The sequence below is a fragment of the Burkholderia sp. Ac-20345 genome, from assembly GCF_017104825.1.
GTDB classification, from domain to species: domain Bacteria; phylum Pseudomonadota; class Gammaproteobacteria; order Burkholderiales; family Burkholderiaceae; genus Burkholderia; species Burkholderia lata_B.
Genome location: NZ_JAAGPO010000022.1, coordinates 1 through 84,579, shown reverse-complemented (window position 1 = coordinate 84,579; position 84,579 = coordinate 1). Strand labels below are relative to the sequence as shown.

The following is an 84,579-nucleotide window of genomic DNA, read 5'->3' as shown; positions in this document are numbered from 1 at the left end:
CGCGTCGCACACACAACGGCTCGCCGCGGCCGTGCCGGTGTTTCGCGCGTCGCTCGCCGCGACGCCCGTGCGGCGGCCGCTGCCCGGCACGCGGCTGTTTTCGGGGATCGACGGCGCATCGGTGCTCGACGTCGACGCGGGCCTCGACAAGCTTGCGCGACAGATCGCCGAGCCGGTCGAGTGGGCGGCCTGTCTTGCCGCCTGCGTGGAGGCCGGTGCGACCGCGTTCCTCGAACTCGGCCCCGGCCGCGCGCTGGCCGAGATGGCCGGTGGCGCATATCCGGCGCTGCCGGCGCGCAGCCTCGCGGATTTCCGTTCCGTCGACGGCGTGGCGAGCTGGCTCGCGCGCGTCGCGGCCGGCTGATCGACGACGTGAAAAACGGGCTGTAACCCGTTCGCCGGGCACCGGTTTTGCGCTGTGTGTTGCGCCGGCGCAGCAGCATCGCAGCCGGTACTTGCCACGCGAATTGGCGTCGCTACAATGGCGCCCGCCATGAGACCAGCCGCCTTCCTTCTCGCCGCGCTTTGCTGCGCGGCGAGCGCCCACGCCGCCCTGATTCCGTCCGATGCCGCATCGGTCGGCACATACTTTTCGTATGACAATGCGGCGGCCGACGCGACCGTCGACCTGATCGGGCAGGCGCAGCACCGCGTGCTGCTGGCCGGCTATACGCACGTGCCGCCGGCGGTCGCGAGCGCATTGCGCGCAGCCCGCTCGCGCGGGATCGAGGTGCGTGTCGTGCTCGTGCGTTCGCCGCGCGCGGGCAGGTACAGCGGCGTCGGCTATCTGAAATCGTCGGGTATCGACGTGGCGATCGATTCGCGGCATGGCGATCCTGCACCGCGCTTCGTGATCGTCGACGACAGCGTCGCGCTGACGACGCTGTCCGAGGGCGCGACCGCGCATGCGGAGACGGTGAACGTGTTCCAGCGCGCGCCCGAGCTTGCGCAATCCTATGCGCAATCGTTCTGGCGGCTGTACCGGCAGGCCGGCGGCCTCTGACCCTTTCCCCCGGCGCCGCGCGCGCCGGTGTGACCCTGCTTGCATCGGCGCTGCCGATGAACCATGCTCGTTGACAGGCGCCGACGCGGGTTTCGCGCATCCGGCGCAACGGCAGGGAGCCGATCGTGTTCGAGTGTTTTGCCGATCGCGCCGATGCCGGCCGCCAGCTGGCCGGCGCATTGGGCGATTACGCCGGGCGTAGCGACGTCGTCGTGCTCGCCTTGCCGCGCGGCGGTGTGCCCGTCGCGTATCCGATCGCGTGCGAGCTGCGCGCGCCGCTCGACGTGCTGGTCGTGCGCAAGCTCGGCGTGCCGTACGATCCCGAGCTCGCGATGGGTGCAATCGCGACGGGCGGTGCGATTCATCTGCAGCGTTCGGTGCTCCGCTCGATGAACGTGTCCGGCGAACAGCTTGCCGACGTGATCGCGCGCGAGACGGTCGAACTGCATCGGCGCGAAGCGTTGTATCGCGGTGCGGCGCCGCCGCTGCCGGTCGAAGGGCGCATCGCGATCGTCGTCGACGACGGCGTCGCGACCGGCGCGTCGATGCGCGTCGCACTGCAGGCGTTGCGCGAGCGTCATCCGGCGCGGATCGTGGCGGCGGTTCCGGTCGCGCCGGCGGGCGCGCGGCATGCGTTCGACGATCTGGCCGACGCGTTCGTCACCGTGTCGCTGCCGCTGCCGTTCTTCGGGATCAGCCAGTTCTACGGGCGTTTCGAGCAGACGAGCGACGACGAGGTACGGGCTTTGCTCGATGCGGCGCGGCGCTGACGCGGCATCACGTCCGCCTGATGCGGCGCGGGCGAGGGCGGCGGGTTTCGGCCCACGCGAACACGCGCTGCAGCATCGGATGCACGTCCCCGTGCCAGCGCGCCCCCGTAAACAGCCCGTAGTGATCGCAGTCGTCGATGTCGATGCGGTAGCGCTCGTCGTCGGCGAGGCCGCTGCACAGGTCGAGCGCCGCATGCGTCTGGCCGGCGCCCGTTACCTTGTCGCATGCGCCTTCGACGGTCAGCAGCGCGATGCCGCGCAAAGCCGCCGGCTCGACACGCCGGCCGCCCACGTCCCACGTGCCGAGCGCGAGGCTCATGCGCTGGAACACGATGTCGACCGTATCGAGGAAATACTCGGCCGGCATGTCGAGCAGCGCCGTGTATTCGAGCAGCGCGCGCCGCGCACCGGCGAGCCCGGCCATGTCGAAGCGCGACGCGGCCAGCGCGTACGCTTCGATCAGCGACAGGAAGCGCTGCGGGTACACGAGCGCGATCTCGCCCTGCTGCAGATAGGTCGGAAACACGTGGCGGCCGTGCCCGTCGAAGCCGGGCGGCACGACGTCGATCAGGTGGCGTCGGCACCAGCCGAGCGAATGGGCCGCGGCGGCGGTGCCGAGCGCACTCGGATTGCGGCGCGCGTCGAGCGGGCCGCCGATCAGCGTGACGCTTGCGGGCGACGGGAGACCGCGCGCCGCCCGTAGCGCGAGCGCGCCGAGGGCCGGAACGGTTGCCTGGCACACGGCGACCACATGCAGCGGCCGGTCGTCGTGCGCGAGCCCGTCGACGAAGCCGTCGAGCGTCGCGACATACTCGTCGAGCCCGAAGCGGCCGGACGCGAGCGGCACGTCGCGCGCATTGCGCCAGTCGGTTACGCAGACGTCGCCGTCCGCGAGCAGCGTCTCGACGGTTTCCCGCATCATCACGGCCGCATGCCCGGCGAGCGGCGCGCACAGCAGCACCGTGCGCCGCGCATCGGCGCGCGTGAAGCGCCGCAGGTCGCAGAACGGCGTGTGCGCGACCACGCGCTCGCCGACGGCCGGCCACCCGATGTCGAAGCGCGGGGGCCCGTCCGTCGGCCCGAGCAGCGGCTCGAACAGGTCGTCGTAGCATGACGACGCGGCGTGCGGCAGCGTGGCCGAGGGCCAGGCGTCGAACGCATGCCGCGTCGCCGCGCGCCAGGCGCGCATCCATTCCCGCTGCTGCTCGACGAGGGCATACCACATGGCGAACCTTGGGGCGGAAGGGGCGTGAACTTGCATTATGGTCACTGTGGCCGGACAACGTGAGTCCCGCGCGCGTCCGGCTGATGCGCATCGAGCTCAGGGGCGCAAGGGCTGGCCGCGCACGTTCCACCCGTTCGGCAAGCTCGTTCGTGGAGCCGGCGCCAGCCCGTTGCCGGCGGGAACGGGCCCTAGGCGATGCCGCGCGACGCTGCTACAGTCGTCGATCCCATTCCCCTCAAGCGGAGCGTTTGCGATGAAGCTGATCGGCATGCTGGATTCCCCGTTCGTGCGTCGGGTCGCCATTTCGGCGAAGCTGCTCGACCTCCCGTTCGAACACGAGTCGATCTCGGTGTTCCGTCATTTCGAGCAGTTCAGGGCGATCAACCCGGTCGTCAAGGCGCCGACGCTCGTGACCGGCGACGGCGCGACGCTGCTCGATTCGTCGCTGATCGTCGACTATCTCGATCACCTGGCCGCGCCCGAGCGGCGCCTGCTGCCGGGTGACGCCGATGCACGGCTGCGGGCGCTCGTGCCGGTCGGCTTCGCGCTGGCGGCCGCCGAGAAAACCGTGCAGGTGGTCTACGAGCAGGCGCTGCGTCCGGCCGAAAAGCACCACGCGCCGTGGATCGAGCGCGTGCTGAGCCAGATCGAGGGCGCATACGGCGCACTGGAGCCGCTCGTCGCGGCGGCGAACGGCTGGTTCGGCGGCGCGCGCCTGCTGCAGTCCGACGTGACGGTCGCGGTTGCATGGCGTTTCACGCAGTTCATGGCGGCCGACTACCCGGTGCTCGCGCGGATCGATCCGGCCCGTTATCCGGCGCTGGCCGCGCATTCGGCGCAGGCGGAAGCGCTGCCGGTGTTCGTCGAAACGCCGCTCGTCTAGGGGCGCGGCGGCGCGCGACGCGGCCCCGCGTCGCTGTGCGCCGCCCGCTCGGCCTTGCCAGGCAAGCCTTTGCCGATTGTTCGCGGCGGCTGACAAGTGACTTCGCATTCGTGCTGTTTATCCGGAAGCGGCCGGTCCCTAGAATCCACTCCATCGAATTACGCGTTGCCTGATGGAGCCGATGATGAAAGCCCTGATCGAATCGAGCCTGTACCACCCGTCCGTCGTGTTGCCGCTTGCCGCGCTGACGCAGTTGATGGTCGAGCGCGATTTCAATCTCAGTCAGGTCGGGCTGATCGTCGCGGCGCGTGGGGCGCAGGCAGCCGTGTCGCGCTCGCGTGCATTGATTTTCTGCCGCCACTGCGAAGCGCAGGCATGACGGTGCACGCATCGCATGAATGAAAAAAAGCCCGGCCGGCGCAAGCCGGTCGGGCGGATCGGGTTCGATCGGGCCCCGGCTTCGGCCGGGGCTTTTTCATGGGCGACGCTCAGGCGCGTGCCGGCGACACGACGCCGTACATCTCCGATTCGTCGTCCTCGCGCATCTGGCGCACGAGCTGATGGGCTTCGCGGCGCGTCGCGACGGCCGGCGGCGAGCCCTTGAGCGGCTGGCGCGCGGTTTCGGCGAGCGCGACGACCGACACGATGCCGATCACGGCGGCGCCCATCATGTAGTACGCGGGCATCATCAGGTTGTGCGTGACGTCGACGAGCCACGCGGTCACGAGCGGCGTCGTGCCGCCGAACAGCGATACCGACACGTTGAAGCCGATCGCGAGCGCGCCGTAGCGGATCTCGGTCGGGAACAGCGCCGGCAGCGCCGACGGCATCACGCCGGTAAAGCACGACAGCAGCACGCCGAGGATCAGCAGGCCGCCGAACACCGACGCCGTCGTGCCCGCATGGATCAGCATCATCGACGGGATCGACAGCGCGAGCAGGCCGACGCAGCCGGCGAGCATCACGGGCTTGCGGCCGATCCGGTCGGACAGGCGACCGGCGGCGAGCGTCAGCGGCATCATCAGCACCATCACGATCAGCACGAGCACGAGGCTGTGCGATTCGTCGAAGTGCAGCGTCGACGACATGAAGCTCGGCAGGTACGACAGCACCATGTAGTCGGTCACGTTGAAGATCAGCACGAGGCCGACGCACAGCAGCAGGGCACGCCAGTTGCGCATCAGCGTTTCGCGGAAGCGCGCCTTCGGCACGGCCTTGTCCTGCGCTTCGCGCTCTTCGGCCTGACGCTTGAACGCGGGCGTTTCCTCGAGCTTCATCCGGATGTAGAGACCGATCAGGCCGAGCGGGCCGGCGATCAGGAACGGCACGCGCCAGCCCCACGACAGCAGCGCTTCCTGCGACAGCGACGCGGTGAGCAGCGCGACGACGCCGGCGCCCATCACGTAACCGATCAGCGTGCCGAACTCGAGGAAGCTGCCCATGAAGCCGCGACGCTTGTCGGTCGAGAATTCGGCGATGAAGGTGGCTGCGCCGCCGTATTCGCCGCCGGTCGAGAAGCCCTGCACGAGGCGGGCAACGAGCAGCAGCACGGGCGCCATGATGCCGATCGATGCGTAGCTGGGGATCAGGCCGATCGCGAAGGTGCCGACGGCCATCATGATCATCGTGGCGGCGAGCACGCGCTGGCGGCCGATGCGGTCGCCGAGCGGGCCGAACACCATGCCGCCGAGCGGGCGTACGAGGAACGCGGCCGCGAACGTGCCGAAGGTCGCGAGCAGCTGCGCGGACGGGCTGCTGGACGGGAAGAACACCTTGCCGAGCGTGACGGCGATGTAGCTGTACACACCGAAATCGAACCATTCCATCGCATTGCCGATGGCCATGGCGCTGACGGCGCGCTTGAGGAGGCTCTGGTCGACGACGGTTATGTCGTCCGCGACGAGCGGGGCTTCGCCGGACGACGAAGCGGAGGAAGAAGCAGCGGTCGGGCTGACGTGTGTTGCGGTCAAGGTCATGCACTCCTTTGACTGCGCCGAACGGGCGGGCCGTCCGACACGGTTTGCCGGCGAGCGCGGTGTCGAGTGCGGCGCGTCGGGGCAGGCCATTAAGCACTTACTGCACTACGGGCGGTAAAGGGCCGTAAGGGGCTGCTTCGACGCGGGCCGGATGGGCCGTCGCGACAGTGCGCTCATGAAGAATGGGCCGCGTGATGCAGGCGGCAGATGCCGGTGCGGACGATGTCCGGCGTTCCGGCAAGCGCCCCGGAGGGGCAACGAAACGAGAAAAGCGGGCCTGTCGGGCGGGCTTTCCTGTGGATGCAATTTCGGTCGAAGGGCCGGCCTGCAACGCGCGGACGGACTTCTCTCGAAATCGAATAGACAGAGATTGAATGTTGAAACAGGCGACATGATAGCACGATGACGGATGATCGTGCAAATTGCCGGGAGTCGCCCGTCTGGCGGGGCGTCCGGCGGGGGCGGCTCGGGTATGATCGGCGGCGCGCGGCGGGGCCGTGCGGCCCCCGGCGACGGGGCCGAATTCACGAGGAACCGGATGACCGAACTGATGAGGATCGCGGCGCTGTTCGCCGCCACCGCGCTGGCCGAAATCGTTGGCTGTTACCTGCCTTGGCTCGTGCTGAAGGAGGGCCGGCCGGTGTGGTTGCTGGTGCCGGCCGCGCTGTCGCTCGCGCTGTTCGCGTGGCTGCTGACGCTGCACCCGAGTGCGGCGGGGCGCACCTATGCCGCGTACGGCGGCGTGTATATCGCGGTGGCGCTGGTCTGGCTGCGGGTGGTCGACGGCGTCGCGCTGACCCGCTGGGACGTGGCCGGCGCGGCGCTCGCGCTCGGCGGAATGGCGGTCATCGCGCTGCAGCCGCGCGTGTGAGCGCGGCCGCGGCGCGTGCCGCGTGCTTCAAGCCGTTTCGGCGGCGCCCTCGTCGGCGGACTTGCGCCACACGCAGGTGCCCTTGACCGACTTGTCGAGCTCGTCGAGCTGCGCCTGATGTGCGGCGAGTTCGTCGTCGCTCGCGGCCACCACGGCCAGGTCGAGCGCGGCGAGCGACACGCGCTGGCCGTTCGCTGAGCCGCCGTCGGCACCTGCGTCGTCGAGCATGTCGATCACGAGGCTGTCCTGGCCGCGCGTCATCGCGAGATACACCTCGGCGAGCAGCTCCGAGTCGAGCAGTGCGCCGTGCAGCGTACGGTGCGCGTTGCTGATGCCGAAGCGGTCGCACAGTGCGTCGAGCGAGTTGCGCTTGCCGGGGAACATCTGCTTGGCCTGCACCAGCGTGTCGATCACGCCGCCGCAATGCTCGCTGAACGACGGCAGGTCGAGCCGCGCGAATTCGGCGTCGAGGAAGCCGAGGTCGAACGGCGCGTTGTGGATGATCAGCTCGGCGTCCTTCACGAAGTCGCGAATCTGGTTGGCGACTTCCGCGAATTTCGGCTTGTCGCTGAGGAATTCGGTCGTGAGCCCGTGCACCGCCAGTGCGCCCGGATCGCTGTCGCGCTCGGGGTTCACGTAGAAGTGCAGGTTGTTGCCGGTGAGCCGCCGGTTCAGCAGCTCGACGCAGCCGATTTCGATGAGGCGGTCGCCCGTGCGGGCGTTCAGGCCGGTGGTTTCGGTATCGAGAATGATCTGGCGCATGTCGGGAAAAACAAAAGAAACAGGGGGCGGCTGGCGTTCAGGCCGTGAGCGATTCGACGCCGCGATTCGCGAGCGCGTCCGCGCGCTCGTTTTCGGGATGGCCCGCGTGGCCCTTGACCCAACGCCACTCGACCTCGTGCTGCGCGACGAGCGCGTCGAGCCGCTTCCACAGGTCGGCGTTCTTCACGGGCGTCTTCGCCGCGGTGATCCAGCCCTTCTTCTTCCAGCCGTGGATCCACTCGCTGATGCCTTTCTGCACATATTGCGAGTCGGTATGCACGATCACCTGGCACGGCCGCTTCAGCGCTTCGAGCGCGGCGATCACGCCCATCAGCTCCATGCGGTTGTTGGTCGTGTTCGGCTCGCCGCCGAACAGCTCCTTCTCCTTGTCGCCGTAGCGCATCAGGGCGCCCCAGCCGCCGGGGCCGGGGTTGCCCTTGCAGGCGCCGTCGGTATAGATGTCGATGGTATCGGTAGTCATGAATGTTCTTGATGAGTGGTCGGGGAGGCCGCCGGCGTCAGGCCCGGTGCGAGCACGGGCTTCTTCATGCGGATCTGGCCGACGAGGCGCATGCCGCGCACGCGCTTGACGGCCGTCACCATGTAGACGGCGCCGAAGATCGGCCACCAGCGGTCGCCGGCGGCTTCCATGAAGCCGTAGCGGGACAGCCACTTGTCGGTGACGAGCGGTGGCCGGTAGCAGCCGAAGCGGCCGCGTTCGAGATCGAAGCCGAGCAGCTTGATCCAGTCCTTGAGCCGGATGAACGCGATCTGGTCGCGCGTGGCCGGCACGAACGGACGGTTCGCCATGCGCCCGAACGATTGCCGCATGCCCCACAGGCTGAGCGAATTGAAGCCGGTGATCACGAGCTGGCCTTCCGGCATCAGCACGCGCTCGGCCTCGCGCAGCAGGCGGTGCGGGTCGGACGTGAATTCCAGCGTGTGCGGCATCACGATCAGGTCGACGCTCTGCGACTCGAACGGCAGGTCGAGCAGGTCGCACCAGGTCGTGCTGCGGCCGTCGGGCGCGTGCTCGGGCGCATGCGCCTCGCGCGCCCACGGATACTGGTAGGGCGCGCTCGCGCCGCTCGCCGGATCGAGCACGAGGCCGCGATACGGCATGCGGTTCTCGCGCAGCGCGTCGAGCTGCGGCAGGCCGAGCTGCAGCGCGTGGAACCCGAAGACGTCGGACACGATCCGGTCGAGCTGCGCCTGCTCCCAGTCCAGCACGTAGCGGCCGGGCGGTGAGTCGGTCCAGGCGGGCCAGTCTATAATTTGACGGTCAGACATAACGATGATTGCGCGCCCATGAACGAGCTGGAATACGTGCCGGTTCCGGCATTCGATGACAACTATATCTGGCTCGTCTCGGACGGCCGCGATGCGATCGCCGTCGATCCGGGTGAAGCCGCACCGGTGCGCCGGGTTCTAGCCGAACGAGGCTGGCGGTTGACCGCTATTTTACTCACGCACCATCACGCCGACCACGTCGGCGGTGTCGCGGCACTGCGCGATAGCCAACCGGACGATGTTCCGCTCACCGTTTACGGCCCCGCGGCCGAGGCGATCGGCGTGGTCACGCGGCCGCTTTCGGGCGGCGCGCGCGTGACGCTCGACGCGCCGGCCGTCACGTTCGACGTGCTCGACGTGCCGGGCCATACGCGCGGCCACATCGCCTATTTCCAGGCGGCCGGGCAGGGTAACGCGGCGCCGCACGTGTTCTGCGGCGACACGTTGTTCTCGTGCGGCTGCGGCCGCCTGTTCGAAGGCACGCCAGCGCAGATGCTCGCGTCGCTCGACGCGCTCGCGGCGCTGCCGGGCGACACGCACGTGCATTGCGCACACGAATACACGCTGTCCAACATCCGCTTCGCGCTCGCGTGCGAGCCCGGCAATGCGGCGCTCGCCGCGTGGCGCGACGACGCGCAGGCGCTGCGCGCGCGCGGCGTGCCGACGCTGCCCACTACGATCGCGCATGAGCGTGCCGTTAACCCGTTCATGCGGTCGGACAGCGATGCGATCCGTGCGACGCTCGAGGCCGAATTGCACGAAACGGTGCCGGATCGTCTGACGGCGTTCACGCTGATGCGCGAGTGGAAAAACCGGTTCCGATGATGATTTTCCGAGGACTCCAAAGCTCAAGCGGTGTCTGTAAAAATTGCTCCAAATGTAGGATTTCGCTGAGTTTTCGGTGTTTTTATTGACGTGAAGCACGCACTTCCGTAGTATCGCCTGCAATTTCCAGCCGTCGGAAGCAGAGATTTTCATGCGACTTATATTGAGTGCGATGGTGGTTCTGCTGCTCGCCGCTTGTGCGAGCCAGGCCCCTGTCGCCAACAACGCCGCCGATTCGCAGGCGACGTCCAACTACCTCCGTAAATCAGCCACCGCCAAAGAAACTGTCGATGTCGACAAGCAATCCGTCGGCGACCTGACCAGTGCAGACTCCGATCTCTGGGGTCGCATCCGCCGTGGTTTCCAGATGCCCGACCTGCAGACCGACCTCGTCGACATGCAGACCACGTGGTACACGCAGCGCCCGGATTACGTGCAGCGCATGACCGAGCGCTCGCAGAAGTACCTGTACCACATCGTCGAGGAACTCGAGGCGCGTCACATGCCGACCGAGCTCGCGCTGCTGCCGTTCATCGAGTCCGCGTACAACCCGCAGGCGCTGTCGGTCGCGAAGGCGGCCGGCATGTGGCAGTTCATGCCCGGCACGGGCCGCACGTACAACCTGAAGCGCAACATGTGGCAGGACGAGCGCCGCGACGTGCTCGCGTCGACGAGCGCCGCGCTCGACTACCTGTCGCGCCTGCATGACATGTTCGGCGACTGGTATCTCGCACTGGCCGCGTACAACTGGGGCGAGGGCAACGTGCAGCGCGCGATCGCGCGCAACCAGGCGGCCGGCCTGCCGACCGACTACCTGAGCCTGCGAATGCCGAACGAGACGCGCAACTACGTGCCGAAGCTGCAGGCGGTGAAGAACATCATCGCGAATCCGAAGCAGTATGGCCTCGCGCTGCCGGACATCCCGAACCACCCGTATTTCGTGACGGTCACGACGTCGCGCGACATCGACGTGGCGGTGGCCGCGAAGCTCGCGAACCTGTCGCTCGACGAATTCCGCTCGCTGAACCCGTCGTTCGCGAAACCGGTGATCCTCGGCGCGACCGAGCCGCAGATCCTGCTGCCGTTCGACAACGCGTCGGCGTTCGAGAAGAACCTGAAGGCGTACAACGGCCAGCTCTCGTCGTGGACCACTTATACGGTCAGCGAACGTGCGCGGCCGGCCGCGATCGCCGAGAAGATCGGCGTGGACGCCGACACGCTGATGTCGATCAACAAGATTCCGGCCGGCATGCGCCTGAAGCCGGGCTCGACGATCGTCGTGCCGCGCGGCGATGACGACGACGAGGACATCAGCGCCGACGTCGCCGAAAACGGCGCGCTCGCGATGGAACCCGATGTTCCCGACACGCGCAAGATGCTGATCCGCGTGCGCCGCAAGCAGTCGATGGCGGCGATCGCCGGCCGCTACGGCGTGTCGGTCGGCCAGCTCAAGGCGTGGAACCGTACGCACCGCGATCTCGCGATGCCGGGCCAGGCGCTCGTGCTGCACGTGCCGGTCGGCCGTTCGGTGCCGGCGGAACCCGGTCCGGAGCGGATCGCGACGTCGGCCGGCGGTGCGCACATCGAGCGCGCGAGCCTGGCGGTGGGCGGCAAGTCGCACGGCGCCAAGCGCGGCGCGGCGAAGCCGGCAGCCAAATCGGCGAAGGCGGCGCCGGCCAAGGCCGCTGCGCACAAGGGCAAGAAGAAGTAACGCAGTCGAGAACGCATCGTGCGGCCGGCCCGGTTCGCGCGATTGCGTTATCATCCGACGAAATGCGACGAAACGCCGTCACCCAGGTGACGGCGTTTTTGTTTGTGCGCGGCGCGGGGGCGCTGCTGCTTCGAATGTCTTCATATAACGAGGGGAAGCGATGTCGTCGGTGCAGGTGAGGGTGCTCGCGCTGTTTTCGGTCGGGTATTTCGTGTCGTATGTGTTTCGCGGCGTCAATCTGGGCTTCGCGCCGTTCGTCACGTACGAGCTCGGGTTGTCGGCCGCCGATCTCGGTCTGCTCACCAGTCTTTATTTCCTCGGTTTCGCGGGCGCGCAGATCCCGGCCGGCGTGATGCTCGACCACTTCGGCCCGCGCCGCGTGACGGCCGGCATGCTGCTGTTCGCGGCCGCCGGTGCGGCCGTGTTCGGCGCCGCGCACAGCCTCGGCACGATGATGGTCGGCCGGCTGCTGATCGGCGTCGGCGTATCGGTGTGCCTCGGCGCGGCGTTCAAGGCGCTCGCGCAGCATTTCCCGGTCGGCCGACTGCCGCTCGTCAACGGCCTCGTGATGGCCGTGGGCGGCCTCGGCGGCGTGATGGTCGGCTCGCCGCTGACCTGGCTGCTCGGCTGGACGAGCTGGCGCGCGATCTGTTTCGGTCTCGCGGTGCTGACGGTGATCGTCGCGGTATCGATCGGCCTGAGCGCGCCGGAAGCGAAGCAGGTGCGCCACCAGGGCGGGCTCGTCAGCCAGTTCAAGGGCACGTGGCACATCCTGAGCAGCCGCGCGTTCTGGAAGATCTCGTCGTTCTCCGTCGTCACGCAGGGCGTGTTCTACGCGATGCAGTCGCTGTGGGTCGGGCCATACTTGCGCGACGTCGCGGGGTTCGATGCGTCGCATGCCGCGCGTCTCGTGTCGGTGCTCGGCTTCGCGATGATGGCCGGCTGCGTCGGCTTCGGCGCCGCGGCGCGCGTGCTGGAGCGGCGCGGCGTGTCCGTGTATGCGTTCTGCGGCGTCGGCATGGCGCTGTTCGTCGCGACGCAGGCGGCGATCGTCGCGGGCGTGCCGTTGCCGCCGGCCGTGCTGTGGGCCGCATACGGTATGTTCGGCGGCGTCGGCATCCTGACCTACGCGGTGATGGCCGGACATTTTCCCGCTCACCTGATCGGCCGCGCGAACACGACACTCACGCTCGTGATCTTCCTGCTGATCTTTGCGTTCCAGATCGGTGTCGGCGCGGTGCTGTCGCACTGGCCTGCGGTCGACGGCCGCTATCCGGCCGCCGCGCACTTCACCGCGTGGGGCGTGCTGCTCGCGCTGCAGCTCGCGAGCGCGGTGTGGTACGTCTGGCCCGCGCGCGGCGCTGGTCAAGCGCACTGATCCGGCGGTACGCTGGGGGTAGGGCGGCCACGTAAACGGGGCCGCAGCGCGTTGCTGCGCGCCGCGGAGCGTCGCGCACGCACGATCGGACGGCCATATCGATTGAAGATAAGGCCATTTTCAGGCTATAATTTGAAAGTTTGTGCTGATCAACCTCGCACCCTAGCGCCTACCTCATTCATCCCGTTCATCCGCCGCACGCCGCCTGCCGGGCGATGTCGCGAAGCCTCGTGCGCCACGCGCCGGGTTCGCGTCTCGACAACGCAGGCCGCGTCCAGCAAGCGACCACGCGCGCCCACGCAGCGCGGCGCTCGCGCGGCAGGGTAAACAGGTCGGCAGCAGGGTGTTCCCCAAGGAGCCTCCCGTGTTGCCGTCTTTTACTCCCGCCTTGCTTGCACTCGCCGACGGCACGGTCTTTCGTGGTTATTCGATCGGGGCCGAAGGCCACACGATCGGCGAAGTCGTGTTCAATACCGCGATCACCGGCTATCAGGAAATCCTGACTGATCCGAGCTACTCGCGCCAGATCGTCACGCTCACCTATCCGCATATCGGCAACGTCGGCGTCAACGCCGAAGACGTCGAAGCCACGAAAGTCCATGCCGCCGGCCTGATCATCCGTGATCTGCCGTCGCTCGCATCGAACTTCCGCATGGACCGCACGCTCGGCGACTACCTGCGCGACGAAGGCGTCGTCGCGATCGCCGGCATCGACACCCGCAAGCTCACCCGTATCCTGCGCGACAAGGGCGCACAGAGCGGCTGCATCCTGACGGGCTCGGACGACGAAGCGAAGGCGATCGAGCTCGCGCGCTCGTTCCAGGGTCTCGCGGGCATGGATCTCGCGAAGGTCGTGTCGACCACGAAGCCGTTCGAGTGGAAGCAGACCGAATGGCGCCTCGAAGGCGGCTACGGCATGCAGGAAGCGCCGAAGTACCGTGTCGTCGCGTACGATTTCGGCGTCAAGTACAACATCCTGCGCATGCTCGCGGAGCGCGGCTGCCACGTGACGGTGCTGCCGGCACAGGCGAGCGCGGAAGATGCGCTCGCGCTGAATCCGGACGGCGTGTTCCTGTCGAACGGCCCCGGCGATCCGGAACCGTGCGATTACGCGATCGCGGCCACGAAGCAATTCATCGAGCGTGGCGTGCCGACCTTCGGCATCTGCCTTGGCCACCAGATCATGGGCCTCGCGGTCGGTGCGAAGACGCTGAAGATGAAGACGGGCCACCACGGCGCGAACCACCCGGTGAAGGATCTCGGCGACGGTCGCGTGGTGATCACGTCGCAGAACCACGGCTTCGCGGTCGATGCGGATTCGCTGCCGGCCAACGCGCGCGTGACGCACGTGTCGCTGTTCGACGGCACGCTGCAGGGCTTCGAGCTGACCGACAAGCCGGCATTCTGCTTCCAGGGCCACCCGGAAGCGTCGCCCGGCCCGCACGACATCGGCTATCTGTTCGACCGTTTCACCGCGCTGATGGACGCGGCGAAGCAGCGCAACGCTTAACGTCAACGACGCAACCGAAGGACGGGAGATTCGCATCATGTTCGGCCACGCACTCGGCATCACGGATATCTGGACCTACGTGTTCGGCGTGATCTTCATCATCCTGCTGCCGGGGCCGAACTCGATGTACGTGCTGTCGCTCGCGGCGCAGCGCGGCGTGAAGGCCGGCTATCGCGCGGCGTGCGGCGTGTTCGTCGGCGATACGGTGCTGATGGTGCTGTCCGCCGCCGGCGTCGCGTCGCTGCTGAAGGCGAATCCGCTGCTGTTCTCCGTCGTCAAGTACGGCGGCGCCGCGTATCTGCTCTACATCGGCACCGGCATGCTGCGCAGCGCGTGGCAGAAGCTGCGCGCGCCGGCCGATGCGCCGCCCGCGGTCGACGGCGAGCGGCCGTTCCGCAAGGCGCTGATCGTGAGCCTGCTGAATCCGAAGGCGATCCTGTTCTTCATCTCGTTCTTCATCCAGTTCGTCGACCCGGCATTCCCGCATCCCGCGCTGTCGTTCGTCGTGCTCGGGGCGATCGCGCAATGCGCGAGCTTCCTGTACCTGAGCACGCTGATCTTCGCGGGTGCGCGGCTTGCCGAGCATTTCCGCCGCCGCCGCAAGCTTGCAGCAGGCGCGGCGAGCAGCGTGGGCGGCCTGTTCATCGGATTCTCGGTGAAGCTCGCGCTCGCCACGATGAGCTGAGCGCAGCCGGCCGACCCACGACAACGATTACTTATTGAATTCACAGCCATGCCAAAACGCACAGACATCAAGAGCATCCTCATCATCGGCGCCGGCCCGATCATCATCGGCCAGGCGTGCGAGTTCGACTATTCGGGCGCGCAGGCTTGCAAGGCGTTGCGTGAGGAGGGCTACAAGGTCGTTCTCGTCAACAGCAACCCGGCGACGATCATGACCGACCCGAACACGGCCGACGTGACCTACATCGAGCCGATCACGTGGGAAGTCGTCGCGCGCATCATCGAGAAGGAGCGCCCGGACGCGATCCTGCCGACGATGGGCGGCCAGACCGCGCTGAACTGCGCGCTCGACCTGCACCACCACGGCGTGCTCGAGAAGTTCGGCGTCGAGCTGATCGGCGCGTCGCCGGAAGCGATCGACAAGGCGGAAGACCGCCAGAAGTTCAAGGACGCGATGACCAAGATCGGTCTCGGTTCCGCGAAGTCGGGCGTCGCGCACTCGATGGAAGAAGCGACCCAGGTGCACGGCGAGATCATGGCGCTCACCGGCGGCAGCGGCTATCCGGTCGTGATCCGTCCGTCGTTCACGCTCGGCGGCTCGGGCGGCGGCATTGCCTACAACCGCGAAGAGTTCGAAGAGATCTGCAAGCGCGGCCTGGATCTCTCGCCCACGCGCGAGCTGCTGATCGAAGAATCGCTGCTCGGCTGGAAGGAATACGAGATGGAAGTCGTGCGCGACCGCGCCGACAACTGCATTATCGTCTGCTCGATCGAGAACCTCGACCCGATGGGCGTGCACACCGGCGACTCGATCACGGTCGCGCCGGCGCAGACGCTCACCGACAAGGAATACCAGATCCTGCGTAACGCATCGCTCGCGGTGCTGCGCGAGATCGGCGTCGACACGGGCGGCTCGAACGTGCAGTTCTCGATCAACCCGAAGGACGGCCGCATGGTCGTCATCGAAATGAACCCGCGCGTGTCGCGTTCGTCGGCGCTCGCATCGAAGGCAACGGGCTTCCCGATCGCGAAGGTCGCGGCGAAGCTGGCGGTCGGCTACACGCTCGACGAGCTGAAGAACGAAATCACCGGTGGCCAGACCCCGGCGTCGTTCGAGCCGACGATCGACTACGTCGTCACGAAGATCCCGCGCTTCGCATTCGAGAAATTCCGCGAAGCCGATTCGCGCCTGACGACGCAGATGAAGTCGGTCGGTGAAGTGATGGCGATCGGCCGCACGTTCCAGGAATCGTTCCAGAAGGCGCTGCGCGGCCTCGAAGTCGGTGTCGACGGTCTCGACGAGAAGTCGACCAACCGCGACGAGATCGCGATCGAGATCCACGAGCCGGGCCCGGACCGCATCTGGTATGTCGGCGATGCATTCCGCATTGGCATGACGGCCCAGGAAATCTACGCGGAAACCGCGATCGATCCGTGGTTCCTCGAGCAGATCGAGCAGATCATCCTGAAGGAAAAGGCGCTCGGCGGCCGCACGCTCGCGTCGCTGTCGTTCGACGAACTGCGCTACCTGAAGCAGAGCGGCTTCTCCGACCGCCGCCTCGCGAAGCTGCTCGGCGCGAGCCCGGAAGACGTCCGCAAGCGCCGCGTCGAACTCAACGTGCGCCCGGTCTACAAGCGCGTCGATACCTGCGCGGCCGAGTTCGCGACGAAGACCGCGTACATGTACTCGACCTACGAGGAAGAGTGCGAGGCGCAGCCGACCACCAACAAGAAGATCATGGTGCTGGGCGGCGGCCCGAACCGGATCGGCCAGGGCATCGAGTTCGACTACTGCTGCGTGCACGCGGCGCTCGCGATGCGCGAGGACGGCTACGAAACGATCATGGTCAACTGCAACCCGGAAACGGTGTCGACCGACTATGACACGTCCGACCGCCTGTACTTCGAGCCGCTGACGCTCGAAGACGTGCTCGAGATCGTCGACAAGGAAAAGCCGGTTGGCGTGATCGTCCAGTACGGCGGCCAGACGCCGCTGAAGCTCGCGCTCGACCTCGAGGCGCACGGTGTGCCGATCGTCGGCACGTCGCCGGACATGATCGACGCGGCCGAAGACCGCGAACGCTTCCAGAAGCTGCTGCAGGACCTCGGCCTGCGCCAGCCGCCGAACCGCACCGCGCGCGCCGAAGACGAAGCGCTCGCGCTGGCCGCTGAAATCGGCTACCCGCTGGTCGTGCGCCCGTCGTACGTGCTGGGCGGCCGCGCGATGGAAATCGTCCACGAGCCGCGCGACCTCGAGCGCTACATGCGCGAGGCCGTGAAGGTGTCGAACGATTCGCCGGTGCTGCTCGACCGCTTCCTGAACGACGCGATCGAGTGCGACGTCGACTGCATCTGCGACGGCGAAGCCGTGTTCATCGGCGGCGTGATGGAGCACATCGAGCAGGCAGGCGTCCACTCGGGCGACTCGGCATGCTCGCTGCCGCCGTACTCGCTGTCGAAGGAAACCGTTGCCGAGCTGAAGCGCCAGACGGGCGCGATGGCGAAGGCGCTGAACGTGGTCGGCCTGATGAACGTGCAGTTCGCGATCCAGCAGGTGCCGCAGGCGGACGGTTCGAAGCAGGACATCATCTACGTGCTGGAAGTGAACCCGCGCGCATCGCGCACGGTGCCGTACGTGTCGAAGGCGACCAGCCTGCCGCTCGCGAAGATCGCGGCGCGTGCGATGGTCGGCCAGAAGCTCGCGCAGCAGGGCGTGACGAAGGAAGTCGAGCCGCCGTACTTCAGCGTGAAGGAAGCGGTGTTCCCGTTCGTCAAGTTCCCGAGCGTCGATCCGGTCCTCGGGCCTGAAATGCGTTCGACCGGCGAAGTGATGGGTGTCGGCCAGACGTTCGGCGAAGCGCTGTTCAAGTCGCAGCTCGCGGCCGGTTCGCGCCTGCCGGAGTCGGGCACGGTGCTGCTGACCGTGATGGACGCCGACAAGCCGAAGGCGGTCGAAGTCGCGCGCATGCTGCATGACCTCGGCTACCCGATCGTCGCAACGAAGGGCACGGCTGCCGCGATCGAAGCGGCCGGCGTGCCGGTGAAGGTCGTGAACAAGGTGAAGGACGGCCGTCCGCACATCGTCGACATGATCAAGAACGGCGAGATCGCACTCGTGTTCACGACGGTCGACGAAACGCGCCAGGCGATCGCCGATTCGCGTTCGATCCGCATGAGCGCGCAGGCGCACAAGGTCACGTACTACACGACGATGTCGGGCGCGCGCGCGGCGGTCGAAGGCTTGCGCTACCTGAAGGATCTGGAAGTCTATGATTTACAAGGTCTTCACGCTCGCCTAAACTAAGCAGTCAGTTACCTGTCGAAGCATCACGTGCCGCGATTAGGCGGTGTTTCCAGTGCATCGGAAACGCGCTTAATCGCGGTGATTTTTTTTATAGCCGTTTTTAGCGATTGAGCCGTTTATGAGCACCATTCCGTTGACAAAGCGTGGCGCGGAACTCCTGCGCGATGAATTGCAGCGCCTCAAGTCCGTTGAGCGGCCGGCCGTGATCAACGCGATCTCGGAGGCCCGCGCACAGGGCGACCTGTCCGAAAACGCCGAATATGATGCCGCGAAGGAAAAGCAGGGCTTCATCGAGGGTCGTATCGCGGAACTCGAATCGAAGCTGTCGGCCGCGCAGGTCATCGATCCCACCGTGCTCGATGCCGAAGGCCGTGTGGTTTTCGCATCGACCGTCGAACTCGAGGATCTCGAGTCGGGCGACACCGTCAAGTACCAGATCGTCGGTGACGACGAAGCCGATATCGATCACGGCCTGATCTCGGTCAGCTCGCCGATCGCGCGCGCGCTGATCGGCAAGTCCGAAGGCGACGTCGCGGCCGTGCAGGCGCCGAGCGGCGTGCGCGAGTACGAAATCATCTCGGTCAGCTACATCTGAAGCGGGGCGACGTGATGCCGCATCGCGTGTTCCGTCTGCTGTCGGCCGTGTGGGTCGGCAGCCTGCTGACGATCGGGTATGCGGTCGCGCCCGTGCTGTTCAAGTCGCTGGAGCGGATGACGGCCGGTTCGGTCGCCGCCCAGCTGTTCCGTATCGAGGCGATCCTCGGTGTCGTGTGCGGCGTGCTGCTGCTCGCGTTGTCGAACCAGCAGGTGCGGCGCGGCAGCAGCGAATATCGCCGCGTGCGCTGGGTCGTCGCCGCGATGGTCGTGTGCGTGCTGGTCGGGTATTTCGCGCTGCAGCCGTTCATGAACGCGCTGCGGGTGGCCGCAATGGACGCGGGCACCGATATCGCGAACTCGCCGTATGCGAGCCGCTTCGGGATGCTGCACGGCGTCTCGAGCGTGTTCTATCTCGTCGAGAGCGTGCTGGGGCTGATGCTGATCTGGCGTCTGCCGGCGCGCGACGCCTGAGGCGAATGCCGCGCAGGCCCGGTGGATGCCGGGCCCGCGGGCAGGGCGGCGGTACGGAGCACCCGCGCCGCCCCGATGCTTACTTGTCCTGGAACGGACGCTTCGTGCTGGCCTGGCGCTTCTTGGCGCGCTTCACGTTACCGCCTGCCGTCACGCGCTCGTTGCCGCGCACGACGACCTTCGTCGGCTTCGGGCGACGCACGGGGCTCGCGTTCGGCGACACCTTGACGACCTTGACGGTGCGCGGTGCACGGCCTTTCTTGTCGTCGGCGACTTCGGCCGCGCTCGGCAGCGTGCCGGCACGACGGCCGCGGGCCGGAGCCGCTGCGGCGGCTTCGGGCTTCCAGATCACCAGCAGCTTGCCGATGTGCTGGATCGGCGCCGCGCTCAGGCGATCGCAGATCTCGTCGTAGATCGCGATGCGCTCGTCGCGCTCGTCGCCGAACACGCGGATCTTGATCAGTTGGTGCGCGCCGAGGTGCACCTTGATTTCCTTCAGCACGGCGTCGGTCAGCCCTTCGGCGCCGATCAGCACGACGGGCTTGAGCGCATGGGCCTGGGAGCGCAGCGCGGAGCGCTCGGCGGGAGAAAGCGAAAGGGCGGGCATGGAAATGTCGAAATCTAAATAAGGGCGCGCTGACTGAATAGCGATTGCGGGAAGTTACCGCGTCAGTCGTGCGCCGAAACCACGTAAAATCGCGGCTTGGGCCTGAAAAGGGGCCGCAGCCGCGCGAATAAGACGCGTATTATCCGCTAAAAGCGCGGCTTCACGAAGCAATTGGCAGCAATCTCTCTCTCGAATGGCAAAAAACCGCTTCAACCAGCACTGGCTGCACGACCACATCAACGACCCGTACGTCAAAATGGCGCAGCGGGAGGGCTATCGCGCGCGCGCCGCGTACAAGCTGAAGGAAATCGACGAGCAGGACAAGCTGATCCGTCCGGGCCAGGTGATCGTCGACCTCGGTGCGACGCCGGGCAGCTGGAGCCAGTATGCCCGCAACAAGCTCGCGCAGGGCAAGAAGCGTGACGCTGAACGCGAAGGCGGCATCGACGGCACGATCGTGGCGCTCGACATCCTGCCGATGGAGCCGATCGCCGATGTCCACTTCCTCCAGGGCGACTTCCGCGAGGATGAAGTCCTTCACCAGCTCGAGGAATTGCTCGAAGGGCGCGCGGTAGACCTTGTTATTTCCGACATGGCCCCCAACCTCTCAGGCGTGGCCTCGGCGGACGCGGCGCGCATCGAGCATCTGTGCGATCTGGCGCTCGAATTCGCGCAGAATCATCTGACGCCGGACGGTGCGCTGCTCGTGAAATGTTTTCACGGCAGCGGCTACAGCCAGATCGTCGAGAAATTCAAACAGCAGTTTAAGACCGTCGCGCCGCGCAAGCCGAAGGCGTCCCGCGACAAATCGTCCGAAACGTTCATTTTGGGTCGGCATCTGAAACGTCCGCGCTGATGCGCGGCGGGGTGCCGCAAACGGGCTCCGGCCCTTGCCAGACAAGCGAAGCGCTATCGCGGCGGTTGTCAATGCTTATGGCGAGGGTGGTCGGACTGGATTAGAATGACCGAGGGGCGCCGCAAGGAAAATGTAGGCGCTCGTCTACGAGTGAAGGAGTGGTGCTTTGAACAACAATATGTTCTCGAAGGCAGCGGTGTGGCTAGTGATCGCACTGGTGCTGTTTACGGTGTTCAAGCAGTTCGACAAGCCCCGCGTCCAGGAAGGCGTGTCCTATTCGCAGTTCATGGACGACGCCAAGAACGGCAAGGTCAAGAACGTCATCGTTCAGGGGCGCAACCTCACCGTCACTCCGGCTGATGGCCAGAAATACCAGATCGTGTCGCCCGGCGACATCTGGATGGTTGGCGATCTGATGAAGTACGGCGTGCAGGTCAGCGGCAAGGCCGATGACGAGCCGAACGCGCTGATGTCCGCGCTGTACTACCTCGGGCCGACGATCCTGATCATCGTGTTCTGGTTCTACATGATGCGGCAGATGCAGGGAGGCGGCAAAGGCGGCGCATTCTCGTTCGGCAAATCGCGAGCGCGGCTGATCGACGAGAACAACAACGCGGTGAACTTCTCCGACGTCGCGGGCTGCGACGAAGCGAAGGAAGAAGTGTCCGAGCTCGTCGACTTCCTGCGTGATCCGCAGAAATTCCAGAAGCTGGGCGGTCGCATTCCGCGCGGCGTGCTGCTCGTCGGCCCCCCGGGTACCGGCAAGACGCTGCTGGCCCGCGCAATCGCGGGTGAAGCGAAAGTACCGTTCTTCAGCATCTCCGGTTCGGACTTCGTCGAAATGTTCGTCGGCGTCGGCGCGGCTCGTGTGCGCGACATGTTCGAGCAGGCGAAGAAGCATGCACCGTGCATCGTGTTCATCGACGAAATCGACGCGGTCGGCCGTCATCGTGGCGCCGGCATGGGCGGCGGTAACGACGAGCGCGAACAGACGCTGAACCAGATGCTCGTCGAGATGGACGGCTTCGAGGCGAACTCGGGCGTGATCGTGATCGCCGCGACTAACCGTTCGGACGTGCTCGACAAGGCGCTGCTGCGTCCGGGCCGTTTCGACCGTCAGGTCTATGTCGGCCTGCCGGACATCCGCGGCCGCGAGCAGATCATGCGCGTGCACCTGCGCAAGGTGCCGATCTCGAACGACGTCGATGCGGCAGTCATCGCGCGCGGCACGCCGGGCTTCTCGGGCGCCGATCTCGCGAACCTCGTGAACGAGGCTGCGCTGTTCGCCGCACGCCGCGGCAAGCGCATCGTCGAAATGCAGGATTTCGAGGATGCGAAGGACAAGATCTTCATGGGTCCGGAACGCAAGTCGGCCGTGATCCGGGAGGAAGCGAAGCGCGCGACCGCGTATCACGAGTCGGGCCACGCGGTGATCGCGAAGCTGTTGCCGAAGGCCGACCCCGTGCACAAGGTCACGATCATCCCGCGCGGCCGTGCGCTGGGTGTCACGTGGCAGCTGCCGGAGCATGACAACGAAACGTACTCGAAGGACTACCTGATGGACCGCCTCGCGATCCTGTTCGGTGGTCGGGTGGCGGAAGAGCTGTTCATGAACCTCGTCAGCACCGGCGCCTCGGACGACTTCAACAAGGCAACGCAGACGGCACGCGCGATGGTGGCCCGTTTCGGCATGACCGACGCGCTCGGGCCGATGGTCTACGTCGACGACGAGAACGATGCATCGCCGTTCGGCCGTGGCTTCACGCGCACGATCTCGGAAGCGACGCAGCAGAAGGTCGATTCGGAAATCCGCCGCGTGCTCGACGAACAGTACGGCCTTGCGCGCCGCCTGCTCGACGAGAACCGCGACAAGGTCGAAGCGATGACCGCCGCGCTGATGGAGTGGGAGACGATCGACGCCGACCAGATCAACGACATCATGGAAGGCCGTCCGCCGCGCTCGCCGAAGAGTTCGCCGGCTGTCGGCGGCGATTCGTCTGGTGGTGGCAGCAGCGCCGAGGTGAAGCCCGGCAACGCGCCGGCACCTGCTTCGCCGGCGGCATAATCTCCGCTCTAGCGCTTTAGCGCCGTTCACGGGCTGGTGTGGCTTCACACCGGCCCGTTTTGCATTCATTCACGCCAGTTGCTCGTGTCCGATTCCGCTGTTTCCCCATTCATTCCCGCGCCACTCCAGTGCGGCCGCTTCGAACTGACGTTCGAACGCCCGCTCGTGATGGGCATCCTCAACGCCACGCCCGATTCGTTCTCCGACGGCGGCCGCTTCCTCGCGCGCGACGACGCGCTGCGCCAGGCCGAGCGGATGATTGCCGAAGGCGTCGACCTCCTCGATATCGGCGGCGAATCGACGCGCCCCGGCGCACCGCCCGTGCCGCTGGACGAGGAACTCGCGCGCGTGATTCCGCTCGTCGAAGCGCTGCGGCCGCTGAACGTGCCGCTGTCGATCGATACCTACAAGCCGGCCGTGATGCGCGCGGCGCTCGCTGCAGGCGCCGACCTGATCAACGACATCTGGGGGTTCCGCCAGCCGGGCGCGATCGACGCGGTGCGCGACGGCAACTGCGGGCTGTGTGCGATGCACATGCTCGGTGAGCCGCAGACGATGCAGGTCGGCGAACCCGACTACGTCAACGTCGTGACCGACGTGCGCGATTTTCTTGCCGAGCGCGCGCAGGCGCTGCGCGATGCGGGGATTGCGCCGGAACGGATCTGCGTCGATCCCGGTTTCGGGTTCGGCAAGGCGATCGTCGACGACAACTACGCACTGCTGGCCGCGTTGCCGGACACGGCACCCGCGCGGCCCGACGGGCGCGCGTATCCGATACTCGCGGGCATGTCGCGCAAGTCGATGCTCGGCGCCGTGATCGGCGGCAAGCCGCCGATGGAGCGCGTCGCGGCGAGCGTGGCGGCTGCATTGTGCGCGGTCGAGCGCGGGGCGGCGATCGTGCGCGTGCACGACGTCGCGGCGACGGTCGATGCGCTGAAAATCTGGAATACCGTGCGCGAAGCCGCACGGCAACGATAAGTCAGAAAACGAAGGAGGAAGGACCCCATGGGACGTCGATATTTCGGCACGGACGGCATTCGCGGCACGGTGGGCGACGCACCCATCACGCCGGATTTCGTGTTGCGTCTCGGCTACGCGGCCGGCAAGGTACTGGCCAGTTCGGCCGAGGTCGCGGCAGGCTCGCGTCCGACCGTGCTGATCGGCAAGGACACCCGCGTGTCGGGCTACATGCTCGAAGCCGCGCTCGAGGCCGGGTTCTCGGCGGCCGGCGTCGACGTGATGCTGGCCGGCCCGATGCCGACGCCGGGCGTCGCGTACCTGACGCGCACGCTGCGCTTGTCGGCGGGCGTCGTGATCAGTGCATCGCACAACCCGTATCACGACAACGGGATCAAGTTTTTCTCCGCTGACGGCAACAAGCTGCCGGACGACACCGAAGCCGCGATCGAAGCGTGGCTCGACAAGCCGCTCGAATGCGCGTCGTCCGACGGTCTCGGCAAGGCCCGCCGCCTTGACGATGCGGCCGGCCGCTACATCGAATTCTGCAAGAGCACGTTCCCGGCCGCGTTCAACCTGCGCGGGCTGAAGCTCGTGATCGACTGCGCGCATGGTGCCGCGTACCAGATCGCGCCGCACGTGTTCCACGAGCTCGGCGCGGACGTGATCCCGATCGGCGTCGCGCCGAACGGCTTCAACATCAACGACGGCGTCGGTGCGACCGCGCCGGATGCGCTGGTGCGCGCGGTGCGCGCGAACCACGCCGATCTCGGCATCGCGCTCGACGGCGATGCGGATCGCCTGCAGGTCGTCGACGCGACCGGTCGCCTGTACAACGGTGACGAGCTGCTCTACGTGCTCGTGAAGGACCGGATCGCGACCGACGGCAAGGTTGAAGGCGCGGTCGGCACGCTGATGACGAACCTCGCGGTCGAAGTCGCGCTGCAGCGCGAGGGCGTGAAGTTCGTCCGTGCGGCGGTCGGCGATCGCTACGTGCTCGAACAGTTGCGCGAGCACGGCTGGCAGCTCGGCGCGGAAGGTTCGGGCCACATCCTGTCGCTCGATCGCCACTCGACCGGTGACGGCATCGTGTCGGCGCTGCTCGTGCTGGCTGCGCTGAAGCGCAGCGGCCAGACCCTCGCGCAGATGCTCGACGGCGTCACGCTGTTCCCGCAGAAGCTGATCAACGTGCGGATGAAGCCGGGCGCCGACTGGAAGGGCAGCACGTCGATTCGCGCCGCGATCGACGCCGCCGAAACCGCGCTCGCCGGCAGCGGCCGCGTGCTGATCCGCGCATCGGGCACGGAGCCCGTGTTGCGTGTGATGGTCGAAGCGCAGCAGGCGGCCGACGCGGTCCGCCATGCGGAGACGATCGCCGACGCGGTACGCGCGGCGACGACCTGACGCGCAGATCCGGCGCGGAGCGGTCAAACGCCCGCGCGCCGGCTTTCCGCTGAACCGGCATGCGGCGCCTTCGGGGCGCCGCGATTTCGTCAGACGCAAAGGTTTGCGTTACCTATAGGGTTCGTCGGCCACCGCATTCCAGGGTCGAAAAATCGTCAGACCCCTGATGTCGAGCCAGCCGCGAGCCGAGGCTTCTCGTGCCGCCGACACTGCGCTACGATCCGCTCGCACACCCGTGTAACGGGTAGCTGCCCCGGCGTTGCACGTTGCGCAACGCCATCTTCCAGGCAGGCAATTCTTGCCGCCATCGCCGTTCCGGCGCTGTCCGGGCGCCGCGTGCGCCGCCCCGATACTCCCTTTCAACCAGTCATGTTACTGTCACGCCAGTTTCATCGATTGTCACATTACCGTCATGAGGAGCCCCTAACCTTCGCGGTGCCGTAGTCATCCGCTCACACACTGGAGGTCTCATGAAATTGATGCAAACCGCGATTGCCGGCCTGGCTGGCGCGCTTTTCGCCGTCGCCGCTCACGCTGCCGACATCACGGGCGCAGGCAGCACGTTCGCGATGCCGATCTATACGAAATGGGCTGCTGACTACCAGCAGACCGGCGGCGCGAAGGTCAACTACCAAGGTATCGGTTCGTCGGGCGGCCTGAAGCAGATCGTCGCGAAGACGGTCGATTTTGCCGGTTCGGACGCTCCGCTGAAGGACGACGAGCTCGCGAAGGAAGGCCTGTTCCAGTTCCCGACGGTGGTCGGCGGCGTGGTGCCGGTCGTCAACGTGCCGGGCGTGAAGGCCGGTGAACTGACGCTGTCGGGCCCGGTGCTCGGCGACATCTACCTCGGCAAGATCAAGAAGTGGAACGACCCGGCGATCGCCGCGCTGAACCCGAAGGTCAAGCTGCCGGACACGGACATCGCCGTGGTTCGCCGCGCTGACGGTTCGGGCACGAGCTTCATCTGGACGAACTACCTGTCGAAGGTCAACGACGAGTGGAAGTCGAAGGTCGGCGAAGGCACGACGGTCAACTGGCCGACGGGCACGGGCGGCAAGGGCAACGACGGCGTCGCAGCCTTCGTGCAGCGTCTGCCGGGCGCAGTCGGCTACGTCGAATGGGCGTACGCGAAGAAGAACAACATGGTCTACACGGCCCTGAAGAATTCGACGGGCACGGTGGTCGAGCCGAAGACGGAAACGTTCAAGGCAGCCGCTGCTGGCGCGAACTGGTCGAAGTCGTTCTACCAGATCCTGACGAACCAGCCGGGCAAGGAAGCATGGCCGGTCGTCGGCGCGACGTTCGTGCTGCTGCACGCGAAGCAGGAAAAGCCGGAGCAGGGCGCGGAAACGCTGAAGTTCTTCAGCTGGGCGTTCAAGAACGGCGAGAAGGCTGCTGACAGCCTCGACTACATTTCGCTGCCGCCGGCAGTCGAAGTGGAAATCCGCAAGCAGTGGAAGGCGAAGGTGACGGACGCTTCGGGCAAGTCGGTCGCCGCCGAGTAAGTATTGCAGCGGTTCGCTGCCCGGCCGTGCAGGTCGGGCAGTGTGTGCGGTAAAGCCGGGCGTTACGGCGTCCGGCAATCAAAAGCAGGCACCCATGTCTGATATTTCCTATACGTCCTCACGGTCCGCCGACGTTGCGCAGCAACGCGCGCCGAGCCGCGTCGGGGATGTCGTATTCGGCGGTCTTGCACGGCTTGCCGCCATCGTGACCCTGCTACTGCTCGGCGGGATCATCGTTTCCCTGATCATCGCGTCGATGCCGACTATCCAGAAGTTCGGCCTCGGCTTCCTGTGGCAATCCGAGTGGGATCCCAACTCGGACATCTACGGCGCGCTCGTGCCGATCTACGGCACGATCGTGACGTCGATCATCGCGCTCGTCATCGCCGTGCCGGTCAGCTTCGGCATCGCGCTGTTCCTCACCGAGCTGTCGCCCGTCTGGCTGCGCCGCCCGCTCGGGATCGCAATCGAACTGCTCGCCGCGATTCCGTCGATCGTGTACGGCATGTGGGGCCTGCTCGTGTTCGCGCCGATCTTCGCGGAATATTTCCAGAAGCCGCTCGGCCACCTGCTCAAGGACGTGTGGATTCTCGGCCCGCTTACCGCCGGCCCGCCGATCGGTATCGGCATCCTGGCAGCCGGTGTGATTCTCGCGATCATGATCATCCCGTACATCGCATCGGTGATGCGTGACGTGTTCGAAGTCACGCCCGTGCTGCTGAAGGAATCGGCGTACGGCATCGGCTGCACGACCTGGGAAGTGATGTGGAAGGTCGTGCTGCCCTATACGAAGACCGGCGTGATCGGCGGCGTGATGCTCGGCCTCGGCCGCGCGCTCGGCGAGACGATGGCCGTGACCTTCGTGATCGGCAATACGAACCTGCTCGACAGCGTGTCGCTGTTCGCACCGGGCAACAGCATCACGTCGGCACTGGCAAACGAATTCGCGGAAGCGCAACCGGGCCTGCATACGTCCGCGCTGATGGAACTCGGCCTGATCCTGTTCGTGATCACGTTCATCGTGCTGTCCATCTCCAAACTGCTGCTGCTTCGTCTCGAGAAGGGAGAGGGCAAGAAATGAGCGAGCCCATCATGAATTTCCCGGGGCCGGACGGCGCCGTGCTCGACGCGATGCGCAATCGCCTGCAGCGCAAGCGCAAGGCCGTCAACGCGATCGCGCTGGCTGCGTCGCTCGGCGCGATGGCCTTTGGCCTGCTGTGGCTCGTGTGGATTCTCTACACGACGGTGCATCTCGGCGTGAGCGGCCTGTCGCTGCAACTGTTCACGGAATCGACGCCGGCACCGAACACGGAAGGCGGCGGTCTCGCGAACGCGATCGTCGGCAGCCTGCTGCTGTGCGGTTTCGGCACGCTGGTCGGCACGCCGATCGGCATCCTCGCGGGCGTCTACCTCGCCGAATACGGCCAGAAGAACCTGCTGGCGAGCACGATCCGTTTCATCAACGACATCCTGCTGTCCGCGCCGTCGATCGTCATCGGCCTGTTCGTGTATGCGATCGTCGTCGCGAAGTCGGGGCGCTTCTCGGGCTGGGCCGGCGTGATCGCGCTCGCCCTGCTGCAGATTCCGATCGTGATCCGCACGACCGAGAACATGCTGAAGCTCGTGCCGAACGCGCTGCGTGAAGCGGCCTTCGCGCTCGGTACGCCGAAGTGGCGCATGGTGCTGAAGATCACGCTGCGCGCGTCGGCCGGCGGGATCGTGACGGGCGTGCTGCTCGCCATCGCGCGGATCGCCGGCGAAACGGCGCCGCTGCTGTTCACCGCGCTGTCGAACCAGTTCTTCTCGTGGGACATGAGCCAGCCGATGGCGAACCTGCCCGTCACGATCTACAAGTTCGCGATGAGCCCGTTCGCGGAATGGCAGTCGCTCGCATGGGCGGGCGTGTTCCTGATTACGCTCGGGGTGCTCGGACTCAACATCCTGGCGCGCTCGATCTTCTCGAAAAAGTAACGGCGGAGCAATCCGATGAATATGGCAGAAAGCCACCTGAATCCCGTCGAGCGCACTGCTGCGCCCGCCGGCACGCAAGATGCGGCGCATGGCCGTCCGCTGGCGCCGCTGAACGCGAAGATCGAGGTCAACAACCTCAACTTCTTCTACAACAAGTTCCATGCGCTGAAGAACATCAACCTGAGCATTCCCGAAGGGAAGGTGACGGCGTTCATCGGTCCGTCGGGTTGCGGCAAGTCGACGCTGCTGCGCACGTTCAACAAGATGTTCGCGCTCTATCCGGAGCAGCGCGCCGAAGGCGAAATCCTGATGGACGGCGAGAACCTGCTGACGACGAAGCGCGACATCTCGCTGCTGCGCGCGCGTATCGGCATGGTGTTCCAGAAGCCGACCCCGTTCCCGATGTCGATCTATGACAACATCGCGTTCGGCGTGAAGATGTTCGAAAAGCTCACGCGTTCGGAAATGGACGATCGCGTCGAGTGGGCGCTGACGAAGGCGGCGCTGTGGAACGAAGTGAAGGACAAGCTGAACCAGAGCGGCTACGGCCTCTCGGGCGGCCAGCAGCAGCGTCTGTGCATCGCGCGCGGCATCGCGATCCGTCCGGAAGTGCTGCTGCTCGACGAACCGTGCTCGGCACTCGACCCGATCTCGACGGGCCGCATCGAAGAGCTGATCGCGGAGCTGAAGAGCGACTACACGGTCGTGATCGTCACGCACAACATGCAGCAGGCCGCACGCTGCTCGGATTTCACGGCCTACATGTACCTGGGCGAGCTGATCGAATTCGGCGAGACCGAAAAGATCTTCATCAAGCCGGTGCGCAAGGAAACGGAAGACTACATCACCGGCCGCTTCGGCTGATGACGGAGAACAACAGCCATGTCGGATAAACATCTGTCGAGCCAGTTCGACGCGGACCTGAATGCCGTGTCGTCGAAAGTGCTGGAAATGGGCGGGCTCGTCGAGTCGCAGATCGTCGGCGCGATGTACGCGCTGAACGAATTCGATCGCGATACGGCCGAGAAGGTCATCGCGGCCGAGGAAACCCTGAACGCGATGGAAGTCGACATCGACCAGGAGTGCGGCAACATCATCGCGCGGAGGCAGCCTGCCGCGCGTGACCTGCGCCTTTTGATGTCGATTTCGAAAACGATTACGAACCTCGAGCGCGCAGGCGACGAGGCCGAGAAGATCGCGAAGCGTGTACGCCGCCTGGTCGACGAGCCGGCTGCGCGCACGGTCAACATCGCCGAGATCAAGGTGTCGGGCGAGATGGCCGTGACGATCCTGCGCCGCGCGCTCGACGCGTTTGCGCGCCTCGATACGGTGGCCGCCGCGCAGATCGTCAAGGACGACAAGGAAATCGACCTGGAATTCCGTGCATTCGTGCGCAAGCTCGTGTCGTACATGCAGGAAGATCCGCGCACGATCTCGGTCGGCCTCGAATACCTGTTCATCGCGAAGGCGATCGAGCGGATCGGCGACCACGCGAAGAACATCGCCGAATTCATCATCTACATCGTGAAGGGCACCGACGTGCGGCACCAGCCGCGCGACACGCTCGATCGCGAAGCCAACAGTTAATCGACTCCGTACAGGAAGAATAGAGGTGCCGATGCCCAGCAACATTCTCGTCGTTGAAGATGAGCCCGCGATTTCCGAACTGATCTCGGTGAATCTCCAGCACGCCGGTCACTGCCCGATTCGTGCGTACAACGCCGAACAGGCGCAAAACCTGATCAGCGACGTGCTGCCCGATCTCGTGCTGCTCGACTGGATGCTGCCGGGCAAGTCCGGTATCGCGTTCGCGCGCGACCTGCGCAACAACGAACGGACCAAGCACATCCCGATCATCATGCTGACTGCACGCGGCGACGAGCAGGACAAGGTGCTCGGCCTCGAAATCGGCGCGGACGACTACGTGACGAAGCCGTTCTCGCCGAAGGAGCTGATGGCGCGGATCAAGGCCGTGCTGCGCCGTCGCGCACCGCAGTTGACCGAGGACGTCGTGTCGATCAACGGGCTGCGCCTCGACCCGGCCACGCATCGCGTCGCCGCGCATGCGGAAGGCAGCGAGATCAAGCTCGATCTCGGCCCGACCGAGTTCCGCCTGCTGCATTTCTTCATGACGCATCCGGAGCGCGTGCACAGCCGCACGCAACTGCTCGACCAGGTGTGGGGCGACCACGTATTCGTCGAGGAGCGCACCGTCGACGTGCACATCAAACGATTGCGCGCGGCCTTGAAACCGGCCGGCTGCGATGCGATGATCGAGACCGTGCGCGGCAGCGGCTACCGGCTCGCCAAGCACGCGTAACGTATCCACGCATGCCGTGTGCCACGGCATGCCGTTCATTCTTTCGGACGCTGAATCATGAACATCATCTGGGCGCGCTTTCTGGTGTCGCTCGTGCTGCTCGTGCTGATCGGCGTATTGGTCGGCGTCTTCGCCGGCCCGACCGCGGGCCTCGTGTTCGTGGTCGTGATGCTGGTCGTGCAGGGCTTTTTCAGCACCTTTCATACGCAGCGTCTGTGGCGGCTGCTCGATGCACCGGTCTATGGCGAGGTGCCGAGTGCGCCGGGCATCTGGGGCGAGATCTATTACCGTCTGCACAAGCTCGCAAAGCAGTGGCACGCTCAGGTGCGGCAGGTCGAGCAGCAGCATTCGCGTTTCATACAGGCAATCCAGGCGTCGCCGAACGGCGTCGCGATGCTCGACGACCACGACCAGATCGAGTGGTGCAATGCGATCGCCGAGGTCCATTTCGGCCTCGACGCGAAGCGTGACCTGCGTCAGCACATCACGAACCTGGTTCGCCATCCCGAGTTCGTTCGCTACCTGAACGCGCAGCATTACGACGAGACGCTCGTGATGCGCGGCATGGGCGACTCGCGGCAGAACGTGCTGGAAGTGCAGGTGTTTCCGTACGGCGAGAATCGCAAGCTGCTGCTCACGCAGGACATCACCGAGCTCGAGCGGACCGATGCGATGCGGCGCGACTTCGTCGCGAACGTGTCGCACGAATTGAAGACGCCGCTCACCGTGCTGTCGGGTTTCCTCGAGACGATGCGCGAGCTGCCGCTGAACGAGGAAGACCGCACGCGCTATCTCGAGATGATGGAGCAGCAGGCCTCGCGGATGCGGCACATCGTGACCGACCTGCTGGTGCTCGCGAAGCTGGAGGGCGAGAGCAAGCCGCCTCTCGATCGCGCGATCGACATGCGCGCCGTGTTCGACCATCTGAAGGAGGACGCGCAGACGCTGTCGAACGGGCATCACGACATCGCGTTCACGATCGACGAGACGCTCGGTGTCACCGGTGCGCAGACGGAACTGTTCAGCGCGTTCGCGAACCTGGTCACCAATGCGATCCGCTATACGCCGGAAGGCGGCAAGATCGTCGTGACGTGGCGGCGCGAAGGCGCGCAGGGCGTGTTTTCCGTCACGGACAGCGGCTTCGGGATTCCGGCCGCCGACCTGCCGCGGCTCACCGAGCGCTTCTACCGCGTCGACCGCAGCCGTTCGCGCGATACGGGCGGCACGGGGCTCGGGCTTGCGATCGTCAAGCACGTGCTGCAGCGGCACGACGCGCACCTGTATGTGCAGAGCGAGGAAGGGCGCGGCAGCACGTTTACCGCACGGTTCCCGGGCTCGCGCATCATCGCGATCCGGCCGGCGACGTACGAGGCATGATCGCGTAGCGGCATCCGTCGCTCGTTCGGCGAGCGGTGGCATGCCGGATCCGCAACAAAAAAGCGCAGCCCGCGGGCTGCGCTTTTTTGTTGGCGACGCGACGCGCGGCTTGAGCCGCACTGCCGGTTCAGGAGCAGAACTTCGCGAGCAACCCGAGTTGCGCGTTGCGAATCGTCTTGCCGGCACGGCGCCGGCGGTAGTGGCCGTCGCTGTGCATCTGCCATGCCGACTGGTTGTCGCCGAGGCACACCGACAGGCCTTCGGCGATCACGCGCCGCTTGAGCTTGCGATCGCGGATCGGGAACGCGACTTCGACGCGGCGGAACAGGTTGCGGTCCATCCAGTCGGCGCTGGACAGATAGACGTCCTCGGCGCCGTTCGCGTGGAAATAGTAGATCCGGTGGTGCTCGAGGAAGCGGCCGACGATCGAGCGCACGGTGATGTTTTCCGACAGCCCCGGCACGCCGGGCTTCAGCGCGCAGACACCGCGCACGATCAGGTCGACCTTGACGCCGGCCTGCGACGCTTCGTACAGCGCGGCGATCACCGTCGGCTCCAGCAGCGCGTTCATCTTTGCGACGACGCGCGCACGCTTGCCGGCACGCGCGTTGTCGATCTCCGTGCGGATCGCGTCGATGATGCGCGGGTGCAGCGTGAAGGGCGACTGCCACAGCTCGTGCAGCGTGAGTTCGCCGCCGATGCCGGTCAGTTGCTGGAACACGTGATGGACGTCCTCGCAGATCTTCTGGTCGGCTGTCATCAACCCGAAGTCGGTGTAGAGGCGTGCGGTGCGCGGGTGATAGTTGCCGGTGCCGAGGTGCACGTAGCGGCGCAGCGAAGCCTTGCCGGCCTGCACGACGCGCCGCACGATCAGCATCATCTTCGCGTGGCACTTGTGGCCGACCACGCCGTACACGACATGCGCGCCGACCGCTTCGAGCTGCGACGCCCAGTTGATGTTGGTTTCCTCGTCGAAGCGCGCGAGCAGTTCGACGACGACGGTCACTTCCTTGCCGTTGCGCGCGGCTTCCATCAGCGCGTCCATCAGCGGCGAATCGGTGCCGGTGCGGTAGATCGTCTGCTTGATCGCGACGACGCTCGGATCCTTCGCGGCCTGCTGCAGCAGTTCGAGCACCGGCTGGAAGCTCTCGTACGGGTGGTGCAGCAGGATGTCGCCGTTGTCGATCGCGTCGAACATCGTCGGCGCGTTCGTGATCGCGGCCGGGGTCGACGCGGTGAACGGCGTGAACTTCAGGTCGGGGCGGTCGACGAGATCGGGAATCTGCATCAGCCGCACGAGGTTCACCGATCCGGACACGCGGTAGCAGTCCTTCTCGCCGAGTTCGCTTTCCTCGAGCAGGCGGCGCACGATGTGCGGCGGCGTGTCGGCCGACACCTCGAGGCGCACTGCATTGCCGAGGTGACGCGCGGGCAGTTCGCCCTGCAGCGCGACGCGCAGGTTCGTGATTTCGTCCTCGTCGACGAACAGCTCGCTGTTGCGCGTGATGCGGAACTGATTGCAGCTCTTCACGACGAGTTGCGGGAAGAGTTCGCCGACGAAGCGCTGCATGAACGAGCTCAGCAGCACGAAGCCGTGCTCGAAGCCCGACAGCGCGTGCGGCATGCGCACGACGCGCGGCAGCGCGCGCGGCGCCTGCACGATACCCATTACGGCCTGGCGGCCGAATGCGTCGCGGCCTTCGAGCTCGACGACGAAGTTCAGGCTCTTGTTCAGCACGCGCGGGAACGGATGGGCAGGATCGAGGCCGATCGGCGTCAGCACGGGCAGCAGCTCGTCGAGGAAGTAGTGCCGCGCCCACTGCATCTGCTCGTCGTTCCACGTGTCGCTCGCATGGAAGTAGATGCCTTCCTGTTCGAGCGCGGGCAGTACGGTTTCGTGCAGCATCGTGTACTGTCGATGGACGAGCCGCTGCGCGCGTTCGACGACGAGGTCGTAAGCATGCTGTAACGACATGCCGTCGGGCGTCAGTGCGCCGGGGTTGTCGCGGATCTGCTCCTGCAGGCCGGCCATCCGGACTTCGAAGAATTCGTCGAGGTTGCTGCTGGTGATGCAGATGAAGCGGAGGCGCTCGAGCAACGGGACTTGAGGATCGGCTGCCTGGGCCAGCACGCGCTCGTTGAAACCGAGGATGCCGAGTTCACGATTGAGAAGCGGATAACGGACGGACATCGGCAGGGTAGGGGGTGATTCGGGCGATGATTCGAAAGGACGCTCGGAAACTCTCACGGTACGATGACGTGCTGATGACAGTAGTGTATTTATATCGGGAAATTCTACGCTGTAACCGTTTCGTCTCATAAATGTTTCGGCTATATGCAATCGAGCAGTATGCATGCCCGTGAAGCGTGGCAATGGCAAGCGTTCCACGCTTAAAATGTCGCCTTTGATTGATCGCCCAGGGTTGTGCCGACCGGCCGCCGCGGGCGAACGCGCACGGAGCCCCATTCGATGGTTACAACCCCCCACTTGCTGGCTGCCGTGGATCTCGGCTCGAACAGCTTCCGGCTGATCGTCGGGCGTGTCGAGGAAACGCCGGCGGGCAGCCAGATCTATCCCGTCGACGCGCTGCGCGAGCCCGTCCGGCTGGCCGCGGGCCTGTCGAGCGACAAGATGCTCGATCGCGCGTCGCAGGAGCGTGGCTGGGAGGCGCTCAAGCGGTTCGGCGAGCGCCTGCGCGATTTCCATCCCGATCATGTGCGCGCGGTAGCGACCAACACGCTGCGTGTCGCGAAGAACGCGGGCGAATTTCTCGGCGAGGCCGAAGCGGCGCTCGGATTCCCGATCGAAGTGATTGCAGGCCGTGAAGAGGCACGTCTGATCTACGCGGGCGCCGCGCACTCGGTGCCGGCGAGCGCCGGCAAGCGGCTCGTCGTCGACATCGGCGGCGGCTCCACCGAATTCATCATCGGCTCGCACTACACGCCGATCGTGATGGAGAGCCTCTATATCGGTTGCGTGAGCCACAGCCGCACCTTCTTCCCCGCCGGCAACGTCGACGAATACACGATGCGGCAGGCCGAACTCGCGGCCAAGCGCGAGATCCAGATCATTTCGAGCGAGTACAAGAAGGCCGGGTGGGACCAGGCGATCGGTTCGTCCGGCACCGCGCGTGCGCTCGCGGAGCTCGTCGAGGCGAACGGCTTCAACGATCCGGGCATCACGCACGGCATTTCGCGCGGCGGCCTTGAGCGCTTGAAGCGTGCGCTGATCAAGTCGGAGAACGTCAACCGGCTGAAGCTGATCGCGCTGAAGCCCGACCGCGTGCCGGTGCTCGCGGGCGGCCTCGCGATCATGCTCGCGGTGTTCGAGGAGCTCGGTGTCGACTACGTCGATACGACCGACGGCGCGTTGCGCCTCGGTGTGCTGTACGACCTGCTGGGCCGGACGCAGCACGAGGACATGCGCGCGGTGACCGTCGAGGGCTTCACGCGCCGCTACGGTGTCGATCGTGCGCAGGCCGAGCGGATCGGCGCGCTGGCGGGGCGTTTCTACGACGAACTGGAAGAGGCAGACGAAGAAGCGCGCGAGGAGGGGCGGATGTTCCTCGGCTGGGCGGCTGCGTTGCACGAGATCGGCCTGTCGATCTCGCACAGCGCGTATCACAAGCATTCGGCCTATATCGCGAGCAACGCGGACATGCCCGGTTTTTCACGCACGGACCAGGCGCGCCTCGCAGCGCTCGTGCTCGGTCACGCGGGCAAGCTCGGGAAGCTGTCGCAGGCGCGCGAGGTCGAATGGCCGCTGCTGTTCTGCCTGCGGCTCGCGGCGCTGCTGTGCCGGCGCCGAACCGATGCCGGGCTGCCCGACATTTCCGTTTCGCAGATGAAGAAGGGCGGGTATGAAGTGCGCCTGCCGAGCGCGTGGGTCGAGCAGAACCCGCTGACCGACTACAGCCTCAGCCAGGAGGCGGCCGAGTGGGAGAAGGTCGGTATCCCGTATCGCGTGGTGTATACCGGCGCGTAAAAGGTTGATGGCGGGGCTGGGAGGGGCCGGGCAGCAGGATGGCTTTGGTGCCCCTCATGAGCGCGGCATGATCGCCCTGACGGCCCCTCAGTCCGACGAACAGACGATCGCTGTCAGGAACGGAAACGCCTGCTTGACGGTCGCGTCGCTGCCGGCCTTGCGCACGGCTTCCTCCACCGAACTCTTCGTGCCGCGTACCACGACGCCGTAGGCCCAGTCGCCGATCGGCGTGCCGTCGCCCGGGCGGAAGATCGGATCGTTCGCCTGGTATCCGAGTACGACATACACGCCGAAGCCGTACGCCGTCAGCGCGTGGCTCGTGCGGAATGCGTTGACCGAGTTCGATTCGACGTGCATCGGTTCCGACTGGATGTCGCCGGCGGCGAGCAGCGGTGCGACGAATTTGTGGCCGGTCGAGTGGCAGTCGAGTGCGTCGTCGAGCGCTTTGGCCGACGCGGTGCCGGCAGTCGCCAGCGCGAGCACCGATGCGCAGAGGGCGGTTTTGAGAATGTTGTTTGTCATGCGCGGATGCAGGTTGTCCACGCGCATTATCGCGTGTTCCTGCAAGTGCCGTATGCGGGCCGCGGGCGGCTCGTTGCTCCGCATCCATCGACAACCCGACGGGCCGGCCAGGCGGCCGCTCAATCATTTCCAGCCAGTCTTCCTGCACTGAAAGCGAAAGGCCGTCAGCCGTTTGCTTTGTGCTGACTGTCGAAAAATGGTCGCCGGGGAGCTGCGTGGATCGTTGTAGCGTCGCTGCCCCAATTGATCCCTACAATGAACTAAGGCGCTGCGAGCCGGGAATCCCGGCCGACACTCAACGGGCCCAGAAACGGAAAAGGGGCTACGGTGTTTAACCGTAACCCCTTGATTCCTTTGGTCGGAGCGATAGGATTCGAACCTACGACCCTCTGATCCCAAATCAGATGCGCTACCAGGCTGCGCTACGCTCCGACGAGCCAAAGATTGTATCGTTGAATGTCCGATCCGGTCAATCCCTATATGCGGGCAAATGCCGCGGCGGTGAACCGGTCGCAATTTGCGACAATTCGCACCGTAATCGGCGGGCCCGGACGCAAGGGCGCGGGGCGCTCGCCGAAGCAAGGAGAACATCATGATGAACCTGATCCTGTGGCGCCACGCCGAAGCGGAAGACTACGCGACGAGCGATCTCGCGCGCCAGTTGACCGTGCGGGGCCGCAAGGACGCGCAGGCGATGGCCAAATGGCTGCGTGGCCGCCTCGAGACGAACGCCGTGATCCTCGCGAGCCCGGCGGCCCGCACCGTGCAGACCGTCGAGGCGCTGACCGACCAGTACCGGACGGTCGACGCGCTGGCGCCGGGCGGCAGCGTCGACGACGTGCTGACGGCGGCCGGCTGGCCGGAAGGCATTGCGCCGACGGTCGTGATCGTCGGGCACCAGCCGACGCTCGGCAGCGTCGCCGCCCAGCTGATCGCCGGCGACGATGACAGCTGGAGCGTCAAGAAGGGCGGAATCGTGTGGCTCGCGAGCCGCACGCGTGACGGCAGCCGGCAGGCCGTGCTGCGGGCGGTATTGACGCCCGACCTGGTGTGAGGCCCGCCAGAAGGGCTTTGAGGGGATTCATCATACGGTTCTGCAAGCTTTCTGCTAAAGTCAATTCGGCGACACGTCATTGAAAGGACACGGTCGTGCCACATAACGGTCACGGCCGATTACTACATTGGCGGGCATGTCGTCCTATTCCTTACGATCAGGAAAGCCTAATGCGAGAACTGCCGACGCCTACGCTCCCTTTTGCCTCGCTGCCCCTCGACACGTCGCGGCGCCACCTGCCGCGTGCTGCTGAAACCGTCACATCGGAGTATCGCCTGCGCGCCGCGTGGGCGCGTACGGAAGACGAATTGCGCGAAGCCCAGCGCCTGCGTTACAGCGTGTTCGCCGAAGAGATGGGCGCGCAGGTCAGCGGCCCCTCCGGTCTCGACGTCGATCCGTTCGACGCATACTGCGACCACCTGCTGGTGCGCGATCTCGACACCCTGAAGGTCGTCGGCACGTACCGCGTGCTGCCGCCGCACCAGGCGGCGCGTGTCGGCCGTCTGTACGCCGAAGGCGAATTCGACCTGTCGCGCCTGACTCACCTGCGCGGCAAGATGGTCGAGGTCGGCCGCTCGTGCGTGCACAGCGACTACCGCAGCGGCGCCGTCATCATGGCGCTGTGGGGCGGCCTTGGCGCTTACATGATGCAGAACGGCTACGAGACGATGCTCGGCTGCGCGAGCGTGTCGATGGCCGACGGCGGCCACTATGCGGCGAACCTGTACCAGTCGCTGTCGGCAGGCTCGCTGACGGCGCCCGAATATCGCGCGTTCCCGCACACGGCCCTGCCGGTCGACGAACTGCAGACGGGCACCGTCGTGGCGCCGCCGCCGCTGATCAAGGGTTACCTGCGCCTCGGCGCGAAGATCTGCGGTGCGCCGGCCTGGGATCCCGACTTCAACTGCGCGGATTTCCTGACGCTGTTCCGCCTGTCCGACATCAACGCGCGCTACGCCCGCCACTTCCTGGGCTGAGCCGTCTGAACCGCGTTGCGCCCGTCCGGGCGCGCGCAAGCGAACGCCGTCGCGTGGCATGCGCCGCGCGACGGCGTTCGTCCTTCTGACCAGCGCGTGTGAATTTGGCCCTGTTAATTTCGGCGATACGCGATCACCGGCGTGCCGCGGGACGGCACGTTCGTGAGCGGCCCGGAGGCGGGCCGGACGGCAGCGGCGCGCTTAGTGCTTGCGCCGCCAGTCGAGCAGGTGGTGTTCGGCCATCCAGTGATGGATCATCCCTTCGCCGCCATGGCTGCGTTTGTATTCGCGCGACTCGAAGAACGACAGGGCGACGAGCACCATCAGACCGATGAACAGGCCGATCAGGCCGGCAATTTCTTCAGACGACATGGCAGCCTCCTTTCCACGGCACAGCGCCATGCGTACATAGTAGGACATGCGCGGCGCGACTCCGAAACGGGATTTCCGCTAGACTCGGCGCGGTTCCGGCGTGCGATGGGCGCGCCGATTTCCGGAGCCATACCCGATGAACCGTTTCATGCTGGCCGTGCTGGCCGCATCTTTCCTCGCCGGCTGTACCAGCGATCCGCATCAGGCCCGTCGCGGCCATCCGCCGGAAGATCCGGCCGACTATCACGGCGTGCCGACCGACATGACGCCGCCGTCGATGCTCGACGCGCCACCGCCGAAACCCGCGCAGTAACGGCCGCTACGGCCCGCCGTCAGGCGCGGGCCGCGGGCGCGTCGGTGCCGATGTGCCGCAACAGCCCCGGCAGATAGCGCGCCAGCGTCGCGCCGCGCGCGGCCATGAACAGCAGCAGCGCGAACCAGAGGCCGTGATTGCCGAACGTGCCGACGGCGGCGAGCGTGGCCACGACGAAGATCGAGAACGACGCGACCATCGCACGCATTAGCGATTGCGTCTGCGTGGCGCCGATGAAGACGCCGTCGAGCAGGAAGCCCCAGACCGATACGATCGGCGAAATCGCGGCCCACGGCAGGTAGCGCAGCGCCACTTCGCGGATCTCGGCCTGGTCGGTCAGCCGCGCGACGATCCAGCCGCCGGCGGCCCAGTACACGAGCGCGAACAGCAGCGCGCCGAGCGCCGACCAGAACAGCGTGACGCGCACGGCCTGCCGGAACGCGCGGCGGTCGCGCGCGCCGGCCGCCGCGCCGACGAGCGCTTCGGCCGCATGCGCGAAGCCGTCGAGGCCGTATGCCATGAAGGTCTGGAAATTCAGCAGCAGCGCGTTTGCCGCGAGCGTCGCATCGCCCTGTTTCGCACCGAGGTGCGCGAACCAGCCGAATGCGCCGAGCAGGCACAGCGTGCGCAGGAAGATGTCGCGGTTGAGCACGATCAGCCGCTTGAGCGCGACGCGATCGGCGAGCGCACGTACCGCGATCGGCGCAAGGCCGCGCGGCCGCAGCCGCCACAGCATCCATGCGCCGAGCGCGAAACCGCATGCGTCTGCGGTGGCCGTCGCGGCGCCGATGCCGGCAATGCCCCAGCCGAAGCCATACACAAAAAGCAGCACGGCACCGATGTTCACCGCATTGATGAACACCTGCGCCACGAGCGCGAGCCGCACGCGCTGCATACCGAGCAGGTAGCCGAGCACGACGTAGTTCGCGAGCGCGAACGGCGCGCTCCAGATCCGCGCGTGGCTGTAGGCAAGCGCCGTTGCGCGGACGGCATCGCTACCGCCGAGCGCGGACAGCGCAAATGACAGCAGCGGCACCTGCAGCGCCAGCACCGCGGCGCCGAGCGCGAACGCGACGATCAACGCGCGCAGCAGGTTCAGGCGGATCCCGGCGGCGTCGCCGGCACCGTGCGCCTGCGCGACGAGGCCGGTCGTCCCCATCCGCAGGAAACCGAACCCCCAGAACACGAAATTGAAGAACAACCCGCCGAGCGCGACGCCGCCGAGATACTGCGCGCCGTCGAGGTGGCCGGCGACGGCCGTGTCGACCGCACCGAGGATCGGCTGGGTCAGGTTTGCGAGGACGATCGGGAATGCGAGCGCGAGGACGCGCCGGTGGGTGACGGCGGCCGTGCCGGCCCCGTGCGGTAACGCGGATTCGGACATGTCGGACGCGTCAGGCGCGTTCCTGCACACAGACCCACGGCGATACGACGACCGCCCACAGCTCCGGGTTGCGCGCCGCGTAATCGGCGGCGGTTTCGGCCGGCATGCGCGCGACGAGGCCTGCCGACAGCCAGCGCGTGACCTGCTCGGCATCGTCGCCGGCAACCGCTTCCGCGACGCTGACGAGATCGAGGTCGCGCGCGACGGACAGCAGCTTGCCCTGCGCGAAGAAGCGTTCGAGATCGCACCAGTCGATCTTGGCGGTTTCGCCGAGGAGTTTGGCGTAGAGCGGGCTATGCGACGCGCTCGCGTCGGAGTGGTGATCAGAGGACATCGTTTTCTTGGAAAGACTGCGTGGTGGCGCCACTATAAACCATCCGGCCGGGCGGGCGGCGCGGGTGGCGCCGGCCTACGCGTCGCGCAGCGCGCGGCGCACGATCTTGCCGGTCGCGGTCATCGGCAGGCTGTCGACGAACGCGATCGCGCGCGGATACTCGTGCGCCGCGAGGCGCGTGCGCACGTGCGCCTGTAGCGCCTGCACGAGCGTATCGTCGCCGGTGTGGCCGGGATTCAGCACGACGAATGCCTTGACGATCTCGGTACGCGTTGCATCGGGCACGCCGACGACGGCCGCCATCCGCACCGCCGGATGCGTGAGCAGACAGTCCTCGATCGGGCCTGGGCCGATCCGGTAGCCGGCGCTCGTGATCACGTCGTCGTCGCGGCCGACGAAGCGCACGAAGCCGTCAGCGTCGATCACACCCGTATCGCCGGTGAGCAGGTAGTCGCCCGCGAACTTGTCGCGCGTCGCGTCGGCATTGCGCCAGTATTCGAGGAACATCACCGGGTCGGGGCGGCGCACCGCGATGCGCCCTTCGACGCCGGGCGGCAGTGGCGTGCCGTCCGCGTCGACGATCGCGACCGCATGGCCGGGCACCGCCTTGCCGATTGCGCCGGGCTGCGCATCGAACAATGCCGCACACGACGACAGCACCATGTTGCACTCGGTCTGCCCGTAGAACTCGTTGATCGTCACGCCGAGCGCGTCGCGCCCCCAGGCCGTCAGTTCGGTGCCGAGCGACTCTCCGCCGCTCGCGACCGACTTTAGCGACAGCGCGTAGCGTTCGCGCGGTGCCGGGACGGTGCGCATCAGCTTCAGCGCGGTGGGCGGCAGGAACGCGTGCGTGACGCCGTGGCGGGCCATCAGCGCGAACGCCGCGTCGCCGTCGAATTTCTCGAAGCGGCGGGCGAGCACGGGCACGCCGTGATGCCATGACGGCAGCAGCACGTCGAGCAGGCCGCCGATCCATGCCCAGTCGGCTGGCGTCCAGAACAGACGTGCGTCGCGCGGGAAGCACTGCTGCGACATCTCGACGCCCGGCAGGTGGCCGAGCAACACGCGATGCGCGTGCAGTGCGCCTTTCGGTTTGCCCGTCGTGCCGGACGTATAGATGATGACCGCGGGATCGTCGGCGGCCGTATCGGCCGGCACGAAGTCGGGCATCTCGGCTGCGAGCGCGGCGTCGTAGCGCAGCATACCCGGCGCGTCAGGGGCATCGTCGCCGATGCAGTAGACGGTTTGCAGTGCCGGCAGCTGCGCGCGCAGCGGTGCGATTTTCGCGTAGCCGGCGGCGTCGGTGACGAGCGCAGCCGCTTCGCTGTTCGCGAGCCGGTATTCGAGCGCATCGACACCGAACAACGTGAAGAGCGGCACCGCGATCGCGCCGAGCTTGTAGGCGGCGAGGTGGGCGACGGCCGTTTCGGGGCCCTGGGCGAGAAAGATGCCGATGCGGTCGCCGCGCTGCAGGCCGGCGCGCACGAAGCTGTTCGCGAGCCGGTTAGAAGCATTCCTCAGGTCGTCGAACGTGATCCGAAAAACGTCGCCTTGCGCCGTTTCGTGGATCAGCGCGAGGCGTCCGCTGCCGTCGGCCCATTTGTCGCAGACGTCCACGCCGATGTTGTAGCGCGCCGGAACGTCCCACGCGAAGCGGGAGAGCAGGTCGTCGTAGCGGTCGGCGGCGGGCAGCATCGAGGTGTCTCCTGGGGGCGAACGTGGTGTCGGACGAACGGCTTACATCAGGATTTCACGCAGACGAATCCACAATGGCGTATGAGGGTAGGGAATCTTCGTACTCGTCCAATCGCCTCGGCTCAGTGCACGATTCCGCAATGACGCATAAGATCACGAAAAAATCAGTGTGTGACCTTGGATTTGCTTTTGATAGCTGCGGGGTTCAGCCTGATCGGAATCGGTGTACTGGTAGCGTTTGCCCGTCACATCGATCCGTTGTCCGGCCGTTTCACCGGACGTCTGCGCAAGCGCTGACATCACCTTTCCCGATTTTCACCGCGACGGCACGCGATGCGCGCCGGCATCGCGTGTCGTCCATCGGGCGCTCAGCGCGCCGGCAGGTAGCGTGACGGGTCGATCGACCGGCCGCCGTAGCGCAACTCGAAATGCAGCGCGACGCGATCGCTGTCGCTGTTGCCCATCTCGGCGATCGACTGCCCCTGCGTGACCGACTGGCCTTCCTTCACCAGCAGCGCGCGGTTGTGTGCGTAGGCGGTCAGGTAATCGGCGTTGTGCTTGAGGATGATCAGGTTGCCGTAGCCGCGCAGCCCGTTACCCGCATAAACCACCACCCCCGGCGCGGCCGCGACCACCGGCGTGCCCGGCGAGTTCGCGATGTCGACGCCCTTCGATTTCGAGCCGTCGAACGTGCGGACCACGTTGCCCGCTGCCGGCCAGATCAGCGCGATGCTCGTCGCCGGCTTGACGGCCGATTCAACCGGTGCGGAAGGCGCGGGGCGCGCCCGGCCGGCACTGCCGGTACCGGTCGTCGACGGCGTCGATGCGGTGGTCGTGCCGGGCGGCGGCACGACGCGCAGCACCTGGCCGACTTCGATCGCATCGGGGTTCGTCATCTGGTTCCAGCGCACGACGTTCGATACCGACGTGCGGTTGTCGCGCGCGATCTTGTAGAGCGTATCGCCGCGCTCGACGCGATAGAACCCGGGGCCGACAGGCGCGGAGCCGCACGCGACCAGCAGGGCGGCGCAGGCGGCTGCGAAGAGTCGCTTCGTTGTTGTTCCGAACATTGAACCTCGCAAAACCCTGCCGCTCATGACGCGGCAGGTAACACAAAACGTCCGATTTTAACGGGTTCGACCCGCACACCGCAGTTTGGGCCGTTGCCGGGGCCGTCGCGCGCCGGTTCGGCGCGCCGCGAATTGACGTGTCGGCCGGGCGTATCAGCCGGCGAGCGGGAGGACGCGAATCCGCAGCGTGGCGGTTTCGGTCGCGCCCGGCGCAAGCGTGCGCAGCCCGAGGCCGTTGTGGATCGCGTCCGGCAGGCCGAGCCACGGTTCGACGCAATAGAAGTCCGAATCCGGTTTTTCGGTCCAGGTCGTGACCGCGTACCACGGGATCGAGCCCGGCACGTCGAGCGCGATCTCGATCGTGCGGCGGCGGCCCGGCATCACGATGCGCACCGGCGTGCCTGGCACGCCGTCGAGGCAGTGGAAGCGGTCGAGGATGTCCGGGTTGTCGAGCTGATAGCGGGCTTCGCCCGGTTCGGGCGTGCTGATCGAACCGTCCGCCTGCTGCGCGCAACGATGCGTCGGCGGCAGTTCGAGCGTGGTTTCGGCGCGTTCGCCGTGCGGCAGCGCGAAATAGAAATGGTGGCCGGCGTAATAGGGCAGCGGCGTGTCGCCGCGATTGGTCGTCGTCAGTGCGACTTCGAGCGTGTGCGAGTCGGCCAGCCGATAGGTCGTTTCGAACCGGAAGTCGAACGGGTAGCTTGCGCGTAGCGCATCCGTCGCGTCGAGCGTCATCGACAGCGCGGTGCCATCGGCCGACGGTTGCGCGGCGAACGGAAGGTCGCGCGCGAAGCCGTGCATCGGCAGGTCGCGCACCACGCCGGCGGCGTCGCGCCAGCGGCCGAGTTCGCCGTCGACGCGGTGACGGCCAAGGAACGGGAACAGCAGCGGGTTGCCGCCGCGCACGCGCGCGAGGTTGCTCCAGTCGGCCGTTTCCGGCCAGAAGATCACCGGTTCGCCGTCGACATGCCATGACAGCAGGCGCCCGCCGAATTGCGGGGCGACCCGGACGAGCGACGGGCCGGCGTGAAGTTCGTGAATGTCGTGTTGCTGGAAGGTCGGCATGGCGAATCGGGTTGGGCGGGTGGACGGGAACGGCGCGCTCCATTATCGGGCCGTGGCGGCTCGGGGAAAACCCTTCTCGGGAAATCGCGAGTTTTTAAGACTGTCAACGGTCGGGATAATGCCTCTAAACCGGTGAGGTTGCCGGGTCATGACACTTCGTGGAGGGGGCCATGGATCTGGCAATGGCAATGGGTATCGCACTGTTTGGCATGTTTACCGGCAGCACGGTATTATTTTTCTATCAGCTCGGCCGCTGACGGCAATTCCTGCCGAAGTCGAAAGGCCCGCCATGCAAATGGCGGGCTTTTTGCTTTCTGAGTGCTTACAAATTGCAAGCGTTTGTGTGCATTGCCGCAATATCCAGCCAAATGCCTTGGCGCAGTAATCCGGGCTCGGCATAATCGGGGCGCGTTTTTTCGGACGCGCATCGCGTCGTCCGCTTTTCTTCCCGCTCAATCTTCACTATAAGGACCGACGCGTGAGTCTCTGGTTTCTGGTATTCCTGAGCGTCCTGCAGGGCGTCACCGAACTCTTCCCCGTCAGCAGCCTTGGCCATACACTGCTTGTGCCGGCGCTGTTCGGCATGCACATCGACAAGCACGCACCGCAACTGCTGCCGTTCCTCGTCGCGCTGCACCTCGGCACCGCGCTGGCGCTGCTGTGGTACTTCCGCGCGCGCTGGATCGCGCTGATCAGCGGCTTCTTCGCGCAGCTCGGCGGCCGCAAGAACGACGACGGGCACCTGATGTGGGCGCTCATCATCGGTACGATCCCGACCGGCATCGTCGGGCTGCTCCTCGAGAAGCGCATTGAGCGCGTGTTCCACGACCTGCGGATCGTCGCGATCGCGCTGATCGTGAACGGCGTGCTGCTGTGGCTCGGCGATCGCATTCAGCGCAGCCGCGCGCATCAGGCGCCGGAGAAGATGACGTTCAAGCAGGCGTTCTTCGTGGGCCTCGCGCAGATCGGCGCGCTGATCCCGGGCTTCTCGCGCAGCGGGCTGACGATGATCGCCGGTAATGCGGCTGGCCTGACGGCGGAGAAGGCCGCGGAATTCTCGTTCCTGCTCGGTACGCCGATCATTTTCGCAGCGGGTGTGCTTGAGCTGCCGAAGCTGTTCCATGCGCGCGACCAGCTCGCCGATGCGCTGCTCGGCGGCGTGTTGACGGCGATCGCCGCGTACCTGAGCGTGCGGTTCCTGATGCGCTATTTCGAAGGGCGTGGCCGGCTGGCTTCGTTCGGCGTGTATTGCGTGATCGCCGGTGTGTTCTGCCTCGGCTGGTTCATGCTGCATCCGCAGCCGGTTTGATGCTGCGGTGGCCCATCTCGCGTGATGTGACGCGATGATCGGGTATAATTTCGGGCTCGGCTTCATGCCGGGCCCGTTTTGCTTCTGGGCTTCGAGTTGGGTGGTTCTGCTGTCGATCGAAGCCTTGCGTCAAATGCGGCCCGTGTTGGCCGTGTCTTTCTCCCCGACCGCCCTTAGCTCAGTTGGATAGAGCAACGGCCTTCTAAGCCGTAGGTCACACGTTCGAATCGTGTAGGGCGGGCCAGCTACATCCTTCAAAGACCTTCACCAGTCCGCCCCGGGTTACCCAACCCCCTCACTCCACCGTCACCGATTTCGCCAGATTCCTCGGCTTGTCGATATCCGCGCCACGCAAACACGCCGCGTGATACGCGAGCAACTGCAACGGCACGACGTGCAGGATCGGCGACAACAACCCGTAGTAATCCGGCATCCGCAGTACCGACACACCTTCGCCGTTGTCGATCCGCGTATCGGCGTCGGCGAACACGTAAAGCTGCCCGCCGCGCGCCCGTACTTCCTGCATGTTCGACTTCAGCTTTTCGAGCAGCGCATCGTTCGGCGCGATCGTCGCGACGGGCATCGTGTGCGTCACGAGCGCCAGTGGCCCGTGCTTCAACTCGCCCGCGGGATACGCCTCTGCGTGGATATACGAAATCTCCTTCAGCTTCAGCGCACCTTCGAGCGCGATCGGGTAGTGCAGCCCGCGCCCGAGAAACAGCGCATTCTCGTGTTGCGAGAATTCCGCCGCCCAGCGCTCGATCTGCGGCTCGAGCCCGAGCACATCCTCGAGCGCGTAGGGCAGGCGCCGCAACTGCATCGTGTAGCGCGCGAGCTGCGCATCGTCGACGTAGCCGCGCAGCCGGCCGAGCGTGACGGCGAGAATGAACAGCGCGACGAGCTGCGTCGTGAACGCCTTGGTCGACGCGACGCCGATTTCCGGGCCGGCCCGCGTCAGGAAGCGCAGGCCGGTCTGCCGCATCATCGCGCTGGTCGGCACGTTGCAGATCGCCAGCGTGTCGATATGGCCGAGCGCTTGCGCGTACTTGAGCGCGGCGAGCGTGTCGGCGGTCTCGCCGGATTGCGATACGCTCACCACCAACGTATTCGGCGTCGCGAGCGCGTCGCTGTAACGGTATTCGCTCGCGATCTCGACCTGCGCCGGCACGCGCGCGATCGTTTCGAGCCAGCGGCGCGCGGTCAGGCCGGAGTAGTGACTCGTGCCGCACGCGAGAATCAGCACGTTGTCGATCTGCTCGAACGCCCGCGCGGCGTCGGGGCCGAACACGGCCGGATCGAACAGCCCCGCATCCGGAATGGTCGCGGCCACGGCCTGCGGCTGCTCGAAAATCTCCTTCTGCATGAAATGCCGGTACGGCCCGAGTTCGACCACGGCCTCGGCGGAGGAAATGGTTTGTACCGCGCGCTCGACCGGTGCGCCGCCGCGATCGAGCACGCGCACGCCGCCCGGCGTCAACTCGACGATGTCGCCTTCCTCGAGGAAGATGAAGCGGTCGGTGATGCCGGCAAGTGCGAGCGCGTCCGAGGCAAGAAAGCATTCGCCGTCCTTCACGCCGACGACGAGCGGCGAGCCGACCCGCGCGCCGATCAGCCGCTGCGGCTCGTGCTTGCTGAACACCGCGATCGCGTAGGCGCCGTGAAGCTGCGACGTTGCCGAGCGCACGGCGGCGAGCAGGTCGCCTCGATACTTGCTGTGGATCAGGTGCGCGACGACCTCGGTGTCGGTCTGACCATCGAATTCGTAGTGTTCGTCTGAAAGTTGCTTGCGCAACGTTTCGTGGTTCTCGATGATGCCGTTGTGCACGAGCGCGATTTCGTCGCGCGAGAAGATCGGATGCGCGTTGCAGGTTGCCGGCGCGCCGTGCGTTGCCCAACGCGTGTGCGCGATGCCGGTGCTGCCGGTCAGCCCGGCGGTGCGCACGTGCGCGTCGAGATCGGCGACGCGCGACACACTGCGCTCGCGACGCGCCTGGCCGTCGACGACCGTCGCCACGCCGCATGAATCGTAGCCGCGATACTCGAGGCGACGCAAACCTTCAATCAGAATCGGGACGATGTCCCGTTGCGCGACCGCGCCGACGATGCCACACATGACACGTCTCCTTCCCTTTTAGCCATCATGAACCGCGTGCACCGTTGCATCAGCGCGATGCGGTTACCGTTGCCGTTGCCGCCGCCGTCGTGAATCCGCATCGAGCGGGTATTACGGGGGCGGCCATCCGGCTTTCGAATGCCAGATAAAGCGACTCCTCCAGTACGTTCCAGTGTGCGCCGTGCCGGTATGGCCCCGATCGCGCTTGCCAGCAGGCGACCGTGCCCCAATCGTTCATCTTGACCGCGACCAGCGCGATCAAGCCCCATGGATAGTCGGTATTGGCGAGTTGCTGCCAGCTCTTGGCGTACTTCCGTATCCACTGCGTATAGATCGTCTCGCCGGATTGTTCGGGTACCTGAATACTGGACAGGAGCGGGAGGATCTGCGCGATCTTCGCCGGATAGAAACTCGAATCGCTGACCTGCTGCGTGCTGGCGCGAAAGCCGGATCCCGTGCCGCGCCAGAACACCTTCAGAATCGCGGATGCAAGCCGGTCGGCGCGCTGGCTCCACGGGCCCGCATGCGTGTAGTCGGCGCGCCGGACGTAGTGCGCCGCGAGGGCCTGGAACGCGCTGTGTACCTCGACGTTGTCCATCAGCAGCGCGACGTGCAGCGACGACGAGATCTGATAGACGCCGGAGGGCTTGTCGAGCAGCGTGTCCAGATGCATGCCGGCGCGGTTGAGGCTGAGTTCCCACGCGGCGGGCAAGCCATCGGCCGGTGCGAAGCGGGCGAGCAATTCGATCCAGGTCGCCATCATCGCGTCGTCGGTTTCCGCGTCGGCGCATGCACGGTAGCGGCCGTTCTTCACGCAGTAGCGATCGAAGCCGCCATCCGGGCGCTGGCGTGGCAGCAACCATGCGATCCACGCGAGTGCAGCCTGACGTGCGTCGAGTTGCGCGTCGGACGCGGCGAGCAGCGCCTTCGCCGCGAAATACGGATCGATGCCGATGCCGTTCAGGCGCACGGTGATCGCACCGTCGGCGCGCTGGTACAGCCCGTTGAGCCGGAGTTCGGCGGCGCTCGTGTGCAGCGCGAAGCCGCACGCGGCGATACAGCAGGCGACGAGCGCGACGGTGGCCGCTACGCGCGAGCGTGCGGTCTGGCAAAGCGCGGGCCGTTTCATGATCTTGGGCTCCTGCGCGGCAGTCCTGTGTAATCGTCGCCGGGTGCGGCGTTGGCCGCGTCGCGCCCGGCGAGCGTGTCGACGTTGTGGCTCGGTTCACCGTGGCGCTGGTGAACCCGAGGCTGGTACCGATATTTGCGTTCACGAGCCGGCTCTTTACATCGGAGCCGGAGCCCGGCTCGCGGATCGCGCGTACTTCGACGGGACACGTCGGCACGTGCGACGCGCAGGAGCGCTCGTCTTTCGCTCCAGGCAGGACGTGTCGCGTTTCCTTCCGGCTTCGCTGCTTGGGCGTCCCCGTCCGTCTACTGTCTGGCGAGTGCTTTGGGGCACACCTGACCGTCATTAAGCAAGGCGTGAGCCATCGTCCGCGATGCCGCGCGCAGCAAGGGACGGGGGCGGAGGCTGGCGGCGTGGCGCAAACGAAGGCGGCGGATTTTGATTCATCGAAGAATCAGCGTGCGCGCAGGCCGAATGCCCGCGCGCGACCGGTGTTTCGCCCCGCACGCGTGATGCGGCGAGCGAATTGTCTGCCGAACCTGTGCGGCCTTGGCAGCACGATTCGACGCGGTGGTGCGCCTCAAGCCGTTCGTTGCGTGTGCATCGGCCGGGATGCCGGCGCGTTCCATGCGTTCGATGCGTTGCATGAACCGGATCCCGATGTAACGGCCCCGTTCCGGATCTGCGTTACACATTCGCAACATTTCCGACCCGCGCGATTCGTGCGACGTGAGCGACGTTGCGTGTCGGGTAAATCCCTCGGGTACGACCGCGGCCGTGCGGTCGACTGCGCCGCCTGCTGCACAGACAAAAGTGGCGGATCGAGGAAACGCAACGCGCTTCGCCAGATGCGTGAGATCCGCTGCGCAATCGACGCTCGACATGCGCGCGCGATTCGTCGGACGACGCCGCCGAGGAACCGTGCGACAGCCCGGATGTTTGCCTGTATCGCGCTTGACCGGCGATGCGACACGCGTAGCAGTTGTGAAACATTCCTACGCGCGACGCATGGGCGCGGCGCATGCAGTGTGAATCGGACACGGCCGCAGGGCGGCTGGTTTGAATTTTGCTGTAGCGGAAGGGACGGGACAAACAGACGTGACGCGTGGCCAAGCGAGGAACGACTCATGACCTGACTGATCAAGTGCAACGGGACGCCGGTAGTACGACGATTCGCGTGGCGTAGACCACGCGGACAGGGCGGCGCGCTCGCTCCACGACACCGCAACGTGTCGACTGCGTGCGAGTACGGGAGGTGCCGTCTGAATACATGCTTCGCGCCACGAGCAGGGTCATTCAGCGCGAAATGGCTCAACGAGGATAACGATGAAAAAGATTTTGCTTGTGTTCGGGACTCGGCCGGAGGCCATCAAGATGGCACCGCTGGTGCGTGCATTGAAAGCACAAGCGGGTGTCGACGTCAGGGTATGCGTGACTGCGCAGCACCGCGAAATGCTCGATCAGGTGCTGACGCTGTTCGACATCAAGCCCGACTACGATCTCAACGTGATGCGGCAAAGTCAGACGCTGACCGACGTGACGACCGGCATTCTGCAGGCAATCGGCATCGTCTTCGACGAATTGCGTCCGGACGTCGTGCTTGTCCACGGCGATACGACGACCACGCTCGCGGTCAGTCTTGCGGCGTTCTACCGCTATTTGCCTGTCGGGCACGTCGAGGCCGGCTTGCGCAGCGGCGACATCTGGTCGCCGTGGCCGGAGGAGTTGAACCGCCGCGTGACCGACGCGGTGTCGTCGTGGCATTTCGCGCCGACCGGGCAGGCACGCGACAACCTGCTCAGCGAGGGCGTGCCGGGCGGGGCAGTCGTGCTGACGGGCAACACCGTGATCGATGCGCTGCACGAGGTCAAGCGCATGCTGGACTGCACCACCGCACTGACGGAAAAGGTCGCCGGACAGTTTCCGTTTCTCGACCCGTCGCGTCGCGTCGTGCTGATCACCGGGCATCGAAGAGAAAGTTTCGGCGAGCCGTTCCAGAATTTCTGCGACGCACTGTGCACGCTCGCGAACCGCTATCCCGACGCGCAGTTCGTCTATCCGCTGCACATGAATCCGAACGTCCGGGAGCCGGCGCGGGCTCGGCTCGGCCACCTGTCGAACATCTACCTGATCGAGCCGCAGGAGTATCTGTCGTTCGTATTCCTGATGTCGCGCGCGCATTTCATCATCACCGATTCGGGCGGCATTCAGGAAGAAGGGCCGGCGCTGGGCAAGCCGGTGCTGGTCACGCGCGAGACGACGGAGCGGCCCGAGGCGATCCAGGCGGGCACCGCGCGGCTCGTCGGCACCGATCAGGAGCGGATCGTGTGGGAGGCGTCGCGGCTGTTCGACAGCGAGAGCGCTTACGGGGAAATGGCGCGCGCGAGCAATCCGTATGGCGACGGTCATGCGAGCGAGCGGATCGTTCATGCGCTGATGCGCAATCCTGGGGTGCCCTCGAAGGCGACGAGCTTTTCGATGGGGGCGTCGGAGATGCCGTTCAATCCGCTCACGCTGGGGTTGCAGGCGTTGAGGTCGCGGTGAGCGTGGTGGGGCAGCCGCGTGCCGGGCGAGCGGGATGCCCGGCGATCGCTTGAGTGCGGATCGAGGCCACGCAGTATGACCGCGCGACCGGGAGGATTGCGTTCGATTCTGGCGGCGCCCTGAAGAATGCCGCGATCGCCATCTATCGTTTCAGGAACCACAAGAAGGCTGTAGCGGACGTGGTCCGGATGTAACGAAGCACCGCCGCTAACTGGCAGCACCTTGATTCGCGGGACGCCCCGTCCGGGCGTGTCGCTCGAATTACTTGGGCACGCACAACGTCCTTCGCGGATTGAGCGGCTGCCTCGCGTCGCCATCGCGCCGCTCGCCGGGACCGGCTCGTCAGTCGGTCCCGCCCGCATGACGCTCGTCATGCGTCGTCGATTCCCGTTCGACATTTCCCCCGGTTTGCCACGTCCGTACCGACACGTGCCTACGGCGCAAAACTGCCGCACATCAGTTAGAGTTGGAGCCCGGTCCATTCTGCATACGATTCTGGCTTCCCGGAGCGATGTCGATGCCGCCGGGGCCGAACCTGGCACGCAGGTGTCGCAACCCGAGTTGCCGTTTCTGGCAGTCCCGACATGGTCGCGTTGCCTGAGTGACGGTTTGCATGGGGCAGAATCCGGGCTGGCGCGTGTCCGCTATCCATCCTCAGCCAGCCGCACCGAAACAACGCATTGACCGCCGGTTCTGCCGGCGGAGCAGTCCACAAGACGGCACCGGGCCGGCGCAGCAGAACGCACCCGCTACCGTTTGAATCCCCACCCGGCACCCGTGGTGCGATGCGGGCGCCTCGACCAGGAGGTGAACGATGATCACGCTGACCGTCAACGGTAGCGAGCAGCACTTCGACGGCAATCCCGACATGCCGTTGCTCTGGTATCTGCGCGATGTCCTCGGCCACACCGGCACCAAGTTCGGCTGCGGCATGGCACTGTGCGGCGCGTGCACCGTGCACCTTGACGGCGTCGCGATCCGGTCGTGCATCACCCCGATCGCGGCCGCTTCCGGCAAGCGCGTGACGACGATCGAGGGACTGTCGACCGATCTGACCCATCCGGTGCAGCAGGCCTGGCAGGAACTGAATGTCGCGCAGTGCGGCTACTGCCAGTCCGGGCAGATCATGCAGGCCGCGTCGCTGCTGAAGACGAATCCCCATCCGACCGACGCCGACATCGACGATGCGATGTCCGGCAACATCTGCCGCTGCGGCACCTACACGCGCATTCGCGCGGCGATCCGCCTGGCCGTGCGCCGCGGAGGTGCCGCATGAGCGCGCCCGAACTCTCCGTCCAGAACGAAAGTCGCCGTGCGTTGCTGCTCGGCTTCGCATCCGGCGGGCTGCTGCTCGCATTCGGCGTACCGTCGCTCGTGCGTGCGGCCGTGCCGGTGCAACCGCCCGTCAGTGCGAATCCGCAGTACGGCGGCGCGGGGATGCCGCACGGGTTGCGTGACGATCCGCACCTGTTCGTCGCAATCGCGCCGGATGGCACGGTCACCGTGACCTGCATCCGCTCCGAGATGGGGCAGGGCGTGCGCACGAGCGTCGCGCTCGTGGTGGCGGATGAGTTGGGCGCGGACTGGGCGCGCGTGAAGGTTGCGCAGGCCGTCGGCGACGAGCCGCGCTACGGCAACCAGAACACCGACGGGTCGCGCAGCCTGCGCCAAAGCTTTGCCGCGTTGCGCCGCGCGGGCGCGGCCGCGCGCACGATGCTCGAACAGGCCGCCGCCGCGGCGTGGGGCGTCGATGCGCGTCAGGTCAAGGCGACGGTGCATGAGATCGTCGACACGAAGAGCGGGCGCAAGCTCGGCTTCGGCGAACTGGCGGCGAAAGCCGCTGCGCTGCCGGCGCCGGATCCGGCAACGGTGGCACTGAAAGCGCCGGCGGAATTCCGCTATATCGGCAAGGGCGAAACGGCGCTGATCGACGGACGCGACATCGTCGGCGGCCGCGCGCATTACGGAATCGACACGCGGCTCGACGGGATGTTGTATGCGGTCGTCGCGCGCCCGCCGGTATACGGAGACACGGTCGCGTCGTTCGACGCATCGACCGCGGAGAAACTGCCGGGCGTCGTCAAGGTCGTGCAGCTCGCGTCAACACCGCTGCCGTCCGGTTTCCAGCCGCTGGGCGGCGTCGCCGTCGTCGCGCGCGATACGTGGACAGCGATCCAGGCACGCGCGCAACTGAAGATCGACTGGAAGCGCGGGCCCAATGCGAACTACGACTCGGCTGCGTATCGCAAGACGCTCGAGGCGGCTGCCGCGCAACCGGGCGACGTGATCCGCCAAGACGGCGACGCGGCGGCGGCACTCGCCGGTGCCGCGAAACGCGTGCGGGCGACGTACTACATTCCGCATCTCGCGCACGCGACGATGGAGCCGCCAGCAGCCGTCGCGCGCGTGGCAGACGGACGCTGCGAAGTGTGGACCTGCACACAGGCGCCGCAGACCACGCGCGACGAGGTCGCGAAGGCGCTCGGCTTGCCGGCGGAGCGCGTGACGGTCAACGTGACGTTGCTCGGCGGCGGCTTCGGCCGCAAGTCGAAGCCGGACTACGTGGTGGAGGCGGCGCTGCTGTCGAAGGCGGTCGGCGCGCCCGTCAAGCTGACGTTCACGCGCGAGGACGACATCGCGCACGACTATTTCCATGCGGTGTCGCTCGAAGCGTTCGACGGAGGAATCGATGCGTCGGGGAAAGTGGTCGCGTGGCAGCATCGCACGGTCGCGCCGTCGATCCAGTCGACGTTCAGGGCCGGTGTCGTGCACGAGCAGCCGGGCGAGCTCGCGCAGGGGATCGCCGACCTGCCGTTCGCGATTCCGAACGTGCGGATCGAGAATCCGGCCGCGCAAGCGCATACGCGGATCGGCTGGTTCCGCTCGGTCTACAACATCCCGCATGCGTTCGGCATCCAGAGCTTCGTGTCGGAGCTGGCTCACGCGGCCGGTCGCGACCCGAAGGATTTCCTGCTCGAACTGATCGGGCCCGCGCGGCGGTTCGAGCCGCACATCACGGTGAAGAACGCGAACTACGGCGAGGATCCGGCGCTGTATCCGGTCGATACCGGGCGGCTGCGGCGCGTGGTCGAGACGGTCGCGCGTGAGGCCGGCTGGGGGCGCAAGCTGCCGAAAGGGCACGGGCTCGGAATCGCCGCGCATCGCAGCTTCGTGTCGTACACGGCGGCGGTGTGCGAGGTGCAGGTCGATGCCGACGGCACGATCACGGTGCCGCGGGTCGATATCGCGATCGACTGCGGGCCACAGGTCAATCCGGAGCGCGTCCGTTCGCAGCTCGAGGGCGCGGTGGTGATGGGGCTCGGCATCGCGCTGCATGGCGAGATCACGTTCAAGGACGGCCATCCGGAGCAGAGCAACTTCAACGGCTTCCAGGTGCTGAGAATGAACGAAGCGCCGCGCGAAATCCGCGTGCATCTCGTTGCGCCGGACGATTTTGCAACGCCGCTCGGCGGCGTGGGCGAGCCGGGCCTGCCGCCCGTCGCGCCGGCACTGACCAACGCGATCTTCGCGGCGACCGGCACGCGCATCCGCAGCCTGCCGGTTGCCGATCAGCTCGCGAAGCCGCACGCCGGTTGACGCACAATATCCCCCACACCGGGCCGAATCATGCGGCCCGGTACATATCGACCCCTGAGCAAGGAGCGTGACGTGACCTCATCCGAAGTCAGTGTGAAGCAGTCGGTTTCCCCCGCCGAATGGGAAGCGCGAGTCAATCTCGCGGCGGCCTATCGCCTCACCGCGCTGTTCGGCTGGGACGATCTCGTGTTCACTCATATTTCCGCGCGCGTGCCCGGCCCGGAGCATCATTTCCTGATCAACCCGTACGGGATGATGTTCGACGAGATCACGGCATCGTCGCTGGTGAAGGTGGATCTCGACGGACGCAAGGTGTCCGAATCGCCGTACGAGATCAACCCGGCCGGCTTCACGATCCACAGCGCGGTGCACGCGGCACGCGACGACGCGCTGTGCGTGATGCATACGCATTCGATCAACGGTGTCGCCGTGTCGGCGCAGGAAGGGGGCTTGCTGCCGCTGTCGCAGCAGTCGCTCGGCGTGCTGGCGTCGCTCGGCTATCACGACTACGAGGGCATTGCGCTCAACGAGGGCGAGAAGGCGCGCCTCGTGCGCGACCTCGGCGCCAACACGAACCTGATGCTGCGCAATCACGGCCTGCTGACCGTCGGCGCGACGCCGGCAGACGCGTTCGTCGCGATGTACTTCTTCGAAGCGGCCTGCATGATCCAGGTCCGCGCGCAGGCCGGCGGCTCGGCGCTGCTGCCGATCGCGCAACCGATTCTCGACGGCATCAAGCAGCAGATCGCCGCGGTGACGCGCGGGATGGGCGCCGGCGCACTCGTCTGGCCTGGCTTGCTGCGCCGGCTCGATCGGCGCAATCCCGGTTACGCGGACTAGCGTATCCGTCGTTGTTGTTTGCGAACGACCGTGCTAAATTTCTGCCAGCACTTGCAGTCACGGAACCCTTCATTCGGCTGACGAAGCCGGCACCTGGGAGGCAGCACGATGAGCTTGTTGTTGTCGCGACGCGATCTCGCGTTCCTGCTGTATGACTGGCTCGACGCGGAAGCGCTCGTTGCGCTGCCGCGTTACGCCGAGCACAGTCGCGAGACGTTCGACGCGGTGCTCGACACCAGCGAGCGAATTGCGGAGGACCTGTTCGCGCCGCATGCGGCGCGTGGCGATCGCGAAGAGCCGCAGTTCGACGGCGAGCGCGTGACGTTGATCCCGGAAGTCGAACCGGCCGTGCGCGCCTTCGCGGACGCCGGGCTGATCGCCGCGGGCCATGACGAAGCGCTCGGCGGCATGCGCTTGCCGAAGCTGGTCGAAGCCGCGTCGTTCCTGTTCTTCCAGGCCGCGAACATCGCAACGGCCGCCTATCCGTTCCTGACCGTCGCCAACGCGAACCTGCTCGTCGCGCACGGCAGCCCCGCGCAGATCGACGCGTTCGTTCGCCCGGAACTGGAAGGGCGCTACCTCGGCACCATGTGCCTGTCCGAACCGCAAGCCGGTTCGTCGCTGTCGGACATCGTGACGCGCGCGGATTTCGAAGGCGACTCGCCGCTTGGCCCGCGCTACCGGCTGACCGGCAACAAGATGTGGATCTCGGGTGGCGAACACGAACTGACGGAGAACATCGTCCACCTCGTGCTCGCGAAGATTCCCGACGAACATGGCCGGCTGCTGCCCGGCACGCGCGGCATCTCGCTGTTCATCGTGCCGAAGTACCTGCCAGGCACCGACGGCACGGCGCAGGGCGAGCACAACGACGTGGTGCTCGCCGGGCTGAACCACAAGATGGGCTACCGCGGCACCACCAACTGCCTGCTGAACTTCGGCGAAGGCACGCGGTACCGCCCGGAAGGGCGGGCAGGCGCGATCGGCTATCTGGTCGGCCAGCCGAACCACGGCCTCGCGTATATGTTCCACATGATGAACGAGGCGCGCATCGGCGTCGGCGCGGGCGCGGTGGCGCTCGGCTACACGGGTTATCTGCACGCGCTCGATTACGCGCGGAACCGGCCGCAAGGGCGCCCGCTCGGGCCGGCGGGCAAGGATGCCGCCGCGCCGCAAGCGCCGATCGTCGAACATCCGGACGTGCGGCGCATGCTGCTCGCACAGAAGGCCTATGTCGAAGGCGGTCTCGCGCTGATCCTGTACTGCGCGAAGCGGGTCGACGAAGCGCGCGCGCACGACGACGCGGAGGTGCGCGCCGATGCCGCGCGCCTGCTCGACATCCTGACGCCGATCGCGAAAAGCTGGCCGTCGCAGTGGTGTCTCGCTGCGAACGACCTCGCGATCCAGGTGCACGGCGGCTATGGCTATACGCGCGATTACGCGGTCGAGCGGCTCTATCGCGACAATCGGCTCAATCCGATTCACGAAGGCACGCACGGGATCCAGGCGCTCGACCTGCTGGGCCGCAAGGTCGCACAGGACGATGGCGCATCGCTGCGCGCACTCGACGCACGAATCGGCGCGACCGTTGAACGTGCGCGGACGCTCGATGCCGGCCTGCGCGAGCAGGCCGATGCGCTGGCGCAGCGCTGGGCGCGGCTGGTCGAGGTCACACGGCAACTCGGTGCGATCGGCGATCCGCAGGCGCGGCTCGCGAACGCGAGCGTCTATCTGGAAGCGTTCGGCCATCTCGTGGTTGCGTGGTTGTGGCTCGACGTGACGCTAGCCGCGCACGGGAAAGCTGATGATTTCCACGACGGCAAGCGTGCGGCGGCCCGCTATTTTTTCAACTGGGAATTGCCGAAAGTGGATGCGCAGCTCGATCTGCTCGCGAGCGTCGACACGACGACGCTCGACATGCGCGACGCGTGGTTCTGATCATTGCTTCACCGACCTTCCGGAACGCAGACGATGTCGCGGATGCCGATTCCGTCGGCTGTTGCGTATTCGTCGTGAACCGGCCGTGCGGGCGTGCCCCGCAGGATGACTCGATGCGCGGCCACGCCGCACAAGGAGAGAGACGAACATGAAAGCCCTGTTGTGTACCGCATTCGGCCCGATCGACAGTTTGCGCATCGAGGACGTAGCGATTCCCGAACCGGCCGCGGGCCAGGTCCGGGTTCAGGTGAAGGCCGCGTCGCTCAATTTCCCCGACGCGCTGATCGTCCAGGGGTTGTACCAGGTGAAGCCGGCGCTGCCGTTTTCGCCGGGCGCGGAATTTGCCGGCGTGATCGACGCGGTGGGCGAGGGCGTGACCGCGTGGCGGCCGGGCGATTCGGTGGTCGCGTTCACCGGGCACGGCGGGTTCGCGCAGCAGTGCGTGGCCGACGTGCACCAGATTGCCGCGTTGCCGCCGGGCATGACATTCGAGCAGGGCGCGGCGCTCGTGCTCGCGTACGGCACGTCGCTGCACGCATTGCAGCAGCGCGCGCGGCTGCAGCAGGGCGAGACGTTGCTCGTGCTGGGCGCGGCGGGCGGCGTCGGGCTCGCGGCGATCGAGATCGCGAAGGCGCTCGGCGCCCGCGTGATCGCGGCGGCATCGAGTGCGGACAAGCTGGCACTGTGTCGCGAAGCGGGCGCCGACGAGACGATCGACTATGCGACCGAAGACCTGCGCCGCCGTGTGGACGAATTGACCGGCGGGCGCGGTGCGGACGTCGTCTACGATCCGGTGGGCGGGGCTTACAGCGAGGCGGCGCTGCGCGCGACCGCGTGGCATGGCCGGTTCCTCGTGGTCGGTTTTGCGGCCGGCGAGATCCCGAAGATCGCGCTGAACCTGGCGCTGCTCAAGGAGCGCGACATTCTCGGCGTGTTCTGGGGCGATGCGGTGCGCCGCGATCCGAAGCAGCATGTCGCGAACATGCGCCTGCTTGCCGAATGGTTCGCGGCCGGCAAGGTGCGACCCGCGATCACCGAGCGCGTGTCGCTGGCCGGCGCGGCCGATGCGATCGCGCGGATGGCGAACCGGCAGGTGAAGGGGAAGGTGGTGATCCTGCCGGACGCCTGACCGGTTTCCCGTGCGTGGCGCGCCGCGTTCCGGCACACGCCGTGCGGCTGCGGTTCGGCGCTCGTGCGCGTTACGCGATCTGCTGCAGAAGGGCCGCGACCCGCTGCCCGAGCGCGCGATGCTGATCGGCCGCGAAGTGGACGCCGTCCACCGGGCTCACCTCGATGATCGCGCCGGCATCGAGAAAGTGCGCACCGGCGTCGCTTGCCACCTGTTCGTACCGCTTCGCGAGCTGCCGCGACTTCGCTGCGCCGCCCGCGAAGATCTCGCCGAGGAAGCCGACCTCGACGATCGGGGCAGGTGCCATCAGCACGAGCTTCGGTGATGCACCGGAGGGGCCGCCGCGGCATGCAGCGATCTCGGCCAGCAGCACGCCGACCGACGTCGCGATGTCGGCGGGCGTGACCGAGAAGCGTGTCTTCAGATCGTTCGTCCCGAGCATCAGCACGACGACATCGACGGGCAAGTGGCTTTCGATGCACGCGCGCAGATACGACAGACCGTTCTTGTGCCGGCCTTCGATCGGATCGTCATGCACGGTCGTACGCGCGGGCAACCCTTCCTCGATGACCCGCCAGCTCGCACCGAGCGTTTGCGCCAGCACGCCGGTCCAGCGTTCTTCGTGTGCAAACCGCTCCAGTACGCCGGCGCGCGTCATCGGGCGTGTGCCATGCGTGTTCGAATCTCCGTAGCAGAGCACGGTTTTCTGCGTCATCGTCATTTCCTCCGTCAGTCGTTCAGTCTTTCGGCAAGCGCAGCACGTCGAGCGCCTGCTGCGAATATTCGACCCAGAACCGCTCGTTCGCGATGCCGGCCTGCAGGACCAGGTGCTGAAGGCGCTGCGTGCGCGAATCGACGTCTTCCGGAAAATCGCGCGCCTCGATCTGCAGATACAGGTCGAGCTTCTCCTGGTGCAGCGCGATGCGCCGCCTGATTTCGTCCTCGAGGCCGGCCGGGCCGAGCACCGCTTCCGCACGCAGGCGCACCATCAACGCTTCGCGCAGCGGCGTCGGATCCTCCTGTTCGGCGATCCAGCGCCGCAACTCCTTCTTGCCGGCCGGCAGGATCCGGTACGCACGTTTGCGGCCGCGCCCCGATTCGGCCGGCAGCGATTCGATCCAGCCCGTTTCCTCGAGACGCCCCAGCTCGCGATAGATCTGCTGGTGCGTCGCCTGCCAGAAATAGCCGATCGAGCGATCGAAGCGGTCGGCGAGCTCGGAGCCTGAACCGGGGCGTTCGGCGAGAGCGGTGAGGAGTGCGTGGGGCAGGGACATGTCGGATCGAGGAGGCCGCAGAATGAACCGCATCTTGCCATATCGGGGCCGCAGTACAAGATGAGGGATGCGTTTATGCAACGGGTTGCATAAACGAAAGTGGTGGACTAATATCTGCGCAACTTGTTGCATAAAAATGGAGACTCCCCATGACATCGCGTTATCCGCATCTGACGACCCCGCTCGAGCTCGGCTTCACGTCGCTCAGGAACCGTGTGCTGATGGGATCGATGCACGTGGGCCTCGAGGAAGCGCCGAACGGCTTCGAGCGGATGGCGGCGTTCTATGCGGAGCGTGCGCGAGGCGAGGCCGGCCTGATCGTCACCGGCGGATTCGCACCGAACGAACGGGGCCGTCCGGCGCCGGGCGGTGCGATGCTGACGACCGAAGCGGAAGCCGAGCGTCATCGTGTCGTGACGCGTGCGGTGCACGCGGAGGGCGGCAAGATCGCGCTGCAGATCCTGCATTTCGGGCGCTACGCGTATCATCCGGCGCTCGCTGCGCCGAGCGCACTGAAAGCGCCGATCAACCCGTTCACACCGCATGCGCTGAGCAGCGATGAAGTCGACGAGACGATCGCCGATTTCGTGCGATGCGCGGCGCTCGCGCAGCATGCGGGCTACGACGGGGTCGAGATCATGGGGTCGGAGGGCTACCTGATCAACGAATTCATCGCCGCGCGCACGAACCATCGCGACGACGCATGGGGCGGCGCTTACGAGAACCGCATCCGTTTCCCGGTCGAGATCGTGCGGCGCGTGCGAGAGCAGGTCGGCACGAACTTCATCGTGATCTACCGGCTGTCGATGCTCGATCTCGTCGAAGGCGGCTCGACGCTCGACGAGGTGATCCGGCTCGCGCAGGCGATCGAGGCGGCCGGTGCGACGATCATCAATACGGGCATCGGCTGGCACGAGGCGCGCATTCCGACCATCGCGACGAAGGTGCCGCGTGCCGCGTATGCATGGGTCACGCGGCAGTTGATGGGCAAGGTCGGCATCCCGCTCGTCGCGACCAACCGGATCAATACGCCGGAAGTCGCCGAGCAACTGCTCGCCGATGGCTATTGCGACATGGTGTCGATGGCGCGGCCGTTCCTCGCCGATGCCGAGTTCGTCCGCAAGGCGCGGGAAGGGCGCGCGGACGAAATCAACACGTGCATCGGCTGCAACCAGGCGTGCCTCGACCATACGTTCAGCGGCAGGATCACGTCGTGTCTCGTGAATCCGCGCGCGTGCCATGAAACCGAGCTCGTGATTCGCCCCGCGCAGCAGCGCAAGCGGATCGCCGTGGTCGGTGCCGGGCCGGCGGGCCTCGGCTTCGCGGTCACGGCCGCCGAGCGTGGTCATGCGGTGACGCTGTACGAAGCCGGCGCCGAGATCGGCGGCCAGTTCAACATCGCGAAGAAGGTGCCCGGCAAGGAAGAATTCAACGAGACGCTGCGCTATTTCCGCCGGCAGATCGAACTGCGCGGTGTGACGCTCCACCTCAATACGCGTGCGAGCGCCGAGATGCTGTTGCAAGGCGAATTCGACGAAGTCGTGATCGCGACGGGCATCGTGCCGCGTACACCGCCGATCGACGGCGTCGCGCATGCGAAGACGCTCGGTTACCTCGACGTATTGCGCGACGACAAGGCCGTGGGCCGCAGCGTTGCAATCGTCGGCGCCGGCGGCATCGGCTTCGACGTCGCGGAATATCTCGTTCATCGCGCGGGCAGCGAGCATGTCGACTCGGACCGCTTCTTCGCCGAGTGGGGTGTCGACCCGTCGTATGCGAATGCTGGCGGCCTGCGCCATGCGCGGCCGGAGCCGGCGGTGCGGCAAATCCAGCTGCTGCAGCGCAAGGCGTCGAAGGTCGGCGACGGGCTCGGCAAGACCACCGGATGGATCCATCGCACGGGGCTCAAGGCGCGCGGCGTCGGGATGTCGTCGGCGGTGACCTACCGGCGTATCGACGACGACGGTTTCCACGTGACGATCGACGGCGTCGAGCAGACGCTGCCGGTGGACAACGTCGTGATCTGCGCGGGGCAGGAGCCGTTGCGAGAACTGGCGGAGCAACTGGAGGCCGCCGGGCGCAAGGTGCATGTGATCGGTGGTGCGTACGAGGCCGCCGAACTCGATGCGAAGCGCGCGATTCACCAGGGCACGACGCTTGCCGCCACCCTTTGAGCTTTGAGACCGATTCGCTTTTTTCTGCCCGACGATACAGGAGTCTTCGATGACGAACGCACCGCTGCATCTTCAACCCGCCGTCGCGCAATCGCTCGACAAGTGGCATGCGATGATCGAGCGCAAGGATTTTGGCGCACTGGAATCGATCGTCCATCCGGACGCCGTGTTCCGTTCGCCGATGGCGTTCAACCCCTATGGGCCCGCGCCCGCGCTGTTGCTGGCGTTGCGCACGGTGATCACGATCCTCGAGAAGTTCACCTACTACCGCCAGTTCGTCACCGACGACGGCAAGAGCGTGGTGCTGGAATTCAGCGCGGCCGTCGGCGACAAGGCGCTGAAGGGGATCGACATGATCCGCTTCGACGACGAAGGGCGGATCGTCGAATTCGAGGTCATGATCCGGCCGTTCAATGCGCTGCAGGCGCTCGGCGCGGAAATGGGCGCGCGGCTCGCGCAGCAGTTGCCGGCGTTCAAGATCGGCGGCTAGGTCGGGCCCCGGGTATCCCGGTTCCCGACCCACCGCATGGCGTCGTCACGCCTGCGCCAGCCGCTCGGCGAACCAGTCGCAGACGAACGCGGTTCGCTCGGATGCGTGGTTGTAGATCGTGTGCTCGCCGTCCGGCCAGACCCTGAGCGTCGCATCGCCGGATGTCGCCGCATCGAGAAACGGCTGCTGATCGTCGAGCCGGATCAGCGGGTCTTCGCCGCCGTGCAGCACCAGCAGCGGGCACGCGATGCGGTCGCGTTCGGACGAGAAGCTCATCCGCGCGAAGTTCGCCGCGACCGCATCGGGATCGTCGTTGCCGAGCATGGCCGCAGCCTGTTCGACGAAGGTGCGGAACGGCAGCAGCGTTGGCGCTGCGAGTGCGCCGTTCACGCAGCAGGCGGCGATCCGTCGGTCGCTCGCAGCGGTCGAGGCGGCCCACAACCCGCCGATGCTGTTTCCCCAGATGCCGATCGGCCCGGGCGCGCGGTCGGCGACGGCATCGACGAAGCGCCGGTACGCGGCACTCATGTCGACGTCGACGAAGATCCGCTGTTCGAGCCGCGTCTCGCCCTGGCCCGGCCCTTCGGCGAGCAGCGTGGCGAGGCCGCGTGCCGCGAGCGCGCGCGCGATCGGCCAGTACGCGAAGCCCCAGCCGCTCTGGCCGCCGAAGAGTATGACGGTGCCGCGTACGCGTTCGGCCGGCGGCCGGACCAGCCAACCGATCAGGCGCGCATCGCCGAACGGCACTTCGACGCGTTCGATGCGCTTGTCGGACCAGCGCGCGAGGCCGTGCGACGCGTCGACGAGCCGCGCATAGAGCGCGCGCTTGCGCGGCACGTCGTGGTTGAACGCCATCTGCGCAAACAGCAGGTTCGCGATGGCCATCGCCTGCGCGTCGGCGGCCGTGACCAGGTGGCCGGCGTCCGCCGCCTGCGCGGCGCGCGAGAGTTGCGCGTCCGCCAGCGCTTCGGCCGCGACGTCCCACGGTTCGCCTGTAGACGTGCGCGCGTGCAGCGCCATTGCATCGGCATAGTCCATCCCGCAGTCGAGCAAGCGCGTGACGGGCATCGCGCGTTGCAGGGACAGCGCGAACGGTGACAGTTCGGTCGTCATGCGTGTGTCTCCTTCACGATGCATGGGTGACGGCCGCCGAAGCCGCGGGCGGTTCGGTCGACGTGGCGGACCAGTGCAGTTTGTCGCGGAGGGCATCGACGAGCGTGCCGAGGTCGCGCAGGTCGGCCACCGACCCGAACACGATGAAGTCGGGCCGCGCGATATACGCACCGATCCCGTGCGCCTGCATGAACGCCTGTTGCTCGCCGTCGAGATCGACTACGGCATCCGGTGCGCCCACGTCGTCGGACAGCACGGCCACGTGACAGCCGAGCCGAGCGAGGAACGCACGCTGCGCGTCGTCGAGGTAGCGGGAAGGGTGTTCGCGCGCAACGAGCTGGAATCCCCGGCCGACCACGTCGTCGAAACGGCCCTCGGCTGCACCGCGGCGAACGCGTCCCTGCGGCGCGGGCGTGCCGGTCGCGGGCAGGCGCGTGCCGTCGGCTTCGTCGTGCACGATGCCCTGATCGATCTTCGGGAACGGCGGCATCGGCGGCATGTTGCCCGAGCGGAACGCCGCGTCGCGCTCGGCGACCTTGCGCGGATCGTCCTCGTTGACGACCTGCCCGAGAAACAGCGACATCTGCGTGATCGCGGTCACGTGCGGGCGACGCTCCGCTTCAAACGTGTCGAGCAGGTCGGCGGATGCGCGCCCGGTCAGCACCAGGTCGAGCTTCCACGCGAGGTTGATGCCGTCGCGCATGCCGGAGCACGCACCTTGTCCCATGTACGGCATCATCGTGTGCGCCGCATCGCCCGCGAGCAGCACGCGGCCGGCGCGCCAGCGCTCGGCCATGCGCGTCTCGAACGTGTAGACGACGTGGCGCAGCAGCTTCAGGTCGTCCGGGCCGTAGCCGTAGTGGTCGTTGAGCCACTTCCATCCGGCTTCTTCCGTTTCCCATTCGGCGGTCGATTCGTCTGGCAGCACGCGCAGCTCGAAACGCGTGCGCTTCGTGCCGATCGGCATGTGCATGTACGCGCGCGCCGGATCGCAGTAGATCGTCGTGCGCGCGCAGCCTTCGCCGAGATCGCGCTTGTTCTCCGAATCGAGATTGAGCCAGCGCTCGTTGTAGCCGAAATCGGATCGTTCGATGCCGAGCGTGCGGCGGACGAAGCTGTTCGCGCCGTCGGCGCCGATCACGTAGCGGGCGCGAATGGCGCGCGGTTTGCCGGTCCATTGCGCGTCCTGGCTGCCGCGTGACGGATGCGCGGTCAGTGTCACGCCGTCGTCGTCCTGCAGCAGCGTGTCGACTTCCCAGCCGCGCAGGATCATCACGTTCTTGAAGGTACTGGCGCGCGCGTCGATCGCGTCCTCGATGTCGGGCTGGTAGATCGAGATGTGCGCGGGATAGCCGCATGCGCGGCCGGTCCAGTTCAGTTCGAGCAGCAGGTCGCCGTTCGCATCGCGGTAGTGGTAGGTGTCGACGGCCTTCGCGTGGCGCAGCGCGTGATCAACGTCGGCGCTGGCCTGTACGATGCGCGCGGTTTCGCCGTCGATGTGCGTGAGGCGCGGCAGGCCGTAGGGCGTCGGCCAGCGTTCGAGGACGATCACGCGATGGCCGGCGCGGCCCAGCATCGATGCGGCGACGAGACCGGTCGGGCCGTAGCCGACGATGGCGACGTCACAGTGTTCGACGGTGCTGTCGCCGTGCGCGCTCGATTCGGTATTCATGCGGGGTGTCTCCATGACGGTGTCGTTTGTTGGTGTGTCGTGTATTCGGATCAGCGCGCGGTCGAGCCGGGCAGGTTGCCGTCGAAGGCGTCCTGCAGCAGCGCGCGCAGGCCGTCGCGTTCGATCGGGCGCGGGTTCCAGTACGGATTGGCGGCCGCGAGATCGGCTGCGCGATCGAGGTCGGCTTCCTGCATGCCGATCGCTTTCAACGAAACCGGCGCGCCGTTGTCGAGCGCCAGGGCGTAGAGGCCGCGCGCGGCGTCGTTCGTGCCGATCGCGCGGGCGATCCGCTGCATCGCGTCCGGCGCGTGCGCGGCGTTGTACGCGAGCGCATGCGGCAGCACGACCGTGTGGGTCGGCGCGTGCGGCAGGTTGAAGCTGCCGCCGAGCGTGTGACAGAGCTTGTGGTGCAGCGCCATGCCGACGTTGCCGAGCACCATCCCGCATAGCCACGCGCCATAGAGCGCGTCGCTGCGTGCGCCGAGATCGGCGGGGTCACGCCGTACGCCGGGCAGGCCGCGTGCGAGCGCGCGAATGCCTTCTTCGGCAACGAGGCTCATCACCGGATTCGCGTTGTTCGCGTAGAGACCCTCTGCCGCGTGCGCGATCGCATTGAGGCCGCTCGTCACGGACAGCTCGACGGGGAGCGTGACGGTGAGCGCGGGATCGTAGAGCACCGTCTTCGGCAATACGCGCGCATCGGAGCCCGTGCGCTTGATGCCGCCTTCGGTCAGGCCGTAGATCGGCGTCATTTCGCTGCCGGCGTACGTCGTCGGTATCGCGAGGATCGGCAGGCTGCTTTCGAGCGCAATCGCCTTGCCGAGGCCGATCGTCGAGCCGCCGCCGATCGCGATCGCGCAATCCGCGTCGCACGACCTGGCGAACGCCTGCGCATCGCGGGCGATTTCGATCGGCACGTGCATCGTCGCGCGATCGTAGAGTCCGGCCGCGCGCGCACCGAGCCGCTCGACGATGCGTTGCGCGAGATCGCGCTGCTCCGGCGTGCAGAGCACGATCGCGCGTTGCGCGCCCAGTTCCAGCACTTCGCGTTCGAGATGCTCGAGGCTGCCCGCGCCGAAGATCACGCGTGCGGGGCGTGCCTGGTAGATGAAGTTCATGGCGTCGTTACTCCGTTGCGTAGTCGACCTGGTGGCGCGCGATGCGCAGGCCCGTCAGTGCGTCGCGTACGCGAGCGTGTTCAGGATGCGTTGCATATCCGTCGAGTGCTTCGCGCGACTCGAATTCCGCAACGAGAATCAGGTCGCATGCGTAATCGGCCGCGCTGAAATCCGCGCCGACCTCGAGGTGCGTCATGCCCGGAATCCGGCCGCGCAGGCTTTCGAAGGCGGTCTTGACGGTGGTGCGTGCGATCGCGCGCTCGGGTTCGGTCGCGCCTGCGACGTTCCACATCACGACGTGGCGGATCATGCGGCGCGCTCCGCGGGATTGAGCACGAAGTCGTAATCGAGCGTGTAGAACGGCGTGTCCATGCGCGATCCGTCCGGCGCGATACCGGGCGCGTGCCGGACCCAGTCGGCGACGAGGGTCGACCGTACGCCGAACACCGCATCGGAGTCGAGATAGCGGTCGCCGTCGCGGAACACGTGCGTGATCAGCGTTTCGTAGCCGCGCGCCTCGATCATGAAGTGCAGGTGCGCGGGGCGCCACGGATGACGGCCGAGCGCGTCGAGCATCGCGCCGACGGGGCCGTCGTGCGGAATCGGATACGGCTCGGCAAGGATCGAGCGGAACGCGTAGCGGCCGTCGGCGCCGGTGCGCAGCCGGCCGCGCGCGCGGTGCGTGACCGAGCCGTCGTCGGCCGGTAGCTGCACGTCGTAGTGGCCGTCCTCGTCGGCTTGCCAGACTTCCAGCGATGCGTGCGCGATCGGCATGCCGTCGATGCCGCGCACGTGGCCCGACACGAAGCAGGGCTCGCCGCATGCGCCGTTCGCGATGTCGTCGAACATCCCGAAGTCGTGGCTGCCTTCGACGTAGAACGGGCCGAATACGGTCGCCTCCGTGCAGCCGGCCGGCTTCGCATGGTTCTGCGCGGTGACGAGGGTCGACAGCCCGAGCACGTCGGACAGCAGGATGAATTCCTGGCGCTTGTCGTCGGTGATGTGGCCGACGGCGGTCAGGAAGCCGATCGCGGTTTGCCATTCGGCCTCGGTGAGCCGGGTCTCCCGCGCAAACGAATGCAGGTGCTGGACGAGACTGGTCATGACCGTGCGCAACCGCTCGTCGCGACAGCCGGCGAGCGACGCGATCACGGCCTGCGTGATGGTGTCTTCGTTGAGATTGCGCATTGGGGTTGTCTCCTGATGTCGTTGGACGGCGCGTTGACGTAACATTAATTCCTCCTTGGATCGTAAAAAAGATGGTTTGGAGGAGTTTTGTTCTCCGCCAGGTGGAAGAATCGGACGCATGGACAAGTGGACGCAGATCGAATTTTTCGTGCAGGTCGCCGAGCTGGGCAGCCTGTCGAAGGCCGCCGAGCGGCTCGGGATGTCGAGCGCGGCGGCGAGCCGCTGCCTGAACGCGCTGGAGGAACGGCTGGGGGCGCGGCTCGTCGAGCGCACCACGCGGCGCCTGTGGCTGACCGATGCCGGGCACGAGTACCACCGGCGCTGCGTCGCGATCCTGATGGAACTGTCGGAGGCCGACGCGGCGGTCAACGAAGCGAGCGTCAATCCGGCCGGCACGTTGCGCGTGACCGCGTCGGTATCGTTCGCGTCGATCTATATCGCACCCGCATTGCCGGAGTTTCACCGGCGCTACCCGAACCTGAACGTGCAGATCATCGCCGCGAACCGCTATCCGGATTTCATCGAGGCCGGCATCGACGTGGCGATCCGCACCCGCGAACATGAAGCGGATTCGGGCATCACCGTGCGCAAGCTCGCCGAGACGCGGCGCGTGCTGGCCGCGTCGCCCGGTTATCTGGCGAAGCACGGCGCACCGGTGACGCCCGATGCGCTGTGCGACCATCGGCTGCTGGTCTACAACCTCGCAAACGATCCATACGTCCTGCACTTCCGCCACGGCGCGAAGAAGCAGTCGGTCACGATCAAGAGCGTGCTCGATGCGAACGAAGGGCAGGTGATCCGCGCCGCGGCGCTTGCCGGGCTCGGCATCCTGATCCAGCCGCTCTACATCATCCACGACGACATCGTCGCGGGGAAGCTGGTGCCGGTGCTCACAGACTGGCAGCTGCCGGCGCTCACCGTCAACATCGCGTACCAGAGCCGCCGCCACCAGCCGGCGAAGATCCGCGTGTTCACCGAGTTCCTGATCGAGCGGTTCGAACGCCTCGGGCTCGCGCGCAAGTGGAAGGAGGTGGGCCGCTGAGCGCAGGCCGGCGCTGCGCCGTCGCGCATTTCTCCGTGTGACGGAGAACTGTTCTCCCGAACGTCGTCTTTTTCGCCGCTGTCGTGCGCTTTACATTGCGTCTCCCCGGGCCTGCGATGCCCGGCTCGCGATTACACGATAACAATCCGGTCTGGAGACGACATGAATTTCGCAATGCGACGGGTGCCGTTGGCACTCCTGATCGCCGGGGCCATTCAGGTTCCGGCGTCGGCCACGGAGAACGGGCAGATCAGCTATCCGTTCGGCGTCAATACGGTGCTGAACGGGATGCTTCCGCCGCCCGGCAACACGCAGTACTTCAACTACGCGCTGTACTCGGCATCGAACCGGTTTGCCGGGCCGGATGGCGGCAGCGCGGTGCCGGGGTTCCATCTGAGCGTCGTCGCGGAAACGCCGCGCGTGGTTCACACCTGGGGCGCGACCTTCGGGCCGTTTTCGCTGTCGAGCAGCGCGATCGTACCGATCGTGCACCTGCATCTGTCGACGCCGGGCGGTACCGGAAACCGCACGTCGCTCGGCGACGTGATCCTCGAGCCGCTCATGATCAACTACGCGAACGCATCGAAGACTTTCTTCGCATTCTTCTCGCCGTCGTTCGCGGTGCCAACCGGCGCGTATGCGGCGAACCGGATCGCAAACACAGGGCTGAACACGTATGCGTTCCTGCCGTATGTCAGCACGACCTGGTTTCCGGGCCGCGACTGGGAGATCTCGACGACCACGCTGCTGGAGCTGAATTCGCCGAACCATGCGACGCGTTACCGCTCGGGGGCAGTCGCCGTGCTCGACTACCTGGTCGGCTATTCGATTGACCGGCGCGTGCAACTCGGCGTGCAGGGCACGTTCCTGAAGCAGTTCGCCGACGATACGCAGGACGGCGTCAAGGTCGCGTCGGACGGCTTTCGCGGGCAGTCGGTCGCGATCGGCCCGCAACTGCGTTACATGTGGGGGCCGGCGTCGGGTGTGGTCGTGAAATACCAGCACGAGTTCGCGGTGCGCAACCGGCCGCAGGGTGACAAGCTTTGGGTGCAGTTCAGTTTCCCGTTGTAGACGCGGCGTACGGCCCCGGTCGCGCACCCCGGCCGGGGCAACCTGACAAAATCCTGACTAATCAAGGTGATATATTGTATCATCGGATGTTTGCGCCACCGGCGGCGCCGGGCTGCCCGGCACGGCCGCGTGCGGCGCCACCATCCGAAGATCGATACGACGTGACGAAAACCAGACACACCCCGGCGCGCGGGGAGCGGCATCACGCCGCGTCGCGCCGGAACGCAGGCACCTGGCGCGTGCGCGCGGCACGCGGCTGCACGGCCCTGCTGGGTTACGCGATGGCGACCTCCGGCGCGTTGGCCGCCGAAGCGGCCGCACCCGCACCGGATGAGCGCCATGCGCTGCCGGCGATCAACGTCAGCGCGCAATCCGCGCCGGCTGACCCGCTGACGCAACCGCTCGAAACGGGCTCGCGGCTCGGGCTCGCGAGCCTCGACACACCCGCGAGCGTCGAGACGGTCACGGCCGACACGATCGACGCGCGCGGCGATCGCACGGTGCTCGACGCGGTGACGCGCACCGCGGGTTTCTCGAGCGCGATGGCGCCCGGCACGGGCGGCACCGCATTGAGCGTGCGCGGCTTCAGCGGGCAGGAATCGGTGATGACGTTGCTCGACGGCGTGCGGCTGATGCCGGCCGCCGGCACGATCACGTTCCCGTTCGATACGTGGTCGGTCGAACGCATCGAGGTGCTGCGCGGCCCGGCATCGGTGCTGTACGGCGAAGGGGCGATCGGCGGTGTCGTGAACGTGGTGCCGAAGCGGCCGCAGCGCACGCGCGAGACGACGCTGCAGGTCGGTGTCGGCCCCGACGGCGCGAAGCGCGCCGCGTTCGATACGACGGGTGCGCTTGGCTCGCAGCTGTCGTATCGCTTCTATGCGAGCGATGCGCGCGCGAAGGGTCTCGCCGAGCGGGCCGATACGCATACGACGGCTGTCGGCGGCGCGTTGAAATTCGACGTGAGCCCGAAGCTCACGCTGACGCTCGACTTCGACTACGGCCGCCAGATGCCGGCGACCTACTATGGCGTGCCGGCACCGAACGGCGTGCTCGATCCGTCGCTGCGCAAACTCAATTACAACGTCGCCGATGCGACGATGTCCTACTACGACCAGTGGACGCGCCTGTCGGCCAGCTACCGGCCGGCCGCCGGCGTGACGATCGACAACCAACTCTACTACCTGACGTCGAACCGCCACTGGCGCAATGCCGAATCGTATGCGCTCGACGCCGCGACGGGTCTCGTCACGCGCGGCGATTATCTCGACATCGGCCACCACCAGCGGCAGATCGGCGATCGGCTGAGCGCACGCTTCGACGGCACGCTGTTCGGCCGCGCGAACCGTTTCGTCGTCGGCACGGAGTTCAGCCAGATCACCTTCAGCGGTACCAACAATTCCCCGTACGGCGGCGAATCGACGGTGCCCGCGCACGGCTTCGATCCCGGCGTGTTCACGAGCCCCGACCCGACGGTGCCGCAGTTCAGCACGCGCGCGCGGCAGGCCGCGGTGTTCGCCGAGAACCGGCTCGAAGTGCTGCCGCGGCTCGCGTGGGTGAGCGGCCTGCGCTACGACCACATCGCGTTCAGCCGCGAGCAGGCCGCGACCGGCGCGGGCTTCGACAAGCGCTTCGCGAACGTCGGCTGGCGCACGGGATTCGTGTTCGAAGTCGCGCCGACGCTCAGCGCGTATGCGCAGTACACGACGGGCGCGGAGGGGCTCGGCTCGCTCGTGACGCTGTCCGCGTCGCAGGCGAACTACCGGCTCGCGACCGGCGAGCAGTGGGAAGCCGGCGTCAAGCAGACGCTGCTCGACGGCCGCGCATACTGGACCCTCGCCGTGTACGACATCACGAAGCGCAACCTGCTCAGCACCGATCCGCTCAATCCCGCGCTGCGCCAGCAGGTCGGCCGGCAATCGTCGCGCGGCATCGAGCTGACGGGCGGCGCGCGGCTGCCGCACGGCTGGACGATCGATGCGAACGTCGCGCTGCTGCGCGCGCGTTACGACGAGTTCAACCAGAAGGTCGGCAGCACGACGGTGTCGCGCACCGGCAATGCACCGGCCAACGTGCCGCAGCAGACGGCGAACCTGTGGCTCGGCTGGGCGTTTGCCGAGCGCTGGCAGGCGAATGCGGGCGTGCGTTACGTCGGCGCGACGTACGGCGACGACGCGAACCGCGTGCAGGTGCCGTCGTACACGGTGTTCGATGCGTCGCTGCGCTGGCAGCCGACGTCGCGCACCGAGCTCGCGTTGTACCTGCGCAATCTCGCGAACCGTACGTATGCGGTGACGACGTCGAACGGCGGCGAGCAATGGCTGCTCGGCCCGTCGCGCTCGGCGGAGCTCGTCGCGACGATGCGCTTCTAATGCGGCGCGGCGAGCCTCCGGTGACGCACATGCTCGACATCGAACGCGTGAGCTGGTCTCCCGGCGGCGCGATCGCCGTGCTCGATTCGGTCACGCTGAGCGTGGCCGAAGGCGAGTTCGTCGGGCTGGTCGGCCCGAACGGCAGCGGCAAGACGAGTCTGCTGCGCTGCGTGTTCCGTTACGCGCGGCCCGATGCGGGCCGTGTCGCGCTCGATGCGGAGGATGTATGGCGCATGCGGCCGCGCGCGGTCGCGCAGCGCATCGCGGTGCTGCAGCAGGAGACGCCGGATGATTTCGGGCTGACGGTCGACGAACTGGTCGGCATGGGGCGCACGCCGCACAAGCGGCCGTTCGATGCGGAGACGGCGGACGATCGCCGGATCGTCGAATCCGCACTGCACGACGTCGGCCTCGTCGAGCGCCGTGCGCAACGCTTCGCGTCGCTGTCGGGCGGCGAGAAGCAGCGTGCGCTGCTGGCCCGCGCGCTCGTGCAGCAGCCTGAACTGCTGCTGCTCGACGAACCGACCAACCATCTCGACCTGCGCCATCAGCTCGAACTGCTCGCGCGCGTGCGGCGCCTCGGCATCGCGACGCTCGCCACGATTCACGACCTCAATCTCGCGGCCGCCTATTGCGACCGGCTCCACGTGCTCGCGCACGGCAGAATCGTCGCATCGGGCACGCCGGCCGACGTGCTGACCGAAGCGCTGCTGCGCGACGTGTTCGGCGTCGTCGCGCTCGTCGATCGCCATCCCGTCACAGGCCGCCCGCGCATTACGCCGCTTCATCCGGAATGACCGCCATGCCGTTTCCCGTCTTGTCCTTCGCTTTGCCGTCCGCGTTGCCATCCATATCCCGCCGGCTGGTTGCCGCGACCGTGCTCGGCTGCGCGGCCGCTCACGCGGGGGCCTATCCCGTTACCGTGCGCAGTTGCGATCGCGACGTGACGTTCGAGCGCGCGCCGACGCGTGCCGTGAGCAACGACGTGAACCTGACCGAGATGATGCTCGTGCTCGGCCTGAAGGACCGGCTCGTCGGCTACACCGGCATCGGCGGCTGGAAGACGGGCACCGCGCGCGTGCGCGACGCGTTGCGCGGCGTGCCCGAACTGGCGAGCCAGTATCCGTCGCTCGAGGTGCTGGCGGCCGCGCGCGCCGACTTCTATCTCGCGGGCTGGAACTACGGGATGCATGTCGGCGGCGCGGTGACGCCCGCGACGCTCGCGCCGTTCGGCATCCGTACGTACGAACTGACCGAATCGTGCTCGCACGTGATGAAGCAGGCGGCCGCGTCGTTCGACGACGTGTTCCGCGACCTGAACAATCTCGGCCGGATCTTCGGCGTCGACGCGCGCGCCGCGCAGGTCGTCGCGGCGATGCGCACGCGTCTCGCGGCGGTGTCGCGTGCGATCGGGCATCCGGAGCCGCTGCGCGTGTTCGTCTACGACAGCGGCACCGACAAGCCGATGACGGCCGGCGGGCTCGCGATGCCGACCGCGCTGCTGGCGGCGGCCGGGGCGCGCAACGTGATGGCCGACCTGCCGCGCAGCTGGACGCAGGTGAGCTGGGAAAGCGTGGTCGCGCGCGATCCGCAGGTGATCGTGATCGTCGACTATTCGGCCGTGACGGCTGCGCAGAAGCAGCAGTTCCTGCAGAGCCAGCCGTCGCTCGCGCGCGTGGCGGCGATCCGTGACCGGCGCTTCATCGTGATTCCATACGACGCGGCGACGCCGGGCCCCGAGAACGTCGTGGCGGTCGAGACGCTGGCGCGCGCGCTGTATCCGGCCGCGTTCGCGGGGCCGGCGCGATGAGCGTGCACGTGCGTGGGTCGCGGCCCGGCATGCGCACGGTGCTGCCGGTGCTGGCGCTGCTGCTGATCGTGTCGATCGTCGCGTCGGCCGCGTTCGGGCCGGCGCCGATCGCGATGCCGGCTGCGGTGCGGATCGTCGCCACGCACATCGTGTCGGCGTTCGGCGAGGGCGGTGCGTTCGCGGCGGGGGCGGGCGACGACAGCATCGTGTGGCTGATCCGGATGCCGCGCGCACTGCTGGCCGCGATCGTCGGCGCGACGCTGGCAGCGGTCGGCGTGGCGCTGCAGGCCGCGACCGCGAACCGCCTGGCCGATCCGCACCTGCTCGGCGTGAGCGCGGGCGCAATGCTCGGCGCCGTTGCGGTTACGGTGATGGCCGGCGCGGCATTCGGCCCGTTCACGCTGTCGGCCGCCGCGTTCGCGGGCGCGCTCGCGGCAACCGCCTGCGTCGTCGCGCTCGCTTACCGGCGCGGCCGGCTCGAATCGGACCGGCTGCTGCTCGCGGGCGTATCGGTGTCGTTCATGATGGCCGCGTTCGGCAACCTGCTGCTGTATCTCGGCGATCAGCGCGCCGCGTCGTCGGTGCTGTTCTGGATGCTCGGCGGCGTCGGGCTCGCGCGCTGGGATCTGCTGCCGGTGCCGGCCGTGTGCGCGGTGCTCGCCGGTGGCGCGTTGTACGCGCGCCGGCGCGAACTGAATGCGTTGATGTCGGGCGATGTCGCCGCGGCGTCGCTCGGTGTGCCGAGCGCGCGGATGCGGCGCGAGGTGTTCGTCGTCGCGTCGTTCGCGACGGGCGCGATGGTGGCGGTGAGCGGGGCGATCGGCTTCGTCGGGCTCGTGACGCCGCATTTGTGCCGCCGCGTCGTCGGCGCCGAGCACGGCAGGCTGCTGCCGGTGGCCGCGCTGACGGGCGCGATCCTGCTCGTATGGGCCGATGTGGCCGCCCGCACGCTCGCGGCACCGGAGGATCTGCCGATCGGGATCGTGACCGCGATGTTCGGCAGCCTGTTCTTCGTCGCGCTGCTGCGCCGCCGCTGAGCAGCGCGCAGGCATCGGCGGCAGACGGTCAGGAGAGGGGGGCCGGAAAGCCTGCCGCGCGCGTCATTGCCGCGGGATGGCCATGCCGGTGCTGCCGCCGAACGCGTCGGCGTGCGCGTGGGTATTCGTCACGTCGAACAGGTTGTCCGGCAGCGTTCGCGCGGGCAGCGTGATCACGAAGCGCGCGCCGCCGAGCGGCGAATCCTCGAGGCGCACGTCGCCGCCATGCACCTGCGCGACGCGCCGCACGATCGCGAGCCCGAGCCCGAAGCCGCCGGTCTGCCGGTCGCGGCTGGAGTCGAGCCGCTGGAACGGTTCGAACACGCGGGCGCGCTCGGCGGCCGGAATGCCGGGGCCATCGTCGTCGACGCTCAGCACGAGCGCGCCGGACGCGTCGCCCTCGGCGGCGAGCAGCACCGTGCGCGATGCGTAGCGTGCGCCGTTGCGGATCAGGTTCAGCAACGCGCGGGCGACCAGCTTCGGGTCGCACACGTGGGCCGCGGGTGCACCGAGCGTCGACACGTCGAGCGTGATGCCGCGATCGGCGATGTCGTTCGCGACGTTGCCGGCGACACTGTCGATCAGCGCATCGACGACGACTTCCATCGGTGCGAGCTGGCTCGCGCCCTGTTCGAGCCGGCCGATCGTCAGCAGCTCGGTGACGAGCTCGTCGAGTTCGCGCACGTCGCGCCGCAGCGCGTCGCGGCGTTCGCGCATCCGTCCCGTTTCGTCAGGCTCCGCGAGCAGCGCGAGCCCGAATTCGAGCCGCGCGAGCGGCGTCTTCAGTTCGTGCGAGATGCCGTGCATCATTTCGCGCTGCTGCTTGATCGACGCCTCGATGCGCTCGGCCATGTCGTTGAACTGCTGCGACAACTCGTAGATGTTCGACTTGCCGGACAGCTTCACGCGCGTCGACAGCGTACCGGCGCCGAATGCGTGTGCGGCTTCCTGCAGCCTGCGCAGGTCGCGCCAGTGATAATGAATCCACAGCACCACCGCGAACAGCGTGCTGAGCGCGAGCAGCAGGTATGCATAGATCTTGATGTCGAGATCGGAGGCTTCGATCGGCCGCGCATGCAGGACCGTACCGTCCGCGAGCGGCATGTAGTAATCCTTGCCGTTATAGCTGATCGCGATCCGGCCGGCATCGAGATCACGCAGCGGCACGCCGCTCAATTGCGCTCGGGCTGCGGCCATCGACAGGAAGCCGAATCCTTCGTTGCCGTGTTTCGCGAGCTCGCGTAGCGCGAGTTCGCGCTGCCCGCCCGGATGGCGCTCGAGGTAGTCGTTGAGCACGAACGCATAGGTGGTCAACGAGTCGCGCTGCGCCTGCGCGCTGCGGTCGTAGAAGATCCGGTCGAACGACAGCTGGATGAACAGGATCGACGAGGCGACGAACAGGATTACGACGAGGTACAGCCTGATCAACGGGCGCAGCATTTATTCGTCCCACGCAGAAGGGCTGAACAGGTAGCCGCGGCCCCAGATCGTCTTGATCTTGTGCGGCTCCGACGATGCATCCTCGAAGCGGCGTCGCAGCTTCGAGATGCCGGAATCGACCGAGCGGTCGAGTCCGTCGAACTCGATCCCGCGCAGCTGCTTGAGGATGTCGTCGCGGCTCAGCACGGTGCCGGCCGCGCGCGCGAGGATCAGCAGCAGGTTGAATTCGGCGGTCTTCAGGTCGACCGGTTCACCGCGCCACGTGACGGTGCGGTTCGGCGGCGAGATCGCCAGTTCGCCGAACACGAGCGCTTCGGGCGCGGCCACGGGCGCTTCGACGGCGGCCGGCTGCGCACGGCGCAGCAGCGCACGGGCGCGGGCGACCAGTACGCGCGGCTCGATCGGCTTCGTCACGTAGTCGTCGGCGCCCGTCTCGAGGCCCGCGACCTGGTCGTAGACGTCCAGGCGCGCGGTCAGGATCAGCACGGGGACGTTGGTGAACGCGCGGATACGCCGGCAGACTTCCATCCCGTCGAGGTTCGGCAGCATCAGGTCGAGTATCACGAGGGCCGGCTGGTGCTCACGCACCGCCGCGACAGCGAGGTCGCCGCGTCGCACGACCGTCACCGCAAATTCATAGCCATCGAGGTATTCGCGGACGAGCTGCGCCAAGCGGTCGTCGTCCTCGATCAGCAGTACGCGGTATTTGAGCGGATCTTCGTTCATGGTCTCCTCAGGATGCACGCGCCATCTCACGCCCGGGCAAGCCGGTGTGCGGCGCGGCACGCGAATTCTATCCGGCGCACCGAAGGCCGGGGAAGCGGGACGACAATCTCGAACAATCGAACACAATTGAGCACAGATTCTCCGAAGATTCAGGACAGTCTCGGCAGAGGGCGGCACCTAGACTGCGGGCTCCGTCACTTTTCTCTCAATATTGTGCGCCCAATACTCCGCCGCTACCGCTATTGCATGCCGCTCGCCGGCCTGACCCTCGCCGCCGCCGCCCACGCGGAAAACCAGTATTCGCTGTCGCTGGGTGGCGGTTTCGCGCCGCGCTACCAGGGCAGCAACCAGTATCGCGGTGTCGTTGCGCCGGGGTTTTCTGCGAAGTTCGGCAACGGCTTCTTCATCGACAGCACCCAGGGTGCCGGCTACCGGATGGATTTGCCGCACGGCGCGTTCGTGTCGGCAGCCGTGAGCTACGACGTCGGCCGCACCGACCGGAACCGCGTCGACATGCCGGGCTCCGACTACCTGAAGGGCATGGGCAGGATTCCCGGCTCGGTGCTGGTCGGCGTGCGCGCGGGCGTGACGCTGTTCAACGCGGCGGAACTGAGTGTCACGATCGATAGCCCCGTGACGCACACGTCGCGCGGCGTATCGGGACACATGGATCTCGCGGTGCCCGTGTTCAAGGCCGCGCAGCACGAGATCATCGTGACGGGCACCGTGCATGCGGGCTCGGGGCGCTACACCCAGACGTTCTACGGCGTGACCGATGCGCAGTCGATGACGAGCTGGTTCCGGCCGTATTCCACGAGCGGCGGGATCGACAGCGCGTCGATGGCGGTCGCGTGGAACTGGACCCTGTCGCAGCACTGGTCGGTACTCGCGACCGGCGGCGTGACGCGGCTGCTCGGCCGCTACGGCGACAGCCCGATCGTCCAGTCGCGCAGCAACTACTACGCCATTGCGGGCGCGACCTACAAGTTCTGACCGGATCGTCGCGGCATGCACGTGCCGTCACGCCGCGCAGCGTGCGGTAACATGCAGGCGGCTTCGGCGGCAGGCCGAATCCGCGGCTAGGGGCACGCGGAATCGGCGTGACCCGTGCGAGCGGAACCGATCATGCATGCATCGCCCGGTCGGCCGGGAACGCCGCCCAGGTTCCGCCGGGTGCAACAGGGAGAATCCGATGAAGAAGACGATCGCGATGATGATGGCGCTGGTTGCGGGCGCAACGTTTGCGGGATGCACGGACATGAAGACGAGGAATGCGACCGCAGGCGGCATGGTGATGAATGGCGAGCCGGCACGCACGCCGCAGGCCTGCAAGGCGGACGCGGGGCCGGACGACGCGCTGGTCGGCAAGGCCGAAGCCGATGCGGCGGCGCAACTGGACGGCTGCCTGTGGCGCGTGCTCGAGCGCGACGGCAAGTCATTGCCGGGCACGATGGATTACCGGGAGGAACGCCGCAATCTCGGCATTCGCGACGGCAAGGTGATCTGGGTGCGGCGCGGGTGAGGGGTGGTGCCGGTGGCGTGCCCACGGGTACGCGAGCGCGTGGCGTCGGCATGCATGTCGTGCCCGGCATTGCCGCGGTCGAGAGATTGTCGATGGTGCCCCGGGCAGCGGCCCGAGTGCTGACACTGGCGGCGCTGGGCGTGCTCGGTGTGCTGGCTGGATGCGAACGACATGACGGCGCAGCATCGGCAGCGCCTCGCACCGTTTGCGTCACCGGCTATAACGAGTACACCCGCAAGCTTCACGAGTTCTGGCTCGACAACGAACGCAAGTCGGGATGCTTCGGCAATCCGTCCGCGCGGGAAGCCGGCGAAGCCTTCGGCGGTGGCGGTGGGTTCGCCTGCGGCTGCAAGGTCACACCGGGGCAAACGGTGAAGCTCGCGTGGGTGTTCGCGCAACCGCTGGACGAGATCCAGCGTGGCGTCCAGGCGGAGCACAAGACGATCGACGTGGCGATTCCGCAGCCGGAATCGTCGACGTCGCGCTATCTGCGCGTGTATTTCAGGAAGAACGGCACGGCCGAACTGCAATGGGTGGACGACATGAACGCACCCGAACTGCCGCCGACCGTCGAGCAATGATCGCCGCGCGACGTGTGCGATCGGCGGTACGCTACTTCGAGATGTACCACAGCGCATCCGCGCTGGCGCGCGACGGCTGAACGGCCGCAGCCGGCACTTGGGCCGGCGTGGGCGGCGGCGTGTTCGACGTGATGGCCGTCGGCAGCGTGGCCGGAATGTTCGCGGTCGACGGCGAAGCCGCCGTGGTTCCCGACGTCGAAGGCGTATTCACATACCACAGCGCATCGGCCGACGCAGTGCGTTTCGCCGGCGTTGCCGCCGGACTGGCTGCCGTATTCGTCGCCGTATTCGCCGACTTTTTCGAGCCTGCAGCCGCCGCCGCTGCCGTGCCCCCCGTCCCGGCCTGCGCCGTCATGCCGGCGCCATTGCCCGCGCTACGCTGCGCGCGTGCCTCGAACGGTCCGAGCTGGAAGATTAACGTTTGCGCGGGACGCGTCAGGACGGCATACGGAAACTGCAGCTCCCACGACATCAGCACGCGCCCGGACGACGTCTCGGTGAAGATCGCCGGCACGTGCTTCATGTCGCTGAACTGCACGTAGATCCGCGCGCCGTCGTCGAAGACCTGGGTCGGCTTCGCCTGGTCCGCACCCGTGACCGTCCATCCGAAGTTGTACGAGCCGGCCGGGCCGGCGGGGCCGCCCTGCGGCGGAGGCGGCGGGGCCGACGAAATCGTGCGCGGACGCGTGACCTGCTGCGCGGCGGGCGCGCTCAGGCTCGCGAACGGGTTGTACGCCTGGGCCTGCTGCGGCGGCGTAAAGGACGGTGGAAGGATAGGCATGGGAGTATCCGGCGAATCCGGCATGGTCCGGATTGCATCATAGACCTTGCGCGCATACGCGAGGCGCTTGTCGGGCGAGGCGGAGTTGTACGCGCCGATCGCGTTCCAGTTGGGGCCGAGCTGGCGGATGTTCTGCGACAGGATCCACGCGCCGACATACGCGTTCGTACATGCATCGAACAGGCTTTCCCGCGTGATGCCTTCGCGCGCGAGCGTCGGCAGCCACGTGCTGTTGATCTGCATCAGGCCGATGTCGACCGTGCCATTCGTATTGGTGTTGACGGCGCTCGGATTCATGCCCGACTCGACCTGCGCGATGCCGCGCATCAGGCTGACGCTCACGTGCTGGAACGTGGCCGCGTCGTCGAGGCAATCGGCCTGCGCGACACCGTGCAGCGCGCACGACATCGCAATCGTCGAGGCGATTTTCAGCGTTTCTCGGCTGATCGAACGGGTTGTCTGACGCGGCATGGCAGGATGGGGCGGAATCCGGCCGCCCGGTGCAAGGAAATTACGCAGACGCGAAGTGTGCCATAGCGAGCACGCAAATGGCTCGCGTCAAACTTTCCTTTGCATTTGCCCGTGCGTTCGCCACGCATTTTTATCGCGTCCGATCACACGATGCGGCGAAGCATTATCGGTAAAAATGGCCGGATTTTCGCGCAAATGCAGGGGCAGTGGAGGCGCCGGAATACTGACGCATCGCGTCATTCGCTTGGGGAAATCGGTGCTGAATCAAACCGGATGGAAATCGCGCGGCAGTCGATATCCGGGTTGAAAAGGGCGATGAAAAGGCGATCCGGAAACCTCGGCGGCCGAAGCCGCCGTATCGGTGAATGCGGATTCGGCCGGTCGCGCGGTGCGCAGCCGGCCGTTTTGCATCAGAAGCGGTGACGCAGGCCGAGGTTGACCATCGTCTGCGAGCTCGTGCCCGCGTAGCCGTACGAACCGATCGACGCCTGCGCGGCCATCGAGCCGCCCTTGCCGTCTCCGGTCTGGCCGCTTGCGTGCTGGTACGCGGCGGTCAGGTAGACGTCGGTGCGCTTCGACAGGTTGTAGTCCGCGCCGGCCGATACCTGGTGATAGGTGGCCGACGTGTCGCCGCCCGAGCGTGTGTAGCTGTAGCCGACGCCGACCAGCAGCGCATTGGTCGCCTGGTAGTTCACGAAGCCTTGCCCCGTGTTGTAGTGCTCGTTCGAGCCGAACACCGAGCTTCCATCGCGGCGGTACTGCGCGTTGCTGTAGCCGACGCCGAACGTGAACGGGCCGGCCACGTACTGGCCCGCGATGCGCGCGATGCCGATCGAATGCGCGCTCGCATAGCCGCTGTTGACCGGGCCGTCGAACGTGCCGTCCGACGAGCTGGTCCAGCCGCTGCGCTGGGTGTTCGACGCGGGGCTGTTGGTCGTATGGAAGTAGCCGCCCGCGACGCTGAACGGCCCGTTGTTGTACGACACGGCGGCCGAATACGAATTCGCGGCGCCCGTGCTGCCGGCAATGCCGCCGAACGAGTACATCGCCGAGAACTGCAGGCCCGAATAGACGGCCGACGTGTACTTCACCGCGTTGTCGACGCGGAAGCTGTTGTCGTAGTTGTCGACGTCGCCAGCCGTCGCGAACACGCTGCCGAGATAGTTGTCGGCGGTGATGCCCTGCACGAGGTCGATGAGCGGATCGTACTGCCGGCCGAACGTGAGCGTGCCGTAGCGGTCGCTCGTCAGGCCGACGAACGCCTGCCGGCCGAACATGCGGCCGCCCTGGCCCATCCGGCCGTTGCTCGGGTCGAAGCCGTTCTCGAGCTGGAACAGCGCCTTCAGCCCGCCGCCGAGATCCTCGGTGCCTTTCACGCCCCAGCGGCTACCGGCCAGGTTGCCCGCGCTGCTGTTGCCGAGCATCCACGCGTTGTCCTTGCCCTGCGCATGGTTCACGTAGGTGATCGACGTGTCGATCACGCCATACAGCGTGACGCTCGACTGCGCATGCGCGACGGGTATCGCCGCGAATGATGCGATGGAAATCAGTGAGAGGGTCGTGCGTTTCATGTCATCTCCTTGCGCATTGGCTTGTGTTCGTGATCCGGAATGGCAGGAGACTACCGAGCCCGATTAAAACGGCAAAAATGAAATTCTCTTTTGTGGCCTGACGCAGACAGGGATGTCCTCCGATCGCCGCAATTGAGGGATCTGAATTGTTGAAAATTGCGTATCAATTGATTGTCATTTCGCGATTTCGCCATTGCGGCTTGCATATCTCGCGATAATTTCGGGCGATTCCGGGAGGAATCAAGGCGGCCGGGATATTGTTATCGATCCGTCAAATAGTTATTTAATGAATCGAATTGGCCGGGGTGTAATGAATGTGTTATCGGCGCGCCGCGCGTGCCTGGCGGTGTCGTCACGCATCGGCCACCCATTCCTGTTTCATGATCACTGTGTGCGGGGAACGCGGAGCGTGTGCCGCGCCAGGGCGTGACCGCCATCGGTGCGCCGCCCGCCGGAGCGCGGCAGCGGCCACCGCGCACCGGAACCTCGGTCGCCGGTTCGGTTTTGTATATAATAATCATTCTCATTTACAGAATTGTTGACGCCTGCGCACCCCGGAACCCGGCCATGTCTGCTGACAAGCTGTCTCTCCATCGAGAAATCGACGCCCTCTACACCGGCCACCACGCGTGGCTGCGCGGCTGGTTGAGCCGGAAGCTCGGCTGCGCGCACCGCGCGGCCGATCTCGCGCACGACACGTTCATGCGCCTGCTCGCGCGCGACGAGCCGATCGGCGCCGACGAGCCGCGCGCGTTCCTGACGACGGTCGCGCAGCGCGTGCTGAGCAACCACTGGCGGCGCGAGCAGATCGAGCGCGCGTATCTCGATGCGCTCGCGCAGCGTCCCGAAGCGTATGCGTCGTCGCCGGAGGAGCGGGCCGTCGTGATCGAGACGCTGCTCGAAATCGACCGGCTGCTCGACGGCCTGCCGCTCGCGGCGAAGCGGGCGTTCCTGCTCGCGCAGCTCGACGGGCTCACGCAGGCCGAGATCGCGCGCGAACTCGGCGTGTCGCTTGCAACGGTGAAACGCTATCTCGTGAAGGCCGGCACGCAGTGCTTCTTCGCGATGGCGGCCTGACCGATGGCCACCCCGGGAGCGCCGGCGGTGCCGCCGCAGGTTGCGCGGCGCGCGGTCGAATGGTGGGTCGACCGGCAGGCCGGCCGTACCGATGAAGCGTTCGACGCCGCGCTCGCGCGCTGGCGCGCGGAAGATCCGGTGCACGACGCGGCATGGCGCCATATCGAAACGATGCAGCGCAGGTTCGGCGGGATGGCGGCCGGGCTTGACCCGCAAGCCGCGCACGCGGCGCTGCTGCCGCCCCGTGCGGGGCGCCGCCGGGCGGCCGTGAAGGCGCTGGCCGTGCTGCTGTTCGCGGGCGGCGCCGCATGGATGGCCGAGCCCGCGCGGCGCGCGGCGATCTGGCCGGCGGACCTA

General features: G+C 66.6%; 76 protein-coding genes, 2 tRNA genes and 1 pseudogene. 50 read left to right on the top strand and 29 right to left on the bottom strand.

Annotated features, from left to right (window positions below):
• The 3 genes and pseudogenes from G3O06_RS11325 to G3O06_RS11315 form a co-directional block, all read left to right on the top strand.
• A pseudogene (locus G3O06_RS11325) lies at window positions 1-364 on the top strand (malonate decarboxylase subunit epsilon); the annotation flags it as partial.
• Window positions 365-481: 117 nt separating this feature from the next.
• Window positions 482-1,003, top strand: a complete 522-nt coding sequence (locus G3O06_RS11320; protein WP_174969478.1) for a phospholipase D-like domain-containing protein — start codon at window positions 482-484, stop codon at window positions 1,001-1,003.
• A 125-nt stretch (window positions 1,004-1,128) separates the two neighbouring features.
• Window positions 1,129-1,773 carry a phosphoribosyltransferase family protein gene (locus tag G3O06_RS11315; protein ID WP_205816054.1) on the top strand — a complete coding sequence of 215 codons (645 nt, stop codon included), beginning with the start codon at window positions 1,129-1,131 and terminating at the stop codon, window positions 1,771-1,773.
• A gap of 7 nt (window positions 1,774-1,780) precedes the next feature.
• Here G3O06_RS11315 and G3O06_RS11310 read toward each other — a convergent pair whose 3' ends face one another.
• Complete coding sequence (locus G3O06_RS11310) at window positions 1,781-2,998, bottom strand: polyhydroxyalkanoate depolymerase (RefSeq protein WP_205816053.1); 1,218 nt, start codon at window positions 2,996-2,998, stop codon at window positions 1,781-1,783.
• Window positions 2,999-3,251: 253 nt separating this feature from the next.
• On the opposite strand from G3O06_RS11310, the gene G3O06_RS11305 reads away from it, so the two are divergent.
• Entirely contained in the window at window positions 3,252-3,881 is a 630-nt protein-coding gene (locus tag G3O06_RS11305) for a glutathione S-transferase (RefSeq protein ID WP_205816052.1), read from the top strand.
• 172 nt (window positions 3,882-4,053) lie between these two features.
• Window positions 4,054-4,260, top strand: a complete 207-nt coding sequence (locus G3O06_RS11300; RefSeq protein WP_174957200.1) for a hypothetical protein — start codon at window positions 4,054-4,056, stop codon at window positions 4,258-4,260.
• 109 nt (window positions 4,261-4,369) lie between these two features.
• Here the strand turns inward: G3O06_RS11300 and proP are convergent, their stop codons facing one another.
• On the bottom strand, window positions 4,370-5,857 hold the full coding sequence (gene proP / locus G3O06_RS11295) for a glycine betaine/L-proline transporter ProP (RefSeq protein WP_174915256.1): 1,488 nt from the start codon (window positions 5,855-5,857) through the stop codon (window positions 4,370-4,372).
• A 538-nt stretch (window positions 5,858-6,395) separates the two neighbouring features.
• Here proP and G3O06_RS11290 point away from each other — a divergent pair.
• The gene (locus G3O06_RS11290) at window positions 6,396-6,728 is read left to right on the top strand and encodes a YnfA family protein (protein WP_174983216.1); all 333 of its coding nucleotides are present in this window, start codon (window positions 6,396-6,398) and stop codon (window positions 6,726-6,728) included.
• A 27-nt stretch (window positions 6,729-6,755) separates the two neighbouring features.
• Here the strand turns inward: G3O06_RS11290 and dnaQ are convergent, their stop codons facing one another.
• From dnaQ to G3O06_RS11275, 3 genes are read right to left on the bottom strand one after another with little or no spacing between them, the layout of a single operon-like run.
• The gene (gene dnaQ / locus G3O06_RS11285) at window positions 6,756-7,490 is read right to left on the bottom strand and encodes a DNA polymerase III subunit epsilon (protein WP_174969474.1); all 735 of its coding nucleotides are present in this window, start codon (window positions 7,488-7,490) and stop codon (window positions 6,756-6,758) included.
• A 37-nt stretch (window positions 7,491-7,527) separates the two neighbouring features.
• Entirely contained in the window at window positions 7,528-7,971 is a 444-nt protein-coding gene (gene rnhA, locus G3O06_RS11280; protein ID WP_011351593.1) for a ribonuclease HI, read from the bottom strand.
• Window positions 7,968-8,780 (bottom strand): class I SAM-dependent methyltransferase, encoded by an 813-nt coding sequence (locus G3O06_RS11275; protein ID WP_174983220.1) that lies wholly within the window; start codon window positions 8,778-8,780, stop codon window positions 7,968-7,970. The genes rnhA and G3O06_RS11275 overlap by 4 nt, the downstream gene beginning before the upstream one ends.
• Before the next feature lie 18 nt (window positions 8,781-8,798).
• Between G3O06_RS11275 and gloB the strand changes: the two genes are divergently transcribed.
• The 8 genes from gloB (at window position 8,799) to G3O06_RS11235 (ending at window position 19,260) form a co-directional block, all read left to right on the top strand.
• Window positions 8,799-9,605, top strand: coding sequence for a hydroxyacylglutathione hydrolase (gene gloB / locus G3O06_RS11270; RefSeq protein WP_174915258.1), 807 nt, complete (start codon window positions 8,799-8,801; stop codon window positions 9,603-9,605).
• A gap of 151 nt (window positions 9,606-9,756) precedes the next feature.
• Entirely contained in the window at window positions 9,757-11,316 is a 1,560-nt protein-coding gene (locus tag G3O06_RS11265) for a transglycosylase SLT domain-containing protein (protein WP_174915259.1), read from the top strand.
• 160 nt (window positions 11,317-11,476) lie between these two features.
• Window positions 11,477-12,694, top strand: a complete 1,218-nt coding sequence (locus G3O06_RS11260) for an MFS transporter (RefSeq protein WP_205816051.1) — start codon at window positions 11,477-11,479, stop codon at window positions 12,692-12,694.
• Between the two features lie 364 nt (window positions 12,695-13,058).
• A complete protein-coding gene (carA, locus tag G3O06_RS11255) occupies window positions 13,059-14,204 on the top strand; it encodes a glutamine-hydrolyzing carbamoyl-phosphate synthase small subunit (RefSeq protein WP_174915261.1) in 1,146 nt (381 codons plus the stop codon).
• A 37-nt stretch (window positions 14,205-14,241) separates the two neighbouring features.
• Window positions 14,242-14,889 (top strand): leucine efflux protein LeuE, encoded by a 648-nt coding sequence (gene leuE / locus G3O06_RS11250; RefSeq protein ID WP_205816050.1) that lies wholly within the window; start codon window positions 14,242-14,244, stop codon window positions 14,887-14,889.
• A 48-nt stretch (window positions 14,890-14,937) separates the two neighbouring features.
• The gene (gene carB / locus G3O06_RS11245) at window positions 14,938-18,192 is read left to right on the top strand and encodes a carbamoyl-phosphate synthase large subunit (RefSeq protein WP_205816049.1); all 3,255 of its coding nucleotides are present in this window, start codon (window positions 14,938-14,940) and stop codon (window positions 18,190-18,192) included.
• 118 nt (window positions 18,193-18,310) lie between these two features.
• Entirely contained in the window at window positions 18,311-18,787 is a 477-nt protein-coding gene (gene greA / locus G3O06_RS11240) for a transcription elongation factor GreA (RefSeq protein WP_011351601.1), read from the top strand.
• Between the two features lie 14 nt (window positions 18,788-18,801).
• Window positions 18,802-19,260 carry a DUF4149 domain-containing protein gene (locus G3O06_RS11235; protein ID WP_174915306.1) on the top strand — a complete coding sequence of 153 codons (459 nt, stop codon included), beginning with the start codon at window positions 18,802-18,804 and terminating at the stop codon, window positions 19,258-19,260.
• Window positions 19,261-19,339: 79 nt separating this feature from the next.
• Here the strand turns inward: G3O06_RS11235 and G3O06_RS11230 are convergent, their stop codons facing one another.
• Entirely contained in the window at window positions 19,340-19,867 is a 528-nt protein-coding gene (locus G3O06_RS11230) for a YhbY family RNA-binding protein (protein ID WP_174915264.1), read from the bottom strand.
• A 193-nt stretch (window positions 19,868-20,060) separates the two neighbouring features.
• Here G3O06_RS11230 and G3O06_RS11225 point away from each other — a divergent pair, with 193 nt between their 5' ends.
• From G3O06_RS11225 to phoR, 11 genes are all read left to right on the top strand, one after another.
• Window positions 20,061-20,723, top strand: a complete 663-nt coding sequence (locus G3O06_RS11225) for an RlmE family RNA methyltransferase (RefSeq protein ID WP_174915265.1) — start codon at window positions 20,061-20,063, stop codon at window positions 20,721-20,723.
• Between the two features lie 166 nt (window positions 20,724-20,889).
• Window positions 20,890-22,788 (top strand): ATP-dependent zinc metalloprotease FtsH, encoded by a 1,899-nt coding sequence (ftsH, locus tag G3O06_RS11220; protein ID WP_174951848.1) that lies wholly within the window; start codon window positions 20,890-20,892, stop codon window positions 22,786-22,788.
• Between the two features lie 36 nt (window positions 22,789-22,824).
• Window positions 22,825-23,766, top strand: coding sequence for a dihydropteroate synthase (gene folP, locus G3O06_RS11215; RefSeq protein WP_205816048.1), 942 nt, complete (start codon window positions 22,825-22,827; stop codon window positions 23,764-23,766).
• Between the two features lie 27 nt (window positions 23,767-23,793).
• Complete coding sequence (gene glmM, locus G3O06_RS11210; protein WP_205816047.1) at window positions 23,794-25,149, top strand: phosphoglucosamine mutase; 1,356 nt, start codon at window positions 23,794-23,796, stop codon at window positions 25,147-25,149.
• Window positions 25,150-25,619: 470 nt separating this feature from the next.
• Entirely contained in the window at window positions 25,620-26,654 is a 1,035-nt protein-coding gene (gene pstS / locus G3O06_RS11205; RefSeq protein ID WP_174915268.1) for a phosphate ABC transporter substrate-binding protein PstS, read from the top strand.
• Between the two features lie 94 nt (window positions 26,655-26,748).
• Entirely contained in the window at window positions 26,749-27,735 is a 987-nt protein-coding gene (gene pstC / locus G3O06_RS11200) for a phosphate ABC transporter permease PstC (RefSeq protein WP_174915269.1), read from the top strand.
• Complete coding sequence (gene pstA, locus G3O06_RS11195; protein WP_174915270.1) at window positions 27,732-28,625, top strand: phosphate ABC transporter permease PstA; 894 nt, start codon at window positions 27,732-27,734, stop codon at window positions 28,623-28,625. Before pstC ends, pstA begins: the two co-directional genes overlap by 4 nt.
• Window positions 28,626-28,640: 15 nt before the next feature.
• Window positions 28,641-29,489 carry a phosphate ABC transporter ATP-binding protein PstB gene (pstB, locus tag G3O06_RS11190; RefSeq protein WP_174915271.1) on the top strand — a complete coding sequence of 283 codons (849 nt, stop codon included), beginning with the start codon at window positions 28,641-28,643 and terminating at the stop codon, window positions 29,487-29,489.
• An 18-nt stretch (window positions 29,490-29,507) separates the two neighbouring features.
• On the top strand, window positions 29,508-30,212 hold the full coding sequence (gene phoU, locus G3O06_RS11185) for a phosphate signaling complex protein PhoU (RefSeq protein WP_085040505.1): 705 nt from the start codon (window positions 29,508-29,510) through the stop codon (window positions 30,210-30,212).
• A 31-nt stretch (window positions 30,213-30,243) separates the two neighbouring features.
• Complete coding sequence (gene phoB, locus G3O06_RS11180) at window positions 30,244-30,945, top strand: phosphate regulon transcriptional regulator PhoB (protein ID WP_027787869.1); 702 nt, start codon at window positions 30,244-30,246, stop codon at window positions 30,943-30,945.
• Between the two features lie 57 nt (window positions 30,946-31,002).
• On the top strand, window positions 31,003-32,322 hold the full coding sequence (gene phoR / locus G3O06_RS11175; protein WP_205816046.1) for a phosphate regulon sensor histidine kinase PhoR: 1,320 nt from the start codon (window positions 31,003-31,005) through the stop codon (window positions 32,320-32,322).
• Window positions 32,323-32,449: 127 nt separating this feature from the next.
• Here the strand turns inward: phoR and ppk1 are convergent, their stop codons facing one another.
• On the bottom strand, window positions 32,450-34,513 hold the full coding sequence (gene ppk1 / locus G3O06_RS11170) for a polyphosphate kinase 1 (protein WP_205816045.1): 2,064 nt from the start codon (window positions 34,511-34,513) through the stop codon (window positions 32,450-32,452).
• Between the two features lie 279 nt (window positions 34,514-34,792).
• Between ppk1 and ppx the strand changes: the two genes are divergently transcribed.
• Window positions 34,793-36,307, top strand: coding sequence for an exopolyphosphatase (ppx, locus tag G3O06_RS11165; protein WP_046545374.1), 1,515 nt, complete (start codon window positions 34,793-34,795; stop codon window positions 36,305-36,307).
• Between the two features lie 87 nt (window positions 36,308-36,394).
• On the opposite strand, the gene G3O06_RS11160 is transcribed toward ppx, so the two are convergent.
• Window positions 36,395-36,829, bottom strand: coding sequence for a hypothetical protein (locus G3O06_RS11160; RefSeq protein ID WP_205816044.1), 435 nt, complete (start codon window positions 36,827-36,829; stop codon window positions 36,395-36,397).
• Window positions 36,830-37,184: 355 nt separating this feature from the next.
• Window positions 37,185-37,261 (bottom strand) — tRNA-Pro (locus G3O06_RS11155).
• 160 nt (window positions 37,262-37,421) lie between these two features.
• Here G3O06_RS11155 and sixA point away from each other — a divergent pair.
• Together sixA and G3O06_RS11145 are read left to right on the top strand one after the other, a co-directional pair.
• Window positions 37,422-37,883 (top strand): phosphohistidine phosphatase SixA, encoded by a 462-nt coding sequence (gene sixA / locus G3O06_RS11150; RefSeq protein WP_174915295.1) that lies wholly within the window; start codon window positions 37,422-37,424, stop codon window positions 37,881-37,883.
• Window positions 37,884-38,053: 170 nt separating this feature from the next.
• Window positions 38,054-38,860, top strand: coding sequence for a GNAT family N-acyltransferase (locus G3O06_RS11145; protein WP_011351620.1), 807 nt, complete (start codon window positions 38,054-38,056; stop codon window positions 38,858-38,860).
• Between the two features lie 201 nt (window positions 38,861-39,061).
• On the opposite strand, the gene G3O06_RS11140 is transcribed toward G3O06_RS11145, so the two are convergent.
• Window positions 39,062-39,232 (bottom strand): hypothetical protein, encoded by a 171-nt coding sequence (locus tag G3O06_RS11140; protein ID WP_165765590.1) that lies wholly within the window; start codon window positions 39,230-39,232, stop codon window positions 39,062-39,064.
• Window positions 39,233-39,368: 136 nt separating this feature from the next.
• On the opposite strand from G3O06_RS11140, the gene G3O06_RS11135 reads away from it, so the two are divergent.
• Window positions 39,369-39,545, top strand: a complete 177-nt coding sequence (locus tag G3O06_RS11135; RefSeq protein ID WP_174915296.1) for a hypothetical protein — start codon at window positions 39,369-39,371, stop codon at window positions 39,543-39,545.
• Between the two features lie 19 nt (window positions 39,546-39,564).
• On the opposite strand, the gene G3O06_RS11130 is transcribed toward G3O06_RS11135, so the two are convergent.
• From G3O06_RS11130 to G3O06_RS11105, 6 genes are all read right to left on the bottom strand, one after another.
• The gene (locus tag G3O06_RS11130; protein WP_174998167.1) at window positions 39,565-40,929 is read right to left on the bottom strand and encodes an MATE family efflux transporter; all 1,365 of its coding nucleotides are present in this window, start codon (window positions 40,927-40,929) and stop codon (window positions 39,565-39,567) included.
• Window positions 40,930-40,939: 10 nt separating this feature from the next.
• Window positions 40,940-41,263 (bottom strand): DUF2288 domain-containing protein, encoded by a 324-nt coding sequence (locus G3O06_RS11125; RefSeq protein ID WP_174915298.1) that lies wholly within the window; start codon window positions 41,261-41,263, stop codon window positions 40,940-40,942.
• A 75-nt stretch (window positions 41,264-41,338) separates the two neighbouring features.
• Window positions 41,339-42,958, bottom strand: coding sequence for an acyl-CoA synthetase (locus tag G3O06_RS11120; protein WP_205816043.1), 1,620 nt, complete (start codon window positions 42,956-42,958; stop codon window positions 41,339-41,341).
• 153 nt (window positions 42,959-43,111) lie between these two features.
• Window positions 43,112-43,258 carry a hypothetical protein gene (locus tag G3O06_RS11115; RefSeq protein ID WP_205816057.1) on the bottom strand — a complete coding sequence of 49 codons (147 nt, stop codon included), beginning with the start codon at window positions 43,256-43,258 and terminating at the stop codon, window positions 43,112-43,114.
• A gap of 68 nt (window positions 43,259-43,326) precedes the next feature.
• Complete coding sequence (locus tag G3O06_RS11110; RefSeq protein WP_205816042.1) at window positions 43,327-44,028, bottom strand: peptidoglycan DD-metalloendopeptidase family protein; 702 nt, start codon at window positions 44,026-44,028, stop codon at window positions 43,327-43,329.
• A 153-nt stretch (window positions 44,029-44,181) separates the two neighbouring features.
• Window positions 44,182-45,093, bottom strand: coding sequence for an aldose epimerase (locus G3O06_RS11105; RefSeq protein ID WP_174983246.1), 912 nt, complete (start codon window positions 45,091-45,093; stop codon window positions 44,182-44,184).
• A 478-nt stretch (window positions 45,094-45,571) separates the two neighbouring features.
• Here G3O06_RS11105 and G3O06_RS11100 point away from each other — a divergent pair, with 478 nt between their 5' ends.
• Complete coding sequence (locus tag G3O06_RS11100; RefSeq protein WP_059649338.1) at window positions 45,572-46,402, top strand: undecaprenyl-diphosphate phosphatase; 831 nt, start codon at window positions 45,572-45,574, stop codon at window positions 46,400-46,402.
• Between the two features lie 167 nt (window positions 46,403-46,569).
• A tRNA-Arg gene (locus tag G3O06_RS11095) sits at window positions 46,570-46,646 on the top strand.
• Between the two features lie 51 nt (window positions 46,647-46,697).
• On the opposite strand, the gene glmS is transcribed toward G3O06_RS11095, so the two are convergent.
• On the bottom strand, window positions 46,698-48,515 hold the full coding sequence (gene glmS, locus G3O06_RS11090; RefSeq protein ID WP_205816041.1) for a glutamine--fructose-6-phosphate transaminase (isomerizing): 1,818 nt from the start codon (window positions 48,513-48,515) through the stop codon (window positions 46,698-46,700).
• A gap of 49 nt (window positions 48,516-48,564) precedes the next feature.
• A complete protein-coding gene (locus G3O06_RS11085) occupies window positions 48,565-49,644 on the bottom strand; it encodes a hypothetical protein (RefSeq protein ID WP_174969448.1) in 1,080 nt (359 codons plus the stop codon).
• A 1,326-nt stretch (window positions 49,645-50,970) separates the two neighbouring features.
• Here G3O06_RS11085 and wecB point away from each other — a divergent pair.
• The 6 genes from wecB (at window position 50,971) to G3O06_RS11055 (ending at window position 59,692) form a co-directional block, all read left to right on the top strand.
• Window positions 50,971-52,188 (top strand): UDP-N-acetylglucosamine 2-epimerase (non-hydrolyzing), encoded by a 1,218-nt coding sequence (gene wecB, locus G3O06_RS11080; protein WP_174917753.1) that lies wholly within the window; start codon window positions 50,971-50,973, stop codon window positions 52,186-52,188.
• An 814-nt stretch (window positions 52,189-53,002) separates the two neighbouring features.
• On the top strand, window positions 53,003-53,464 hold the full coding sequence (locus G3O06_RS11075) for a (2Fe-2S)-binding protein (protein ID WP_174917754.1): 462 nt from the start codon (window positions 53,003-53,005) through the stop codon (window positions 53,462-53,464).
• Window positions 53,461-55,785: a molybdopterin cofactor-binding domain-containing protein gene (locus G3O06_RS11070; protein WP_205816040.1), complete on the top strand. Its 2,325-nt coding sequence runs from the start codon at window positions 53,461-53,463 to the stop codon at window positions 55,783-55,785. The genes G3O06_RS11075 and G3O06_RS11070 overlap by 4 nt, the downstream gene beginning before the upstream one ends.
• Window positions 55,786-55,857: 72 nt before the next feature.
• Window positions 55,858-56,625: a class II aldolase/adducin family protein gene (locus G3O06_RS11065; RefSeq protein WP_174983278.1), complete on the top strand. Its 768-nt coding sequence runs from the start codon at window positions 55,858-55,860 to the stop codon at window positions 56,623-56,625.
• Window positions 56,626-56,733: 108 nt separating this feature from the next.
• Window positions 56,734-58,563 carry an acyl-CoA dehydrogenase gene (locus G3O06_RS11060; protein ID WP_205816039.1) on the top strand — a complete coding sequence of 610 codons (1,830 nt, stop codon included), beginning with the start codon at window positions 56,734-56,736 and terminating at the stop codon, window positions 58,561-58,563.
• Between the two features lie 148 nt (window positions 58,564-58,711).
• On the top strand, window positions 58,712-59,692 hold the full coding sequence (locus G3O06_RS11055) for an NADPH:quinone oxidoreductase family protein (RefSeq protein ID WP_174983281.1): 981 nt from the start codon (window positions 58,712-58,714) through the stop codon (window positions 59,690-59,692).
• A 70-nt stretch (window positions 59,693-59,762) separates the two neighbouring features.
• On the opposite strand, the gene G3O06_RS11050 is transcribed toward G3O06_RS11055, so the two are convergent.
• Both G3O06_RS11050 and G3O06_RS11045 read right to left on the bottom strand, forming a co-directional pair.
• Complete coding sequence (locus tag G3O06_RS11050; protein ID WP_205816038.1) at window positions 59,763-60,407, bottom strand: SGNH/GDSL hydrolase family protein; 645 nt, start codon at window positions 60,405-60,407, stop codon at window positions 59,763-59,765.
• A 22-nt stretch (window positions 60,408-60,429) separates the two neighbouring features.
• Window positions 60,430-60,966 carry a PadR family transcriptional regulator gene (locus G3O06_RS11045; protein WP_205816037.1) on the bottom strand — a complete coding sequence of 179 codons (537 nt, stop codon included), beginning with the start codon at window positions 60,964-60,966 and terminating at the stop codon, window positions 60,430-60,432.
• A gap of 149 nt (window positions 60,967-61,115) precedes the next feature.
• Here G3O06_RS11045 and G3O06_RS11040 point away from each other — a divergent pair, with 149 nt between their 5' ends.
• Both G3O06_RS11040 and G3O06_RS11035 read left to right on the top strand, forming a co-directional pair.
• A complete protein-coding gene (locus G3O06_RS11040; RefSeq protein WP_205816036.1) occupies window positions 61,116-63,140 on the top strand; it encodes an NADPH-dependent 2,4-dienoyl-CoA reductase in 2,025 nt (674 codons plus the stop codon).
• 49 nt (window positions 63,141-63,189) lie between these two features.
• Window positions 63,190-63,630, top strand: a complete 441-nt coding sequence (locus tag G3O06_RS11035; protein WP_174983286.1) for a nuclear transport factor 2 family protein — start codon at window positions 63,190-63,192, stop codon at window positions 63,628-63,630.
• A gap of 45 nt (window positions 63,631-63,675) precedes the next feature.
• Here G3O06_RS11035 and G3O06_RS11030 read toward each other — a convergent pair whose 3' ends face one another.
• From G3O06_RS11030 to G3O06_RS11010, 5 genes are read right to left on the bottom strand one after another with little or no spacing between them, the layout of a single operon-like run.
• Window positions 63,676-64,743 (bottom strand): alpha/beta hydrolase, encoded by a 1,068-nt coding sequence (locus G3O06_RS11030; protein ID WP_205816035.1) that lies wholly within the window; start codon window positions 64,741-64,743, stop codon window positions 63,676-63,678.
• A 13-nt stretch (window positions 64,744-64,756) separates the two neighbouring features.
• Window positions 64,757-66,415, bottom strand: coding sequence for a bifunctional 3-(3-hydroxy-phenyl)propionate/3-hydroxycinnamic acid hydroxylase (locus G3O06_RS11025; protein WP_205816034.1), 1,659 nt, complete (start codon window positions 66,413-66,415; stop codon window positions 64,757-64,759).
• Window positions 66,416-66,465: 50 nt separating this feature from the next.
• Complete coding sequence (locus G3O06_RS11020; RefSeq protein WP_205816033.1) at window positions 66,466-67,533, bottom strand: maleylacetate reductase; 1,068 nt, start codon at window positions 67,531-67,533, stop codon at window positions 66,466-66,468.
• A gap of 7 nt (window positions 67,534-67,540) precedes the next feature.
• Window positions 67,541-67,843 carry a Dabb family protein gene (locus G3O06_RS11015; RefSeq protein WP_205816032.1) on the bottom strand — a complete coding sequence of 101 codons (303 nt, stop codon included), beginning with the start codon at window positions 67,841-67,843 and terminating at the stop codon, window positions 67,541-67,543.
• Window positions 67,840-68,721 carry an intradiol ring-cleavage dioxygenase gene (locus tag G3O06_RS11010; RefSeq protein WP_174983299.1) on the bottom strand — a complete coding sequence of 294 codons (882 nt, stop codon included), beginning with the start codon at window positions 68,719-68,721 and terminating at the stop codon, window positions 67,840-67,842. The genes G3O06_RS11015 and G3O06_RS11010 overlap by 4 nt, the downstream gene beginning before the upstream one ends.
• Before the next feature lie 118 nt (window positions 68,722-68,839).
• Here G3O06_RS11010 and G3O06_RS11005 point away from each other — a divergent pair, with 118 nt between their 5' ends.
• The 6 genes from G3O06_RS11005 to G3O06_RS10980 all read left to right on the top strand — a co-directional run bounded on the left by G3O06_RS11005 (window position 68,840) and on the right by G3O06_RS10980 (window position 76,053).
• Window positions 68,840-69,763: a LysR family transcriptional regulator gene (locus G3O06_RS11005; RefSeq protein WP_205816031.1), complete on the top strand. Its 924-nt coding sequence runs from the start codon at window positions 68,840-68,842 to the stop codon at window positions 69,761-69,763.
• 162 nt (window positions 69,764-69,925) lie between these two features.
• On the top strand, window positions 69,926-70,834 hold the full coding sequence (locus tag G3O06_RS11000) for a transporter (RefSeq protein WP_205816030.1): 909 nt from the start codon (window positions 69,926-69,928) through the stop codon (window positions 70,832-70,834).
• A 281-nt stretch (window positions 70,835-71,115) separates the two neighbouring features.
• Window positions 71,116-73,206: a TonB-dependent receptor gene (locus G3O06_RS10995; protein ID WP_205816055.1), complete on the top strand. Its 2,091-nt coding sequence runs from the start codon at window positions 71,116-71,118 to the stop codon at window positions 73,204-73,206.
• Window positions 73,206-74,003 (top strand): ABC transporter ATP-binding protein, encoded by a 798-nt coding sequence (locus G3O06_RS10990; RefSeq protein WP_205816056.1) that lies wholly within the window; start codon window positions 73,206-73,208, stop codon window positions 74,001-74,003. Before G3O06_RS10995 ends, G3O06_RS10990 begins: the two co-directional genes overlap by 1 nt.
• Window positions 74,000-75,016: an ABC transporter substrate-binding protein gene (locus tag G3O06_RS10985; protein WP_205816029.1), complete on the top strand. Its 1,017-nt coding sequence runs from the start codon at window positions 74,000-74,002 to the stop codon at window positions 75,014-75,016. Before G3O06_RS10990 ends, G3O06_RS10985 begins: the two co-directional genes overlap by 4 nt.
• Complete coding sequence (locus G3O06_RS10980) at window positions 75,013-76,053, top strand: iron ABC transporter permease (protein WP_205816028.1); 1,041 nt, start codon at window positions 75,013-75,015, stop codon at window positions 76,051-76,053. The genes G3O06_RS10985 and G3O06_RS10980 overlap by 4 nt, the downstream gene beginning before the upstream one ends.
• Before the next feature lie 63 nt (window positions 76,054-76,116).
• Here the strand turns inward: G3O06_RS10980 and G3O06_RS10975 are convergent, their stop codons facing one another.
• Window positions 76,117-77,493 (bottom strand): ATP-binding protein, encoded by a 1,377-nt coding sequence (locus G3O06_RS10975; RefSeq protein WP_205816027.1) that lies wholly within the window; start codon window positions 77,491-77,493, stop codon window positions 76,117-76,119.
• Window positions 77,494-78,219, bottom strand: coding sequence for a response regulator (locus tag G3O06_RS10970; protein ID WP_174969428.1), 726 nt, complete (start codon window positions 78,217-78,219; stop codon window positions 77,494-77,496).
• 246 nt (window positions 78,220-78,465) lie between these two features.
• Between G3O06_RS10970 and G3O06_RS10965 the strand changes: the two genes are divergently transcribed.
• The 3 genes from G3O06_RS10965 (at window position 78,466) to G3O06_RS10955 (ending at window position 80,322) form a co-directional block, all read left to right on the top strand.
• The gene (locus G3O06_RS10965) at window positions 78,466-79,212 is read left to right on the top strand and encodes a MipA/OmpV family protein (RefSeq protein ID WP_205816026.1); all 747 of its coding nucleotides are present in this window, start codon (window positions 78,466-78,468) and stop codon (window positions 79,210-79,212) included.
• Between the two features lie 199 nt (window positions 79,213-79,411).
• Complete coding sequence (locus tag G3O06_RS10960) at window positions 79,412-79,741, top strand: hypothetical protein (RefSeq protein ID WP_174983311.1); 330 nt, start codon at window positions 79,412-79,414, stop codon at window positions 79,739-79,741.
• A 92-nt stretch (window positions 79,742-79,833) separates the two neighbouring features.
• A complete protein-coding gene (locus G3O06_RS10955) occupies window positions 79,834-80,322 on the top strand; it encodes a hypothetical protein (RefSeq protein ID WP_205816025.1) in 489 nt (162 codons plus the stop codon).
• Between the two features lie 31 nt (window positions 80,323-80,353).
• On the opposite strand, the gene G3O06_RS10950 is transcribed toward G3O06_RS10955, so the two are convergent.
• Window positions 80,354-81,574 carry a transglycosylase SLT domain-containing protein gene (locus tag G3O06_RS10950; protein WP_205816024.1) on the bottom strand — a complete coding sequence of 407 codons (1,221 nt, stop codon included), beginning with the start codon at window positions 81,572-81,574 and terminating at the stop codon, window positions 80,354-80,356.
• A 410-nt stretch (window positions 81,575-81,984) separates the two neighbouring features.
• Complete coding sequence (locus tag G3O06_RS10945) at window positions 81,985-83,145, bottom strand: porin (protein WP_205816023.1); 1,161 nt, start codon at window positions 83,143-83,145, stop codon at window positions 81,985-81,987.
• Window positions 83,146-83,712: 567 nt separating this feature from the next.
• Between G3O06_RS10945 and G3O06_RS10940 the strand changes: the two genes are divergently transcribed.
• Window positions 83,713-84,222 carry a sigma-70 family RNA polymerase sigma factor gene (locus G3O06_RS10940; RefSeq protein ID WP_174969422.1) on the top strand — a complete coding sequence of 170 codons (510 nt, stop codon included), beginning with the start codon at window positions 83,713-83,715 and terminating at the stop codon, window positions 84,220-84,222.
• A gap of 3 nt (window positions 84,223-84,225) precedes the next feature.
• Window positions 84,226-84,579, top strand: a 354-nt coding sequence (locus tag G3O06_RS10935) for a DUF4880 domain-containing protein (protein ID WP_205816022.1), incomplete at its 3' end; no start/stop codon positions are given.

Bases quoted from the DNA above. Each gene is read 5' to 3' on its own strand.
- rnhA (WP_011351593.1), bottom strand. From the start codon at position 7,971: ATGACTACCGATACCATCGACATCTATACCGACGGCGCCTGCAAGGGC.
- G3O06_RS11010 (WP_174983299.1), bottom strand. From the start codon at position 68,721: ATGCGCAATCTCAACGAAGACACCATCACGCAGGCCGTGATCGCGTCG.
- G3O06_RS11140 (WP_165765590.1), bottom strand. From the start codon at position 39,232: ATGTCGTCTGAAGAAATTGCCGGCCTGATCGGCCTGTTCATCGGTCTG.
- G3O06_RS10975 (WP_205816027.1), bottom strand. From the start codon at position 77,493: ATGCTGCGCCCGTTGATCAGGCTGTACCTCGTCGTAATCCTGTTCGTC.
- greA (WP_011351601.1), top strand. From the start codon at position 18,311: ATGAGCACCATTCCGTTGACAAAGCGTGGCGCGGAACTCCTGCGCGAT.
- G3O06_RS11145 (WP_011351620.1), top strand. From the start codon at position 38,054: ATGCGAGAACTGCCGACGCCTACGCTCCCTTTTGCCTCGCTGCCCCTC.
- sixA (WP_174915295.1), top strand. From the start codon at position 37,422: ATGATGAACCTGATCCTGTGGCGCCACGCCGAAGCGGAAGACTACGCG.
- G3O06_RS10970 (WP_174969428.1), bottom strand. From the start codon at position 78,219: ATGAACGAAGATCCGCTCAAATACCGCGTACTGCTGATCGAGGACGAC.
- G3O06_RS11275 (WP_174983220.1), bottom strand. From the start codon at position 8,780: ATGTCTGACCGTCAAATTATAGACTGGCCCGCCTGGACCGACTCACCG.
- G3O06_RS11085 (WP_174969448.1), bottom strand. From the start codon at position 49,644: ATGAAACGGCCCGCGCTTTGCCAGACCGCACGCTCGCGCGTAGCGGCC.
- G3O06_RS11225 (WP_174915265.1), top strand. From the start codon at position 20,061: ATGGCAAAAAACCGCTTCAACCAGCACTGGCTGCACGACCACATCAAC.
- G3O06_RS11260 (WP_205816051.1), top strand. From the start codon at position 11,477: ATGTCGTCGGTGCAGGTGAGGGTGCTCGCGCTGTTTTCGGTCGGGTAT.
- G3O06_RS11130 (WP_174998167.1), bottom strand. From the start codon at position 40,929: ATGTCCGAATCCGCGTTACCGCACGGGGCCGGCACGGCCGCCGTCACC.
- phoB (WP_027787869.1), top strand. From the start codon at position 30,244: ATGCCCAGCAACATTCTCGTCGTTGAAGATGAGCCCGCGATTTCCGAA.
- phoR (WP_205816046.1), top strand. From the start codon at position 31,003: ATGAACATCATCTGGGCGCGCTTTCTGGTGTCGCTCGTGCTGCTCGTG.
- G3O06_RS11020 (WP_205816033.1), bottom strand. From the start codon at position 67,533: ATGAACTTCATCTACCAGGCACGCCCCGCACGCGTGATCTTCGGCGCG.
- wecB (WP_174917753.1), top strand. From the start codon at position 50,971: ATGAAAAAGATTTTGCTTGTGTTCGGGACTCGGCCGGAGGCCATCAAG.
- glmS (WP_205816041.1), bottom strand. From the start codon at position 48,515: ATGTGTGGCATCGTCGGCGCGGTCGCGCAACGGGACATCGTCCCGATT.
- ppx (WP_046545374.1), top strand. From the start codon at position 34,793: ATGGTTACAACCCCCCACTTGCTGGCTGCCGTGGATCTCGGCTCGAAC.
- G3O06_RS10940 (WP_174969422.1), top strand. From the start codon at position 83,713: ATGTCTGCTGACAAGCTGTCTCTCCATCGAGAAATCGACGCCCTCTAC.
- G3O06_RS11290 (WP_174983216.1), top strand. From the start codon at position 6,396: ATGACCGAACTGATGAGGATCGCGGCGCTGTTCGCCGCCACCGCGCTG.
- G3O06_RS11025 (WP_205816034.1), bottom strand. From the start codon at position 66,415: ATGAATACCGAATCGAGCGCGCACGGCGACAGCACCGTCGAACACTGT.
- G3O06_RS11265 (WP_174915259.1), top strand. From the start codon at position 9,757: ATGCGACTTATATTGAGTGCGATGGTGGTTCTGCTGCTCGCCGCTTGT.
- G3O06_RS10985 (WP_205816029.1), top strand. From the start codon at position 74,000: ATGACCGCCATGCCGTTTCCCGTCTTGTCCTTCGCTTTGCCGTCCGCG.
- leuE (WP_205816050.1), top strand. From the start codon at position 14,242: ATGTTCGGCCACGCACTCGGCATCACGGATATCTGGACCTACGTGTTC.
- G3O06_RS11005 (WP_205816031.1), top strand. From the start codon at position 68,840: ATGGACAAGTGGACGCAGATCGAATTTTTCGTGCAGGTCGCCGAGCTG.
- G3O06_RS11050 (WP_205816038.1), bottom strand. From the start codon at position 60,407: ATGACGCAGAAAACCGTGCTCTGCTACGGAGATTCGAACACGCATGGC.
- G3O06_RS11230 (WP_174915264.1), bottom strand. From the start codon at position 19,867: ATGCCCGCCCTTTCGCTTTCTCCCGCCGAGCGCTCCGCGCTGCGCTCC.
- G3O06_RS11115 (WP_205816057.1), bottom strand. From the start codon at position 43,258: ATGTCAGCGCTTGCGCAGACGTCCGGTGAAACGGCCGGACAACGGATC.
- G3O06_RS10960 (WP_174983311.1), top strand. From the start codon at position 79,412: ATGAAGAAGACGATCGCGATGATGATGGCGCTGGTTGCGGGCGCAACG.
- G3O06_RS11320 (WP_174969478.1), top strand. From the start codon at position 482: ATGGCGCCCGCCATGAGACCAGCCGCCTTCCTTCTCGCCGCGCTTTGC.
- G3O06_RS11015 (WP_205816032.1), bottom strand. From the start codon at position 67,843: ATGATCCGCCACGTCGTGATGTGGAACGTCGCAGGCGCGACCGAACCC.
- pstC (WP_174915269.1), top strand. From the start codon at position 26,749: ATGTCTGATATTTCCTATACGTCCTCACGGTCCGCCGACGTTGCGCAG.
- G3O06_RS11135 (WP_174915296.1), top strand. From the start codon at position 39,369: ATGAACCGTTTCATGCTGGCCGTGCTGGCCGCATCTTTCCTCGCCGGC.
- proP (WP_174915256.1), bottom strand. From the start codon at position 5,857: ATGACCTTGACCGCAACACACGTCAGCCCGACCGCTGCTTCTTCCTCC.
- G3O06_RS11310 (WP_205816053.1), bottom strand. From the start codon at position 2,998: ATGTGGTATGCCCTCGTCGAGCAGCAGCGGGAATGGATGCGCGCCTGG.
- G3O06_RS11030 (WP_205816035.1), bottom strand. From the start codon at position 64,743: ATGACGACCGAACTGTCACCGTTCGCGCTGTCCCTGCAACGCGCGATG.
- G3O06_RS10990 (WP_205816056.1), top strand. From the start codon at position 73,206: ATGCGGCGCGGCGAGCCTCCGGTGACGCACATGCTCGACATCGAACGC.
- G3O06_RS11060 (WP_205816039.1), top strand. From the start codon at position 56,734: ATGAGCTTGTTGTTGTCGCGACGCGATCTCGCGTTCCTGCTGTATGAC.
- gloB (WP_174915258.1), top strand. From the start codon at position 8,799: ATGAACGAGCTGGAATACGTGCCGGTTCCGGCATTCGATGACAACTAT.
- carB (WP_205816049.1), top strand. From the start codon at position 14,938: ATGCCAAAACGCACAGACATCAAGAGCATCCTCATCATCGGCGCCGGC.
- G3O06_RS10945 (WP_205816023.1), bottom strand. From the start codon at position 83,145: ATGAAACGCACGACCCTCTCACTGATTTCCATCGCATCATTCGCGGCG.
- G3O06_RS11105 (WP_174983246.1), bottom strand. From the start codon at position 45,093: ATGCCGACCTTCCAGCAACACGACATTCACGAACTTCACGCCGGCCCG.
- pstA (WP_174915270.1), top strand. From the start codon at position 27,732: ATGAGCGAGCCCATCATGAATTTCCCGGGGCCGGACGGCGCCGTGCTC.
- G3O06_RS11045 (WP_205816037.1), bottom strand. From the start codon at position 60,966: ATGTCCCTGCCCCACGCACTCCTCACCGCTCTCGCCGAACGCCCCGGT.
- G3O06_RS11235 (WP_174915306.1), top strand. From the start codon at position 18,802: ATGCCGCATCGCGTGTTCCGTCTGCTGTCGGCCGTGTGGGTCGGCAGC.
- G3O06_RS11070 (WP_205816040.1), top strand. From the start codon at position 53,461: ATGAGCGCGCCCGAACTCTCCGTCCAGAACGAAAGTCGCCGTGCGTTG.
- G3O06_RS11035 (WP_174983286.1), top strand. From the start codon at position 63,190: ATGACGAACGCACCGCTGCATCTTCAACCCGCCGTCGCGCAATCGCTC.
- G3O06_RS11000 (WP_205816030.1), top strand. From the start codon at position 69,926: ATGAATTTCGCAATGCGACGGGTGCCGTTGGCACTCCTGATCGCCGGG.
- G3O06_RS11125 (WP_174915298.1), bottom strand. From the start codon at position 41,263: ATGTCCTCTGATCACCACTCCGACGCGAGCGCGTCGCATAGCCCGCTC.
- G3O06_RS10980 (WP_205816028.1), top strand. From the start codon at position 75,013: ATGAGCGTGCACGTGCGTGGGTCGCGGCCCGGCATGCGCACGGTGCTG.
- pstS (WP_174915268.1), top strand. From the start codon at position 25,620: ATGAAATTGATGCAAACCGCGATTGCCGGCCTGGCTGGCGCGCTTTTC.
- G3O06_RS11040 (WP_205816036.1), top strand. From the start codon at position 61,116: ATGACATCGCGTTATCCGCATCTGACGACCCCGCTCGAGCTCGGCTTC.
- G3O06_RS10950 (WP_205816024.1), bottom strand. From the start codon at position 81,574: ATGCCGCGTCAGACAACCCGTTCGATCAGCCGAGAAACGCTGAAAATC.
- glmM (WP_205816047.1), top strand. From the start codon at position 23,794: ATGGGACGTCGATATTTCGGCACGGACGGCATTCGCGGCACGGTGGGC.
- G3O06_RS10965 (WP_205816026.1), top strand. From the start codon at position 78,466: ATGCCGCTCGCCGGCCTGACCCTCGCCGCCGCCGCCCACGCGGAAAAC.
- G3O06_RS10955 (WP_205816025.1), top strand. From the start codon at position 79,834: ATGGTGCCCCGGGCAGCGGCCCGAGTGCTGACACTGGCGGCGCTGGGC.
- G3O06_RS11300 (WP_174957200.1), top strand. From the start codon at position 4,054: ATGGAGCCGATGATGAAAGCCCTGATCGAATCGAGCCTGTACCACCCG.
- phoU (WP_085040505.1), top strand. From the start codon at position 29,508: ATGTCGGATAAACATCTGTCGAGCCAGTTCGACGCGGACCTGAATGCC.
- G3O06_RS11110 (WP_205816042.1), bottom strand. From the start codon at position 44,028: ATGTTCGGAACAACAACGAAGCGACTCTTCGCAGCCGCCTGCGCCGCC.
- G3O06_RS11120 (WP_205816043.1), bottom strand. From the start codon at position 42,958: ATGCTGCCCGCCGCCGACCGCTACGACGACCTGCTCTCCCGCTTCGCG.
- G3O06_RS11075 (WP_174917754.1), top strand. From the start codon at position 53,003: ATGATCACGCTGACCGTCAACGGTAGCGAGCAGCACTTCGACGGCAAT.
- G3O06_RS11160 (WP_205816044.1), bottom strand. From the start codon at position 36,829: ATGACAAACAACATTCTCAAAACCGCCCTCTGCGCATCGGTGCTCGCG.
- ppk1 (WP_205816045.1), bottom strand. From the start codon at position 34,513: ATGTCCGTCCGTTATCCGCTTCTCAATCGTGAACTCGGCATCCTCGGT.
- G3O06_RS11055 (WP_174983281.1), top strand. From the start codon at position 58,712: ATGAAAGCCCTGTTGTGTACCGCATTCGGCCCGATCGACAGTTTGCGC.
- dnaQ (WP_174969474.1), bottom strand. From the start codon at position 7,490: ATGCGCCAGATCATTCTCGATACCGAAACCACCGGCCTGAACGCCCGC.
- G3O06_RS11305 (WP_205816052.1), top strand. From the start codon at position 3,252: ATGAAGCTGATCGGCATGCTGGATTCCCCGTTCGTGCGTCGGGTCGCC.
- pstB (WP_174915271.1), top strand. From the start codon at position 28,641: ATGAATATGGCAGAAAGCCACCTGAATCCCGTCGAGCGCACTGCTGCG.
- G3O06_RS10995 (WP_205816055.1), top strand. From the start codon at position 71,116: ATGGCGACCTCCGGCGCGTTGGCCGCCGAAGCGGCCGCACCCGCACCG.